This is a genomic window from Terribacillus halophilus, assembly GCF_900101385.1.
GTDB lineage: Bacteria > Bacillota > Bacilli > Bacillales > Amphibacillaceae > Terribacillus > Terribacillus halophilus.
In genome coordinates, this window is sequence record NZ_FMZB01000001.1 from 459,714 (window position 1) to 575,056 (window position 115,343).

Here is a 115,343-nt window from a genome sequence, read left to right on the forward strand (position 1 = left end):
TTCCGGACGAACTTTCCGGAGGGGAACAGCAGCGAGTAGCCATTGCCCGGGCAATAGCGAATAATCCGAAGGTCGTCATTGCTGATGAGCCGACGGGTAACCTTGATCCAGAGACATCCTGGGGCATCATGAAGGTGCTGGAGGATATCAATCAAAAAGGTACGACCATCATCATGGCAACGCACAGCAAGGAAATCGTGAATACGATCAAGAGACGTGTCATCGCCATTGAAAATGGTCGCATTGTCCGTGATGAAGCAGGAGGTGAATATGGGTATGAAGTTTAATACCGCGAAACGCCATCTGCGAGAAGGTTCCAAAAATATATTCCGTAACGGCTGGATGACCATCGCCTCCATCGGGGCGGTGACCGTGACGCTGATTTTAGTCGGTGTATTCCTAGCCGTTGTGTTCAACTTGAATAAGTTTGCAACCAATATCGAGTCCGATGTCGAAATGAGTGTCTATCTCGACCCGACGCTTGCACAGGACAAAGTGCAATCCATCCAAGGGGAGCTTGAAGCGATTGATAAAGTCGGTTCTGTAAAGTATTCCTCGAAAGATGAGCAGTTAAACCAGCTGATGGAAGACATGGGTCAGACCGATTGGGATTTGTTCGAACAAGACAACCCATTGAGTGATACGTACGTCGTCAAGACTTCCGATCCACATGATACAGCCTCCGTTGCTGACAAGATTGCAAAGCTGGACGGAGTCGACAAAGTGGATTACGGAAAAGCGACAGTAGAGAACCTCTTTACGGTAAGCAAGTACGCCCGTATAATCGGTGCAGTTCTTATCATAGGTCTGGTATTCACCGCCATCTTCCTGATTTCAAACACAATCAAAATTACGATCATTGCAAGAAGCAGGGAAATCGGCATCATGAAACTGGTTGGAGCGACTAATTCCTTCATCCGCTGGCCGTTCTTCATAGAAGGCCTGTTGCTTGGAGTATTGGGAGCCATCATTCCAGTTGCACTGGTGCTTGTCGGATACTATTACCTGTCGAACAATATGACAGATAATATAAGTATCGGTTTTGTCAAAATTCTCCCATATGCACCATTTGCTTTCCAGCTTTCAGGTCTCCTCCTTGCAATCGGTGCAATAATCGGTGTCTGGGGCAGTGTCATGAGTGTCCGTAAATTTCTTAAAGTCTAACTAACCTAACAACATATACGCTTGTAAAGGAAGAAAGGGAATGAGAGAAGAATGAAGAAGATGATCAAGCCCGTTCTTGTAGCTGCATTAGCTGCAGGAACAATCCTACATACTCCGATTCAGACGTCTGCGAAATCCTCATCTGATGTTCAGAGCGAGATTGATGAACTACAGAAGAAGCAGCAGGAAAACAGCAGCAAGCAGAGCGAACTTGAAGATCAGATCAATGATGCAGAAGCAGAGCAATCCGATAACCTGGCTGAACAGGACAATCTATTGACAAAGCTGAATGAATTGAACAACCAGATCGACAAGAATGAGAATGCTTTGCATGACAAAGAAGATGAAATCACTGAGACGAACGAAAAAATTGAAGAAATCTCCAATGATATTGTGGAGACTGAAGAAGATATAGACAAGCGTGAAGATAAACTATCCGACCGTCTTGTCAGCATCCAGCAAAATGGTGGGGATGTACAGTACTTGCAAGTATTGATGGGCTCCAAAAACTTCGGTGATATGATAAACCGACTGAATGCCGTTACAACAATCATGGACTCAGATAAAGAGCTATTGAACGGTTACCTTCAAGCAAAGCAGAAGCTTGAAGACCAAAAGCAGCAGCGCGAGGATGAAAAACAGAACCTGGAAGATCAAAAAGCTAAGCTGGAAGATATTAAAGCCGACTTGAAATCCCAGGCAACTGAGCAAGAGGATTTGAAACAGCAGCTTGAAGAAGAATATGAAAAGCTGGGAGACCAAATCCTATCTGCTGAAGAAGAGAAGGAGCTTGCGGCTAACCAAGCAGAAGCTCTTCGACTAGCGCAAGAAAATGCAGAATCCGAAAAAGCTGATTTAGCAGCACAGGAAAAAGCAGCAGCAGAAGCAAAAGCGGCAGCAGCAGAAGCAAAGAAAGCTTCAGCGAAAAAGGAATCTTCCTCCAGCTCTAAATCAAGCAGCAGTGCCAACAGCAGCAGTTCAAGTAAATCTAGCAGCTCAAGCAGCTCAAACAGTACTTCCACAACGAAGTCTGCCCAAGCCGGTATCTTCTCTTGGCCAGCATCAGGGACGTACACATCTGGATTCGGGGGTCGCTGGGGTACTACCCATTACGGTATCGACATCGCGAACTCTATAGGAACTCCGGTTCATGCAGCAGCAAGCGGTACAGTTTCCTACAGCGGCACAATGAACGGTTACGGAAATATTGTCATGGTTACACATTCTATCAATGGCCGTACGTATGAAACAGTTTATGCACATTTGGACAGCCGAAGCGTGTCTGTCGGAGAAAGTGTTTCAAGAGGTCAGGAAATTGCGAAAATGGGTAACACGGGAGGATCAACAGGCCCACACCTTCATTTCGAAGTTCATGAAGATGGCGTATGGAACGGTGCGAAAAGCAATGCCGTGGATCCAATGAAGTTTTTCTAATATAAAAATGAAAAAGGCATTCTCCAATCAGGAGATGCCTTTTTTACATCATCTGACTCTTTTTAGTGATAAGATAGAGGGAGTTTAGCATAATAGTAGGATTAACGGATTGGACAAGTGAGAAAGGATGAGAGGCGAACGTGCAGATCAAAAAAGCGACATTCGTGATAGCAATCATTTTGGCATTGGTTGTCGGGGCAGGCGGCAGCTATGCGTATACATCATATGCAGGAAAGGAAGAGTCAGGCTCCCGATCTGCTTCAGATGATGCTGGCAGTCTGAGTGAGGTAGAAAATGCGTATGAGTTGATAAAGGATAATGCGTTGGCCAAGCCGGATGCCCAGCAGCTGCAGGAAGGTGCAATCCAGGGTATGCTGGAAACGCTGGATGATCCATATAGTTCCTTCCTGGATGAAGAGTCATCCACACAATTGAATCAACAGCTGGAATCCTCGTTTGAAGGAATCGGTGCAGAAGTGAGTATGGTGGACAAACAAGTGACCATTGTGGCACCGATCAAGGATTCCCCTGCAGAAGAAGCAGGTTTACGCCCGAACGACCAAGTGCTGGAAGTGGATGGAGATTCTTTGCAAGGCTTGGATCTACAGGAAGCAGTAAATAAAATTCGCGGAGAAAAAGGGACGACAGTGACTTTGTCGGTTAAGCGACCAGGTGTGTCAGAGGAATTGAACATAGACGTCACCCGCGACGAGATTCCAGTCGAAACTGTATATGCAGACACGAAAGAAGTGGACGGAAAGACAGCTGGTGTCCTCGAGATCACGTCATTCTCTGAAAGTACGGCCAAGGAATTCAAAACTGCATTGGATAAGCTGGAGAAAGATGGTATTGATGGATTGATCATTGATGTCCGTGGTAATCCAGGTGGGATCCTGACGACAGTGGAAGATATTTTGAAGAACTTTGTGCCTCGTGATAAACCTTATTTACAGATTGAAGATAAAAACGGAGAAAAGCAAGAATTCTTTACGAAATTAGACGAGAAGAAGGAATATCCAGTTAATGTCCTGATTGACGAGGGCAGTGCCTCTGCATCAGAGATTCTTGCAGGTGCCATGAATCAAGCCGGCGGTTATGAGCTGATCGGAAAAACGACATTCGGAAAAGGTACTGTACAGCAAACTGTGCCATTGCAGAATGATTCCATGCTCAAATTGACTTTGTATAAGTGGCTGACGCCTAACGGAGACTGGATCCATGAAAAAGGTATCAAGCCAACCGTTGAAGTGGATCAGCCAGAGTACTTCTACAGTTCACCGATTCAATTGGATGAGAAGGAAACATTGAAGTTTAACGATAATAATGACAAAATCAAAAATCTCCAAATCATGCTGGAAGGTCTTGGATATGAACCGAGCCGCAAAGATGGCTATTTGAATGAAAAGACTGAAACAGCTGTAAAACAATTTCAGCAGGATAACGATTTAAAAGCAACAGGTGAAGTCGATCAGGAAACTGCAGATCTGCTTCAAACGAAGATCATCGAGCAAGTACGCAATGGCAAGCATGATAATCAAATGGACAAAGCGCTCCAAGAGCTTTTCCGTTCATGATCCGAAGCCTCCCTTTCCATGGGAGGCTTTTTCTATTGGCATAGGAAAACGAGGGCTATCATGTTAGAATAGACAGTATACATAAGAGTTGGTTTATAGGGAGAGACACATAATGGTGAATGATTGGTTGACCGAACTGCTATATGGGATCGGAAACTTCTTTTTGAATCCACTGCTTTATTGGGCATTGCTGCTGACTCTACTCGTTTCCAGCCGCAGAATCAGGAAAGAGCGGAATAATTTTGGTACGAAGGTATTTGATTTTGGCAAAGAGTGGACAGGCACTTGGGTTCTATCGCTTATTTTTGGACTTTTGCTTACTGCGGTAAGTATCGGAGCGGGAATCGTCATAGCACCAGCTGTTGTATTGCTGATCAGTGCCGTGACGATTGTACTTACATTGCTGTTTCGTTTTACTTGGCTGTCGTCAGCCTATATTTTTGGTTTCAGCTTTTTGCTTGCTGTAGGCGCTGCTCCATATGCTGCTGATTATCTGCCGGCTGGATGGGCAGATGATATGGAAGGTCTGAATTGGATCAGCTTAGCGCTCATCATGAGCATTGTCATGATTGCAGAAGCCATTCTGCTGCTTAAGACGAAAAAAGAAGATACTTTGCCCGAGCTGGTAAAGGGGCCGCGCGGACGTTGGATCGGCCAGCATCGCTTCCGCAAGCTGTTATTCATTCCATTCTTTCTGTTAGTGCCGGCCGGTACAATCGAGCCATTCGCTCCTTGGTGGCCGTACTTCCATTTGAATGGAACGAATTATGGGCTGCTGCTTGTACCATTGCTGACTGGTATGGATGGCTTTGCCAAAGGCCGTCCAGCGTTCATCGAAGCGCGTAAGCAAGGGAAGGCAGTCTTGATTTTAGCACTGCTTACCCTGACAGTGAGTCTGGTAAGTATGTATTCCTATTATTTCGCTATTGCAGCCTTTGTCATCGCACTTATCGGCAGAGAAGCAATCACACTATCCTTCCGTAATAAAGATCGTAAGCGCGCGATGTTCTATACGGAAAGCAGTAAAGGTTTGTTTGTCCTTGCTGTTATTCCGGAGAGCCCAGCTGACAGGTTGGGATTATTGGTTGGTGAACGCATCGAGAAAGTAAACGGCATCCGCGTCACAACGGAACGGGCATTTTATGAAGCAATCCAGACGAACAGCCAGTATTGCAAGATGGAGATACGTGACGAACAAGGCGAGATCCGGATCAAACAACGGGCAATGTATGAAGGTGAGCCGCATGAGCTTGGTATCATCTTTGTGCAGGAACAGCGGAGGCAAGCTGGGCTTAAAAGCAGTTGAATATAGCAATAGACACAAAAACCCACTTAGCTGAATCCAGTTAAGTGGGCTTTCGCATTTACACAATGAATTTGGTGAACCAAGCGATATACTCTGCTCCCCAGATAAAAAATAATTGCGCAAGCAGCGTACCAAGTAATCTAGAAGTTACCATCATCAAGGACATACTTTTTAAGGTATGATAACTGCCCCTCTGATTCACGACATCGTCAGCTATGACAGATAGCTTGGGATCGATGAAGATAACCAAGAGTATCGTTGCTATTCCATTGATTAAGCCTGAGGCCATGATTGCCGTAGAAGATCTTTCCGGAGCTAACAGGGCTGCATATAAAGCAGCTAACACACCGATGGTATAAATGGCTGTTATGATCATATTGACGAAAAATAGTCTGAGCGGAATATCTTTCATTTTCGTTCCCCGCAGATAGGAAAACTTGGGGAGACTGAAATGCGTGACACCTCGTTTGATGTATTGCAAGGAGAACATTCTTTTCACTAAGGATGGCACAGAGCCTTTTTCCTCTGATAAATGAATGATTGCTCTGGAAAACAACGCGACGAACGTAGGCAGTAATATGATACCGAAAATTGTACCGACAGTCGACGCTCCAATTAGAATGCGAAACTGTGTTTCAACGAATTCTAGCGTGTTTTCTTTTGGGGCAGCATCGATCAGACTTCCTGTGAAAGGCTGCTGCATCATATTGGCCATTCTTGAAACGATGACCATGATGTTAAACAGGGATAAGGCTGATGCTATCATTTTAACTCTTGCACCTGATAGTCGCACAGCGTATGCCAGTGTTTCGATTGAATGGATGATAAAAATAAACAAAGCGATAAATAATAATTTTTCGGTGATGAAATCCATTAGTGTACCTTCTTTTTATACAGATTTAGCGATCTTCATTTATTGATAATACCATAAAAGAAAATATTACCTTTACCGAATTGATTATAAACTGGATAGAGGAATTATGAAAAGTTTGATTATCGAAACAGAGGTGTCTTTTCTTCTTCGGTGGGGATTTTGAATTTAAATGAACATAGAGGAATGATAAGATCGTGAAATAATTGAATCTTTCTTAGAAAGAGAAGGAGCAAGCCGTCACGGCTTGCTCCTTATTATTCATCCTGCATCGACAGCAGGCTCCGTATTTCTTCTTCGGTAAGTGTGTTCAGCATCGTTTCTCCAGGCTGGATGATTTGATCGACAAGTGCGCGTTTCCGCTGCTGCAATTCGAAGATTCGTTCCTCGATCGTTCCGCGTGTAAGCAGGCGGATCACTTGGACGACATTTTTCTGTCCGATCCGATGGGCACGTCCGGCAGCTTGCTCTTCAACAGCTGGGTTCCACCATAGGTCGAAGAGGATGACAGTATCTGCACCCGTCAGGTTCAGTCCTGTGCCACCAGCTTTCAAGCTGATCAGGAAGCCGTCTCTTTCTCCCTCATTGAATGCTTCTGCCATTTGCATTCTTTCCTTGGAAGGTGTACTGCCATCGAGATAGAAGACGTCGGTATCGTCCAATGCATGCTTGATGATTTCCAGCATGCTGGCAAACTGGGAGAAGATCAAGAAGCGTTTATTACTTTGTTTCAGCTCCCTGATAACCTCGAGCAACTGCTCCAGTTTACCGGATTGTCCAGTGTAATTCTCGATGAACAGAGATGGGTGACAGCAGATCTGGCGCAGTCGGGTAAGGCCGGCCAAGATCTCCAATTTACCGCGGTCAAAGCCTTTTTCGGCAATCGTTTTGTCAATTTTTTTCCGGATTCGTTCAAGATAGCCGACATAAACTTCTTTTTGTTCCTGCGTGAGATCTGAATAGTTCGTCGTCTCGATTTTTTCGGGAAGTTCATGCAGCACATCCGTTTTTACTCGTCGTAGGATGAACGGACGAGTCATTCGGGCGATTTTCTCCGGTTCCATATCGGTGAATGATTTCCTGCTCCGGAATAAACCAGGAGAAATCGTATGGAAGATGGACCATAACTCCTCCAGCCTGTTTTCGATCGGGGTGCCGCTAAGTGCGAATCGTTTACCAGCTTGAATCAGTCCGACGGATTTGGCGGTCTGGGTCGCATGGTTTTTGATTGCTTGTGCTTCATCCAGGATCAGGCTGTCGAATAACTGTCCCGCATACACATGGTGATCGATCCGTAATAATGGATAAGAAGTAATGATGATATCATGTTCCTCCAATCGGGAGAGCTGTTCCTGCCGTTCCGTTACCGAGCCGGAAATGACCAGTGTACGCATAGTAGGTGCAAATTTTTCGAATTCCTTCTGCCAGTTATAAAGCAAAGAGGAAGGTACGACAATAAGTGATGGGCGTGCTGTTGGATTAGCTTCTCGTTCAGAAGTAAGATAGGAAATCGTCTGCAATGTTTTACCGAGTCCCATGTCATCGGCAAGGATGCCGCCAAGACCATAGTAGGCGAGCGTCTTCATCCATTTGAAACCGGTCAATTGATAATCTCGCAAGTCTGCCTGCAGTCCGGCCGGTAAGGCAAATTCAATCTGTTCCGGATGGCGCAGCCTCTCGATCAATGTGCGGAAGGCTGCTTCCATTTCTGCCCCGCGGAGGGATTCTTCCACCTGCATGCTTTGCGCGATTGGCACGAAAATATGCTGATTTTGCAGCTGGTTTTTCTTGATTTGCAGCTGTTCCAGGAAGTCTTGGAAATTCTCCATCGATTCTTGTTCCAAATCGAGCAATGCGCCATCAGGTATGCGATAATATCGTTTCTTCTCGATCATCGCCTGCAGTACATCATTAATATGTGCTTCCGACAAACCGGAAACATCGAAGCTGATTTCCAGCATGCCGTTTTCCTGCTGCAGCCGGATCGAAGAAGAAACCTCGTGCTGATCATCGGCTTGCATCGCTTGTACCCGATCGGAAATGTACACCTCGGCGATTTCCTGTAAAGCGGTCAGATGCTCATGGAGGAAAAGATACATATACTCTGCATTGAGCAAATGGAAGCGGCCTTTTGAGAAACGGAACCCGGCAGCATGCAATTGCTGCAGGACGCTGTCTTCCCTGGTAGCTTGGCGCTTGATCACAGGCATATCTGTCTGAGGCTGTCCTGGCTGGATGACGTGATTTCCATAGTGGAAGGAAACGCTGGCATGCAGTACATCATCGGTTTCATCCAAATATACTTTGGCGACAAGCGGAGCCATTTCGATTTTGCTGCGGACAGTATCCGCAATATGCACATGCCCGATTTGTTCCAGCTTGCCGACGACTTGTGACACGAAGCGGTCGACATTTTTAGTGGATACCGTTTGCGGTGCATCATGCCGGTAAGGAAGGATGGAGAACAGTTCCTTGACCAATTCCCGCTGCTCGGCAGGCACCGGATACAGGGTGTCATCCTTGAATAAATAATGATAGTTTTTGATATATTCATATGCCGCGATTTCCTGCACGCCAAGTTGGAGCATGTCGTCTTCATCCGTTGACAGATAAAAGTCCAGCCGTGCCGGCTTGTCGCTCACATGGAATGTGTCCATCGGTTCCGTGTGCAGCAATTGGAGCGAGGCACCAGCTTCTGCAAGCTGCGGCAGCAAATCTTTTGCCAAGGTAGGCGTCAGTTTGATTGCCCGTTTTTCCGATTGGAGGGTGGATGCTGTGAAATCATGGATCATATTGTTTTCACAGGCCTCCAGCAATCGTTCCAGGATAACTTTGTCTTCTGGTGTGACGATATGCACACGCGGATCGAAGGCAAAGCTCGGCGTCAGCTGATAGCGAGTCTGATGCAGGACACTTTTAAGAAAGTCCTCGGCTAGCCGCACGATATAGGTACGGGATGTCCCTGCTTTCAGTTCGACCTCAAACACGGTATTGCCATTCGTTTGCATGAAGCGCTGCTCGACTTTGTATTCCAGCTTCAACGTTTCCGGAGGCTTTGATGGCAGGCGTTCTGCAGGGGATAGAAAGGCTTGCACGAGCCGATCGGTAAAGTCGGTCTGACGGGCAGCAGCCGGAGCGGTCGTATCTTCGGTGACGGTGTATCCGTTACTATCGAAACGGTTCCGGCTGATTGCGATCAAGACAGCAGCGATATGCTTGCATGTATAATGGGTGTGATAGGCAGGACAGCTGCAGACCCCATCCAGATCGTCGTCTTCAAAGAAGAAAATCCGCACAGGATAGTTTTCGGTTCCGCGGACAACAGCTTTCCATTGATTGATGGAAGGCGTGAAGCTCAACCCTTGGACGCGACCTTTATTGACATAGTCCAGTCCTCTTCGGTAGAATCGGTCACCTGTTACTTTGATGATATCTTGTTTATCGAGAAAATAAGATTGCATGAAAGCCCAGTCTCCAGTCTAAAAAATTCATTATCCTATCATTATAACAGATATGACAATAGCCTTCCCAAATAGGCCAAATTAAAAAGAGGTTGGGACATAACTAAAATCCCGAGCTTAAAAACAAACAATACTCCCTAAGCAGAGCTTCGGCAGAACACTCCGTTTTCCACGGCCAAGGCCTCAGCCTCCTCGTGGAAAGATCACCACTGCAGGGTCTTCAGCTCGTGCTGTTCCCGTAGGAGTCTCCGTATTCTGCCTACGCTAGTATAGATGAACGTCAAAAAACCCGAACTTACGCGTATATCTTTGTTTCAGATCCACGTCATAGTTCGGGTTTTCATTTAACTGATACACTTTTGTCGCAGTCTCATTTCGGTTATTTCTTTTTCACTTGGAAGATCTGGGTTTCTCCTGCAATGGCCTGTTCCGGAAATAGCGCTTCCAAGGTATATTCGCTTGCTTCATAGTTGGTGATGATTACTGGTGTGATGCAGCTTTTTGCGTTCGCTTCGACAAACGCCTTATCGAAGGTTACGAGCTTGTCGCCGGCGGAGACTTTATCACCTGTTTTGACGAAGGTATCAAAGCCTTCTCCTTTCAGATTGACAGTATCCAGACCGATATGGAGCAGCACTTCCAGACCCATTTCTGTTTTTAAGCCGATGGCATGCTTGGTTTCGAATACTTGGACGACTTCGGCATCGATCGGGCTGACGATTGTGTGATCCGTCGGTTCGATAGCGATACCATCGCCCATCATTTTCTCCGCAAACACGGGATCCGGTACTTCCTCCAGCGGCACTGCCTTCCCATTGACAGGGCTTACAAAATGCTCTTCTGTAACACTTTTACCGAATAGTTTCTTTAGCATATCTTGTCTCTCCTCGAAATGAATCGGATTTTGTGAAAATCTTATTAGTCTCATAGTAAAGCGTTTTCTCCCCGCGGGTCAATAAAAAACCATCATGGGAAGGATATTGCCTAAAAGCGCTAACATTATGTATAGTAGAGAAAGACTGATTTTAGAGCGGAAAAGAGGTTTGACGCAGTGTGAGATAACAACCAATCGCCAAGACAATCAGGCTTTACGAATGATAATAGAACGGTAGGTAATGAACCGATGCAAATAAAACAAGAAGTACAAAAGCGCAAGACATTCGCCATCATCTCCCACCCGGATGCCGGGAAGACGACAATGACGGAGAAACTGCTCGTTTTTGGGAATCTGATTCGTTCTGCAGGTACGGTAAAAGGAAAGAAATCAGGCAAATTCGCAACATCCGACTGGATGGAGATTGAAAAGCAGCGCGGGATTTCCGTTACATCCTCTGTGATGAATTTCCCTTATAAAGATTATCAAGTGAATATCCTGGATACACCAGGGCACGAAGATTTCAGCGAAGATACGTATCGCACACTGACGGCGGTGGATAGTGTCGTCATGATCATTGATGCGACGAAAGGGATCGAAGCACAGACATTGAAGCTATTCAAAGTGTGTCGTATGCGTGGCATACCGATTTTTACTTTCATCAACAAGCTTGACCGGGAAGGCCGGGAGCCGCTGGAGCTTTTGGAAGAAATCGAAAATGTATTGGATATCGAGACATATGCGATGAACTGGCCTGCTGGAATGGGCAAGCGTTTCCTAGGCATTTTCGATAGATACAACAAGCAATTTGTACGTTTTAACGGAAATGAAGAAGAAACATTCATTCCTTATGATCAGCTGGAAGATCCGCAGTATGCCGATTTGACAGGCAACTCCACATTCGAAGATACAAAAGGGGAACTGGAGCTATTGGAAGAAGCCGGCGATCAATTCTCATTGGATCGTGTGCTTGCAGGTAAGCAGACACCGGTATTCTTTGGTAGTGCACTTGCGCCTTTTGGAGTCCAAACATTCTTTGATACGTTCGTCAGCATGGCGCCTGCACCAGGAAGCCGCCGCACGACGGAAGGTGTCGTAGCTCCTGAGAAAGAAGAATTCTCCGGATTCATCTTCAAGATTCAGGCGAACATGAACCCGGCTCACCGCGACCGGATTGCCTTCTTGCGTGTCTGCTCAGGTAAATTCGAGCGAGGCATGAGCGTGCAGCTAGCCCGTTCGGCAAAGCCGATCAAACTATCCCAGTCACAGCAATTCGTCGCATCCTCACGTGATACGGTTGAAGAGGCATATGCCGGAGATATCATCGGGATATATGATCCGAATATCTATCGAATCGGGGACACGCTCGTCGAAGGGAAAGCGAACTTCGAGTTCGATGAGCTGCCGCAGTTCCCGCCGGAAGTATTCAAGAAGGCCACAGCAAAGAACGTCATGAAAGCAAAGCAGTTCAAAAAAGGTATCGAACAGCTTGTCCAGGAAGGAGCGATCCAACTGTTCCGCGGTAAACGCGATGATAGTTATATCCTCGGAGCAGTCGGTGAGCTTCAGTACGAAGTATTCGAATATCGAATGAAAAATGAGTATAATGTAGAAGTGGTATTGGAATCGATGGGAGAACGCATCCCTCGCTGGCTTAAGTCTGAGCAAGTGGATGAACGTCTATTCGACGAGCGCAGTCTGCTCGCCCAGGATCGCGAAGGGGAATACTTGGCATTATTCAAGAACGATTTTGCCCTCCGCTGGTTCACGGATAAAAATCCGAAAATCGATTTGATCGATTTATTTGAGGTCAACCAATACGACCAAGCTTCCAACTAATAATAAAGCCGTCATTTTTGACGGCTTTTTGCTATCTATTTGTTTATGTTTCGTATATTAGGAAAACATTTATACTAGCAGATATGTGGAATTTCAAACGAATGTTTGTTCGTGTTTTTATATATTTTGTGCTATGATGAAAATAGCAAATAGAACGGAGGAATTTGGCATTGAAGGAAAAGGAAACGTTTGAGTTAGTATCTAAATACAGTCCTCAAGGTGACCAGCCTAGGGCGATTGATCGTCTTGTTGAAGGCATCCATCAGGATAAGCGGCATCAGACACTGCTCGGAGCGACTGGTACTGGTAAGACGTTCACTATTTCAAATATGGTGAAGGAAATTAACCGTCCTACCCTTGTCATTGCCCATAACAAGACATTGGCAGGTCAGCTGTACAGTGAGTTCAAGGAATTTTTCCCGAATAATGCAGTGGAATATTTCGTTAGTTATTATGATTATTATCAGCCGGAAGCATACGTACCGCAGACAGATACCTTCATCGAGAAGGACGCAAGCATCAATGATGAAATCGATAAACTGCGCCACTCTGCTACATCTGCTCTTTTCGAGCGTAATGATGTGCTGATCGTGGCAAGTGTGTCCTGTATCTATGGCTTGGGTTCCCCGGAGGAATATAAGAGCCAGGTGCTGTCTGTTCGTGTCGGCATGGAGAAGGATCGGGATGAGCTGCTTCGTAATTTAGTAGACATCCAATATGCGCGTAATGATATCGACTTTCAGCGCGGAACTTTCCGTGTACGCGGCGATTCTGTCGAAGTCATCCCGGCATCAAAGGAAGAACATTGTATCCGTTTTGAATTCTTTGGTGATGAGATCGATCGAATCCGTGAAGTGGACGCACTGACAGGCGAAATCATTGGTGATCGCGAGCATGTTGCGATCTTCCCTGCTTCCCACTTCGTAACGCGTGAAGAGAATCTCAAAAAGGCTATCGTCAATATTGAAAAAGAGCTTCAAGATCAGCTCAAGATGTTCAACGAACAAGGTAAACTGCTGGAAGCCCAGCGCCTTGAGCAGCGAACAAATTACGACTTGGAAATGATGCGGGAAATGGGCTTTTGCTCAGGTATCGAAAACTATTCGGCTCAGCTTACTTTCCGTGAACGGGGAGCCACCCCTTATACGCTATTGGATTTCTTCCCGGATGATTTCGTGGTTGTCGTGGATGAGTCTCATGTTACGCTGCCGCAGATCAGGGGAATGTTCAATGGGGACCAGGCACGTAAGAAAGTACTTGTAGACCACGGCTTCCGTTTGCCATCCGCGATGGACAACAGACCGCTGACATTCGAAGAATTCGAGAAGAAGACAGAACAGCTCGTTTATGTCTCTGCGACACCGGGTCCTTATGAAATCGAACATACACCGGAAATGATCGAGCAGATCATCAGGCCGACAGGATTACTTGATCCGGAAATCGATATCCGCCCGATAGAAGGACAAATAGATGACATCATCAGTGAGATTTATAAACGGACAGAGAAGAATGAACGTGTCCTGATCACAACATTGACCAAGAAAATGTCCGAAGACTTGACCGATTATCTCAAAGAAATCGGTATCAAAGTGGCTTATCTGCATTCCGAAATCAAGACGCTGGAACGAATCGAAGTAATCCGGGATTTGCGGATCGGAAAATATGATGTACTTGTCGGAATCAACTTACTCCGGGAAGGATTGGATATTCCGGAGGTTTCGCTCGTTGCCATACTCGATGCGGATAAGGAAGGCTTCCTGCGTTCCGAGCGTTCTTTAATCCAGACGATGGGGCGGGCAGCCCGTAACGAAAACGGCCATGTCATCATGTATGCAGATAAAATAACGGATAGCATGCAAAAAGCGATGGATGAGACACTGCGCCGCCGTGAGATCCAAATCGCTTACAATAAAGAGCATGGTATTACACCGCGGACAATCCAGAAAGAAGTGCGGGATGTCATCAAGGCAACGATTAGTTCCGAAGAGTCCGGCACAAATAAAAAAGATACACCGGATTTGACGAAGCTTACGAAGAAGGAAAAAGAAAAAGTCATTGCCGAGATGGAGAAAGAAATGAAACAGGCTGCACGCGATCTCAATTTCGAACGTGCTGCCGAGCTTCGTGATCTTGTCTTGGAACTAAAAGTGGAAGGGTGAAGAAAGTGGCGAAGAAAAGTATTTCGGTCAGGGGCGCCCGCGCCAATAACTTGAAAAATATAGATGTCGATATCCCAAAGGATAGTCTGGTCGTTTTGACCGGCCTATCCGGTTCAGGGAAATCCTCGCTAGCTTTTGATACGATCTATGCGGAAGGGCAGCGCCGTTATGTGGAATCATTATCAGCGTATGCCCGCCAGTTCCTTGGCCAGATGGACAAGCCCGACGTGGATTCGATCGAAGGTTTGTCGCCAGCTATCAGTATCGATCAGAAGACGACAAGCAAGAATCCGCGTTCCACAGTCGGGACAGTTACGGAAATTTATGATTATTTACGGCTGCTGTATGCCAGGGTTGGCCGACCGACTTGTCCGCGTCATGGAATCGAAATCAGTTCCCAGACTGTTGAACAAATGGCCGATCGAATCTTGGAATTTCCGGAGCGTTCCCGCCTGCAGGTCCTTGCCCCGGTCATCTCCGGGAAAAAAGGCGAGCATGTCAAAGTGCTCGAAAAGCTGAAGTCGGAGGGTTATATTCGTTTGCGTGTGGATGGCGAGATGGTGGAAATCACGGATGATATCAAGCTCGAGAAAACAAAGAAACATTCGATCGAAGTGGTTGTCGACCGGATCGTCATCAAAGAGGGTGTCACCGGGCGGCTGACGGATTCACTGGAGACAGCACTTACGCTTGGGGACGGACGCGTCATCGTTGATGTGATGGGGGTCGAAGAGCTTCTTTTCAGTGAGCATCATGCCTGCCCGATTTGCGGTTTCTCGATCGGGGAATTGGAACCGCGCATGTTCTCTTTCAATAATCCTTTTGGGGCTTGCCCGACTTGTGATGGACTAGGTACGAAACTGGAAGTGGATCCCGATCTGGTTATTCCGAACAAAGATCTTACCCTGCGTGATGGGGCAATAGCAGCGTGGGAACCGACGAGTTCGCAGTATTATCCAAAGCTGCTTGAAGCAGCCTGCAGCCATTTCGGCATCGATATGGATGTACCGGTCAATGAATTGCCAGAGGGACAGCTTGATATCTTGATGAACGGCAAGAAAAAGGAAAAAATCCATTTCCGTTATGAAAATGATTTTGGCCGCGTCCGTGAGAGCAATATTGAATTCGAGGGCGTATTAACTAATATAGCCCGGCGCTATCGGGAAACAACATCCGATTTCATCCGTGAACAAATGGAAAAGTATATGAATAATCGGCCTTGTCCGAAGTGTAAAGGACATCGTTTGCGTGAAGAATCGCTTGCTGTCCTCATCAACGGCCATCATATCAGCAATGTTACCGAGAAATCCGTCCTGGAAGTGAAACACTTCATGGAAGGATTGGAACTGAATGAGAAGGAAAGACAGATTGCGTTTATGATCACCAAGGAGATCATCGACAGAATCACCTTCCTGAATAACGTCGGCTTGGATTACCTGACGCTTTCTCGTTCAGCCGGCACATTGTCTGGCGGGGAAGCACAGCGTATCCGTCTTGCCACTCAAATCGGATCGGCTTTGACTGGTGTCTTGTATGTATTGGATGAACCATCCATCGGGTTGCATCAGCGAGATAATGATAGATTGATCGAAACGATGAAGCGGATGCGTGATCTTGGCAATACGCTTGTCGTGGTCGAGCATGATGAAGATACGATGATGGAGGCAGATTGGCTTATCGATGTCGGTCCTGGCGCTGGTGAGCATGGTGGACAGATTACAAGTCAGGGAACGCCTCAAAAGGTGATGAAGGATAAAAAATCCCTCACTGGCCAGTATTTGTCCGGTAAGAAATTCATCCCGCTGCCGTTTGAACGCCGTAACCCCGATAAGGACCGCACCATCGAAGTCATCGGAGCAGAAGAGAATAACTTGAAGAAAGCTTCTGCAAAAATCCCGCTGGGTCTATTCACAGCAGTGACAGGTGTATCCGGTTCCGGTAAAAGTACATTCGTCAATGAAGTCCTGCATAAAACATTGGCCCAAAAACTCAATCGGAGCAAGGTAAAGCCGGGTAAGCATAAGCAAATCAAAGGATTGGACCATCTGGACAAAGTCATCGACATTGATCAATCGCCCATCGGACGGACTCCGCGATCCAACCCGGCTACGTATACCGGGGCTTTTGATGATATCCGTGATGTGTACGCCAGCACGAATGCTGCTAAGGTTCGCGGCTATAAGAAAGGCCGCTTCAGCTTCAATGTGAAAGGCGGACGCTGTGAAGCCTGCCGCGGGGACGGTATCATCAAAATCGAGATGCATTTCCTTCCGGATGTATATGTACCATGTGAAGTTTGTCATGGGAAACGGTATAACCGGGAAACACTTGAGGTTAAATACAAAGGAAAAAGCATCGCTGATGTTTTGGATATGACAATCGAGGAAGGGTTGGAGTTCTTCTCCAATATTCCAAAAATCAAGCGCAAGCTGCAGACAATCTCAGATGTAGGGCTTGGTTATGTGAAGCTCGGACAGCCGGCCACAACGCTTTCCGGTGGGGAAGCGCAGCGTGTGAAGCTTGCCAGTGAATTGCATAAACGCAGTAATGGTAAAACATTCTATATACTGGATGAGCCGACAACTGGTTTGCATGTGGATGATATTTCTCGATTGCTGAAAGTATTGGATCGAATCGTCGAAAACGGCGACACGGTCCTTGTCATCGAGCATAATCTGGATGTCATCAAAACAGCGGATTATCTCATTGACCTGGGTCCGGAAGGCGGGGACCGCGGCGGTCAGATCGTAGCGACTGGTACCCCGGAAGAAGTGGCAGAAGTTCCTGCTTCTTACACCGGAAAATACTTGAAGCCGATTCTTGAGCGTGACCGTGAACGTACAGCAAGTCAATTGGAATATGCGACGCATGTTGCAGAACGATAAATAAGATACAGCGGGCTTTTGCTCGCTGTATTTTTCTGTCTATGCAACATGCAAAGCTTCAAATGGAGCATTACAGCAGAATTTGTAGTAAAATATTTGTTTAGATATAGCTTTGGAAGGAGCGACTTACTAGTGAAGCCGATTGATATGAATGAAGTGCAAGAACAAATAGATGCATTTGCTGGAAAAAAAGTGTTTATACATCTGGAAACGACAAATGGTGCATATGCTAATCATGTAAATGAAAAAGCGTACAATGTTGGTGCCTTTATCCGGAATGCACAGGTGACTTATGAGCATGGCAAGATCAAGGGTGCTGGAATGGCCTATCGCGTTGGATTGAAGACTGAAAACGGCTGGGTCTACGCAGAAGGTCTGAATGCATGGGAAGTGGATGATAAGAATCGGCTGCTCATGGCTGGTCATGATCGGGAAGGCCGATTGATGGTTTCATTGGAAATAAGCGAGACAGCATTCTAAGGAGGAGCAATAATCATGGAAAAACACGTAGTAGTCATCTTCCCGCATCCCGACGACGAAGCTTTCGGAGCTGCTGGTACAATTGCTAAGTTCAGACAGGAAGGTGTTCCGGTCACTTACTTGTGCGGTACATTGGGTGAAATGGGACGCAATATGGGTAACCCGACTTTCGCGACCCGGGAATCCTTGCCGGAAATCAGAAAGAAAGAGTTGCAGGATGCCTGCAAGGCAATGGATGTAGAGCTGCAAATGCTTGGTTACCGGGATAAGGTCTTGGAATTCGAGGATCTATCCAAGGTCAGCGATCATTTGAAAGGGCTTTTGGAACAGCTCAAGCCAACACTTGTCATCACACATTATCCGGAATATGCTGTCCACCCGGACCATAATGCATTGGGTGCAGCGGCCATCGATGCTGTATCACGGATGGAAGAAAGCGCACGTCCGACAGTTTGGGCACAGGCGTTCATGCGCGGTTATCAGGAGATACTCGGCAAGCCTGATGTTGTTCAGGATATCCGTCCTTTCGTCAAGACGAAGGTGAAAGCTATCCTTTGCCATACCTCCCAGGCACAAGGTGTGCTCGGTAATGTCACTGGAGCAGAGCTTACGGAAGAAAACATGGAAGCAATAGCGATGGAACATTTCAAAGAGGAGACATTCTATACTTGGAACTTCGATAACATATGATTCGTATATGTGTAAAGGAGGCTATGTATGAGAACAGAGAGAAAGAGAATTCTGAAACAGCTGGAAGAAGGAAAGCTGACTGCTGAAGAAGCGGAGCTGGAGCTGGCGGCTCTTGATGAGCGTGCTTTTGGTGCAGTGCAGAATGCGGATGAAGAGAAGGAGCCGATGGTTCAGGAGCTTGTCACAGCAGGAGAAGAGCCTAAATCACAGCGTGTCGATAAAACAGCCAAGAAAAAAGCGGTCGGTCCGAAAGTGCTGCAATATGTCCAGCAGGCTTTCACGAAGATCAAGAATGCTGACTTGGATTTGAACTTCGGCGATCATAATACAGTGGAGCATATATTTCAGGCAGATGAGACATTCGGGAAAATAGAGCTGAAAATCTATAATGGTTCCGTTACGATCAAAAGCTGGACCGAGCCGCTTGCTCGCCTGGAAACGAAAGCAAAAGTCTATCAGGAAGAAGATGAACAGGCCGCCAGAAGACGGTTCACGGATAAGGCCTATTTCGCCATTGCGGATGGCAAATTGCAATTCTCGCTGCAAGATAAACGGATCAAATCGGAAATCACCTTATATGTCCCGGAAGCGGTGTACGATGAATGTGTCGTGAAAACCTTCAATGGAACGATCCGAACGGATTCGGTGAGCAGTGTGAACATCTATTGCAAGACGACCAATGGAAGCATCGACCTCCACGGAGGCGGCGGTTCGATTGTCAGTGCCGAGACATCAAATGGCAGCATCAAGCTGAAGCAAGTGACCGCAAAGGATTTGCTTTGTGAATCTGTCAATGGCTCACTGCGGCTTGAGGGGAATTTCCGCAAGCTTGATGCCCAAACGTTCAATGGCAGTATCCATTGTGAGTGGCATAATTCAGATCCGGACAGTGCATTTTTCAAGGCGACCAATGGTAGTATCCGGTTGAAATCTTTGGCGTCCATTCCGTTGAATGGACGGATTACGACGAATATCGGCTCACTGCACTGTGATTTGGATGAGTATATCGTCATCGATGAAGCGAAGGAAGTCGTCAAGAAAGCACTTAAATTCGAAACATACCCAGCAGCACAAGAAAAGCTGCATTTAGAAGCGAATACGAAAACCGGTTCGGTGTGGGTGCTTCCATAACATGCTAAGATGGGTTTTGACACTATTGCTGAATAGCGTGTCATTGATAATCGTCAGCCGCATATTCGACTCCTTTTATATAGAGGGCTTCGGGACTGCCATCCTGGCAAGTTTCATCCTGTCGATTTTGAATCTCCTTGTCCGGCCGGTGCTGATTGTCTTGACGCTGCCGTTGACTGCGTTGACGTTTGGCCTGTTCTTATTTGTCATCAATGCCATCACTTTGATGATCACACAAGGTTTGATCGGGGAGAATTTCATAATCGATGGTTTCGGGACAGCAATCATTGCAGCAATCATACTTGCCTTGCTGAACCTCGTCCTGAACTGGCTCATCCGGGATCGGATCACAAAATGAAAAATAGCCTTGCAGTGAAATGCTGCAGGGCCTTTTTCATGCCTAGGTATCTATCTTTTCAGGAAGTATGCTAGAATAAACAAGAATTGTTAGGATGGAGGGTTATTATGGCAAAAGTAGTCATTCAGGATTTATTGGATCGTTTCAATCTGGAATTGCTGACTGGGGATACAGGCGTACAACGTGAAATTTTCATGAGTGATATCTCCCGTCCTGGTATAGAGTTGACAGGTTATTTTAAATATTATCCGAAAGATCGGCTGCAGCTGTTCGGCAAAACGGAGCTCTCCTTTCTGGAGGAGCTGACAAGCGAACAGAAGCAAGAGCGGTTTGAGGAGATTTGCTCGGATATCACACCAGGTCTGATCATTACAAGAGGTCAGGAAGTGCCATCGGAAATGAAGGAAGCAGCGGAGGCTGCTGGTGTTCCGATTTTACGGTCGCCACACAAGACGACGCGTGTCATCAGCCGGATCACGAATTTCCTGGAGGCAAAATTTGCACCGTTCACGGCAGTCCACGGGGTATTGGTTGATATCTACGGAATCGGAATCTTGATTACCGGGCAGAGCGGCGTCGGAAAAAGTGAAACAGCGTTGGAGCTCGTCAAGCGCGGACACCGTCTCGTTGCTGATGACAGTGTGGAGATCCGGCAGGAGGATTATGATACGCTCATTGGAAATTCGCCTTCTTTGATCGAGCATTTACTGGAAATCCGGGGCTTGGGCATCATCAATGTGATGACGCTGTTTGGAGCAGGGGCAGTACGCAGCCACAAGAAGATTTCCATCGTCATCAATCTGGAAACTTGGGATCAATCGAAACAATATGATCGAGTTGGACTGGATGAAGATACGATGAAAATCATGGATGTGAATGTACCGAAAATGACGGTTCCTGTACGTCCGGGACGTAATTTGGCAGTCATCATCGAGGTAGCTGCCATGAACTTCCGTCTGAAACGGATGGGTGTGAATGCGGCAGAGGAATTCTCACAGCGCCTGACGAAAATGATAGAAACAGGAAAAGACAATGAGGGAGATATGACGGATGGAAATGTGTGAAGCACAACCGTTGAACCGGGTATTTCTACAGCTTGGTTCGGTGTCGATCTACTGGTATGGCGTCATCATTGCAGTCGGTGCAGCCCTTGGATTGTGGCTGGCTATCCGCGAATCAAAAAAGCGCGGATTACATAAAGATACGTTTGTTGATTTCCTTGTATTCGCGATTCCAGCAGCTATCATTAGTGCTCGAATTTATTATGTCTCGTTTGAATGGGAAAACTATGCTGATGGTCCATTTTGGAAGGTATTCGCCATTTGGGAAGGCGGTATCGCCATCCATGGGGCATTAATCGGAGCTATCCTTACAGCCATCATCTTCTGTCGTGTGAAGAAGGTATCGTTCTGGAAGCTGGCAGATATTGCAGCACCAAGCTTGATACTTGCCCAGGGAATCGGCCGCTGGGGCAATTTCATGAACCAAGAAGCCCATGGAGGCGCTGTTTCAGCAGATGCATACCAGAATTTCATTCAGTATTTGCCCGATTTCATCAATAACCAAATGTGTATCGATGGGGTGCTCTATCATCCGACATTCTTGTATGAATCACTATGGAATGTTCTTGGTTTCCTCATCTTGCTCCTTTTGCGCAGAGTGAATTTGAAACGCGGCGAAATGTTCTTGTTCTACCTTATTTGGTATAGTTTCGGACGCTACTTCATTGAAGGGATGCGGACGGATAGTCTAGTGGCTGATGGTTTGCGGGCGGCACAGATTGTCTCGATTTCGGCCATCGTCATCGCGGTGATCATCATCATCATCCGACGCCTCCCGGGGGCGAAAACACCTCGTTATAAAGATAAGAAATAGGAAAGGGCGAGTGCGATTATGGCAATCACGACATTGTTATTTGACCTTGATGGAACACTGATCGATTCGAATAGTCTGATTTTGGCATCTTATACAGCAACACTGGAGCAATATACGGGTCGGATCTATGAGCGGGAGGAGTTGCTTCCATTCATCGGTCCGCCGCTGAAGGATGTCTTTGAGAATATCGACGCAAACAGAGCGGAAGAAATGATCGCAGCTTATCGGAAGCATAATCTAGAGCATCATGATGCTTATGTAGAGGCTTATCCATATGTGACTGAAACATTGCAGCAGCTCAAACAGGCTGGTTTTAAGCTTGGCATCGTAACGACGAAGATGCGGGACACAGCAGAACGAGGTCTTCGCGTATGCGGTCTTGGAGGATTGTTTGATGCCGTGATTGGGTATGATGATATCGAACATGCAAAACCGCATCCGGAGCCAGTTTTGAAAGGGCTCGAAGCGCTCGGCAGTGTTCCGGGGGAAGCAATCATGATTGGAGACAATTATCATGATATCGAGTCAGGTAAGAATGCCGGTACAAAAACTGCTGGAGTGGCTTGGTCGATCAAGGGAAAACAATCCCTGCTTCCTTATGGACCGGATTATATGCTGGAAGATATCCGTGATTTATTTGATATCGTAAAGGAAGACGCGCATGCGGAAAACGGAAAGCTATCCCGTTAAAGGATCTAATTCACTTTGGCAGTTATATAAAACGATCCCTTTTTGGAAAGTAGCCAAGAATTTCGTGATTGTCCAAATTGGCCGTTATACGCCTTTTCTTGGTTTGAAAAACAAATTGTATCGATTCTTTCTCAAAATGAAGATAGGTAAAGAATCAGCATTAGCCGTCATGGTCGTTCCTGATTTCCTGTACCCCGAACGGATCACGATTGGGAAAAACACCATCATCGGCTATAATACCACCATCCTTGCCCATGAATACTTGACGAATGAATACCGGCTTGGAGATGTCATCATCGGGGATAATGTAATGGTGGGAGCCAATACGACGATTCTGCCGGGAGTTACGATTGGAGATGGAGCGGTCATTTCCGCTGCCACGCTTGTTCATCGGGATGTGCCTCCTGGTGCAATGGTCGGCGGAAATCCGATGCAAATGATTTATACAGCAGAACAACGACAGGACAAGCAGACAACCTAGTGTGTCTGCTTGTTTCATAAGGAGGTAAAGAATGGATTTAGGACAACGGATTTTACCTGCAGCCCGAAATGAGCGGGATTTCGATGAATTGCTTCAGCGGGAGGATATGCAGATGATGGTCTTGCTTGAAACAAGGATCGCCCAGCTTCCATCGCAGATCAAATATGCCAAAAAAGCAGGTAAGAAAGTGTTTCTTCATGTTGATTTGATACAGGGACTGAAAACGGACGACGCCGGGATGGACTTTGTCTGCCAGCGTCTGAAACCGGATGGTGTCATATCGACAAGGACGAATGTCATCAATGCAGCTAAAAAATATAAGATAACTGCTGTCCAGCGGCTGTTTTTGATTGATGGTCATGCACTTGATCATAATCTTTCACTGGTTAAGAAAACACAGCCCGACTATATCGAAGTACTGCCGGGGTTAATTCCTCATATGATAAAAGAAGTATCCGAGAAAGTGGGCGTTCCCGTCATCGCTGGCGGCCTAATTCGCACCCCGGAAGATGTGGATGCCGCGCTGGAAGCGGGGGCGACAGCGGTTTCAACTTCTAAAAAAAGTTTATGGTAAGTCCTTGACACCGCTTTCAATTAGGTGTAAAGTCTACCTATAAGTTAATATCAATGATCGGAGATACGGAGAATCCATTACCTTTTTAGTACACGCTGGGCGGTTACTATGTTATATTAGGTAATGGATTTTTCTAATCCAAAAGACAGCGCTTCCTTAATAATATTTTTAGGTTGAATGTAGCTATTTTTATGATTCTGCAAAAGTGCGGTTATTTTGGATGCTTTATGAAAGCGCTCTCCGAAAAATTCTATCAATAAAGGGGACAATCACAATGAGTATCTTCACAGCCGAAACGATTGGCACAATGGTACTAATACTCTTCGGTGGGGGAGTAGTTGCAGTAAGTAACTTAAGCAAGTCCAAAGGTGAGGGCTCAGGCTGGATTGTAATTACAATTGCTTGGGGTCTTGCAGTAGCGATGGGAGCGTACGCTGTAGGCGGTTTTTCAGGAGCGCATTTAAACCCTGCTGTGACACTGGGATTGGCGATTAAAGGGGATATCGGCTGGAATGTAGTTCCGGAGTACCTTGCTGGTGAAATGCTTGGAGCATTCTTGGGCGCTGTACTTGTATTCCTTGTCTATTTGCCGCACTGGGCGAAAACGTCCGATCCAATGGCAAAACTTTCCGTTTTCTCGACAGATCCTGCAATTGATAGTCCAATTTCGAACTTGCTGACAGAAATCATTGGCACTTTCATCCTAATGCTTGGTATTCTATTCATTGGAGGCAACTCTTTAGCAGAAGGAATCAATCCATTAATTACAGGCTTACTCATCGTTGTTATCGGGATGGCGCTTGGCGGTCCGACAGGATATGCGATCAACCCAGCCCGTGATTTAGGTCCGCGTATCGCTCATGCATTGCTGCCGATTCCGGGCAAAGGTTCTTCCAACTGGAAGTATGCGTGGGTTCCAGTAGTAGGTCCATTGCTTGGCGGAGCGTACGGTGCATATTTCTATATCGGATTTTTCATGGAAGACTTGCAAGTAGGTTTCTGGATTTTATCTGCTGTACTATTAGTAATCATTATCGCTGCAGTTCGAGGGGAACTTGTAAAAGCAAACGCAGAAGCAGCTGCGAATAATGGTGTAAAAACGAGGGGGATTAAGTAATGGAAAAATTTATCATGGCACTTGACCAAGGTACAACAAGTTCACGCGCTATTCTTTTCAACCAAAATGGCGACATCGTGGAAACTGCACAGATGGAATTCGAGCAGTTCTTCCCGCAATCAGGCTGGGTAGAGCATGACGCCAACGAAATCTGGACATCCATTTCTGCTTGTATGGCAGAAGTACTTCGTAAAGCGGACATCGACGCTAAACAAGTAGCGGCGATCGGTATTACGAACCAGCGTGAAACGACAGTGGTTTGGGATAAGAACACTGGCCGTCCGATTCATAAAGCAATCGTGTGGCAATCCCGTCAGACAGCTGATATCGTCAATGACTTGATTGAAAAAGGTCATAATGATTTGTTCCGTGAGAAGACTGGTTTGCTATTGGATGCTTACTTCTCTGGTACAAAAGTCAAATGGATCTTGGATAACGTCGAAGGCGCGCGTGAGAAAGCAGAGAACGGCGATTTGTTGTTCGGTACCATCGATACTTGGCTTGTTTATAAGCTATCCGGAGGCAGAGCACACGTAACGGATTATTCCAACGCAGCTCGCACATTGATGTACAACATCCATGAGCTTAAATGGGATGAGGAATTGCTTGAGATCCTGGATGTGCCGAAAAACATGCTTCCGGAAGTAAAACCTTCTTCAGAAGTGTACGCTCAAACGATCGACTATCATTTCTTCGGTGAAGAAGTACCAATCGCAGGTATCGCAGGTGACCAGCACGCTGCTCTATTCGGTCAAGCTTGCTATGAGCCGGGTATGGTGAAAAATACTTACGGAACAGGCTGCTTCGTCCTTATGCATACAGGCGAGGAAGCTGTAAAATCAGATCATGGCCTGTTGACAACGATCGCTTGGGGACTTGACGGCAAAGTGGAATACGCGCTGGAAGGAAGTATCTTCGTAGCAGGTTCTGCTGTCCAGTGGCTCCGTGACGGTTTGAAGATCATCGAATCTTCTCCTGAAAGTGAAAAACTTGCGACAAGTGTTACAGACAGCGGCGGCGTTTATGTAGTCCCTGCCTTCGTAGGACTAGGTACGCCTTATTGGGATAGTGATGCACGCGGTGCGATGTTCGGTATCACACGCGGCACGACAAGCGCGCATATCACACGTGCGACATTGGAATCCCTTGCTTTCCAATCCAAGGATGTCGTCGATGCAATGATCGAGGATTCCGGTATCGATGTGAAACAGCTTCGCGTCGATGGCGGCGTCGTGAAAAACGATTTCCTTATGCAGTTCCAAAGCGATATGCTTGATGTAGACGTAGAACGTCCAGTCATCCAGGAGACAACAGCATTAGGTGCTGCCTACTTGGCTGGTTTAGCGGTCGGCTATTGGGAAAGCCGCGAAGCGATCGCCAACAAATGGCAGATCGACCGTACGTTCAAGCCAAACCGCTCCAAAGAAGAAAAAGACCAGCTCTACGCAGGCTGGAAAAAAGCTGTGGAAGCTACACGTACTTTCAAGTAATATAACTTTTCAAATCGGGCTGGGCATGTTATACTGAATTCACAAGTTAATGATTCGGCCCGAGACATTGGAGAGACCGCGAATATCTATACATTGTATGGATTATTTGTGGTCTCTTTCTGTTTTCTATACATGACTTCTACTCTAATGGGGTATAGAAATATAAGAGCGCTGAATCTAAAAAGGAGTGTTCAAGCATGACTGTTTTCTCTAGTAAAAAGCGTAACGAAATTTATTCGAATTTAACTGATAAACCATTGGATGTTCTTGTAATCGGTGGTGGAATCACTGGTTCTGGTATCTCCCTTGACGCAAGATTGCGTGGAATGAACGTAGGTCTTGTAGAAATGCAGGACTTCGCAGCAGGTACTTCATCCCGTTCAACGAAATTGGTTCACGGTGGTTTGCGCTACTTGAAACAATTCGAAGTCAAAATGGTTGCAGAAGTAGGTAAAGAACGTGAAATCGTATATGAAAATGGCCCTCACGTCACAACACCTGAATGGATGCTGCTTCCTTTCCACAAAGGCGGTACTTTTGGTCCGTTCACAACTAACATCGGTTTGCGCGTCTATGACTTTCTTGCGGGTGTTAAAAAAGCTGAACGTCGTACAATGCTGAAAACCGATGAAGTATTGGAAAGAGAGCCGCTTGTCAAATCAGAAGGCTTGCTTGGCGGCGGACGTTATGTGGAATACAAAACAGACGATGCCCGCTTGACATTGGAAGTTTTGAAAAAAGCAGTTGAAAAAGGTGTCAATGCGATCAACTATACGAAAGTTATCGAGTTCATCTATGATGCTGGCGGTAAAGTGACAGGTGTTGTAGCAGAAGACCTTACAACTGGTGAAAAACACCGTATCTTCGCGAAGAAAATCGTCAATGCCGGCGGTCCATGGGTAGATACGCTCCGTGAAAAAGACGGCTCTAAAAAAGGCAAAACTTTGCATCTTACAAAAGGTGTTCACTTGGTATTCGATGGACAACGCTTCCCATTGCGCCAAGCGGTATACTTCGATACACCAGATGGCCGGATGGTATTCGCGATTCCGCGTGAAGGCAAAACATATGTCGGTACAACAGATACCACTTACAAAGGCGATATCAAGCACCCAGTTATGACTGTTGAGGATCGTGATTATATCATCGACTCCATCAACTACATGTTCCCGACTGTAGAAATCACAAAAGATGATGTGGAATCCAGCTGGGCTGGTCTTCGTCCGCTGATTCAAGAAGAAGGCAAGAAACCAGGCGAGATTTCCCGTAAAGATGAGATCTTCGTTTCTGACAGCGGTTTGATTTCCATGGCTGGCGGTAAGCTGACTGGTTACCGTAAAATGGCGATTGAAGCGGTGGATCTTGTTGCTAAACAGTTCAAGGAAGAAGAAGGCATTCTTTACTCCCAAGCTGATACGAAAAACCTGCCAATTTCCGGTGGGGAAGTAGGCGGATCCAAAGGATTCGAGCGTTTCAAAGAGCGTAAAGTGGATGAAGGGAAAGCCATCGGTCTTTCTGCTGAAGACGCACTTAAGATGGTAAGCCGTTACGGAGCGAACGTTGATAAAGTCTTCGAACGTTTCGAAACATTGAAGGATGAAGCGAAAGCTGCCAACATTGATGTACTTGTCTTCGCACAGCTTCGTTATGCAATCGAAGAAGAACTTGCATACAAACCAGTCGATTTCTTTGTTCGACGCACAGGCGCATTGCTGTTCAACATCGACTTCGTTCACACGTACAAAGATGCAGTCATCGATTACATGGCTGAAACATTGGGTTATTCTGCTGAGCAAAAAGCTGAATATACGCGTGAACTGGACGTTTTGGCAAAAGAAGCAGTTGTACCGGTTAAAGAAGACGACTTACAAACTGTTTAATCAGTCATCCAGGAGACTGTTTCCCTTAGGGGGAACAGTCTTTTTTTCTTAAGGTGTAGGACCGGATGTGGAAATATGATATACTTCATGGGATATCTAATGCAGTAGGAGGAAACAAATGCAAACGCTGGAACCAGCAGAGCAGCAGGCACGACCGACTAACATCATCCCCTTCATACCGGAAGGAGATTTCTATTATACAAAAGGCATCGAGGCCTATCGGAACGGTAAGCTGGATAAAGCTATGAAATGGCTTGAAAAAGCGATTGAAAAAGAACCGACGGAAGTGATCTATCACTGCCAGAAGTCGGTTATTTTTACGGAATTGGGTTCGTTTCATAAGGCGATCTATATTCTTGATGACATTATCAAAGAGCACGGTGACAGCTATGCCGAATGCTTTTATATGCTTGCTTATAATTACTCCAAACTTGGTTATATGCATGAGGCAGAGAAGTTCGCCAACTTGTACCTGGAGATGGATCCGGAAGGGGATTTCCATCAGCAGGCCGAGGAACTGCTGACATATGTCGAAGCTGAGGAAGAGGACGATGAGCTATGGACAACAGAGGAAGAAGATGAGCTCATCATGTTCCAGGAGTCGGCTTTTTACTATTTGGAGCGGGAAGAATGGCAATTCGCCTTGCCTATCCTGGAGGAAATGATGAGCATGTTCCCTGAACATATGCTGGCAAAGCATGAGTATGCTAGGGCCCTTTTCTACACTGGGAATCAGAAAGAAGCAATACGAATGGAAGAGGAGCATTTGGAGAGTGAGCATGTCTCTGTCTATACGCATGTGAATCTGGCTGTGTTTTATCATGATATGCGCTGTTATGATCAACGAGACGAGCATCTTCGCCTGCTTCGGAATATTTTCCCGATTCATGAAGAGCAGCATTTGCGCATCGCATGCGCTTTTTCCATGACTGGTTATTACGATGATGCGGTGGATCGCTTCCTCCATCTGGATAAAAGACGCGTGAAAGGACATGCTTCCTATTATAAGTGGTTCAGTTTGGCGGCGAAGAAGGCCGGTAACGGAGAATATGCCGAAAAGTTGTGGCAGGAAGGAAGCCGCAGATTCAACCATTTGAATAAAGACGATTTTTACTGGCTTTCCTGAAGCGATAGGCAGAAAGATGGACGTTACAGAAAGAATCTTATATGCTAACGAGTAGAGATAATGACTGATATATAGATGAAAGGGGTTCTTTGTATGACGGAAGAGAGAATTTATGACGTAATCATTGCAGGTGCGGGGCCGGCTGGCATGACAGCAGCGGTTTACGCTTCCCGTGCAAATCTTGATACACTAATGATCGAAAGAGGTATACCAGGCGGTCAGATGGCGAATACGGAGGATGTGGAAAACTATCCTGGTTATGATTCCATCCTGGGACCGGATCTTTCCAATAAAATGTTTGAGCATGCGAAAAAATTCGGTGCGGAATATGCTTACGGCGACATCAAAGAAGTAAAAGACGGCAAGGAATACAAAACGATCATCGCCGGCAATAAGGAATTTAAAACACGTGCACTTATCATTACTACTGGTGCGAAGTGGAAAAAACTTGGAGTACCTGGAGAAGATGAATTGAGCGGACGAGGCGTTTCCTATTGTGCCGTTTGTGATGGTGCGTTCTTTAAGAACCGTGAACTGATCGTAGTTGGCGGCGGGGATTCAGCTGTCGAGGAAGGTGTTTACCTGACTCGTTTCGCTGAGAAGGTTACAATCGTACACCGCCGTGACAAATTACGTGCACAGCCTATCCTGCAGCAGCGTGCCATCGCGAATGAAAAAGTCGATTTCATTTGGGACACGACTGTCGAGGAAATCAATGGCGAAAATAATAAAGTTTCCAGTGTGACACTGTTAAACCAGCGCACCGGTGAGAAATATGAAAAATCAGCGGATGGGGTGTTCATCTACATCGGTATGGTGCCGCTTAGCGAGCCTTTCGAATCCCTTGGCATCACCAATGAACTTGGCTATATCCACACGAATGACCGGATGGAAACCAATGTACCTGGAATTTTTGCTGCTGGAGATATTCGTGACAAAGAACTTCGACAAATCGTGACAGCAACAGGGGATGGCAGTATCGCAGCCCAATCAGCGCAAGCATATATAGAAAGTTTGAAAGAAGAGTTGGACGCAATCGGTAAATAAGCGGCCAGGCTTCTCCTTGTAAATGATTCTTAATGCTGCTGTAACACGGGCGACATAATCATTTGCTATACTGGATTTAACTAATTGACCCCCTTTTAATAGATAAATTAGTTATTGGCATAGGTGCCTCTGCACCTATGCATTTTTTTGTTTTTTGGGGGAAACGGCGATTATTGGCAAAGATTCGGGAAACATATTACTGTTTGAAGCGAAACAGAAATAGTATAATATAGAGTGATGTGTAAAACGAATCGACATGTCCACTTACACAGAGAAAGAGGTGGAAGCATGCAACGTGTTGCAAACTGCATCTTGGCAGTTGATGATAAAGTTCTTTTATTGAAGAAACCAAGTAAAGGCTGGTACTCGGCGCCCGGCGGAAAAATGGAGCTGGGAGAGTCCGTCAAGGAAACCGCTGTCCGGGAGTTCTGGGAAGAAACAGGACTGACTGTACATGAACCAGAGCTTCGCGGTACGTTTACTTTTGTTATAAAGAAAGATGAGAAAGTCGTACATGAATGGATGATGTTCACCTTCTTCGCGGAAGCATACACTGGTGAATTGCTTGAAGTTAGCCAGGAAGGCAAGCTGGAATGGGTAGATATCAAGAATATCAAGCATTTGCCGATGGCAGAGGGAGATCGGGATATATTCGCACATATGTTCAGCACCGATGAGCCATTATTCGGCACATTCGTCTACACAGAGGATCGACAGCTGCTGCAGTCGAAGCTGGATCCGAAGACACCAGAATAAAACGGGGGATACGTATGGAGAAACAGTTGAATGAAACAAAGCTCGTCATCATAACCGGTATGTCTGGAGCAGGAAAGACGGTTGCTGTGCAAAGTTTCGAGGATTTGGGTTACTATTGTGTGGATAATCTCCCTCCGGCACTCCTGCCGACCTTCCTGGATTTGATGCGGGATGCTGCCAATGATATCAAAAAAGTGGCACTTGTCATGGATTTGCGTGGAAGGGAATTCTTTGATTCTTTGTTCGAAGCGCTGGACAAGCTCACCTCGGAGGATTGGCTGGAGCCGCAAGTGCTTTTTCTCGATGCGAAAAATGAGGTGCTTGTCACCAGATATAAAGAAACACGCAGGACGCACCCGCTAGCACCGGAAGGGCTCCCGCTCGAAGGTATACAGCAGGAGCGTGCACTGCTCGATCAGATGCGGGGAAGAGCCCAGTTCATCGTCGATACATCGACACTGAAACCGAAGCAGCTCCGAGAGAAAATCATGAAGCGGTTCAAGGATGCTGATTACGAGGAATTCACGGTTCAGATGATGAGCTTCGGCTTCAAGTACGGTCTTCCGATTGATGCAGACCTCGTCTTTGATGTTCGCTTCCTCCCGAACCCCTTCTATGTGGAGAACCTCAGACCGCAGACGGGCTTGGATGAGCCGGTGTCTTCCTATGTGTTTAAATGGTCGGATACACATACATTCCTGCAGAAGCTGGAGGATATGCTCACTTTCATGCTGCCACAGTATCGGAAGGAAGGGAAAAGCCAGCTTGTCATCGCCATTGGCTGTACAGGCGGACAGCATCGCTCGGTAGCTATTGCAGAGTATTTGGCAAAACGGTACAGCGATAACTATGCGACGCATGTTACGCACCGTGATGTAGAAAGGAAAAGCCACTGATGAGTAGAAAAAAAATAGTTGCAATTGGGGGCGGGACAGGCATGCCTGTTTTGCTGCGAGGGCTGAAGCAGCTTCCTGTCGATCTTTCGGCGATTGTCACAGTTGCTGATGATGGCGGAAGCTCAGGAAAATTGCGAACAGAGCTTGCGATGCCGGCACCAGGGGATATTCGGAATGTCATCGCGGCATTGGCTGATGCTGAGCCGATGCTGATTGATTTATTCCAGCATCGGTTCAAGAATGGCAATGGCTTATCCGGCCATTCGATGGGTAATCTGCTGCTGGCAGCAATGACTTCCATCTCTGGGGATTTTTATAATGGCATCAAGGAAATTTCAAGGGTCTTAAAAGTGAAAGGCAATATTTATCCGATTGCCAATCAGAACGTCGTGCTGCATGCGGAGATGATGGACGGTGAGATCGTGACCGGGGAATCGAACATCCCGCTTGCAAATAAGCAAATTAAACGAGTATTTGTCAGTCCGCTTCCCGTCAAGCCATTGCCGGAAGCAATCGAGGCCATCAAGCAGGCTGATTTGATTGTTATCAGTCCAGGAAGTCTTTATACGAGTGTCATGCCGAACCTGATCGTTCCGGAGATCGAGCATGCCTTGCGGGAAGCACGTGGCAAAGTTGTCTATGTATGCAATGTCATGACACAATATGGAGAAACGACGGGTTATACAGCGGGTGATCATATCCAAGCCATACATGATCACATTGGAGCTGATATTGTCTCGGCGATAGTCGTGAATAACAGCGCGATTGAGCAAGACATCCGTAAAGATTACGCAGAGGAGAACGCGGAACCGGTTGTATATGATATCAGCCGCCTGAAATCATTGGGGATTGAAGTGATCGAAGCTGATATCATTGACCATGATCAGCGGAAGCTCCGTCACGATACGCACAAAATCGCCAAGCTGCTTTACGCGATGCTGTAAGCGAATGGCGCAGGAAAAGGGGGGAGAGCTTCGTGAGCTTTGCATCAGAAATAAAGAAGGAATTAACGACCATTCCAATAGAAATGACGGACGTGAAAAGTGAGCTTGCAGCCTTGATCAGGATGAATGGTTCTGTCTCTTATTCAAGACAGGAATACACGCTGGATGTCCAGACGGAAAATGCTGCCATCGCAAGACGTATATACACGCTGCTGAAGGCTGTTTACCACCATCCAATCGAGCTGCTTGTCCGGAAAAAGATGAAATTAAAGAAAAACAATGTCTATATTGTACGTTTAAACAAAGAAGTGGATCATTTGCTGCGCAGTTTGGAAATCCTTCAGGATCACTTCACCTTCGTTCGTACAATCAGTACCTCGTTTACCGATACTGCCGAAAAACGCAGAGCCTACTTGCGCGGTGCTTTTCTTGCAGGCGGCTCGGTAAATAATCCGGAGACATCTTCTTACCATCTGGAAATATTCAATACACATAAGGAACATAGTGATGCACTTTGTGAGCTGATGAATACATTCGACCTGCATGCTCGCAGTACAGAGCGACGCAAGGGGTTCATTACGTATTTGAAAGAAGCGGAGAAGATTACAGAGTTCCTCAATATTGCAGGCGCTCACAGTGCATTGTTCAAATTTGAGGATGTCCGGATCGTCCGTGATATGCGCAACTCAGTCAATCGGCTTGTCAACTGTGAAACAGCCAATTTGAACAAGACGATCGGTGCTGCTTTTCGTCAAGTGGAGAATATCAACTTCATCAAGAACACGGTCGGAATCGAGGCGCTGCCTGAGAAATTGCAGGAAATAGCAGAACTCCGGGTTCAGCATCAGGATGTATCATTGAAGGAGCTTGGGGAACTGGTTTCCACCGGTAAAATCAGTAAATCCGGTATCAACCACCGCCTCCGAAAAATAGATGAGTTCGCTGAAAGACTTCGAAATGGGACATCTATTAAAAAAGCATAAGCAGGTATGAAGCATATATAGCATGTGGTATACTAAGAAGACACTCTTATGGGTGTTTTCTTTTTCATAAGTTTGACAGCGCTTACTTGGAAAATGGGAGGAATCACATGTGATCCAAAAAACGTTGCGTGTCACCCTGGATACTGGCTTGCAAGCCAGACCAGCGGCAAGCTTTGTCCAGCAAGCCAATCGTTATAGTGCCTCTGTTTATGTGGAAAAAGGGAACAAATCGGTCAACGCAAAAAGCATCATGGGTTTGATGAGTCTGGCTATTGCCCAGGAAGAATTGATCACCTTGAAAATCGACGGTCCAGATGAAGAGGAAGCCATGGAGGAATTGACTGCTTTCATTACTGCCCCGTCGCAAGCCAGCTGATCCATCTCCTAAAAAGTCCTGAATAATTTCAGGACTTTTTTTCTGCTAATTTGTGGTAAGAAAAGCTTACCTAGTGTAGGCTATGTATTGTAAGATTTTTATGGAGTCAGAAAGGAGATCATATTTTGAATGCAAAACGTTGGATCGCAATTGGAATCGCTGCTTTCCTGCTGGCTGTGTCGGTCGGTTTCCAGACCTTGATTGCAGTCATCAATAGCAATTTTACAGAAGCAATTGATTCGGCAACTGGAGGATCTTACTTGAGAGAGGAGATCATCGAGGATGGGGATATGATGAATCGGATAGCGGTGCTGAAAGTGGAAGGCACGATACAGGATACAGGTAAAGAAGCTTCGCTATTGGGAAGCGATACATATAATCATACAGCCTTTTTGGATCAACTGGAGCAGGCTGGCATAGATGATACAGTCGGCGGGATCATCATTGAAGTGAACAGTCCTGGAGGCGGCGTAGTCGAGAGTGCAGAAATTCACGATAAAGTCGTAGAAGTCCAGGAGGAATATGGAAAACCAGTTTATGTATCGATGGGTAATATGGCAGCTTCCGGCGGGTATTATTTATCAGCCAGTGCCAACAAAATCGTTGCTCATCCTGCTACAATCACTGGCTCGATTGGTGTCATCATGTCCACATTGAATTATGCGGAGCTTGCCGATAAAATCGGTATCAAAGAAGAAGTCATCAAGAGTGCCGAACACAAGGATATCATGTCCGGGGCACGTGAAATGACAGATGAAGAACGGGACATCCTGCAGTCCATCATCGATGATATGTACGCTGACTTTGTCCAAGTCATCGTAGACGGACGAGGTATGCCGGAAGATAAAGTGCGCGAGCTTGGAGATGGACGTATTTATTCCGGTAAACAAGCGCTTGAAAATGGCCTGGTTGATGATTTAGGTGATTTGGAAGACACGATAGCCATGATGAAGAAAGATCAAGGGCTTGAGAGCGCAGAAGTATTTGAATATACGGGAAGCGGCTTTGGTATGGGGTCCTTCTGGGCAACAGCTGCGAAGGATTTGTTTGTATCTGATTCCGACCTGCTCGGTATCAAGGAATTGATGGGCAAATCTAATTCACCGGAAGCTATGTATCTCTATACGGAATAGGAGGCGTTAGCATGGATAAAGAAAAACGTGAGCATCCAGAAGAACTGACGTCACCTGATCAGGATATTTCCAGGACAGAGATAATGGGAGCTGCGGGGACTGACGGATATGAAGGAACAACTGGAGCTGCGGGGACTGACGAATATGCCGAGCCAAGGAAAGTTGCACATGCCCAGGATAATACCTATCAAGTGAGTAGCGATCTTGATCGGGAATTGGTGGAACAGTCTGCAGGTGCATCCTCCAAGACAGCAGCTGAAAAGCGTTATGCTGGATTTTGGATGCGTTTCTGGGCTTATCTTGTCGATCTCCTCGTCGTATTCAGCCTGACAGGTTTGCTCGTTCAGCCTTTTACGATGATAGACGCTTTTTATGAAGCGACACTTTGGAAATGGAGCGTCAGCGCTTTACTTGGCGGATTGATTTTCTTTGCTTATTTCCTGTTCATGACAAAATGGCGCGGACAGACTTTAGGCAAGATGATCTTCGGTTTACGCGTCATCCGGGAGGACGGAGGACGTCTGTCCTGGTCGGATACGCTGGTTCGGGAAGTGGTAGGCCGTTTCATACACCGCTTATTGTTTTTGTATATCCTTTATGCTGTTGTAGCATTTACACCAAGAAAACAAGGGGTACACGATCTTTTTGCGGATACACTTGTTATTCATGAATAAGGAAAAACCATCCGACATATTGCCGGATGGTTTTTTTTCTGTCTTATGAAGGTTTTTTCTCCATTACTTTATCGATCAAGCCGTAGTTCACTGCTTGTTCTGCTGTAAGGAAGTTATCACGGTCTGTATCGCGCTCGATTACCTCAAGCGGCTGACCGCTGCGCTCTGCCATGATTTCGTTTAGCTTTTTGCGCATTTCGATGATGCGGCGAGCATGGATTTCAATATCACTTGCCTGGCCTTGTGTACCGCCTAGAGGCTGGTGAATCATCACTTCACTGTTTGGAAGTGCGAAACGTTTGCCTTTTTCACCAGCAGTCAATAGGAATGCACCCATGGAAGCTGCCATACCGATGCAGATAGTCGATACTTGCGGCTGAATGAATTGCATTGTATCGTAGATTGCCATACCTGCAGTGATGGATCCGCCTGGTGAGTTGATGTATAGGGAAATTTCTTTTTCCGGATCTTCTGCTGCCAAGAATAACAGCTGAGAAACGATGCTGTTGGCAACATTATCATCGATCGCGCTGCCAAGCATGATGATCCGGTCTTTCAACAGACGGGAGTAAATATCATAAGCGCGTTCTCCTCTGTTTGTCTGTTCAATAACTGTAGGGATTAGATTCATAGTAGATCCTCCTTTGGATATGAGCTCATTATGTTAAGTAATGACTAACCTTATCTTACCTAAAAGGTCAATAAAGGTCAAACAAAATACTAACTTTCTATCGCCTATTCCATATTTCCCTAGTTGAAAGGCAAATAAACGCTAGAAATACAGTATCCCGTTAACTTTGACTTTCAATAGATAATCTCCTGCAAACAAGTGCACTTTTCATTTTAATTGTCGCTTCAGGAAATGGTTTAGAAATGTTACCAGGGTGGAATGTAATCAGCGGAAAGCAAAAAAGCTCTAGGAGGTAACAACATGTTCAACCATACGAAAGTACTACAATATCCAGCAAGACCGGACAAGCCAGATGCGCTGTTCGCAAAGAAAATGCAGGAAATCTTGGGTGGACAATTCGGTGAAATCACTGTAGCCCTTCAATACTTATTCCAAGGCTGGAGCGCCCGCGGCGAAGAAAAATATAAAGATTTGATCATGGATACAGCCACAGAAGAAATCGGTCATGTTGAAATGATCGCAACCATGATTGCCCGCCTGCTTGATGGAGCACCTATCAAAGAACAAGAAGAAGCAGCGAAGGATCCTGTCATCGGAGCTATCCTAGGCGGTATGAACCCACAGCACGCCATCGTTTCAGGTCTGGGACCTCGTCCGACAGACAGTAATGGTGTTCCTTGGAACGCTGGCTACATCATTGCAAGCGGTAACCTCCTAGCTGATATTCGCGCCAACATCAATGCGGAATCTCAAGGACGGCTGCAAGTTGCCCGTCTATATGAAATGACAGAAGACCAAGGTGTCCGCGATATGTTGTCCTTCTTGCTCGCACGTGACTCCATGCACCAAAACCAATGGATTGCTGCTGCACGTGAATTGGAAGAGAAGAATGGCGTCATCGTGCCAGGCTCCTTCCCGAGAGAACTTGAGGCAGATAACTTCTCCCATAGCCTGATCAACTTCTCTGAAGGAGAAGATTCAAAAGAAGGCAGCTGGGCAAATGGAACTGCCCCAGACGGAGGTCAGTTCAATTATGAACAAACACCAACAGCTCACGGTGAAAAACAAGAACTGCAGCCAGCACCTGAATATATGTATCCGAAATAAAAAGCAATCCATAACAAAAAAAGGAAGGAAGAAAGAAGCTGGTCTCCTTTCTTCCTTTTGCTAGAATGACGGACTATCAATAAAATACTTGCACAAAAGAAAAAACTCACGTATAATAATCGTTGTCACATTATTAATTACATATGCGCTCGTAGCTCAGTTGGATAGAGCGGTGGTTTCCGGTACCACGTCTGCCGGGGGTTCGAATCCCTCCGAGCGCGCTACTAAATATAGAAATAGCAAGGGTTCAGGCAGTTTGCCGCCCTTGCTATTTTTTGTAGTTTGCAAACATTTTGCAAACCTTCGGGTTCCGAAATAAGTTTTTTGAGTATCTTACCGGGGTTTCTTCCGAATTAGTTCGGTTATACCTATAGAGAAGTTTGAACTAAATTAGTTCAGCAATCTTATTCCCATATCTACGTCCTACTATTACAAGCTTAACGGCACAGGCAGGCATACCTCTTGTTATAATGCCACCCGTTTAATGATGTAAGACAAGATGAGGAAGAGGAATCTAGTGAAGACTAGATTCCTCTTTTTTGTGCAAATAACTGGCCTAACATATCGGCAGCAGCTGTTTGCATACCTGGATTAAATGATAGTACGTACTTAATGTTATTTGTATGCTGGCATTCCCAGTCGTTCTTGCATAACCTTAGGGTGAACTCCCATCTTCAACAAAAGAGTTGCATGAGTGTGCCGCAACGAGTGATTTTTTTTGTTTGTAGAAATTATACGATTTTCTCAGAGACAAAAAGTCCTCTGGAAGAAGCGCCTTTCTCCAATATATTCTTGTTATAAGTTATAACAGGAAACTAGAGGACACTGTTTGAAGAGATGGCGTTGTTTGGTGTCCTTTTTTAATTAGGAGGATGGCGGATGGAGCAGCTGACTTTACTTCCGGAGATAGATGAAAAAGAGGTGCAGCAGATTGTAATAAAAGAACTCAAACAGTACCGAGCTCTGAAGATTCAAATTGAAAATAGGAGAGAGCAGCAGAAGGCAGGTATGGTAGGTGTATTCCCTTCTTTAAGGCTGGCTGATCGGTTGAATGAAATCAAGGTAAGGCAGCAGATGAGCGGGCGTTGGAGGGCTCGCTTGATTATATAGAGCAGCAGATTCTCGAGATGAAGTACCTGAACGCGAAAGAGATAAATGACCTAAATATATTTATGGAATTAGGCATAACAAAGGGGAAATATTATCAGAAGAAGAGAATGGCCATATTTCGTCTGGCGACAGCTATAGGAACTATCTAGGACTTAGTTGATCAGATGTTTAAAAGCCATTGAATGAATGTTCTACGCCCTAAAACAGTAGCTACTACAAGCTATTTACTGATCTCGTATTTTAAAGGTAAACAAGAAGAATCCCTTTGAAAAATTGATCAAAAGGGATTCTAAAAATCTTCTTTATGGAAATTTCTAATGCTTTATTTTAAAAGCCGCAGAATCTATATTTCTTTTAACTATTTCTAAATTAAAATTTAATGACTAATGGAACTATAATAATTTCTCAAAAGCTAATCTTTCGCTAGAACTATCTACGTATATGATTCCACAATACTCAAATCCATTCTTCTTGAGTGTCTTTTGCATAGGGATATTTTCTTTATGTGTATCAACCTTAATACTATGCACATCATGATCTATACATAGGTCTTCTATATATTTAATAATTTCAGTTGATAAACCTAATCCCTTGTGAGTATTGCTTACAGCTACTCTATGGATAGTTGCATATTTATTATTACTTAGCCATTGACCTTCGTATATTGAGTCATATGATGGCTCATTTTTAAAAGTTACCATTGATGTTGCAACAACATCATCATCTTTTACTAATACATAGCTTTCTGCATTGTTTATATCATTAATGATTGTATATTCATTTGGATAACCATTTTGCCATTGATCTTTCCTGGTTTTTAAAAAACTCTTGAGCTTGCCTTATAATTTTCATTATACTTTTTATATCACTTGTCTTTGATTTTCTAAATATCATTGGTAGCCCTCCTATTATTGTTTATACATGCTTTAAAAAATATAAAACCTTCCTTGATATTTTTATGTTTTAAACCTTTAACATTAAAATTAAACAGTTTATATACTATTTGGACACAGTAACCTATTCCAAATACAGTTAGTAGTGTACCTATTCCAACAGTACCACCTAATAAATATCCAGTTATTAAAGCAATAATCTCTATAAAAAACCTTATTCTACCAACAGGCTTTGATGTGATCTTAACTAAAATCACCATTAATCCATCTCTTGGACCGCATCCCATTTCGCACCCAATATACAAATAACTACCGATAGCATTCGCAAATAAACTACCTATTATAAGCAATACCCCAGAAAACAAATGGTTACTAGTAGGAATGATATTTATATGCATTATTATATCTATAAAACACCCAATTATAAGCATGTTTGCCAGCGTTCCGATTCCAATTTTTATACCTAACTTGCTAACTATCATTACAATTATTAATCCAACTATAATACTTGCTTGACCGATAGTGATCCCAAATACATTAGATAAACCTTGATGAAAGACATCCCATGGACTTGAACCTAAATTCGACTTTATTGCCATTACAGTAGAAAGTGCACATAATGTCAAACCTGTTAACATTCTTAGAGAAAAGAATAATAATTTATTCATGAATTTCTCCATACAAAGTTAAGTCTTTATCTAACCAATACTTTTCTATATTTTTACTCATTTTTTCAATTAAGTAAGTAGCCATTTTTACTTCTTCTTCACTAAAACCATCAAAGCTAAATTCTAAATGCTTTCTTTCCTCATTAATAATTATTTTATAAATTTCTAATCCTTTTTCAGTAGCTATTAACTCAAATTCTCTTTTATCTTTTTTGTTTTGCTGCTTACTGATATATCCAAGGTTGATCAGTTTTTGTACTGCCTTAGTAGTTGTTGCCTTATCAACTTTTACCATTTCAGTTAAATTAGCCAAATTAGTCTTGGGATTTTCACATATTCTAGTTAAGAATATATATTGCCCTTTTTGTAACCCTATTTGTTTAAATTTTAAATCAGATTTAGAATTTAACGTTCTGGCTAAAGTTCCTACATATCTTAATGCTTTAGATTCTAATTTTTTCATAATCAATCCCCTGTATAAAGGTAGTTGAACTTTCAACTAATATTCTACAGGGTAAAAGTTGAAAGTTCAACCATTTTGTGAGGGAGGTGCTCTTTTTAAAAATTAGTGTTCATTAAAGTACACTTTTATAGACAAAATCATAGATAATTCTTTGAATAAAATTAGGACAAAAAAGGTACCAAATTGATATGCTCCCCTTCAAGTAAACAGTTTTATTTTTCACTGTCTACTTAAAGGGGAGCATATCAATAAGGTAGCTTCTTTTCTGTCTACTTGTATAATGCTTTATGCTGCGTATTTACTTATTTCTAGATTCGACATCTTTACATTCTAGTTATTAAACAAAAATTTGGAGGTCCATACTATACTGGGAGGCAGGACGGAGCATCTACATTTGTAGGTGCTTTTTAAATAACAGACACTTCCTGAAATCCGTTAAAATGGATAGGGGAAGTAGCTTACTAAGTTTAATCATCTATGTATTTTTAAGAGGGGGTAGTGAAGTGAATTTTAAGAAGACAATACCGTTAATAATGATTACTTTGCTGCTTGCTGTTGCTTGTTTTTTTGTGCCGCAATATCTCAATTTAAGTAGGGATCAAGTTAGTTTTGTATCGGCACATTTATAGGGGGGATTTTACGTGGTGGTATTACACTGGCAGGTGTAGTTTAACATTAGAAGGGAGTAAGACACAGAAGTTTATTGAAATGTACCCAAAAAAGAAAGTTAAATCTGCAGACAATTGTGAGTGAAATGGAAGCTTCTATAAATTTAATCGACTCTTTATGGGATCATCCAGATAAAGCGAATGAATCGTTAAGGGCTGATTATAAGAAGTATTCAGACTTGATACCATTAGCTATTGAAGTTAACGCAGAATCCTATGATACAATCTCCTTGTTTCAAGAGTTATTACTCAACATTGAACAGAATATGAATGTAAGTTATGAAGCTGATAAATGGACCGGGGAGCCAAAGAAGGATAAATTACGTAATAATTTCATCGCGGCCAATCTTAATTAAGGATATAGAATTATTCAATAATTATGAAGAAAGGGAAATTCAAACATTTATCGAATACATCCTTTTGTGACCAGAAATAAAGGGAGGATTTTTTTGGGCAAAAGGATTAAGTTACCATTATCAGTTGAAGAGAAAAGTAAATTGAGGCTCGCCGGTGTAAAGTTGGCTGAGTTACATACTCTTGAGGCTCCACATCTTGCTAAGATACTAGATTCAAGTTTAGATAGTGCCCAGAAATTAATAGGTTTAGCAGAATTTCAACGAGTTCCGTCTATTGGATTTGAATTGGCTGATAAACTTGTAAATCATCTAAAAATTTATTCACTTCATGAGATAAGTGATAAAGATGGAGCGCAACTCTTCGATCAATTGGAACAAGAGATGGGCATATGGACTGATAGCTGCGTAGAAGATCAATTACGGTGTGTTATCCATTTTGCTAATAATCCTACCAGTACTGAACAATGGTTTTATTTTACTGAGGAAAGGAAAGCATACCGCAATTCTTTCGGCTATCCAAAAGAAAGACCCAAAACACCGTGGTATGAGATAAAAGGGGAATAACATGAAGACAAAGCTTAAGCATGTACGAGTAAACGTTGAGGATTTTAATGAATCTTTAGAATGGTACACAACAACACTAGGATTTAAGGTTGCGGGAACCTGGCCTCCTGAGCATCCAGACTATGTACATTTGAAATCAGAGGGCGGTGCTACTTTTGCTATCATGCAAGATAAGAACTTCCCTTCGCCTGGAAGGTTTAATTTTGATGTCGATAATGTTGAAGAATTATGGGAAGTGTTGAAGGAAAGGGTGAATGTTGTTGAAGAGCTTTTTTCTACACCTTGGAGATCAAAGAAATTTACTATTTGTGATTTATCGGGCAATGAACTGGGGTTTGTTCAGGAATCAAAATGAAAATAACGATAAAAAGGACGTTATAAAACCTATAACGTCCTTTTTATTTTGGAAGGAGGTGAACAATAGATGGCACGAGAGTTAAAGAACGCTTCCATTACTCACGTTAGTTACGTGGACAAGGGCGCTAATCAAAAGACATTCTTCTTTACTAAGTCTAATGATAAACCTGATTTTCAGAAGCATGTTCAAGTATTAGTAAATAAAGACGAAGAGGAACAGCAGCTGGTGTACGGCGTTATGAGCCCGATGAGGAAGATTCGCACGGTGATTTTATGACTGCACCAGAAATTGAAAAGGCTGCTCATGGATTTATGAAGGATGCCCGCAATATTGATACGCAGCATGATTTCCAGGCAGGTGTCGGAGGGGAGCGGCAACTCCCCTTACTCACTATAATTATAACTGCTTCTGGATAAAATAAAAAAACAATGAAGGTCAGGAGGATTACTTATGTTAGCATTGACAATCATTACAACTGCTATTGCATTTATTACTGCGGTTGCTTCGCTTGTTTTATCCATTAAGAATAGAAAAGGTGCATAAGTATGAAAAAAGAACTGCCAAAGCTTTATTCAAAGGCGGACCTTGCTCGACGCTTGGGAGCGACTAGACAAGTGGTTAACAACTGGGAAAAGCGGCACAACGATTTTCCGGATCCCGTCATGCATGTTCATGACGGGTCCCTGCCTCTTTATCTGCATGAGGATATTGTTAAATATGAAGAAAAGCGAGAACTGGAAATACATGAAGAGGAGTGCAGTAATAATGCTAAATGAAATATTTCATATCGCAGTACCAACTGCTTTTTATGATGATGAGACCTTAAATGTTGAAGGAACAATTCATCATATAGAGAACTTATATCAGCAGGGTGTTCGTTCTGTATTTGTTTGTGGGACCACCGGTGAACAGCATAGTCTTAGTCTTGGTGAAAAATTAGAATTGGTAGAAGGTATTGATACGAATAACAAGTTGACCAATAACATGGAGATCATTTTTGGTGTAGCTTCTGTTAGACAAAAGGAAGCAGAAGAGCTTGCTAAGCATATAAGTAAAACAAATATTACAGCTGTCATGATAGGTTATCCTCCATATATAAAACCATCTCAGGAAGAAGCTTTCAATTATACAAAAAGTCTAGTTTCTATATCAGGAAAGGATGCAATCTTATATAACAATCCTGCGAGGACAGGTTTCGACTTGGAAGTTGATACTATAAACAAACTACTTTCGATGAAGGACATTATCGGTATCAAAGAGGCTGGTGAGAAGACTAAGATCCAGCATTTGAAAATCGAAAGTGACAAACAACTCTACATTTACGCTGGAGGAGAGCAGGGATTAGAGGATAGTGTAAGACACGGTTTTAATCGTTTATCTTCCATAGCAGGTAATCTGGCTCCCGCAGAAATTAAAAATTGGTTTGAAGCACTATTAAAAAATGAGAAACTGAAGGGAGCAGAGATTCATAAAGTAGAGAATGTACTTAATAAAGTATATTCTGGTACGCCGCTAGTTAATATAAAAGAAGAGCTTAACAGCCAAGGTGTAAAGTTAGGAAGTTGCCGAACTCCTATTGGTAATTAGTATAATTTTATTATGTATGAACACTTACTGTATGCTTGGATAAGGAAGTGGCTGAATAGAATGATTATCAAATGACCGCCCAACCGCCCGGGCGACCGTCCAAAGCCACAAGAAAAATCACAACTGAATCAAAGTAGCCTATTAGCTGCAATATAAAGCCTATAATGACAACATTCTGCCGAATCTTTCCTAACGCTGCCGAACAGGACATGAACCATGGTAAGGTAGGGGTCAAAGAGATGCGCTGGTAAAGTGAATTTGAAAGTGGATTTGCAAACATAATTGTAAACCAAAAGGCTAACATAATGAGCCAACATACAGAGTAAACACTGGAAGCTAATGTTGTATGACATGCGCTAAACTAAGGAAAAGCATAGCGAAGAAACCCATAAGCTAGCTGTTCATAATAAAAAATTGGTTTCCGGTACCACGTCTGCCGGGGGTTCGAATCCCTCCGAGCGCGCTACTAAATATAGAAATAGCAAGGGTTCAGGCAGTTTGCCGCCCTTGCTATTTTTTTGTTTTTTGATGAATTTCTAACATTCTTCTAACCTTTGGTTTCCGAAGTATTTTATTGTCATTTTGAAAAGAGAACCCAGCATGTCTGCAGCCGCGGATTGCGTATGTATGTTGAATGAAAGGAGATTCGTTTTACATCTGAATTCTCAGGAAATGTTATCACAAGAAGAGGTACCTTCTCCGAATAGCCACAGAACTAGGGTGATTTAGTGTTGTGGTTATACATTTAAAACTGACTGTAGTCAGTCTTTATGTTTTCTGTTACTATGATATCAGTAAAAAAATATATATATCTGACTTTAGTCATATATGAGGTGAGTGGAGGAATTGAGGGAATGAAAAATGTATCAGGTTCAAAATTACCAACTAAGAACACGCTGTGGACCTTGTCGTTTATTTTGGTAGTAATCTCTAATGCACTGTTGTTCATGATTTTTGAAATGTTGTTACCTACGTTACCGCTATTTGTGAATGAGATAGGCGGAAATGCAGGAGCAATTGGATTAATTACAGGGGTCTTCATGGTGTCAGCTATACTTATTAGACCATTTTCCGGATACCTACTTCGAATAGTAAATAAAAAATACCTATTAATCTTGGGTATCTTAATAAATGCGGTATCAACGGGTTTATATTATTACGCTGACAGCGTGAGCCTATTGCTTATCATTCGTATTATACATGGAGCGGGATTCGGTTTAGCCAGTACTTATTTTGCAACTCTAGCTGCGGAGATTATACCTAAAGATAGGCGTGGAGAGGGATTAGGGTATTTTGGTGTTGGAGAAACGGTTGCTATTTCCATTGGCCCGATGATTGGTATTGCGATATTAAACGTTTCTGATTATTCACGATTATTCTTAGGGGGAATGGCGGTACTGATACTATCCGCTTTTATGGCCATTCTTTCTAAAAAGTCAACTGAGCTAAAACGTGATGTACAAGAACATCAAACAATAAAGATAATAGAGATGCGTGTGCTATTTCCTTCCCTGTTGATTTTAATGGCAGGTCTGGCAGCTTCAGGTATTATGTCATTTTTGTCTTTGTACGCGTTAGAAAAAGACTTCAATGGTGTAGGTTGGTTTTTCTTTGTTGTTGCTGCCACTAGTTTTCTAGTGCGACTAATTTCGGGAAAATTATTTGATAAACATGGCCCCTCAATTATATTAATTCCAGGATCCATATTGGCCTTTTTAGGTTTTATAGTACTTTACTTTGCGGAATCAGCATTTTTCTTTTACATCGCAGCTGCCTTATACGGTTTAGGATTTGGTGCAATTTTTCCTGCGATACAAACTTGGTGCATAAGTTTAGTTCAAGAACATGAGCATGAATATGCTATGTCAACTTTCTTTAATTTTTTTGATATAGGTATAGGGGGAGGATCTTTGTAATTAGGAGTACTTGCTACAAAGTTCTCGTACAGTTCAGTTTATATAATGGGTTCAGGGTTTTATATTGCTTTTCTTTTGTTGTATCTATTATTCGCATATAATAATAGTAAAATTAAGAGAAAAGAGATATTGGGGGCAGATTAATTGAAAGAAATAATTAGAGAGGTAGCTGTCCGTCATTTCAACGCATTTGGATATGAAGGCGTTAAGATGAATAAGATTGCGGAAGAAGTTGGAATTCGTAAACAATCTTTGTCTTATCACTATCCTACAAAAAGCGATTTACTCTTAGACACATATAAACAAATAGTGAATGAGGAGATATCCTTTATAGAAGATTTCTTTACTAAAAAAGATATAGGTATAAAGGAGCTGCTATTATTACTTTTAAAGGAAACGGAGTACCGCTACTATAAACAGCCCAATGTGGCTTTCTTACAGATAATGTCATTCCAAGCGCCGGTTGAATATAGCGATATTGTAATTTCTTATTACCGAGAGTACTTACACATATTTAAGCAGAATTTGATTCAAATTTCTTCTAAAAGTAATTCTTTTACTTGTACCCCAGAAGAGTTCGCTGTTGGTTTTATCACAATCTTTGATGGCTTGATTATACAGCTGGTTTATGAAGATTCGCGAAGTTTTAAGTATGCTTCTCAATCTTCATTCTCTATTTTTTGGAAAGGTATTACTAGCTGATAGAATCCATAAAAAAACAACACTAGAGACTATCTAGTGTTGTTTTTTTGCATCTACCTATAAGTCCGCATTCAAAAATAGGCAAATTTCGAACAAAAACCGGACAATTTTGATACCAAATGGAGTACCTTTTTATTTCGGAAAAGCAAGTAACATTTTCTCAGAGGCAAAAAAGTCCTCTGGGAGAAGCGCCTTTCCCTTATCAAGACGTACTCGCCTGATTTTGCACGACTGTGAAGGATGCTGGTGAACGAGGGGAGTATCTTCTGATGAGGATATCGAAATAATCTATTGGTTAAAATGAAACATTTCGATTACAGCTGCGTACAACATCATAGTGCTTCTCATTTTCTGGTAAATGCAGTATTCAACTACAACGTCTTTAGATGAGAAATTGCCATGTAGATACATATACGGTTTGTACATTGTCTATCCATCCATGTATTGCTGCTCGTTGGCATGAGCCGTAGAAGTATTTCCAATATGGATACAAAAAATATTAAAGGAGAATTCCCATGGTAAAGAGATTGTCTTTTGTGTTTGTACTTTTTGTTTTAGCCATTATTGTTTTATTTTTAGCTGCTGCAAATCCAACAGGTCCGAATACTGTTTCGTTCGAAGAGCCATCCGTTATTTGGTTGAATGTTGGAATCATAGCATTGTTGTTTTTACCGCCTTTCATTTTATCTTTCTTCAGTCATATTGCGGTCAAAATTGTTTCTGCTATATACCAAGCTTTTATCGTCTTCGCTTTCTCAAGTCTTATTCTCGCAGGTTTATTGATTCCTAGTGTCCCGGTAATCGTTGTCGCAGGTCTGGGCACCATCTTAAGTATTTGTAGCATCTTTGTCACTATTTTAACTGGATTGAAAAAGGGAAAAGTTGTTACGGAGTGAAAAATGTATATTCGGAATGAATTCTTATTCTCTTTTTCTGGTGAATTTGGCGTCCTAAAATAAAAGAACAACCAAAAAAATGCACCGCACTTCTTCTAGTGCGGTGCATTTTTTTGGTTATTCTTTGCTCTGTTCAGTGCTATGTAAAAGGCGATTATAAACATGAAGAATGATATTGACCAAAGGAGTATTGATAAGTCATCTAAGGATCCAGGTAAGTTTGTAGCGACCAAAGGCAAGATTCCAGCTAAAAATATCAGCGGGATTAAATACTTGATTTTTAACTACCTCCTTCTTTACCAGAAATACCCTTCGTTAATTTTGATGGTAGCATATTGCATGTTGTTAAGCAAAGGCTCCCAAATTGGAATAATCCTCTCAAAACTATTTTGCAGGATTTTTTTTGCTTGTCATCCGGAATTAATCCAAGACGAATGCATACAGTGGAAGCATGGGGCGCAATCCATTACATGTATACTAGTACAGTTTTCGCTTTATATAATCCAATATGAAGAGATGATCAAAATGAATAAGTTCACTGTTCAGCGCAAGACATTAGCTTATGAAGTGTATAAACATCTATACAATAAAATCATCACATTACAATACAAACCGGGGCAGATGATTTATGAAAGTGCAATAGCCGATGAGTTGGGGCTGAGCAGAACGCCTGTCAGGGAAGCGATTCAAATGCTTGCTTCGGAAGAGTTCCTGCAGATCATTCCCCAAAAAGGAAACCGGGTGAAGCATATCTCGAAGAAAAAGGTGCAGGAAGCGTTTCAAGTCAGAAAAAGTCTGGAAGCTGTCGCTTTTATGGATGCTGCTGTCAAATGGAATCAAGCTGATGTAAGGGTCAGTGGATATAAGGCTGATTTAATGCATATTATGGACCAGCAAAGGGATGCGGCAAAAAGTGAAGATGTTGGTACTTTTTATCACTATGATGAGGTTTTTCACGATAAAGTCCTTGAAATATGCGGCAATCAGACTTTAGGGGCTGTCGTACGTCAGGTACGGGGACATGTGAATCGGATCCGCTATTTGGAATTTTTTGAGACGAGGGAAATGGATCGTGTCATTTGTGATCACGAAGATTTAATTACCTTGATACAAAATAACGACGCAGAAGGAGTTGTGCAAAGACTTCATCAGCATCTCGACACAGCCGCCAGTCACTATGGCGAGATAATGGAGAAGTATGCCGAGTATTTTGAAGCTCACGCTTAGTAGATGAGCTTTGTGTTATTCGATGACTTGTATACTAGTGTGCAAAAGGAGACTAATAGGATGCAGATTGCAGTGTTGGGTTTGAACCATGGATTTACATTGGCACAGCAGGCAAAAAAAACGGCTGGGCTTACATTGGTGGCGGTAGCTGGAAACAACGCTGGTGCAAAAGAACGGGCAATGGAGCTTGATGTCCCTTTATATGCGGATTATAAGGAACTGATCGATAACTGTTCGCTGGATGGCGTGATTATCACCCTGCCAAACCACTTGCACAAAGAAGCTGTGACATACTGTGCTGATAAAGGCTTGCATTGTCTGGTGGAAAAGCCGATTGCCGACACAACCGCTGCCGCTCGGGAGATGATTGATTATTGCCGGGAAAAACAAGTGCAGCTTTTAGTTGGACATCATCGCCGTTATTCAACCAAGATCAATCATTTGAAGCACTTGCTGGAAAGTAAGGTCATAGGGGACTTGGTCGCTGTGAATATGGTTTGGGTCCTTGCCAAAGACCGTGATTATTACAAAGAAGCCTGGCGTGTAAAAGCAGGCGGAGGTCCGCTGTTGATCAATGGCATTCATGATTTGGATAACTTGCTCTATGTTACCGACTTAAATATTGAAAACGTTTACGCAGTTGGAAAGAATAAGGTTCGGTCAGCCGACGTGGAGGATGCGGTCACGGCAATCTTGGAGGCAGAGAATGGGACGGTAATCCACTATTTCTTGACCGATGGTGTGCCATCTCCTTGGTCTTATGAATTCAACCTAAAAGAAAACCCGATCTATCATTTTTATGATGAAGATTGTTATTACTTTTTCGGAACAAAAGGGAGTTTGGCTTTTCCGAGTTTTCGTTGTTATCAATACAGCGAGGAAGAATACGGCTGGAAGCATCCTTTGGTTGAAAAGCAATACGTGCCTGCTGAGACTGTAGATCCAATAGCTGCTGAATTAGCCCACTTTGAAGATGTATTGAAAGGGGGAATTGTTCCGCGCATACCAGGAGAAGCTGGTTTAAGAACGTTGGAAGTACTGGAGGCAATCAATCTTTCCATCCGTGAGAAGAGAAGTGTCAAACTTCAAGAGATTATGAGTGAATAAGCACAATCGTTCCATTCAGGGGAAAGTGGGGGTTGGATGAAACAATTGTTTCTGTTTTTATCATTGATTGGCATGATGTTATTTGTAAGCGCTTGCAACAATGCTCCTTCAGCAGAAAAAGAAGTGAAAGTCATGCGACTTGCAAACGCTACGCCGGATGATCGTTCCTTGAGTAAAGCACTGTATTTATTTGAAGAAAGATTGGAAGAAGAAACGGCTGGCAGCATTGATGTAGAAGTTTATACAAACAGTGTTATCGGAGGGGACAGAGAAGTCTTTGAAGGAATGCAGCTGAACACGATCCAAGGGGCATCGATGTCGACAGGGCCGGTCGCACAGTTTGCTGATGAATTTAACGTTTTCGAACTGCCATTTTTGTTTGCTGACGAGGAAGAAGCTTACCGCGTTTTAGATGGTGAAGTGGGCGAGCGTTTATTGGCGGAATTAGACAAACAGAACGTAGTTGGTTTGAATTATTGGGAAAATGGGTTTCGGATGCTCAGCAATAATGTACGTGAAATCAAAACGGTAGATGACGTCAAAGGAATCGATATCCGGACGTTGGAAAATGAATGGCATATGGAACTTTGGCGTGAACTGGGCGCCAATCCGACGCCGATGAATTACGGTGAATTGTATATCGGGCTGGAGCAAGGTACTGTCGATGCCCAGGAGAATCCGGTGGGAAATGTGGTGAACAGTCATTTTTATGAGGTGCAGGATCATTTGACTGTCACCAATCATATTTACAATGCGAGTCCTTTCATGGTGAGTAAGCCTTTCTGGGAATCACTGACGAAAGAAGAACAAAAGGCAGTGGAACGTGTTGCGGATGAAGTGCAAAAGAAGCAGCGGCAAATGAATCGGGAGGAAGTCGAGGATAGTTACGCGATTGTAGAAGAGAAGGGGATGAAGATTACAGAACTAAGTGAGGAAGAGCTGGAGCGTTTCCGGGAAGCAACCAGGCCGGTTCGCGAAAAATATATAGCGAAGTATGGAGATGAATGGTTGAAACAAATAGAGGTAGAAACCAATTGACGGACTGGGGGAGGTCATTGTGAAGCCTATTCGATGGTTGAATCGATACGTTGAGGAATGCATGATGGTTTGTTTACTGTCTGTGATGGTCGTCGTCATTTCTGCACAAATCATCATGCGTTTTATCTTGGGATCGTCTATTGGCTGGTCGGAAGAATTAGCTCGTTACTGCTTTATATGGCTTGTTTTTATCGGGATAAGCTACGGAGTGAAAAAGCAGCGGCATATAAGCATTGATGCAATCTATATATTGCTGAAGGGAAAGCAGCGAGTCATCCTCCATATCATTGTGAATTTGCTGTTCTTATCATTCGCAGTGATGCTATTGATTTATGGCGGTAAAATCAGTACCCAGATTTATCTGTGGGGGCAGAGTTCTCCGGCTTTGCAAATAAATATGGGGTTGGTATATATGGCAGCACCTGTCAGTATGCTGCTGACATCCTGGCGAATCATACAGCAGCTGCTGCAACAATTCCATCTGCTCCGCAGCGGGGAAAAGCTGTCCGATGAAGAGCAAACATCTACATTCTAATGCTGGAAATATGATATTGGGAGAGTGAGAAATGTCTGCAGTCATTATGTTTGGCAGCTTTGGTCTCTTGCTGTTATTAAGCGTCCCGATCGGTATTGCGCTAGCTTTGTCATCCATTGCTACGCTTTTATACGCGCAAGATATGCCGCTGGAATTTTTAGCCCAAGGATTAGTCACTTCGGTTGATTCCTTCCCTATCATGGCCGTGCCATTCTTTATATTGGCTGGAGAGATCATGGGTAAGGGTGGGCTTTCCAAACGATTGATCAAGGTAGCAGAATCGGTCGTTGGGAATATAGCAGGCGGATTTGCGATGACAACGATTATTACCTGTTTTTTCTTTGCTGCCATATCAGGTTCTGGACCAGCTACTGTTGCCGCCGTCGGGGGAATCATGATTCCTGCCATGGTTCAGATAGGTTATAGTAAGCAGTTTGCCGCTGGCATAGTCGCGGCTGCTGGAACATTAGGCGTGATTGTGCCTCCGAGTATTCCAATGATTATATACGGCGTAGCAAGCGGGACTGCGGTGGGTGATCTTTTTATAGCTGGCATACTGCCAGGTCTTTTGATTGCTTTGCTAATGCTTATCTATGTTTATTTTTATGCCAGGAAGAAAGGATACAGCGGAACCGGGGAAGCATTTTCATTCATGCGCTTGCTACGAGCTGTCTGGGATGCCAAATGGGCACTGATTGTACCCGTGATCATCTTAGGTGGGATTTATGGTGGTTTCTTTACACCGACAGAAGCGGCGGTTGTCGCAGTTGTGTACGGTTTGATAGCGGGCGTGCTGCTGTATAAAGAATTGAAGCTTAAAGACTTGTATGAAGTATGCCGGAATGCAGCGTTGATGACGGCGACGATCATGCTGATTATCGGGGCTGCTACAGCATTCGGGAAAATCATGATCATTGAACAAATGCCTGCTAAAATTGCCGACGGAATGCTGTCGATTTCCGACAATCCTGTTATTCTGATGTCCCTAATTGTGATCTTGCTGCTTTTTGTCGGAATGGTGATGGATACAACGGCAGCAATCATTATTTTCACACCGCTGTTGATGCCGGTTGGAATCGAGCTCGGATTCGATCCGGTACATTATGGGATAATCATCATCCTGACACTGGTCATCGGCTTCATCACACCACCTATCGGCGTCAATTTATTTGTTGCAAGCGAAATATCCGGCTTGTCGATCATGAAAATCTCAAAAGCCATCGTCCCTTATATCGCAATCATGCTCCTCGCACTGATTCTTATCATCCTCATTCCGGAAATAGCGCTGCTCTTATTGGGTGGGTAGCATCAGACAGAAAATACATGGCGGATTTTGCTCAGAAGAATGATCAAACAGAAAGGTTGATTCATGTTGAAGGATCAATTTTCGTTGGCGCATCTGACAGCATTGGCATGTCCTCCTCCAGCCCTCACTTATATCGCAGCCAGGGCAGGCTTTGATTTTGTAAGCATCAGACCGATTTGTATGGGATTGAGAGATGAACCTGATTATGACTTAGCTGCTAACAGGCAAATGCTGAGACAAACAAAAGCGGCACTTTGGGAAACCGGACTCCAAGTACTGGATATCGAGCTAGCAAGAATAGTGGATGGCATGAACACAAAACAATACGAACCAGCCTTTGAAGTCGGTGCAGAATTAGGGGCACGGCATGTGCTGTGCAGCGTATGGACAGATGATGCTGTTTTTGCAAACGAACGTTTCATCGAATTATGTGAATTGGCTAGAATGTATCAATTAACGATAGAATTGGAATTCGTTCCTGTTGCATCCGTTGCGACATTGAAACAGGCTGTCAGCATGCTGCACATTGCAGCTCAAGAAAATGCCGGGCTCATGATCGATGCGCATCATTTCCACCGTTCGAAAGAAAATGTAAGCGATCTCAAAGGAATACCTGCTGAATGGTTCCATATGTTTCACTTATGTGATGCAGTGAAAGAAATCCCAAGAACGAAAGAAAAGATGATAAAGATCATGCGGGAGGAGCGTCTTTACATCGGCGAGGGTGGTATTCCGATCAAAGAGATATTACAAGAGATTCCAAAAGTGCCCTATTCTTTAGAGATACCGCATTTGCAGCGCTCAGAGAGGCTGGGTTTTGAAGAGTACGTCAAAAGGTGTTTACAGTCGGCAAAGGAATATATCAGTCTGAATCTGGATGATGTGAACATATACTAGTGTACAAGAATACGAGGTGAAAACATGAGCAGACGAAGTGCATTGGAGCATTACAAAAATGGCGGAGCTTGGTGGGAAACGGAGATCAGCGACATCAAGAAAAATCAAATCATCCTTCGCGGGAAAGAAGTAGAAGATTTGATCGGAAATGTTACCTACAGCCAAATGCTGTATTTTCTGCTGACAGGTAAGGAATTGACCGACCAGCAAGCCAAATTGTTTGAAAGTGTGCTCGTAGCCGGTGCCGACCATGGCCCGCGTGCCCCATCGATAGCGGCAGCGAGAATGGCAGCAACATGCGGTGTGAGCTTTAATTCGGCTATTGCCACTGGCATCAATATGTTGGGGGATATTCATGGCGGAGCTGTGGAAGGCGCAATGAACCTCTTGTATACAACGAAAGCGGAATTGTCTTCCAATACAAATGCTGTAGCGGAAAACGTCCAGCAGTTCCTGTCGGCAGGAAAGAAGCTGCCAGGTTTTGGTCATCAGCTGCATGACAAGGACCCGCGTGTGAGCAGGCTGTATGATTTGTCACAGAAAGTGATTGATAGCGGCGAAATAAGCGGAGAATATCTGGCAATTCTTGAGGACTATCGGCAATCCATGTCAGCAGTGAAGAAACGAGAGTTTACGGTAAATGTTGATGGTATTTCTGCAGCCATCCAGTGTGAAATCGGTATTCCGGCAGAAGCAGCAAAAGGTATCTTCTCCCTGTCACGAGGAATGGGGATAGTCGCCCATGCATACGAGGAGTTGATGCAAGGAACGTTGATCAAGGGCCCTTGTCCAAATGATGAGAAGCTTGTCCGATATACAGGTGTTATCCCGAATGACGCGCAAAAGGAGTGAGAGCAAATGCGAAAGGCCCGGCCATTCGTGAATGGGATTTGGTTGGAGGATAATCGCGAGCCTATGCCAGTGATAGGTCCCTATCAAGGTGAAACAGTTGGTGTCCAATTCAAGGCGGACAAAAATGAGGTTGCCCAAGCGTTGGAAGCAGCACGTCTCCATAAGAAAAAGATTTCAAATCTTTCACCTGCTTTCCGGGCAAAGGTGCTGTATCGGGCAGCAGTCCTGCTGGAGGAACGCAAGGAAGAATTTGCGATTCTGATTGCAAAAGAAGTGGGCAAGGCGCTGAAAAATACGCGTGATGAGGTTGCCCGCTCGATTGAAACATTGCTGCTGTCAGCCGAGGAAGCAAAACGGCTGTTTGGGGAAACATTGCCGGGAGGGGCATCAGACCGTGGGACTTCCTCCATGGCGTTGACATTCCGCATCCCAGTAGGAGTGGTTGCAGCAATTACCCCATTTAATGCGCCGCTGAATTTGATTTGTCATAAAATTGGTCCGAGTTTTGCCGCTGGAAATGTCACCTTATTGAAACCAGCACCGCAAGCGCCTTTGATCGCGACAGCACTTGTGGAATTGCTGCTGGAAGCCGGGATGCCCGTCCAAGCAATTCATATGGTCTTGGGCGGAAAGGAAATAGGTGAACAAATCGTGCAGGATGATCGAGTGAATCTTGTTTCATTCACCGGAGGCGTTCCAGGTGGCAGGCAAATCAGCCAGACTGCCGGGATGAAAAAGGTGCTGCTGGAACTCGGAGGCAATGCAGGAACCATAGTGCATCAGGATGCCGATGTAGAGCGGGCGGCTGCCATTTGTGCAAAAACAGGGTTTAGTAATGCCGGTCAAAGCTGCATTTCTGTCCAGCGCATTTATGTCCACGAGCAAATCTTTCTCCCATTTGTCGAGAAGTTAAAGCATTTCACGGCAGCGCTCATTGTCGGCAATCCGGAAGATGAACGTACGGATGTCGGGTGTGTCGTGAACAGGCAGACAGCAGAGCGGGTCAAACAGTGGATCGATGAAGCCGTGGCGGAAGGAGCAGAACTCATCCACGGCGGAAATGCAGTCGGCGCTTCCATCGATCCGGCAATATTGCTGAAACCAAAAAAACGAAGCAAGGTCGTGTGCCAGGAAGTTTTCGGTCCCGTTGTCAGTGTACTGCCGTATGCCGATTTGGATGAAGCAATCAAAGATGTGAACGATTCGGAATTCGGGCTGCAAGCGGGCATTTTTTCAAACTCACTGGAAGTCATCCGCAAGGCTGCAAGAGAACTGGAAGTCGGCGGCGTAGTCGTCAATGGTTCGTCGAATTTTCGTCTTGATCATTGGCCGTATGGCGGTTTAAAGGATAGCGGCATCGGCAGGGAAGGTCCACGATTTGCTGCAGAAGAAATGACGGAAATGAAGATGATCGTGCTGCAGGATCTCCTGTGAGCAGGACACAAAGAGCTAGGAGGGTACTTTATCATGAAAAAACTGATTTCGGCGCAGTTAGTCAAATACCTGGAATCCCGCGGTGTAAAGCATATCTTCGGTTTGTGCGGCCATACCAATATCGCAGTGCTGGCTGAATTGGAAAAAAGCTCGATCAAATTCATCAATGTGCGCCATGAGCAAATCGCGGCACATGCAGCGGATGGGTACGCCAGGGTGACAAAAAAGGCAGCAGTAGTACTGAGTCATTTAGGGCCCGGTTTGACGAATGCCGCAACCGGTGTTGCCAATGCGGCTTTGGATTCGATACCTATGGTAGTCATTGCAGGCGACGTACCAAGTTACTACTACGGGAAGCATCCTCACCAGGAAGTGAATATGCACGCTGACGGCGCTCAATATGAAATTTACCGTCCGTTCGTCAAACGAGCATGGCGCGTTGATCAGGCAGAGCTTTTTCCAGAAATCCTTCAAAAAGCATTCCAGCTGGCAGAAAGCGGCCGCCCAGGCCCTGTCCTTATTTCGGTGCCGATGGATATATTCTCGACGAAAATCGAGGAAGAGGCTTTCAGACTGTTGGATCATCATATCCAGGTGGTGGAAAAACCTTCATTGGATGAAGAAACGGCAGCATGCATCGTAGAGAAACTGGCAAAAGCAGAGCGTCCGGTTCTGTATGCCGGTGGCGGTGTCGTATTGGCTGATGCCACGCGCGAGCTGCGGGAATTTGCCGAGCATCTGAATATTCCGGTCGCCCATTCCTTGATGGGAAAAGGAGCATTGCCTGATGATCATGAGTTGGCACTTGGCATGACTGGCTTTTGGGGAACAAAATTCATCAATGAGCAAACGAAAAATGCTGATTATCTTTTCGGAGCGGGTACGCGTTTTTCAGAAGCCGATTCAAGCTCTTGGTATGATAACGTAACTTTCGATTTCCCGAAAACAAAATTGATTCATATCGATATCGACCCAAACGAGATTGGACGCAATTATCCTGCTGAAATTGGCGCAGTTGCTGACTTGAAAAAAGCCTTCATCACATTGAATCGTGTGGCAAAGCGGTTGTATCCAGATGGTATTGACCGAAACGAGCAATTAAGAGAAGCAATCGTAAACTATCGCCAATCACTTCGGGAGAGCATTTCTAAAAATGTGAGCAGCACTTCCTTCCCGATGAAACCAGAGCGTATCTTGGCTGAGGTGCGTGATGTCCTGCCGCGGGATGCATATCTTACAACGGATGTAGGCTGGAATAAAAATGGCGTTGGGCAGCAGTTCCCTATTTACACACCAGGATCCATTTTGACACCGGGTGGTTTTGCTACAATGGGCTTCGGCAGTTCTGCAGCAATCGGGGCAAAAATAGCCGCACCGGACAAAGTGGTGGTGTCGTTGATTGGTGATGGCGGATTCGGACAAAATCCGTCTGTGCTCGCCACAGCAAAAGAAGAAAATATCCCGGTTGTTTGGGTTGTCATGAATAATAGTGCGTTTGGTACTATCGCTGGTCTGGAAATGGCACATTACGATACAACCTATGGCACACGATTCCAGGCAGATGGCGAAAGTTATACACCGGATTTTGCTGCCATCGCCAAAGGATATGGCATCAAAGGAATCAAAATAGAATCCGCTGCACAATTCAAAGGTGTGCTGAAAGAAGCAATTGCCGCAAATGAACCGGTAGTAATCGATGTAGCGATGAAAAATGAGCCAGTTCCGACAGACGGAAAGTGGAATATCAATGATATATATTCTCCTGATGACGATAAGTCACATGTGAGCATTCCTTAAGAAGGGAGGAGAAGATCATGCCAACACCTTTAGAGGGTGTGAAAGTGCTGGACGTTTCCACCATGATCGCAGCACCATTCGGAACTGCATTGCTCGGGGATTTTGGTGCGGAAGTTACAAAAGTTGAAATTCCAGGAAGAGGAGATACGTCAAGAAGTGTCGGTCCATTCAAGGGTGATGAGCCATTACGCTGGCCCGGTTTGTCACGGAATAAAAAATCATTGACGCTGGATTTGCATAAAGCAGCAGGTGTGGAAATTATGAAAAAGCTTGCTGCGACGCATGATATCCTCATCGAGAATTTCCGCCCTGGGACACTGGAAAAATGGAGCGTCGGCTATGATGTCTTAAAAGAAATCAATCCAGATTTAATCATGATTCGTGTTTCTGGCTATGGGCAGACTGGACCATACCGGGAAAAGGCCGGCTTCGGGACCCCTGCCACAGCATTCAGCGGCTACACGTATTTACAAGGATTCACCGACCGGCACCCGGTCAGTCCGCCATTTTCCTTAACGGATTATATTTGCGGAATCTATGTGGCCTTTGCCGCTGTTACAGCGCTGTATCACCGTGATACAAATACATCCGGGGCTGGGCAGATGATAGATGTCGCACTTTATGAGTCGGTTTTTCGCATGATGGAATTTCTCGTGGCCGAATACGATCAGCTCGGAAAAATTCGTGAACGTTCCCCTGGTTTAGCAGGACATTCGTCCCCCTCCGGAACCTTCAAAACGAAGGATGAGCATTGGGTCGTGCTGGTTACGAGCACTGATACAACCTTCAATCGCCTGGCAGCTGCAATGAACCGCGCTGATTTACTGACAGACCCGCATTTCCATACGAACGCAAGCCGACTGGAAAATAATGAAGCAATCAATCAAATTGTTGCCGATTGGATCAGCAATCATCCGCGGGAAGCGTTATTGAAAAAGCTGGATGAATTCGGTGTGCCAATCAGTCCGGTGCTCAGCATAGCTGATATATTTGCAAATGAGCACTATCAGGCACGTGAAAACATTGTAGAAGTGCAGCATCCTCGGCTTGGAGCCATCAAAGTACCCGGTATTGTTCCCAAATTTGAGAAGACACCAGGCAGTATCCGGTCGATTGCACCGGATTTGGGGGAGCATAATGAAGAAATTTTGGAGGGCTTAGGTTATTCCCTTGTGGAGATAGAGACGTTGAAACAAAATGGCGTAATATAACAACTCTAGTTTATCAATAGTATAGCGGGTTAAAGATAAACAGAACCGAGGCACGATCAGCAAGGATAAGGCAGTTTGCCATCCTTGCTGTTTTATTTTTTTAATTCCTTTGATGGCTTTACAAAGTAAGGGAAACAATTATAATAAAAAATATATTGATTAAGTAAACTTAACTTTTGGTGAATGATGCTGACTGAAAAGCATACATGTCTAATATGCTCTAGCTGTAGTTCCCCTGCAGAAGGAGAAATGAATTTTGAAGAAGTCAATAAAAGAACAAAAGTCGGTATTGATAATTTTATTAAGTAATTTGTTCATCGCCTTTTTAGGGATGGGTCTAATCATTCCAGTTATGCCGTCCTTTATGGATATCATGCACTTATCAGGCAAGACGATGGGGTACCTTGTCGCTGCCTTTGCTGGTGCGCAATTAATTATGTCTCCGTTCGCCGGCCGATGGGTGGATCGTTACGGAAGAAAGAAGCTTATTACAGCGGGGTTGTTTCTTTTCGCTGTTTCTGAGCTGCTTTTCGGTTTATCGACGCATGTTTGGCTGCTTTATCTCTCAAGGATTCTGGGAGGCATCAGTGCTTCTTTCATCATGCCTGGTGTTACAGCATATGTAGCCGATATCACTACGAATAAAGAACGACCGAAAGCAATGGGATATATTTCCGCTGCAATTAGCACAGGTTTTATCATCGGGCCAGGTCTTGGTGGTTATATTGCTGAATATGGTATTCGCATGCCTTTTTATGTTGCTGCGGTCATTGCCTTTTTAGCCTGCTTCCTATCTATTTTCATACTGAAAGAACCTCTGTCCAAGGAACAGCTAGCTGAAATCGCAGAAAATAAAAAAAGGACCAGTTTTGTCGGTGACTTGAAAAAATCATTGCACCCCATTTACTTCATTGCGTTTTTCATTGTATTTGTACTCGCTTTTGGATTATCTGCCTATGAAACGGTATTCAGTTTGTTTTCCGATCATAAGTTCGGCTTTACACCAAAGGATATAGCGATGATTATAACGATCAGTTCGATTTTCGGTGTCATTGTACAGGTACTGTTATTTGGGAAAATGGTCGATCTGATGGGTGAGAAGATGCTGATACAATCATGTTTGATAATAGGCGGTATTTTAGCGATCGCATCGACATTGATTTCCAGCTTTGTCGCAGTGTTAGCCGTAACCTGCTTCATTTTCCTGGCATTTGATTTATTGCGTCCTGCCTTGACAACATTCCTCTCCAGAACTGCAGGTAAGGAGCAAGGATTTGTAGCTGGCATGAATTCAACTTATACAAGCTTGGGCAATATAATCGGTCCGGCGCTGGGAGGAATACTTTTCGATATCGATATTCATTATCCGTATTTGTTCTCTGCCGTAATTTTGCTTTTCGGTCTGGTGATAACTTTTAAATGGAAAGGTAAAAAGCTGAAGGAATCAGTATTGGAAAATTGAATACCGCCCTTGCAGATAGCTTAGGCATACTTTCCTTTCGATGTTCATATAATTCTGCGTTGGATAAAATCGAAAGGATGGATGAAACATGTTTTATCACATCAAAGAATTACAATATCATGCCAAGCCATCTAAGCCGGATCCCGTATTTGCCAGGCAACTGCAGGAAGTGTTAGGCGGGCAGTATGGTGAAATCAGTGTTATGATGCAATATTTGATGCAAGGGATGAACACAAGATCTAATGATAAATATAGAGATCTCCTCTTTGATACTGGCACGGAAGAAATCGCACATGTTGAAATGCTTGCAACCATGATCGCGAGATTGTTGGATGATGCCCCTTTTGAGGATCAAAAAAATGCATATGAAACGGATCCGGCATTGAATGCCATCTTGGGTGGAACGAATCCTCAGCATGGAATCGTAGCAGGTCTTGGAGCTATGGCAGCGGACGCAGCAGGTTATCCATGGAATGCCAAATACATTATCTCCAGCGGGAATCTTCTTGCGGACTTCCGGGCCAACTTGAATGCCGAGTCCCAAGGGCGCCTGCAAGTGACACGCTTGTATGGAATGACAGATGATCCGGGTGTACGTGATATGCTTTCTTTCTTGATAGCGCGTGATACCATGCATCAGAATCAGTGGGTTGCTGCCATCAAGGAATTGGAGGAAAGAGAAGGGGACATCGTGGTACCGACAACATTCCCGAGGAAACTTGAAAAGGGAGAAGTAGCATATACATTATTTAACTTCTCGCGCGGGGATGCCAGCTCAAAAGGCCGTTGGGCAAGCGGACCGAGTATGGATGGCAGAGGTCAATTCAATTATGTGGCTGAGCCTGAACCGTTTGCGGGAGCGCCTAAACTCAAACCGGCCCCGTTCCTGTATCATGATACGATGCCGCCAAAATCGATGATGTGAACAGTCTGACGTACAGGTACAGCTTGTACGTCTTTTTCTGGTGGGTCAATATCAAATGCACTTCCCTTCTTGTCCGCATAGTATGCACTATGAGAAGGAGGTGTGACGCATGGATCCGATTCAAAATGAAACAATGTATCAAGTGCTTGTATTTGCGACGATCCTCGCTCCGATAGTGACTGCGATGATGGAACTGCTGAAACGGAGCTTTCCCCGACTTGTGCCTTATCATGCTATCCTTAGTGTCGTTGTCGGTGCACTCCTGGGCGCCGCTGCTTACCCGTTTACAGATTTTGAGCTTGCTGCCCGGCTTTGGGCAGGCGGAATAGCCGGGCTGGCCAGCACTGGTCTGTATAATACACTCTTCTCAAGAAAACCTCCGCCGGACAAATAGTTTAAAAAAGCCCCATTCAGGCTAAGGAATAGTAAAACGCTGTTGGAGGTCAAACCATGAATAAGAAGAAAAAGCTGCTGATCATCATCCCAATCATATTTATACTGCTATTCCTGGCATTGAGGCCATTAGGATCTCAGTACGATTCGGAAATCGAACAGGTAATCGATCTGGAGAATCAGCATCTTTCTGATCAAGGAGAAGTAGAGCTGAAACGAAAGAATGCAAATTTCTATGTATATGCAGATGGCGGTTATGTTCAAATCCGTTATGATGATGCAAATGGAGAGGAGCGGCAAGCTGTATATGAAGAATTGGATGGCGGCACCTATGAGCGGCATGATGAAATGCCGGAAGGAGCACGGAACCTGACAAGGGAATATGAAGAGGAAAATAGATAAAGTTTCGGCGGGCTTCAGCAGAAGCCCGTCATTTTTGTGCCGTATGAACGAAAACAAGGTGATCTGTCCACTGACCGTTTTCAAAAATAAAACCTTTGCGTATGCATTCAAAACGCATACCGACACTTTTGGCTAGGGCGATTGATTGCGGGTTATCCAAATTGATATGTGCTTCGATTCGCTGATAATGGAGCTTGGATGCTCCGATATCCAATGCCATACGTACAGCAGCCTTGCCATAGCCATTTCCCCAGTACTGATTATGAATTGTATAGCCGATCCTTCCCCATTGAAAGTCATCTCGCGCCAAGGTGGAAAAATCGATCATGCCAAGATGGGAACCATCCGCTTCCTTGAAGACAGCGAAAACATATGCTTTGTCTTCGGCCGCCAACCGCTGATGCTTGTCCACTAAATCGGAAAACCAAGAGTCTGTACATACGGTCATATCAAGCAGACCTGAATCATGGGTATGCTGTGACAGCTTGCGTCTGCTGAAGCCGCTGAACCATTTGGAATAATCTCCTTTGCGCAGCGGCCGCACCAACACGCCATCAGCGCAGGATTGAAAATCGAATAGCATCCTGAACACCTCCTCCTTTCACTATATCATCAAATTCCATGTTTGCCCCCGGACACTTTGACCATACACAATCCTTTTCGGAGCATAGCTTATAACTGTAAGACAAATACAAAACGAAGGAGGTAAGGCAGATGGGAGAAAGACACGACAAGAAGAACAAATATGAAGGAGGAAATCAGTCTATGAGCTACGATAAACATCGCGATGAAGGTTTTGAATGGGAAAATCATGTGAAGTCCGAAAGTGAAAGTGATAGTGAAAGCAAATCCAAAAACTACAACTTCAACTACAACTATGCGGAAGTTTACAAAAGCGGTAACTCTTACGTCAACGCTAAGTCCAAAGTAGACAGTGAGCAAGATAGCGAAGATGACGACGATAACGGCGGCCACAACGGCCACGGCAAACGCAAAAAATACGGTAGATAATTAAAGAAAGGAGAAGAACAATGAGTAATCTGAGAAAATATGAAAATCCATTCAAAAGCACTGGTTACAGTACAAAATCCAGTGTTGCCCATAGCGGTAACGCCGATGTGGATATCATCATGGAAGTGAATACAATGCCGATTGCATATGCGATGCTCTGCTCGCTGCGCGCGACGAACAAGTTGTCGGAACATGAATTCGAGAGTGCTCTGAAGAGACTGAAAAAGCTTGTAGATGATGATCGCAATTCCTATCATAATGATCCAGGCACTGCCAAAATCTATCATCTAGAATAAAATAGCGCAGGAGCCCTCCCGCCAGTGCTTCCAGCTAAAGGCGGGATTGCTCTACAGCCTTCCGCAACATCCTATGCAAACAAATATCTCAGTGTTACTTGTCTACTCACGTTCTTCTCCTAGCCAGCCTGTTACAGGCTGGCTTTTTACATAGAAAAAGCACCACGATAAAGTGGCGCTTCTGTCACAAGGCAGCCGGACCTTGTTTTCCTGTATTGATATCAATCGTTTGCTGAATCGGATAGACGAATATCTTTCCATCGCCTGCTTTGCCGGTATGGAGTATGCTGGCGGCAGCTTTGGTGACGTCATCGACGGGAACAGAGCTGACGACGATTTCCACTTTCAGCCTATCGAACACGTTCTGGACTTTCTTTACGCCTCGATATAACTCGGTATAGCCTTCCTCCAGGCCGCAGCCTTGCACATGGGAGAAGGTCATGCCGGATACCCCGATTTCTGCCATTTTCATTTTGAAAGCTTCAAGATCCGCTGAGCTCCTTGTGATAATCTCAACCTTGAACATGTCACTCATATACCGTTCCTCCTTTAGATTAATCCTGATAGGCGCGTTCGCCGTGCATCGTCAGATCCAGACCTTTTGCTTCTTCTTCATCGGTTGCACGTGCCTTGAAGATGAGGTTAACGATTGTAATCAGGATGAATGTCACAATGCCGACAAAGGCAAATGTTGCAATGATGGCTACTACCTGTCTCCATAATAGATCAATACCGCCGCCGTAGAAAAGACCGTTGTGTTCGACAATTGCGTTAATGGAGTCACTTGCAAACAAGCCGGTTGCGATGCCGCCCCAGGTACCGCCCACTGCATGCAGTCCAAAGGCGTCAAGTGCATCATCGTAACCTAGCTTCTGCTTCAGCCAACCGACACCCCAGAAGCAGACGATGCCGCCAATCAAGCCGATCGGAATACTGGAAAGCGGGGAGACGAAGCCAGCAGCGGGGGTGATGGCGACAAGGCCCGCAATCGCACCGGATACAGCGCCCAGTAATGTGGGTTTTTTGTTGACCACCCATTCGATGATCATCCAGCCAAGTACACCAGCTGCAGCTGCGGTATTCGTGTTGATAAAGGCATACATTGCGACATCATCGAAAGCAAGTTCACTGCCGACATTGAATCCAAACCAGCCGAACCAAAGCAGCGCGCCGCCGATCAAGGTGAAAATCAAGTTATGCGGTGCAGTGGTGCCAGCATTTTTACGTTTGCCGATGACAATCGCAACGACCAACCCTGCAAGACCGGAGGAAATATGGACAACGTTACCGCCTGCAAAATCAAGTGCGCCCATTTCCGCAATCCAGCCACCGCCCCATACCCAATGTGCAAGCGGGGAATAGACGATGAGGACCCATAGAACCGTAAAAAGAATGAATGCTGGAAAACGAATACGTTCTGCATAAGCACCAGACACGATGGCAGTTGTCAGGATCGCGAATGTCATTTGGAACATCATGAATAAATTGAATGGAATGGTGTGCCCTTCATTCGGTTCGAAGCCGACATTATGCAGCCCGAAAAAATCCAATCCGCCAATAATTCCGTTACCTGGTGAGAACGCCAGCGAAAAGCCGACGATGATCCAGATGATCGACACAATCGCCATCGTCGTGAAACTGTGCATTGCTGTGCTAAGCACATTTTTACTTCTTACCAACCCGCCGTAGAAGAGTGCGAGTGCTGGTGTCATCAACCATACCAAGACGGTTGCGACAAACATGAATACCGTATTAGTCATATCCATTTTCTCTACCCCCTGTGTGTTTCTTCATTGTTTGAAAATTTAAATCTTTTTTCATTATAAGTGCCAGACAAAAAAATGTAACAAAGTTGTCAGGTTATCTTACGTGAATATTTCTGACCAAAAATTGTAAGTGTTTTTGAGCTTCTTTGTTATAAAGCGTTACTAAAACGGGACCGAGTTTTAGAAGGATGGGAATTTTGGGGTGGTTTGCACCACTTTATAACGGGAATAGATAGATAGCTGCGGAGAAGTACTACATCGGAAGTTTGACAATAACTGTAAAGCGTGATAAGATAGTTAACGTCTTCGATGTTTGAGTAACTTTATCGAAGATCAATGGCATTCTGCTATAGTTTTAATTAGAAGTACTTATTCAGACTGGAACGGCCAAGGAGCCGTGAGGATGCAATAGAGGTAGGGATTGCATCGTATAAGTGAAAACTACCATGTGGAACAAGTACCGCGGCATGAGGATGTATTAGGTATCCTCAACTCACAATAGAAAAGTTACATTTTAGCCCCGCATTGGCATTAGCTGATGCGGGGCGTCCAAATTTCTAGGGATAATCACAGCATAAATGGAAATTTCAGAATTTATAGTTGACTCATAATTTACCCCATGCTACAATCCTGTTAACAAATAAATAGCAAGCTCTTATCAAGAGAGGCGGAGGGACTGGCCCGATGATGCCCGGCAACCTGCAAGCAGCAATGCTTTTAAGGTGCTAATTCCTGAAAGTGCGTATAGCGCTTTAGAGATGAGAGAGACATGTCGGTACATATTGCCACCCTGTCCTCTCAGGGTGGTTTTTTTAGTTGAGGGGAGGAAGCTTACGGAACATGAATTTACAACAGTCATACCAAACTGGCAAACTTCTCATCGGGGATTTCGAGCTTGAATCAGGCGATATCTTATCAAATGTCGAGGTGACCTATGAAAGAAGCGGACCCGCCTCGCGAGAAATGGTGCTTGTCTGTCATGCATTGACAGGTGATCAGTTTGCAATCGGAACGGATACAGCACCTGGATGGTGGAATGGGTTGCTGCAGCCGGAAGGTTACATCGATACCGACCGATATCAAGTCATGACATTCAATGTACTGGGCGGATGCAATGGGACAACAAGTGCCCTGTCGATGAATCCAGTTTCAGGTGACAGGTATGCAGCAGCTTTTCCGGAAATAACGATTCGGGACATGGTTTCGGTTCAACGTCTTGCATTGGAGAAACTAGAAATCTCTCATTTAAAGGCGGTGATCGGCGGATCATTGGGAGGAATGCAAGTTATGGAATGGGGGGTTATGTATCCTGATTTTATGGATGTGCTGATTCCGCTCGCAGCAACCCCCTTTGTGAGTGATTATGCGATTGCGTATAATCATTTGGCTAAGACAGCCATTACCTCCGATCCAAACTGGAACGATGGATACTATACTGCAGACAGATTACCTGCAGCTGGTCTCGGCCTAGCGCGGATGGTAGGGATGCTTACTTACCGTTCCGATCATCAATATAATGAACGTTTCCGCCGAGCTGCCTCCGGAAAAGATGATGCAGCTTATGAGGTGGAGTCGTACTTGAATTATCAAGGGGAAAAACTTGTTGCTCGCTTTGATGCCAATTGCTATATGACCTTATTACAAGCGATGAACAGTCACGATATCGGCAGGGAAAGAGGTGGATGGCAGGCAGCTGCCCAAAAAATAAAGGCAATTGTGCTGACATTCGGATTTTCGAGAGATCTGCTGTTTCCGCCGGAAGAGATAAAGCGTTTTGCAGCGGCAGTGCCGAGTGCCCGGCACGTAGATGTGGATACAATCTATGGACATGATGGTTTTCTGCTGGAGTTTGAGAAGTGGGGACACCATATCCGTGATGTTCTGGAGCAGCCAATGAAAATTTCATATTGACTTATCAAGAGAGGTGGAGGGACTGGCCCGATGAAACCCGGCAACCTGTAAGCGGCAATTGCTTTTAAGGTGCTACATCCAGCAAACAGAAAGTTTGGGAGATAAGGAGTTTTGTGCATATGCAGCAGCTTCTTACCGGAGGCTGCTTTTTCATTATATAAACTGGAGGAATGACAAAATGACAAATCAAGTATACAAAGCAGAAACACTAGCATTGCATGGCGGGCAAGCACCAGATCCGACGACAGGTTCAAGAGCGGTGCCACTTTACCAAACAACTTCTTACTTGTTCCATGATACAGATCACGCAGAGCGTCTATTCGCGCTGGATGAGCCAGGAAATATCTATTCCCGAATCGGCAACCCTACCGTGGATGTTTTGGAAAAACGGATTGCATTGCTGGAAGATGGTGTCGCAGCAGTCGGTGTTGCATCTGGCATGGCAGCAATCAGCTACAGCATTCTCAATCTGGCAGGCGCTGGAGATGAAATCGTGGCGGCAACCAACTTGTATGGAGGAACGTACAACCTTTTCCAAACAACACTTCCACGCTATGGAATCACTGTCAAATTCGTCGATCCAACTGATCCGGAAGCATTCCGTGCGGCAATCACAGATAAAACCAAAGCTGTTTTCGCGGAAATCATCGGAAATCCGAGTCTGCATGTACTCGACGTGGAAGCAGTGGCGGAGGTGGCGCATGATGCGGGAATTCCGCTCATTGTCGACAGTACGTTCGCTACACCAATTTTAAGCAAGCCAATAACACTTGGTGCGGATATTGTCGTCCACAGTGCGACAAAATGGATCGGCGGTCACGGTACTTCCATAGGTGGATTGATTGTTGACGGAGGCCGGTTTGATTGGAATTCACCGAAATTTCCGACTTTTACGGAGCCTGATCCAAGCTACAACGGTATCCGCTACGCATTCGATTTCGGTACACTTGCTTTCAGCACGAAACTGCGTGTCCAATTACTGCGCGATTTAGGTGCTGCACTTAGCCCATTCAATGCATGGCAGCTCATCCAAGGTTTGGAGACATTGCATTTGCGCGTGGAACGCCATGTACAAAATGCCGAAAAGTTGGCAAATTATCTAGAACAGCATCCAGCAGTCGATTGGGTTGCTTATCCGGGACTCAGCAGCCATCCTTCCTATGAAATCGGAAAAAGGGTGCTTCCTGCTGGTGCTGGTTCCATTGTCAACTTTGGTATCAAAGGCGGAAGGGAAGCGGGTGCTGCATTGATCAATAATGTTGCGCTTTGGTCGCATGTTGCCAATGTCGGTGATGCTAAATCATTGATCATCCATCCTGCATCCACTACACATTTGCAGCTAGATGCCGAAGGATTGGCAGCTACCGGAGTAAAAGAGGAATTGGTCCGGTTGTCTGTTGGAATCGAATCAGTCGATGATCTCATCCACGACTTGGATCGTGCATTGGAGAAGGCTACTGGAATCCGTTCGGAGTCACGAAAGATCGTCATCAATGATGAAGCTGTCATCCGGGAAGTGCTTGGCGGTGCAACGGATGCCCAGGGCCGTCAAAAGACAATAGCAGTAGTGGGACTGAGCAGCAAAGAGCAGCGTCCAAGCAACCGATTGGCTCGGAAAATGCAGCGGCTCGGCTACAAGATCATACCGGTAAACCCTGCTGAAACAACTGTTCTAGGAGAAAAAGCTTATCCGGACCTGAAAAGCGTACCAGAGAAAATCGATATCGCTCAGATTTTCCGCAGTCCGGAAGCAGCTGTAGAGCTGGCCAAGGAAGCAGCAGAGGTTCGTCCGGGAATATTCTGGCTGCAGGAAGGTGTCGTTTCTGAAGAAGCAGCTGCGATTACGCGTGAAGCGGGATTGGAAGTTGTCCATAACCGCTGCACCTATAAAGAAGCACAGCGACTGCGCGGAACGATCAGCACCTATGCATGTGAACTGGATGATAAAGGAGTAGCAATTGATGAATAAGATTCCCCTTATAGATAAAAGAAGTTTACTGGCTTTACTCAGTGTTTTTGTCATCGTCTTTCTCACTGCTTGCGGGAACTCAAGCAGTGCATCGGGCGATTTAAAACAGATTCGCTTGGATTATGCTTACTATTCCCCGGCCAGTTTGGTGATAAAAAATAAAGGGTGGGCAGAAGAAGCGTTCAAAGATCAAGACATTGAAGTCACTTGGACACTCAGCCAAGGAAGTAACAAGGCCCTTGAATTCCTTAATAGCAACAGCGTGGACTTTGGTTCCACAGCAGGAAGTGCTGCCTTGCTTGCCAAGGCGAATGGGAATCCGATCAAAGGTGTGTACTTGGCATCGAAGCCGGAATGGACGGCACTTGTTACAGCGAAAGATAGCGACATTAAAGATCCCGCTGATCTGAAAGGAAAGAAAGTAGCCGCCACTGTCGGTACTGATCCATATATTTTCCTCCAGCGTTCCCTGCAGGAAGCTGGTCTGGATGAACAAGATGTCGAAATCGTCAACTTGCAGCATGCCGATGGAGCAAGCGCCCTGCTTTCCGGCGATGTGGATGCATGGGCCGGTCTTGATCCCCACATGGCAAAGCTGGAGCTGGAAAATGACACGCAATTATTTTATCGGAACGAAGATTTCAACACATATAATTTCCTGAATGTTCGGGAAGAATTCGCTGAAAATCATCCCGAAGCTGTGAAGGAAGTCTTGAAACTTTATGACAAAGCAAGAGCATGGATTGAAGAAAATCCGGAAGAGACAGCTGAAATCGTTGCCAAAGAAGCAAATATCAGCCAGGAAGTAGCTGCAAAACAGCTGGAACGGAATGATTTCTCTGAAGCTGTACCAGGGGATACCCAGCGGGAGATCCTGCATTCATCGGGTGCTGTTCTGGAAAAAGCGAATCTATGGAAAGGCAACAAAGATGTAGCGGAAACGGTTGATAGTTATATCGAGCCGAAATTCGCGCAAGAACTTGGAGAGGAATGATGATTTATGTGGAAGAAATTACGGACACATCCTGTACTGCTCGGTTCATTGCTGCCGATTCTTTTACTGGCAGCGTGGGAAATCTTGAGCAGGGCAGGAGTCATTCCTGCCTATCAGCTACCTGCGCCTAGTGCCATTCTGTCAACGATCATTACTTATTTGCAGGACGGTACATTGCAGGATCATGTATTACTTACCGTTTACCGCCTATTCATTGGTTTCATCATCGGGACAGCCGCTGCTATCCTTTTGGGGACACTTGTAGGTTATTCCGAACTTGCAGAGCGATTTTTCGATCCGCTGATCCAAGCATTCCGTTCGATTCCATCTCTGGCATGGGTTCCTTTATTCATCCTTTGGATGGGGATCGGTGAAACATCGAAAGTGACATTGATCGCAGTTGGCGTATTCTTCCCTGTTTACTTGAATATCGTCGATGGTATCCGCGGCGTGGATCGTAAACTGATTGAAGTAGGCAGGATGTATGGACTGGACGGTGTAGCGCTTGTAAGAAGGATCATCCTTCCTGCATCATTGCCTTCATTCCTGACCGGTTTGCGGAGCGGTCTCGGACTGGGCTGGATGTTCGTTGTTGCGGCGGAAATCATGGGGGCCAGCCAAGGGCTCGGTTATCTGCTTATTTTAGGGCAGAACACATACGCCCCCGATGTGATTATTGCCAGTATTTTCCTGTTTGCCCTGCTTGGAAAATTGACGGATTGGGTGTTGAAGCTCATACAGAAGCGATCGCTTCATTGGCAGGATACAGCACTAGCGAAATGACAAGGGAGGAATCAGCATGACATTACAAGTGGTTCAGCTGGGGAGGCGCTTTGGGGAAAAGCAAGTTCTGCAGCAAGTGAATTTCTCGGTCGGAAAGGGAGAAATCGTCAGCCTGCTCGGTACAAGCGGCTGCGGAAAAAGTACAGTACTGCGGGCGCTGGCTGGTCTTGATCCGGATTATGAAGGAAATATCACCATAGCTTCCGACCAGCGTGTTGGGTTTATCTTTCAGGAGCCGCGGCTCTTGCCATGGAAAACGGTGTTAGCCAATGCCACTTTCGGCTTGAAGGGCGATCGGAAAGCCAATGAAGAAAAAGCTCGCCGTTATTTGGAGCTGGTCGGTCTGAAGGAAGCGGAAAAACTATATCCTCGTGAGCTTTCCGGAGGGATGGCGCAGCGAGCTGCCATCGCCCGTGCACTCGTCACGGAACCTGATATTCTACTGCTCGATGAACCGTTCAGTGCATTGGATGCATTTACAAAGATGCAGCTGCAGGAACTCCTTTTGAGGATTTGGGAAGAATTCGGCACGACGATCATCCTTGTGACGCATGATATCGACGAAGCCTTGTATTTGAGCGATCGTGTCTTGCTTTTGCAAGGAAGACCATCCACATTGGCAAAGGATTTGAAAATAGCGCTATCAAGACCGCGCTCCCGCGGCAGCGCAGCTCTTGGCAAATGGAAAGAAGACATACTAGATTTACTGGAAGGGAAGGAACAGACATATGACTACAGCCTTGTCACCAAAATCGGACAGAAAGCATAATCTGCCGAGCTATCAAGAGGCAGTGAACAGTCACGACTGGAAAGCGCTTGAAGGAGAACTGCTTGGCAGAAAAGATGGTAAATGCAACGCTTCCTACGAAGCTGTCGATCGCCATGTAGCAGAAGGTTATGGCGGAAAGACTGCATTGCATTATGTGAAGGACGGGGTGCTGGAATCCAGTTTGACATTTGGGGAACTGCAGCAAAAAGTCGAACATTATGCAAAAGTTCTTCGCTCACATGGTGTAACCAAAGGAGACCGCGTCTTCATCTTTCTTCCGAAGAATCCCGAATGCTATGTTGCCATCTTGGCTACGATCAGGATCGGTGCCATTGCGGGTCCGCTGTTCGAAGCGTTCATGGAAGATGCGGTACGGGATCGTATCAATGATTGCGGTGGCACCTTGCTTATCACAGATCAGGATTTGATCAAGCGGGTTCCTGCAAAGGATATCCCTTCCTTGCAAAAGATTCTATTAATAGAAGATATGAATGCAGCGCAGCCAGATTCGTCCATCTCAGGAGACGTGGAATGGGTTGACAAAGAAGATGGCCTGCTCATCCATTACACAAGCGGCTCGACTGGGAAGCCCAAGGGCGTTTTCCATGTCCATCGTTCTCTGATTCATCATGCTGTGTCAGGTAAATGGGTACTGGATATCCAAGATGATGATGTATATTGGTGCACATCCCATCCTGGCTGGGTCACAGGAAGTGTTTATGGTTTGTTCGCACCGTGGCTGAACAGGGCGACAATCGTCATCCAAGGCGGACGCTTCAAAGCAGAATCCTGGTATAAAATCATTGAAGATTTACAGGTGACGACACTGTACAGCGCGCCGACCGCTTTTCGTTTGCTGAAGGCAAAAGGCGATTTGTATAAAGACTATGATCTATCCAGCTTGCGCCATATCCTCAGTGTCGGAGAGCCGCTCAACCCTGATGTCATTACATGGGCTTGGGATAACTTGCAGCTGCGAATCCATGATACATGGTGGATGACGGAAACGGGCGGACATATAATTGTCAACCTGCCATCAGAACCTATTAAACCTGGTTCCATGGGCCGTGCATTCCCAGGTATCCAAGTTGGCATCCTGGATGAAGAAGGCAAAGAATTGCCACCCAATACGATTGGTCAGCTGGCCGTCAAGACTCCGTGGCCTGGTCTGATGCAGGATATTTGGGGCGATAGAGGAAAGTATGATAGTTACTTCGTCTATCCAGGATGGTATATCTCCGGGGACCTAGCATTGAAGGATGAAGATGGTTATGTCTTCTTCCAAGGACGCAATGATGACATGATCAATTCCTCCGGAGAGCGTATCGGACCTTTCGAAGTGGAAAGTAAGCTGATTGAGCACCCTGCTGTTGCAGAAGCCGGTGTAATCGGCAAACCGGATCCTGTGCGCGGAGAGATCGTCAAAGCATTCATCACGTTGCGGGATGGCTATGAGGAAACGCCAGAGCTGCTTGAATCATTGCGGTTATTCGTTCGTAAAAATCTGGCCGCGCATGCAGCACCGAGGGAAATAGAAGTAATGGCCGAGCTGCCGAAAACACAAATCAGCGGAAAAATCCTGCGCCGGGAATTGAAGCAGTGGGAATTGGAGAAAGAATTAGCATTAAAAACGCCTTCCGAATGAGGAAGGCGTTTTTAATGCGAAAATAACACGGACGGCTAGTACTGGATATAAAGTTTTGTGCTAACTCATGACATAGCTTGAAAAACTTTCAGGGCATTGCCGACAGCAAATGGAACATTTGGCGGCGGATGCATCAGGTATACAGAAGTACCTGTTAAAGGAATAGATAGCTTGTGTTCGGACAAACCTAAACGAAACGTTATAGGAGGTCATCACATGTTTTATCATGTCAAACAATTGCAATATAACGCCAAACCAACTCGTCCTGACCCAGTTTATGCAAAGAAACTGCAGGAAGTCTTAGGGGGTCAATTTGGTGAAATTTCGGTTATGATGCAGTATTTGTTCCAAGGCTGGAACTGCCGTGCCGAAGGGAAATACCGTGATATGCTCCTTGATATTGCAACAGAGGAAATTGCACATGTGGAGATGCTAGCAACCATGATTGCGCAGTTGCTTGATGGGGCGCCGGCTCATGATCAAGATGAAGCAGCGAAAGATCCTGTTGTAGAAGCTGTACTCGGAGGGATGAACCCACAGCATGCCATTGTGGGTGGCTTAGGGGCAAGAGCCGATGATAGCTCGGGTTATCCTTGGAATGCGCGATACATTATTTCTAGCGGTAACTTGCTGGCAGACTTCCGTGCCAATCTTAATGCTGAATCACAAGGACGGCTTCAGGTTTGCCGGCTTTATGAAATGACGACAGATCCTGGCGTAAGGGATATGCTTTCCTTCCTTATTGCAAGAGATACGATGCATCAGAATCAATGGATGGCAGCAATCGAAGATTTGGAATCCACTCAAGGTTCGATTGTACCGAGTACGTTCAATCAAGAGGCGGAGAAGCAGGAAGTATCTTATACGTTCATGAACTTTTCTGAGGGGGAAGAAAGCAAGAGTGGACGCTGGGCTAATGGATCATCTTTTGATGGACAAGCTACATTTGAATATGACGGTGCTCCGAAGCCGATGGGACAAATTCCTTTCCTGCAGCCTGGTCCTCCTTATCTCCATGGAACTGCGCCGGAGGAAATGCGCATTCAGCAAGGAAAAGGAAAAATGGAACCACCTGGCCAGTCTTAAAGGAGAAAGAAGGTATGATGCTGCGATGTCGTTTCATTATCCTTGGCTCTCTGACAGTTAATCTCACCAGTTACTTTGACGACTGGTGGGACACACTGTATTGTTTTGCGGGCTGATCACAATCCAATCTTTTTCTTTGTAGTGATTAAGAACGAATCAAAACGAGGTATGAAGCATGCCAGGCCTACTACGGATAATTTGTTCTTCTTGAAACGGATGGTACAATTTTTCCTTCTCATAATTAGCAGCAGGAATCCTTGCAAGTTCCAAAGCAAGGAGTATCCAGACTTCCATTTCATATTTTGAGGTGAACAAAGTGTTAAAAGAGCAACAGACAGCGATGCTGTCTGTTTTTATTTGCGCTGGAAATCATCAAATAGTGGACGAGGTCCCCTGTTGTTTGCCGCAGCAGCTAAGCGTACGCATCCTGAATCCTACTGTTTTGATATGCAATTTGCAAATCGACATGACGAGCATTGCTGTCCTGCATCAATTTTGGCTGATTGACAGTTGATGTTTCCCTTCAGTTCCAATAAAAGCTCTTGCTCTTGTTGGAATAGGATATCTGTTCCCTATTTTGAAATCTGCGCAAGTGTTTCTAAAAGAGTTTATTATTGCCACCATAATTGCCGATGAACTGAAGATTGGTTATAAACTCCCGGTAATCGGGGATTCGCAATTTTCTAGCCTCGTATCAACCTATGCCTATCAGGTTGTAAGCGCTGACACAAAAGGCGTGCGGAAACTTGTAAATTTCTTTAAAATTAATTTACGCAAAGCCCTTTACATTCTCAAAAAAAGGATTAATATAGAATGAGTTTGATTTTAACGAAAAGGAGAATGTCTGTTGGGTAACCATCCAACTTCTACATCTGAGCAAACGTTGTTTCGTATCTCTTGGCCACTGTTTATTGAATTGGCCCTTCATATGGGAATGGGTATCGTTGCTACACTGATGCTGAGTCATTACTCAGATTTAGCTGCTGCCGGAGTCGGCGTAGCCAATCAGTTGATTAGCATTTTTATTTTGGTTTTTAACGTCACGTCTATTGCCTCCATGATCATCATCGGCCAAAAGCTCGGTGCAGAGGATTTGGCTCAAGCCCGGCAGACAGCCCGGACAGCATTCGGTATGAACTTTTGGTTTGGATTGATCGTTTCTGCTGTCGTCGTATTGTTCGGTTCTGTATTTCTAAGTTTCTTTGATTTAAAAGGTGAGACGCTTGCATATGCGACTACCTTTGTAAAAATAAGTGGCGCATCATTGTTCCTGGAATCATTGTCTTTGACGCTTAGTGCGATCCTGCGCGCGAATGGCCGTACAAAAGTATCCATGGTCGTTGCAGTCTTAATGAACGTATTGAGTGTGATAGGTTATGTGGTAGCAATCTTTGGCTTGTTCGGTATGCCGGTCACTGGAGTTATCGGCGTATCTTGGACAATTGTGATCGCACGTATTTTTGCGGTTGTTGTATTGTTTTACTTTGTTTCCCGTTACTTGGCAATTCGTTTTACAGGAACGAATTTGATTAAGCTGCATGTCAAAGATATCAAGGACATCCTTGTCATCGGTGTTCCATCCGCAGCCGAGAACTTGTCCTATCAATATTCCCAGATTGTCATTACAGCAATCGTGGCGAATTTCGGGGATGCTTCACTGGCAGCGCGTGTATATATCAATAATATCTCCATGCTTTGCTATTTGTTCACATTGTCCATTGCCGAAGGTACCCAGCTGCTTGTGTCCCGCTACATCGGCGGCAAGCAGTTCGACAGGGCATTGAAGCGAGGTTTGCGAACATTGAAGATTGCCATGATCGCATCTTTCATTGTTTCCATGGGCTTTGCTTTGACAGGTGCACCAATTCTGCAAATGTTCACTGAGGATCCTGCTATTTTAGCAGTAGGTATCCCGATTCTTTGGGCGGTTGCATTCACAGAGCCTGGCCGGGCGATGAATATCGTCTTGATGAGTTCCCTTAAATCAGCGGGTGATGCAAAATTCCCGGCTATCATCGGTGTCATCAGCATGTGGGGTATCGCAGTACTCTTTAGCTATGCACTTGGTGTGTCTTTCGGTCTCGGGTTGCTTGGTGTCTGGATTGCAATGGGAATCGACGAATGGTTCCGCGGCATCTTTGCATACCGGAGATGGCGCTCACGTCCTTGGGAGAAGAAAGAACAGGCAGCGGTTCCGGAAACGGCACTCACTTAATTATAGAAGAAAGGCAGCGACGCAAGGTCGGTGCCTTTTTTTGTTATGAAAATGTTAAGTTAAATAAATATATGAATAAATTGTTTTTTTCGGTTGATTTAAGTTGAATGTAGAGGGGCTTACTGTTATGATAATCGTGCAAGAGGAATTTTTTTTATAGCAAGTGGGACAATATATGACATACTGGGACGTTTTTGACCCATTAAGCTTTATGAAGAAGGGGTATGTTATGCGATCGGTAATAGATCTACAAAAAAAGCTTTTCCCGGATGTCCTGGCAATTATGCAGCGAAGATACGGCATCCTGCAATTTGTCAAGACAATGGGGCCGCTGGGACGTCGCACACTTGCTGAAAACATGAATCTTGCAGAACGAGTCGTCAGAGGTGAAATCGACTTCCTTCAGAACCAAGGATTGATCTATATCACGACAAAAGGGGTACAGATTACCGAGGAAGGATTGGAAGTTCACGAGCAATTGGAAGCATTTATGCTCGAAGCCTCTGAAATAGGTGTTTTGGAACAGCGTGTCCGGGAAACACTAGGAATAGATAATTGTATTGTCGTCCCCGGTAATAGTGATACCCAGGATTGGGTAAAACAAGAGATGGGAAAACGGTGCGCCCAGCTTCTGGAAGGTATGCTGCATCCGAACTATACGGTTGCAGTGACGGGAGGCACCACGATGGCAGCGCTGGCAGCAGCGATGCCGCCGATTCATACAGCGGAGAATGTCATGTTCGTGCCTGCACGCGGCGGTATTGGCGAGCAGGTGGAAAATGAAGCGAATACGATTTGTGCGGCGATGGCAAAACGCGCCAGAAGCCAGTACCGTTTGCTGTATGTTCCTGATCCTATCGGGGAAGAATCTTATCAGACGATTATCGAAGAGCCTTCCGTCAAGGAAGTCCTGTCCATCATCAACCGTTCGAATGTGGTCATTCACGGTATCGGTGACGCCATGACGATGGCAAAACGGAGACGGACGCCTGCACCACTTGTAGCGAAAATCAAAAGCGGTGTCGCAGTAAGTGAGGCATTTGGTTATTACTTCGATGCTGAGGGGAATGTAGTCCACCGTGTACGGACGGTAGGATTACAGCTTGAGGACTTGGATAAAGCAGAACATGTAATAGCTATTGCAGGCGGTGCCTCGAAAGCTCGTGCGATCGCCTCATACTTCAAACTGGGACAAAACAATATCCTGGTGACGGATGAGGCGGCAGCGAACCAGTTAATAAAGGGGTATTAAACCCTTTAATCATTCAGTTATTACAAGGAGGAAATTTTCATGACAGTAAAAATTGGTATTAACGGTTTTGGACGTATTGGACGTAACGTATTCCGTCAAGCGCTAGCTAACAAAGAAGCAGAGGTAGTTGCAATCAACGACCTTACTGATGCGAATATGCTTGCCCATTTGTTAAAGTATGATTCTGTACACGGTGTCCTTGATGCAGAAGTATCTGTAAACGGCACTAACCTAGTTGTAGACGGCAGAGAGATCAAAGTTCTTTCTGAGCGCGATCCTGCTAACCTTGGCTGGGGAGATCTTGGTGTAGAAGTAGTAGTTGAATCTACTGGTATTTTCACAAATGGTGAAGATGCGAAGAAACACGTTGAAGCAGGAGCGAAAAAAGTTATCATCTCTGCACCAGCTAAAGGCGAAGACCTTACTGTCGTAATGGGCGTTAACGAAAACAGCTACGACCCATCTGAGCACACTGTGCTTTCCAACGCTTCTTGTACTACTAACTGCTTGGCTCCGGTTGCAAAAGTACTTCATGACAAATTCGGACTTAAACGCGGTCTAGTGACAACAGTACACGCGTATACAAACGATCAGCAAATCCTTGATTTGCCGCATAAAGATTACCGTCGTGCGCGTGCAGCAGCGGAAAACATCATCCCTACAACTACAGGTGCTGCGAAAGCAGTTTCTCTAGTATTGCCTGAACTTAAAGGTAAATTGAACGGTATGGCAATGCGTGTACCAGTTAAAGATGCTTCCCTTATCGACTTGGTTGCTGAATTCGACCAAAACGTAACTGCTGAGCAAGTGAACGCTGCTTTGAAAGAAGCTGCTGAAGGCGAACTTAGCCACGTTCTTGGTTACAGCGAAGAGCCACTTGTTTCTTCCGACTACATCGGAAACACAAACTCTTCCACAGTAGATGCACTTTCTACAATGGTATTGGAAGATAACATGGTGAAAGTTGTTTCTTGGTACGATAACGAAATGGGTTACTCCACTCGTTGCGTAGACTTGGCTGTATTCTTGAAAAGCAAAGGCATCTAATTTGTAAATAAGCAATGGTAGAAAGGGAGGGAGGATCACCTCCCTCCCTTTTGGCCTATGCCTGTTCCCATGTGCATTTATATGTAAAGCGGAGGAAACCGACTCTGGTTTCAGTAGCTTGATCTAACTAAAAGCGGAAAGTACCGCGGGGTTCTGGTGCTAGCCCAGAGCCGATAGTTAGTACATCAACGTAAGGAACAGAATCGGCCGATGCGAATTAGAGGGAACAGATACATAGGTAACAAGTATTCGAGGAGGCGTAGATATGAATAAGAAATCAATCCGCGATATCGACGTAGCCGGCAAGAAGGTATTCTGCCGAGTGGATTTCAACGTACCAATGGAAAATGGCACCGTAACCGATGATACACGGATCAAGGCTGCCCTTCCGACAATCAAGCATCTTGTTGATCAAGGTGCGAAAGTGATCCTGGCAAGCCACCTAGGCCGTCCAAAAGGTGAAGTGAAGGATGACTTGCGTTTGGATCCTGTGGCACAGCGTTTGAGCGACTTGCTTGATAAAGAAGTTGCAAAAGTAGATCAAGTGCATGGCGAAGAAGTGAGCCAAGCAGTAGCTCAGCTTGCTGATGGTGATGTACTTCTTATTGAGAACGTGCGTTTTGAGCCAGGCGAAGAAAAGAATGATCCGGAATTGGCGAAAGCTTTTGCTTCTTTGGCGGATGTCTATGTGAATGATGCTTTCGGTGCAGCACACCGTGCGCATGCTTCGACTGCAGGTATTGCTGAGCATCTTCCAGCGGTTGCAGGTCTTTTGCTTGAACGTGAATTGGAAGTACTCGGTAAAGCGTTGTCTGAACCAGAGCGTCCGTTCACAGCAATCATCGGCGGAGCAAAAGTAAAAGACAAAATCGGTGTCATCGATCACTTGCTCGACAAAGTGGATAACTTGATCATCGGCGGCGGTCTTGCTTATACCTTCATCAAAGCACGTGGTTTCGAAATCGGAAAATCCTTACTGGAAGAAGATAAGATCGAATTGGCGAAGGAATTCATGCAGAAGGCAAAAGACAAAGGCGTTAACATGGTGATGCCTGTCGATGTCATCGTAGCAGATGACTTCTCCGAAGATGCCAACAAGCGTGAAGTCAGCATCGAAGAAATCCCGGCAGATTGGGAAGCGCTCGATATCGGACCGAAAACACGCGAGAAATACAAGCAGATCGTTCAAGATTCCAAATTGATCATCTGGAACGGACCAATGGGGGTATTCGAGCTTAACGCATTCTCCGGCGGTACAAAAGCAGTCGGTGAGGCATTAGCTGAAGGAGAAGGATTCTCCATCATCGGCGGTGGCGATTCTGCTGCTGCGGTAGAGAAATTCGACCTAGCGGACAAAATGGATCACATCTCCACAGGCGGCGGTGCAAGCCTTGAATTTATGGAAGGGAAAGAACTTCCTGGCGTAGCTGCATTAGACGATAAATAAAAAGACGAAGGGATGGGAAACAATGCGTAAAAACGTAATCGCAGGAAACTGGAAAATGAACAAAACAATTTCCGAAGCAAAAGAATTCATCGAAGCGACAAAAGCGAAGATTCCATCCAGTGATAAAGTGGAAGCAATCGTTTGTTCACCAGCCTTGTACTTGACAGAATTGGTGAAGCAAACAGAGGGCACTGATCTTAAAATCGCTGCTCAAACGATGCACTATGAAGAAAGTGGCGCTTTCACTGGTGAAATCAGCCCGACAGCGCTGAAAAGCATCGGTGTGGAATATGCGGTAATCGGCCACTCCGAGCGTCGTGAGTACTACAATGAAACAGACGAGTCTGTAAACAAAAAGACACATGCGGCATTGCAGCATGATATCACTCCGATCGTCTGCATCGGTGAAACGCTTGAAGAGCGCGAAGCTGATAAAACGAACGAAGTAGTCGGCGGCCAAGTCGAAAAAGCTTTGGAAGGTCTATCTGCTGAACAAGTAGCAAAAGTCATCCTTGCTTATGAGCCTGTATGGGCTATCGGTACTGGCAAAACTGCCACAGCACAGCAAGCGAATGAAGTCTGCACCTTCATCCGCAATGTTGTGAGTGAGAAAGTTTCCGCTGAAGCAGCTGACGCTGTACGCATCCAATACGGGGGAAGCGTAAAGCCAGCTAACGTGGATGAACTTCTTTCTGAATCCGATATCGACGGCGCATTAGTCGGCGGTGCAAGCCTGGAAGCTGATTCCTTCCTAGCGCTTGTGGAGGCTGGTGCAAAATGAGTCAGGACAAACTAGCTGCCCTTATTATCCTTGATGGATTCGGTATCCGCGATGAAGAAAAGGGTAATGCAGTGAAACATGCCAAAAAGCCGAACTTCGACCGTTATTGGAACAAGTATCCGCACAACGAACTTACTGCTAGCGGAGAGGCTGTTGGCTTGCCTGAAGGCCAGATGGGGAATTCCGAGGTAGGTCACTTGAATATCGGTGCCGGACGCATCGTATACCAAAGTCTTACTCGTGTGAATAAATCCATCAAAGAAGGCGATTTCTATGAAAACGAAGTGCTTGTGAATGCAGTCGAACATGCGAAAAAGAACGATAAGAGTCTGCACCTCTTCGGTCTTTTGTCCAACGGCGGTGTACACAGTCACATTGAGCATATGTTTGCTCTTCTAGAGCTTGCCAAGAAGCATGGATTGGAGAAAGTGTACATCCATGGCTTCCTTGACGGCCGTGATGTCGGTCAGAAAAGCGCGAAAGAATTCATTGACCAGACAGAAGCGAAAATCAAGGAAGTCGGCGTCGGTAAGATTGCAACACTTACTGGACGCTATTACTCCATGGACCGCGACAAACGCTGGGATCGTGTGAAAAAAGCGTATGATGCCATGGTTTATGGCGAAGGTCCTGCGTATAAGAGCCCTTATGACGTCATTGAAGATTCCTATAAAAATGAAATCTATGACGAATTCGTGCTTCCATCTGTCATCACAGAGGAAAACGGGGAACCGGTAGCGAAAATACAGGATGATGATGCCATCATCTTCTATAACTTCCGTCCGGACCGTGCTATCCAGATTTCACGCACATTCGCAAACAAAGACTTCCGTGACTTTGATAGAGGCGAACACCCGCCTGTTATCGATCAGTTTGTCTGCATGACGAATTTCAGTGAGACAGTGGACGGCGACGTAGCGTACAAGCCGGTCAACTTGGATAACACAATCGGGGAAGTGCTATCCCAAAACAACATCAAACAGCTGCGTATTGCCGAAACAGAGAAGTTCCCGCATGTGACATTCTTCATGAGCGGCGGACGCGAAGAGAAGTTCCCTGGTGAAGATCGTATCCTGATCGACAGCCCGAAAGTTGCGACATACGATCTGAAACCTGAAATGAGTGCATATGAAGTGACGGACGCGTTACTTGATGACTTGGATCAGGACAAACACCAAGCGATCATTCTGAACTTCGCCAATCCGGACATGGTTGGTCACTCTGGCATGCTGGAGCCGACTGTGAAAGCGATCGAAGCAGTTGACGAATGCCTCGGCAAAATCGTCGACAAAATCATGGAAAAAGGCGGTCATGCCATCATCACGGCTGACCATGGCAACTCCGATGAAGTAGTCACATTGGAAGATAAACCGATGACTGCCCATACAACGAATCCGGTTCCGGTAATCGTGACAAAAGAAGGCGTCGAGCTCCGCAGCGGCGGTATCCTTGCCGACTTGTCACCGACACTATTGGATCTATTGGATGTCGAGAAGCCAGAAGAAATGACAGGCTCAAGCCTGATCAAAAAATAAGAGGAGAGAATAAATAATGCCATACATTACTGACGTATATGCACGCGAAGTCCTTGACTCCCGCGGTAACCCTACAGTAGAAGTAGAAGTCCTGACAGAATCCGGTGCTTTCGGTTCTGCAATCGTACCAAGTGGTGCTTCCACTGGTGAATACGAAGCAGTTGAGCTTCGTGACGGCGATAAAGATCGTTACCTTGGCAAAGGTGTTCAAACAGCAGTTGCTAACGTAAACGAAAAAATCGCTCCAGAATTGATCGGTTTCGATGTTACACGCCAAGTGATCATCGACCAGCTTTTGATCGAACTTGATGGTACAGAAAACAAAGGTAAATTCGGTGCCAATGCAATCCTTGGTGTTTCCATGGCCGTTGCTCATGCAGCAGCAGATCACCTTGGTGTACCGCTTTACACATATCTTGGCGGATTCAACTCCAAAACACTTCCAACACCAATGATGAACATCCTAAACGGTGGGGAGCATGCGGATAACAACGTTGATATCCAGGAATTCATGATCATGCCTGTAGGAGCGCCTACATTCAAAGAAGCACTTCGCATGGGTGCGGAAATCTTCCACAGCCTGAAGAAAGTTCTTCAGTCCAAAGGCTTGAACACTGGTGTAGGTGATGAAGGTGGTTTCGCACCGAACCTTTCTTCCAACGAAGAAGCACTTGAAACGATCGTAGAAGCAATTAAAGCTGCTGGTTACAAACCAGGCGAAGAAGTGAAACTTGCAATGGACGTTGCATCTTCTGAGTTCTACGAAGATGGCAAGTACAACCTAAAAGGGGAAGGCGTTGTCCGTACTTCCGAAGAAATGGTTGCTTGGTATGAAGAAATGACTAGCAAATACCCAATCATCTCTATTGAAGATGGTTTGGATGAAAACGACTGGGAAGGTCACAAACTGTTGACTGACCGTATCGGCGACAAAGTACAGCTTGTTGGTGATGACCTATTCGTTACAAACACAAAACGTTTGAAACAAGGTATCGAGCAAGGCGTTGGTAACTCCATCCTTGTAAAAGTAAACCAAATCGGTACACTTACTGAAACATTCGACGCTATCGAAATGGCGAAACGCGCTGGCTACACTGCTGTGATCTCTCACCGTTCTGGTGAATCCGAAGATGCAACAATCGCTGACATCGCTGTAGCGACTAACGCAGGCCAAATCAAAACTGGTGCACCATCCCGTACAGACCGTGTTGCGAAATACAACCAACTTCTTCGTATCGAAGACGAGTTGAAAGCATCCGGTATCTACGGCGGCCTTGCATCTTTCTACAACTTGAATAAATAAGTATACTAGAGGATGAGCGACTTTGAGCTCATCCTCTTTTTATATGGAAAGACGTTTGCGTTGCTTAAAAATAGCGTGAACGTTATTATAAATAGAAACCGCTTTCATGGTTGGCGTGACATGGAAAAAATGATGACTGTAACGATAGAAGGAGGAGTCGTATGTCATATCAATATCCAGTATTACCAGATGCAGAAGCGTTTTACTTTGAAGGAAATAAAATAGGGATACTCGTATCCCATGGATTTACAGGATCTACCCAGAGTATGCGCCCGTTGGGAGAGGCTTATGCCCGGGCTGGCTATACTGTCTGCGGACCGCGGCTCGATGGACATGGGACGCACTATGAAGATATGGAACAAACTGCTTATAAGGATTGGATTACATCCGTTGAAGAGGGGTATCAGTGGCTAAAGGAGCGATGTGATACAATTTTTGTTACGGGCTTATCAATGGGTGGCACCCTGACTTTATATATGGCAGAGAATTATACGGATATCCGTGCAATCATTCCGATTAATGCCGCAATAACAGTGCCGTCGATGGAAAACGTAAACGAGCTGGAAAATGTAAGGTTTCTGGATGCCATTGGATCTGATATCAAAAATCCGGAAGTAAAAGAGCTCGCTTATGAAAAGACACCGGTCCAATCTGTGAAGGAAATACTGCAATTAATGGAAAAGGTGAAGGGGAATCTGTCCAAGGTTACCTGTCCGGCGCTGATTTTTGTGTCCGATGAGGATCACGTCGTTCCTCCATTTAATGCACAACTTATTTATGAGGGGATTGAGTCCGAAAGAAAATCGATATTTTCGTTGAAAAACAACTATCATGTCGCAACACTTGATCATGATCAGCAAGTTATCATCGATAAAACACTTGAATTCATTGCATCTAATCTATAGCTTTTTCTCCTTGTAGCTCGTTGCTGTTATCGGATAATAATCAACTTCCCTTCGCAATTTTGCAGGTATGCTTTCAATGAATTATCCCATAATAACAATGAATGTTTACCAATTGAGCAAAACGCTTGTTGAATGGGCAACCAGGCTGATAATATAGAGCGAATGGTTTCATTTAAGGAGGAATACATACATCATGGCACAGTCATTACAAGGAAAACGAGCTATCATTACAGGCGGTGGACGTGGTATCGGACGCGCCTTGGCAGAAGCACTAGCAGCAGAAGGTGCCCATATAGGCTTGATCGGCCGCTCGGAAGAACATGTAAAAGCAACGGCGGAAGGGCTTGATAACGTCAAGACAGCATATGCAGCAGCGGATGTTTCCAGCTTGGAAGATGTCACTGCAGCAATCGAAAAGGTGAAAGATGAACTTGGCGGAGTTGATATCCTTATCAATAACGCTGGTATCGCGAAGTTTGGCGGCTTCATGGATCTGGATCCAGCAGAGTGGAAACAGATCATCGATGTGAATTTGATGGGCGTATACAACGTCACGCGTGCCGTACTTCCGGGCTTGATCGAACAACAATCCGGCGATATCATCAATATTTCATCCACTGCCGGTCAAAAAGGTGCGCCTGCTACTAGTGCTTACAGCGCATCGAAGTTTGGCGTACTTGGCTTAACCGAATCTCTTGCGATGGAAGTGCGCAAGCATAACATCCGCGTAACAGCCCTGACACCAAGTACAGTGGCAACTGATTTGGCATATGAAAATAAACTGACAGATGGTAATCCTGACAAAGTCATGCAGCCAGAAGATATTGCCGAATTTGTCGTGGCACAGCTGAAACTGAACAGCCGCACATTCATTAAATCTGCTGGTCTATGGTCAACTAATCCATAAGATCACACTTTATTACGGGATATTCGATAATTTGTTATCGAATATCCCGCTTTTTTTATAGTCCTATGAAGCAGTCCGTGTACAAATATTTATCGACCAGACAGCCAAACAGGAAACATTGCTCGGCGCCTAATATAAAGGATTTTCCCATGGCAGTCCTGTCGGCGAAAATCGAGTATGGCCGTGGCATGTAGCCATATCCGTATTGATCGAGAAAAGCTATGATGAAAGACCAGTGTATTACCGCAGACTGCAGAAGAAGTAATCAAAAAGGCGAAAGCGAGTGTATCAAATTATATAAGATGAAATCCTTATACGAAGAGGGAAGCAGCAGCCGGACTGGGTATCATGTTGATCGTACACGAACGGAACATGAAACACTCCTAACAAAATGAATAGGAAGGATGGATTTTTCCAAGAATAATGCAGCCAGCTTGTTATGCTTCTAGTTGGTTAAGCTGGAAGTGCAGCAGTTTCCTGATAAACAAGATTGTAACTCCAAAAAACACCTCTGAAATAAGAAGAACCCTACAGATTAGGTTGAAATGCCCAATCTGTAGGGTTCTTTTGTGCTTTAAAGGCCGACGTAACGATAGGTATGATCTTATTCAAATAATGAGTCATGCCCTCATTCATCAGAAGAAAGCATGGAGACAACCTCTTGGGCAGCCTCTGCAATCAAAGCATCATCATAGCTTGCATCAGCTTCATCGCGGCTTGACATAATAGCCATTACAATTGGTTCGCTATCAGGCGGCCAAAGGATGGCAATATCGTTTCTCGTACCATAAGACCCTGCGCCGGTTTTATCACCGACTTCCCACTCTTTGGGAACACCAGCTTTAATGAGATTGTCGCCTGTCGTATTGCCTTTTAACCAATCAATAAGGAGCTGGCGATTTTCAGGAGAAAGACTGTCCTCTAATGTAAATGCCCGCAGGCTTTCTGCCAACGCTTTTGGGGTGCTGGTATCTTGTGTTTCACCTGGTTTTACATTATTTAATTCAGGCTCGATTCTTGCAGGTTCTGTCACTTGATCGCCGATATCCCGCAATGCTTGTTTAAGACCAGCTGGACCGCCGATTTCCTCAAAAATCAAATTGGCTGCAGTGTTATCGCTGTAACTGACAGACGCCTCAGCAAGCTCTTTTAACGTCATACCAGATTTCACATGTTTTTCGGTAATTGGATTGTAGTTCACCAAATCATCGCTGGTATACATGATCTTTTTATTGAGATCTTCCAGCGAGTTCTGCTGCAAAAGAACAGCTGCTGACAAAGCTTTATGGGTAGACGCAAAGCCAAATCGTTCATTTTCCCGATAAGCAACGGTTTTCCCGGAGCCAGTATCAACCGCATAGACACCCAGATGTGCGTCGTAAGTCTTTTCTAAATCAGCAAACGGCTCCTGGGTGCCTTCTGCAGCTTTAACGGAGGAACTTGTATCTGAACCACCATTCGTACTGCTGGAGCAGCCAGCCAGCAAACCAAAAGCGAATATTGCACTAAATAAGCAGGTTAAAATTTTCATTTTTCTTCTCCTTTTCGTATTTGGATTACAACTGTAGTCAATATTACATTTGTAATCCGGGACTGTCAACTGTAAAATAGAAGTTGGATGGATGAGAGGAGGAAAGGAAAGTGACTTTTGTTCAATTGCTGCTGGCATTGACATTATCATCTGTTACAATAGGAATCATTTTATTCATTCGACGGTTTTTTGCTGCGCATCTCGCACCAGCGTGGCGATATTATTTATGGTTTTTCGTGCTGGGATCTTTATTGCTTCCTTTCTTGCCGTTTAAGCGTTTTGGAACGGCAGAACCAATATCCGTGCAAAAAATGACTGGATATAATGCTGTGAATCATTCCATTTTATCTGGTACATCCCAAACTGGCTGGATGAATGATTTTGGAAGTTCAGTCACGCGTATAGATGTTTCCTTATTGGGCCGACTGATCAATTTTATTTGGATATCTGGTATTGTTATTGGTGTATTAGCAGTTTTCTTCACACTGAAGAAACTAATGAAGCTAGTAAGAAGTGCACATCCCATACGTGATGATGAAATAAACGAGCTTTTTCAGCTTTGCAAAGTACAGCTATCCATACGGAAAAAGATCAAGCTAAAACAGTCTTCTTCGGTTACCTCGCCATTCATTTTTGGACTGTTTCATACCTATCTGATTCTGCCAGCAACAGTTGAAAAAGAAGGTGTTTCAAGGGAATTAAAACATGTCCTGCTTCATGAATTACACCATTATAAAAGCAGACATGTGCATTGGAATTATCTCTTTTTACTGGCTCGAATCTTACATTGGTTTAATCCGCTCGTCTGGTATGCATGGAAGGAAATGCGACTGGACCGGGAAATTGCCTGTGATGCTGCTGTGATGCAATCCTTGAATAATGACGAAGAGAACTTGGATTATGGAAGGACAATCCTGCATTATGCTGAAAAATCGAAACAGCTGAGGCTAGATCAGCTTATCCATCCAATCATTAGCTCCAAGAGTCATCTGAAGCAACGGATTTTACATATAACACGCGGCAGCTTTCATGCACAGAAGCTCATTTGGAAGAGCGTGGCTATATTAATTGTCATGGGACTCGTTGTGACGATACAGGTGCCAGCCTTCCGTGCAGCAGCTTTCTCGGATGAGCAATATCATATCCAGGACAAAGATGTAGAGGAAGAGGATTTAAGCGCCTTTCTAAAGGGCGATAACAGCAGTTTCGTGTTATACAGCATGGAAAAAGACAAGTATTTTGTTCATAATAAAGAGCAGAGTGTTCAAAGAGTTTCTCCAAATTCCACTTATAAGATATATAGTGCTTTAACAGCTTTGGAAGCAGGCATCATCCAGCCTAAAGCTACTAATATGAATTGGGATGGAAGCCATTATGAATATGAGACTTGGAATCAAAATCAAGATTTGCAATCTGCGATGCGTAATTCGGTTACATGGTACTTCCAAAACCTCGATCAACAAGTCGGGGAGCAGACGATACAAAAGATGTTAGCAGCATACCATTATGGCAATGAGGATATATCAGGAGGAATAGAAGACTTTTGGCTGGAGTCATCCTTAAGGATTGCCCCATTTGAACAAGTGGAGCTGCTGCGTAATTTTTACCATAATAAATTCAACGCCGATCCTGAAAACATCAAGAAAGTCAAAGCATCATTGATGCTGGAGCAAAAACATGGAGCCGTACTTTATGGGAAAACTGGAACTGGCATCGTGAATGGTAAAGCAGCGAATGGCTGGTTCATTGGTTTTGTAGAAACAACATCGGACACTTATTTTTTCGCAACGAATTTAAGGGACGGAAATGCTACGGGAAGCAATGCAGCAGGAATCACACTAAGAATATTAAAAGAAAAGCAGATTTATCAATAGGAGAGTGGGGAAAATGGCGAAAAATGTTCCTAATATATCCGAATCAGAATGGGAAATAATGAAAGTGCTTTGGGAGAATGCGCCGCTGACAGCAAATGAGGTTGTGGAAGCTCTTGCTAAAGCGGACTGGAAGCCCAAAACGATACGTACATTACTGGATCGGCTGACGAAAAAGAAAGTTGTCGGTGTCAATAAAGAACATAGGGTATATTCCTTCTATCCGCTGTACGCTGAAAGTGAATGTCAGCGTGCCGAGGCAAAATCCTTTATCGATCGTATTTACGGTGGAACGATGAAGTCCATGCTGGCTCAGTTTATTGAAGAAGATGCCCTATCGGAGGAGGAAATGATGGAGCTCCGTCAGATGCTGGAGAAAAAAGGTAAATAACCCAAAGAAAAACAGCTCTCCAATCGGAGAGCTGTTTCCTTATTGTCCTGTTCTTTGACGGACAAGCTGTTCCACTTCATCAGCAGTGCTAAGAGCCAATGCTTCTTGGCTAAGTTCCTGCATGTCTGCTTTGGATAGCTTCGTGATTTGTGTTCTTGCTGGCAGGATACTTGTTGCACTCATGCTGAACTCATCAAGGCCAAGGCCGAGAAGAAGCGGGATTGCAATTGTATCGCCTGCCATCTCACCGCACATGCCAGCCCATTTTCCTTCTGCATGTGCTGCCTCGATGACATTATGCACAAGATTCAGGATAGCTGGGTGGTATGGCTGGTACAAGTAGCTTACGCGTTCATTCATGCGGTCAGCTGCCATGGTGTACTGGATCAAGTCGTTTGTGCCGACGCTGAAGAAATCTACTTCTTTCGCAAATTGCTTCGCAGCAACCGCAGTGGAAGGAATCTCCACCATGATACCGATTTCAATCGAATCAGAGACTGCTACGCCATCAGCAGTAAGCTTATCTTTTTCTTCCAGAAGGATCGCTTTTGCTTGGCGGAATTCTTCCAATGTCGCAATCATCGGGAACATGATTTTCAGATTTCCGTATACGCTTGCACGCAAGAGGGCACGAAGCTGCACACGGAAGATATCGTCACGCTCCAGGCAAAGGCGGATCGCACGGTAGCCTAGGAACGGATTCATTTCTTTCGGAAGCTGCAAGTAGCTAAGCTCCTTATCGCCGCCGATATCCAACGTACGTACTACGACAGGCTTGTCTCCCATGTTTTCGAGAACAGCTTTATAGGATTCGAACTGTTCGTCCTCACTAGGAAGCTCGCTTTTGCCCATATAAAGGAATTCCGTACGGTAAAGACCGACACCTTCGCCGCCATTGTTTTGAACGCCGGTAACGTCTTCTGGCGTACCGATGTTAGCAACAAGCTCTACATGAACACCATCCGTTGTAACGGTAGGTTCGTTCTTCAGCTTCGCCCATTCTTGCTTTTGCTGTTCGAAAGCTTCTTGTTTTGCTTTGTATGTTGCTAGTTCATCTTCTGACGGGTCGATGATGACATTTCCTTCCATGCCGTCAACAATAATCATAGTATCGTTGCCAGCAGAGGATGTGATCGACTTTGTCCCAACAACAGCAGGAATCTCAAGGGAGCGTGCCATGATCGCAGAATGGGAAGTACGTCCGCCTATATCTGTTGTAAACCCTTTCACAAACTGTTTGTTCAGCTGGGCTGTATCCGAAGGAGTCAGGTCCTCTGCAATAATGATAACTTCTTCATCTATGAGTGCAGGATCCGGGAAGGAAACCTGAAGCAAGTGCGCCATCACGCGTTTTGTGACATCCTGGATGTCAGCTGCTCGTTCTTTCATATATTCATTGTCCATGCTGCGGAACATGTCGATGAACATCGTAGCTGTCTCATCAAGAGCAGCTTCTGCATTGATGCTGTTATTGCGAATATTGTCTTTGACAGGATTGATCAGTTCAGGATCTGCCAAGACAAGCAAATGAGCCGAGAAAATCTCGGCGTGCTCGTCGCCAAGTGACACACGGGCATTCTCGCGGATTTTCTCCAACTCTTGTTTGCTGATCTCGAGGGCAGCATCCAAACGGCTGATCTCTTCTTCCGCATTCGCAACAGTCGTCTTATCGAAAGAGAGGTCTGGTACAGCCAAATGGTATGCTTTTGCAATCGCAATACCATTTGAAGCTGCAATTCCGTTTATCATGCTCATTGGAATTATTCTCCTAGGCCTTCGCTTTTGATTGTTTCCGCAATTGTGTTGACAGCTTCTTCTGCATCGTCGCCTTCAGCAGAGATGGTGATCTCAGCACCTTGTGGAATACCTAGGCTCATAACACCCATGATGGATTTAAGGTTAACGCTTTTACCATTGTATGCAAGCTGGATGTCGGATTTGAAACCGCCTGCTTTATTTACTAAGATTGTAGCCGGACGAGCGTGTACGCCAGTCTCATCTGTAATTGTCATTGTTTTTTCTGCCATGGTAAATACCTCCAAAGATTTTTTATGTGAATGCTTTCATTCTATTTATGTGAATGCTTTCATTCTATCTTATTTTATACTTTTCTTAGGTCTTTTTTCAATAGTCCTACAATAATAGCTGTGACAAAAGCACCGATAATGATGGAAAGGAAGTAAAGCAATGGGTTTCCCTCAACTAGACTTGCTGAGATTATTCCGCCGTGCGGTGCATTCAATCCGATTCCGAAGAATGCTGATAGACCGCCTGCTACTGCAGCACCAACCGCTGTCGCTGGAATGACACGAAGTGGGTCGGCAGCTGCGAATGGAATGACACCTTCTGAGATGAAGAATGCACCCAGCACATATGCTGTCTTACCAGTTTCTCTTTCCTGCTTCGTAAACTTGTTGCGGAATAGGGAAGTTGCCAGCGCAAGTCCAAGCGGCGGAACCATACCACCGGCCATAACAGCTGCCATGAATTCCAAGTTGCCTGCATCAAGCATTGCGATGCCGAATGTATAAGCTGCTTTATTGATTGGACCACCCATGTCAATTGCCATCATCGCGCCAAGGACGATTCCTACCAATACTAAATTCGTGCCTCCAAGACCTTCCAGGAAGTTAGAAAGTGCTACATAAACTTGCGTCAACGAAGGATTGATCAATAGCATGATCATACCTGTGACGAAAATGCTCAATACCGGGAAGAAGAGAATCGTCTTCAAACCTTCCAATACAGCAGGAAGACCGGATAGTGCCTTTTTGATGCCAAGTGTTACATAACCTGCAAGGAAACCGGCAATCAAACCGCCGAGGAATCCGGAACTTGTTGCGTCACCATGGCCATAAGTGACAGCAATTAAACCACCGATAGCACCAGGTGCGAAACCAGGTTTGTCAGCAATACTGCTGGAGATAAAACCGGCTAGTACAGGAACAATCAGGAAGAACGCTTGGCTGCTTCCAATTTCATTCAGCATTTCAGCAAAACGGCTGTCCGGGAACAATTCTCCGAATAGGATGCTGAGTGCGATCAGGATACCACCGCCGACAACGAATGGAAGCATGTTGGAAACACCATTCATGATGTGCTTGTAGAATCCGGAACGCTGTTCTTTTTTCTGACCGCCTTCTGCAGCTGCTTCTGAGCTGCGTCCGCCGCCATGATGGACTGGTGCATCTTGGGCAAGTGCTTTTTCAATCAGTTCTTTTGGTATTTTCAAGGCGCGCCCAACAGGAACCTGCAAGACGTGCTTACCTTCGAATGGGCTGAGGTCGACATTGACATCGGCGGCAACGATGATAGCTGTTGCTTCCTTGATGTCTTCCTCAGTCAGACGGTTCTTGATTCCGCCAGCTCCATTTGTCTGGACTTTGATCGGGACATCCATCTCCGCTGCTGTCTGCTTCAGCTTATCCGCTGCCATGAATGTATGGGCGATACCAGTAGGGCAGGCGGTGATGGCAAGTACTTTGCCCTGTGTGCCCGGGGCATCCTGTGCCGATTCCACTGCAGGGTTTTCCTGCTCTTCTTCCTCACCTAGCTCTTCTTTTTCCTTGGCATCGATGATGGTCATGATTTCTTCTTCTGTTTCCGCATTCTCAATGTTTGAGCGGAATGTACTGTCCATCAAAAAGGAAGAAAGGCGAGACAACGTTTCCAAATGTGTCTGGTTGGCACCTTCTGAAGCCGCAATCATGAAGAATAGGTGAGACGGCTGTCCATCGAGCGCTTCATAATCCAGACCTTCCTTGGAGCGGCCGAATGCAATGGCCGGCGTTTTGACGGCCGCCGATTTACCATGTGGAATGGCAATCCCTTCGCCGATTCCTGTAGTGGATTGTGCTTCACGCGCAAGGATGGCTTCTTTGAATCCTGTTTTATCGTTCAGTTTGCCTGCTTCATCCAGCTTGGAAACAAGCTCTTCGATGACATCCGCTTTTGATTGGGAATCCAGCTGCAAAATGATAGTATCTTTGGTTAAAAGTTCTGTAATTCGCATAAGTAGCACCCCTCTTAGATAGATGTGAGATTGACTTGGCTGACTAGTTTTTCTATATATTGTCTATCGCCAAGGTCGTCACTGAAAGCTGTAGCACTTCCTGCTGCCACTGCATAGGTGAACGCTTGCTCATAATCGCCTGATTTTTCATATGCGGCCAAAAATCCCGCCACCATACTGTCGCCTGCACCGACGGAGTTTTTCACCGTACCTTTTGGCGTCTGTGCCTTCCAAGCGTGATCTTTGTTTACAAAGACAGCACCTTCACCGCCCATCGATACGATAACATTATCGATGCCTGTTTCATGCAGTTTCCGTGCGTAGCTGACGATTTCTTCTATCGAAGAAATCGTTGTGTCGAAAAGCTCACCAAGTTCATGATGGTTCGGCTTGACGAGGAACATGCGCTTGCCGATTAAATCCCGAAGCGCGGCGCTTGAAGTATCCGCGATGAATCTCGTTCCATTCTCTTCGCAAATATCTGCCATCCTTGCGTAAATATCTGCCGGTACGGAGCCAGGCGCATTGCCTGCTGCTACGAGAGCATCATGTTTACCGAGGCTTCTGATTTGTTCGAAAAGCAGGGCAAGCTGTTCTGTCGTGATGGATGGTCCTGGTCCGTTAATTTCCGTTTCGGTACCTGATTTCAGTTTTACATTGACACGTGTTGGTTCATTTATTTCAATGAATTGATGTGCAATGCCGGCACTTTCCAGTGTTTCGCGGATAAAGGCGCCGGTAAAACCACCAATATATCCTAAAGCCGTCGTATCCACATCCAGTCGCTTCAGTAAACGGGAAACATTGATTCCTTTCCCCCCGGCGAAATAGGCTGTCTGGGTGGCACGGTTCAAATCTCCTGCCTCAAAACCGTCCACGTGCATGATGTAATCGATGGATGGGTTCAGTGTACAAGTGTAATTCATGAGTCCACAACCTTTATTGATGTCAGTTTCTTGTAAGCAGTCAGTTGTTTCGAACTGGCATGATCGACGACGAGCTTGGCGTCTGTCAAATCAGCTATATGTGCAAAAGTAGTCTTATCCAGCTTGCTTCGATCAGCTAATACGAAAGACTCGTTCGATCGAAGCAATGCCTGCCGTTTGATGGCGGCTTCTTCTGGGTCTGGCGTTGTATAGCCATTTTCTGGATGGACGCCGTTTGTCCCGAGAAAACATTTATCAAAACGGTATTGGGAGAGTGCTGTCATCGCACCCCTGCCGATCAAAGTTCTCGTTTTATCCTTTACTAAACCGCCGGTTACATACACGGTGATGTCCTTTTCATAAAGCGCCTCCAAATGGGTCAAACCATTTGTGACGACGGTTACATTTCTGCCTGTTAAGAACGGAATCATCTGATATGTCGTAGTGCCGGCATCCAGGAAGATGCATTCATCTTCTCCGACAAGACTTGCAGCATAGGCAGCAATCAATTGCTTACCAGACTGGTTTTGCGTTTCTTTTTCGGTATAGCTCATTTCGTAGCTTAATGAAGACACAGTCGTTGCGCCGCCATGGACACGTTGAAGCAGCTTCTGCTTTTCCAATTCAATTAAATCTCGGCGTATTGTCGAGACGGATGCGCCTGTCGATTCCACGAATTCAGGAATCGTGACAACGCGCTGTTCTAGCAGCATCTGCAGGATCATTTCCTGCCGCTCAGGTGTAAGCATTTCCATTACCTCCTCCTGAACTTATCTACACTATAAAGGAAACGGTTTCACGTTGCAACCAAAAAACTTCAAAAAACATCATAAAAATTCATATTTCTTAAAAAACGTTCAATCTTTTGTTAGAACTTGTCGATAGGACAAGAACATCTTGCCAATTATCTGACACGTGTGCTACAGTTGACGTAGGTATTTGCCGTTATAGGAGGTGCTGGGATGCAGACAGCTTTAGTAGTTCTATTAATAATCGATGCCATTGCGCTTATTGCGCTAGTCCTTTTACAATCCGGTAAGAGTGCAGGTCTGTCCGGGGCGATATCCGGTGGAGCTGAACAATTGTTTGGAAAGCAGAAGGCCCGTGGTTTGGACTTGTTCCTCCATCGTGCAACAATCGTTACAGGAGTCATTCTTTTTGCATTGACATTCCTTTTGGCGTACGTCTTGCAATAATCGAATAGTCAATTCCATCCCTCGTCACAACTTCTGTGGTGGGGGATTATTTATTCCCGAGGAAGGGAAAACTAGTCCGGAAATCTACTATATAAATAGTCATACAGGGGAGATACATATGGTCACAATGAAACAGCCAGAGCCGTTCACATTCGAGGGGAAAGGAGATCGCGCTGTTCTGCTGCTGCATGGCTTCACTGGTCATTCTGCTGATGTAAGGATGATGGGGCGTTTTCTTGCCGGCAAAGGATATACCGCTCATGCACCAATCTATCGCGGACACGGGCAAACACCTGATGATATCGTTGCCTCCAATTCTGATGAATGGTGGGAGGATGTACAGGCTGCCTATCAGTACCTGAAGGATCAAGGATATGCCAAAATCGCTGTAGCTGGTTTGTCACTTGGCGGGGTACTCAGCTTGAAACTTGCTTATTCCTATCCTGTTAGAGGAGTCATCACAATGTGTTCGCCTATGTTTTTCGATAACGAAACCCAATTGAACAAAGGGTTCAAACTATATGCGAGACAACATAAACAATTACAAGGAAAAGATAATCAGACTATCGAAAAGGAATTAGAAGAGCTGATGGAGGCGCCGGCAACTGCGGATATGTTCCAGCGTCTGGGGACTTTCATCACGGATGTAAGCAAGCACGTGGATGAAATATACACCCCTCTTTTCGTAGTTCAAGCGACAGAAGATCAAATGATCAATACGGACAGTGCCAATTATATTTATGAAAAAGCGGAGTCCGATTTCAAGGAGATCAAGTGGTACGAGAACTCTTCCCACGTGATTACGATGGGAAAAGAAAAAGAGCAGCTGCATGAAGATGTGTATCAGTTTCTCGAATCGCTTGATTGGGAATAGTTCATACTAGATGAAAAAAGCCGAAAAGAAGGTGAAGCAATAATGGACGAAATCAAGCAGAAGATATTGAATTATTTTAAAGAAAATGCAGAAAAGCCGTTAACAGTCGAAGAGATTGAGAAGCAATTGGAACTGGATGAAGCAAGTGAATTCTCAGTTCTTGTTAAAGGACTCAATGAATTGGAAGCAGAAGGACAGCTCGTTCGGACGAGAAGCAATCGCTTCGGATTGCCTGAAAAACTCAATCTTGTACGTGGGAAGATTCAAATGCATGCCAAGGGATTTGCTTTCCTCATACCAGATGAAGAGGGTGTGGATGATGTTTATCTCCACTATAGCGATCTGCAGTCTGCCATGAATAATGATACGGTACTTGTACGGATCGAGAATCAGGCAGAGGACGGGCAGCGTCGTGAAGGACAAGTCGTCCGGATCCTGGAGCGGGCAATAGCGGAAGTTGTCGGTACATATGAGGATAACGGTCGGTTCGGTTTCCTGATCGCCGATGACAAACGGATACCGAATGATATCTTCATACCGCGAGGGGCTTCCGGCGGAGCGACAGACGGCCATAAAGTAATTGCCAGAATCACGAAATATCCGGAAGGGCGAATGAGTGCAGAGGGAGAAGTCATCCAGATACTTGGTCACAAAAACGACCCAGGTATCGATATACTTTCCATCATCTATAAGCATGGCATTTCTACTGAGTTCCCTCACAAAGTATTGGAACAAGCAGCGAATACACCGGATACAATTAATCCTGATGAAATAGAAAACCGTCGGGATCTCAGGGATCTGATGACTGTGACGATTGATGGTGCTGATGCGAAGGATTTGGATGATGCCGTCGCTGTCAGCCGTCTGGAAAACGGGAACTATCGTCTTGTCGTTTCCATTGCGGATGTGTCCTATTACGTGGAAGAAGGCTCTCCGATAGATGAAGAGGCTTTGGAGCGGGCAACGAGTGTGTATTTGGTCGACAGGGTGATCCCGATGATCCCGCATCGTCTTTCCAATGGAATTTGTTCCTTGAATCCACAAGTTGATCGGCTTACTTTGACTTGTGATATGCAGATCACTCCTCAAGGGGAAGTGGTGGAACATGAGATTTACCAAAGTGTCATCAAGACGAATGAACGGATGACATATGGCGACGTGAACCGGATTTTACTAGAGGATGATCAAGAGCTGAAAGCCCGTTATTCAGAACTTGTCCCGATGTTCCAGCAAATGGAGGATCTAGCCGCAATCCTTCGTAAAAAGCGGATGGACAGAGGAGCAATCGACTTCGACTTCCCGGAAGCAAGGGTTGCAGTCGATGAAGAAGGAAAAGCAATCGATGTTATTCTTCGGGAGCGGTCTGTTGCAGAGAAGCTGATCGAGGAATTCATGCTCGCTGCCAATGAAACGGTGGCAGAGCATTTCCACTGGTTGGATGTTCCATTCATTCATCGGATCCACACTGATCCGGATCCAGATAAATTACAGCATTTCTTCGAATTCATCACGAGCTTAGGCTATACAGTCAGAGGGTCATCTTCGGATATCCATCCGCAGACCTTGCAAAAGATCGTGGAACGGGTAAGGGGCACGCAGGAAGAAATGATCATCAACCGCCTGATGCTGCGTTCGATGCAGCAGGCGAAATATGACCCGCAAGGCTTGGGGCATTTCGGGTTGGCGACGAAATTCTATACACATTTCACCTCTCCGATCCGCCGTTACCCGGATTTGATCGTACACCGATTGATTCGGACGTATATCGTCAACAATCAGCTGGATAAAAAGACACAAGATCATTGGAAAGAACGGATGCCTGAGATCGCGAGACAGTCTTCGGAACGGGAACGTGCTGCTGTCGATGCAGAGCGGGAAACAGACGATCTGAAGAAAGCCGAGTACATGCAAGATAAAATCGGTGAGGAATTCGATGGCGTCATCAGTTCAGTCACTGGCTTTGGATTGTTTGTCGAGTTGCCGAATACGATCGAGGGTCTGGTACATGTCAGTTATCTGACAGATGACTTCTACCATTTCGATGATAAGCGCTATGCAATGATTGGAGAGAGGACCGGCAACCAATTCCGAATCGGAGATGAAATCACAGTCCGTGTAGTGAAAGTGAATATCGAGGAGCGTGTCATCGATTTTGAAGTGGTCGGCATGAAACCGCGGAAGCCACGTGAAAACCGTGATCGTCCCACTATTATCAAAGCTGAAAAGAAAAATAAACCCGGTGATCATCGTCCGCCGAAAAATAAAGGAAAGCGGAAGCCGCCGGCAAGAGGGAAGAAAAGCAAGAAGCGCAATACGAGGAAAAGACCATAAATTAAATGCCCCGACCATACGGTCGGGGCATTTATTATCTGATATATCTTCCGTAAATGAGCCAAGGATCATCGTCTTTGGTAAAACTGTCACGAAAGACTGCCGGTATATTGAAAGCCGTCTCAGGTAAGACGTCCAGCTGTGGAACGAGCTGCTTACCGGATTGCTGTAGATAATGAAAGACAGCAGCCCACAAGCCATCCTGTTCAAACACATCTGGCCAGAAATATTGGATTTGGGCTATGTCCCTGCCTTTAAAGTCTTCTTGGATCACCATGATACGACTTGCATCAGTATTGCGGAATACGGACAAGTTCTCGATGTACGCATCTTCTAAAATGGCAGAAGCATAAGGAATAGGGAAATATGCTTCGTATGGATAGAAGGCCAGTGCTACCTCTTTGGCTGCTTGTTCGATTGCATCACGCTTCGCCTTCGTTCCTTCAATTGGCAGCCACGGTGCGGCAGCAGGAACCTTAACCTTCCCTGGATCCTCCATCACCAGACTAATAAAGTGACTGTCCGAATGCATATCGAGCTTGTCCAGTACCCGCTGTGCAGGAAGGTTGGACTTGCGGGTGATGGCACCAAGCCAATTCATCCTTGGGTCTTGTTCACAATAGGCAATGATATGCTTCAGTAAAGCTGTCGCATTTCCTTTGGATTGATAGCGGATATCACTGCGCAATCTGCCTAAAATACCGTTTCCGTTTGGCAAACGGAATACTCCTGCCACTGCTGCGAGCCCTTCCTCCGTCATCAGACCGAACAGGGATTGAGCTGGGTTTTCAATCAGCTTAGGGAAAATGTTGAGCACATAATCGTCCTCGATACCAGTTTGCATATCAAGCACTGCCCGGTAATCATCCATCGTCAATTGTCTTATCGTCGTCATCTATGTACACCTGACCTCTCAATCGGGATGCTTATCCATACCCGTTTCAGTATAGGAATCGTTAGGATTATCATACAATTTCTGATAAAATAAAGCTCGTAGTTAGGAGGAAGAAGTCTATGGCTAAAGGACAAGGTAAAGTACTCGCACAGAATAAGAAGGCCAATTTCGATTACGCAATCGAAGAGACGATCGAGGCTGGTATCGTCTTGCAAGGTACCGAGATCAAATCAATCCGTGCCGGCCGGGTGAACTTAAAAGATAGTTTTGCCAGAATCGACCGCGGCGAAGTCCGTATCATCAATATGCATATTTCACCTTATGAACAAGGAAACCGATTCAACCATGATCCAACACGGACAAGGAAGCTGCTATTGCACCGCAAGCAGATCGACAAACTGATCGGCCAGACACAGCAGCAAGGTTATTCCCTGGTACCGATTAAGCTCTATATCAAGGATGGGTTTGCAAAAATCTTGCTTGGCGTCGGTAAAGGGAAAAAGAAATACGATAAACGGGAAGATCTCAAGCAGAAGCAAATGAAACGCGATGTAGACCGCGCTATGCGTGATCGTGATTACTGAACTTGCATTTCCTGATAAAGATGATATAATAGAACTTGTCTGGGATTTGATTTAATCCTAAGTGATCGGGTTACTTCCTGTAGCCCCCATATCATGGGGACGTTACGGATTCGACAGGGATAGTTCGAGCTCAGGCTGCGTGTCGAGGTTACGGCTCGTAAAACGTTACGCCTAAATATAACTGGCAAAACTAACAACAACTACTCTCTAGCAGCTGCGTAAGTAGCACTGGAGGATCCTTGCTGCTATCGCCCATGTGGCAGATTCGAGGGTCTCAAACTTAAGTGGGCTACGCCATCATCCTCCGCTTGCGGATGATCGGAAGAAGACAATCAAGCTAGCCTCGCTGAAAGCCTGTCGTTAGGCCGAAGCGTGTGCGAACTATAATATGACGACTACACACGTAGATGCCTGAGTGCCGTTATCTTTGGACGTGGGTTCGACTCCCACCGTCTCCATCCTTACATACGGATGGAAGAGAAAGCTTCGGAATGCTGATTTCAGTATTTCGGAGCTTTTTTATTTTACTGATTTTCCCTTTGGATATTATGGGGTTTATTGGCAGTGAATAATGTAAGACGAGGAAATGTCTTTTTTTGTTGCATATTGTGATACTTCATTAAAATAGAGGTGAAAAAATGAAAGCAATTCTATGCAGAAAACACGGATTTCCAGACATACTGCAGCTTATCGACGTTGACAAGACTGTACTAAAGGCAGAGAAGTATTGGTGAAAATTAAAGCTTTCTCCATCAATCAAATAGGGAGCTCATCATAGGAAACAAGTGCAGCGCAGTGTGGAAACGCATCATATGCTTTGATTGCCACTTTTTCACCGGATTGGCAAGTATAGACGCCCATTTGCGGTATCCCTTGTCCGGTCCTGTATTCTCGTGTTTCATTACTCATCCTGTACGCCTCCCATAAACATTTACAGCTTATCCCTTCCCGTTATGCTTTACTCTAAACAGACTCGGATTATATATGGGTCGAGCAAACCATATACCTTTCTAAAAGGGCATCAAGGGGATACAATTAAAATTAGCTGCATGGTTAAGCTTAAGCTACAAAGAATCTTGAATAGAATGGAGTAACAACAAATGGCTGAAACATATATTACATTATCAACCGGAGAAAAAATCGTTACAAAAGCATCGGAAGAGCAGATATTGCAGCATATCACCAATGATCAAGGCATGATGAATAAGTCATTTATCGTGATTGGGGACGTACATATCGCGACAGCGCATATAGTCAAAATTGAAACGCTGGATCAGACAGGTGAGATGGAAGATCTTATTCATTTTGACCAAGCTGATCAAACTGAGAGTACTTATCCAAAGGATGAAGAGGAAAGCAAGACGCAAGATCGATTCGAACTGCTGGAGCAGGAGCTTCGGGAAGCAATGCAGACACGTGATATCTTTTTATTGGATACGCTCTTGCATGATGACCTTGTCTTCATCAATCACGAAGGCAGCTATCTGACGAAGGAAATGGACTTGGAAGCACATCGGACACTTGATGTCCGCTTTACGGAAGTATCGTGTAAAGATTTGCAAATAAAAACGACCAAGGACGGCGCTGTGACGATATCCCAGATCCATTTACAAGGGCAAGCCGGAGACGAGAAGATCAATGGCGACTATATCTATACACGCGTATGGCAGCTGATCGGAGATCAATACCAAGTTATTGCCGGACATTGTTCGATGCTGTGAAGCAGGTGCATCTGGTCATTTTTTGCATAAACTATTGGTGTCTTGCCTAACAGGTGAATATGGCATTGTCACGTGTGTGAGAGTGGTATACAATACAGGTTGGGGCACGCTGCATTTGCAGCGGCTAATACAGTAATGAGGGATTATATGATGAATGTGAACACGCTTGGGAAAGACTTAAAGCAGTTTGTAGAAGCTAATGATGTACTGATAGAAGCGCCACTTGCAGATTACACATATACGAAGGTGGGCGGGAAAGCGGATGTACTCGTTTTTCCACGGAGTTACACACAAATTGAACAGATTGTTGCCTACACGAAAGAATATGTAGTGCCGCTGACAATCCTCGGTAATGCATCAAATGTCATCATCCAGGATGGCGGATTGCGCGGGGTGGTCATGATCCTGACGAAACTGAATGAAGTCAAGGTAGCGGGCAACAGAATTACAGCTCAATCAGGTGCAGCTATAATCGATGTTTCCAGAATGGCACTGGATGCCAGCCTGACTGGCTTGGAGTTTGCCTGCGGCATTCCTGGCTCCATCGGCGGAGCATTGTATATGAATGCTGGTGCATATGGCGGAGAAGTGAAGGATGTATTGGAGCAGGTAGTTGTCATTACCGATAGCGGTGAGCGCAAAGTGATGACAAGTGAGGAGCTGGAGCTTAGTTATCGTACCAGCATCCTGCAAAAGAATTCTTACATCGCTGTAGAGGCAACATTCGTGTTGGAGGAGGGTGACCAGACGGCAATAAAGGCGAAGATGGACGAATTGACGTTCCTTCGTGAGTCGAAGCAACCGCTGGAATACCCTTCCTGCGGCAGCGTCTTCCAGCGTCCTCCGGGTCACTTTGCCGGGAAGTTGATCATGGATGCCGGCCTGCAGCTGACACGAATTGGCGGTGTAGAGGTTTCTGGTAAGCATGCTGGTTTCATGGTGAACGTAGCCAATGGCACAGCATCGGATTATATCAATCTGATCAAACATGTGCAGGAGACAGTTAAAGAGAAATTCGGTGTCAGTTTGCACCGGGAAGTGCGGATCATAGGGGACTCTCCTGAGGAATGACATAAGTACATCACTTTGATTAGTGATGTGCTTTTTTTATAGGAAAGGGGGAGGTAGATTGCTTCCATATACTTGTCCATGCTGCGGATATAAAACACTGGATAGTGACGGGGGATATGATATATGTCCGATTTGCTTCTGGGAAGATGATCCGTTTCAAAAAGAGCATATGTATGAAGATGGCGGTGCCAACACTGTCTCGCTCATAAAGGCGCAAAAGAATTACAGTGAATTTGGAGCTTGTGAAAGACACGTTATCCAGTACACTAGAAAACCTGTTAAAGGTGATAAGAAAGATCCGGGCTGGCGGCCTATAGAGGATGCTTCATACCAAATCAAGCTGGTATGTGATGATTTTAGAGAGGGTAACATCACCATAGATCAACTTGAAAATCGGTTATCCGAATGTGACGCACCAGTTCGGTTGGAAGCAGTTCTTGATAAAGCAAGGCAAGAAATTGACACGATCAGGTTCTGCACATCGGCTTTTCAACAGAAGAAGTGATGCCAGTCTTGGATCAACTGCTTGCCGTTTTACAGAGGTACGCAATAGAAAAAGGATAGACGAACATAATTGTTCATCTATCCTTTGTTTTTCTCGGATTGATTAAACTTCTTGTGGAAGTGCAATTCCGAGGCCGTCTGCAACGCGTTGGCCCCATTCTTTATCTGCTTTATAGATATGACCTAGTTGGCGTTCCAAAATGTCTTTTCTTGTAACAGGTTTCATCGCATCAACGAAGTTCTGTACAAGGCGAGTTTTTTCATCGTCAGTCATAAGACGGTAAAGATCTCCAGGTTGTGTGTAGTGATCGTTTTCGTCATAAGCGACGCTGTCAGCTTGTCCGGAAACTTCAAATGGCGCCATCTTGCTTGCTGGGTCTTCTTTTGGACCGTTTAAGCTGTTCGGCTCATAATAAACGCCGCTTCCGCCATTATCATCGAAACGCATTTGACCATCACGCTGATAGTTGTTCACTTCGTTTCGTGCACGGTTGATCGGGAGTGCTTGGTGGTTGGCACCTACACGATAACGGTGAGCATCGTGGTAAGCGAACAGACGGCCTTGAAGCATCTTATCAGGAGATACTTCGATACCTGGTACAAGTGTTCCTGGAGAGAACGTAGCTTGTTCCACTTCCGCGAAGTAGTTCTCAGGGTTGCGGTTCAATACCATACGGCCGACTTCGATTAGCGGGTAATCTTTTTGAGACCATACTTTTGTTACATCAAATGGATCGAAGCGGTATGTGTTCGCATCTTCAAGCGGCATGATTTGAACATAAAGCTTCCATTCAGGGAAATCGCCATTTTCGATTGCGTTGAACAGATCCTCTGTATGATAATCAGGATGTTCACCAGCAACTTTTGCAGCAACAGCCGGATCCATGTTTTTAACGCCTTGCTGCGTCTTGAAGTGATATTTCACCCAGAAACCTTCGCCTTTTTCGTTTACCCATTTGAATGTATGGGAGCCGAAACCGTGCATATTACGCAACGTTGCAGGGATACCGCGGTCGGACATAAGGATTGTAACTTGGTGCAGGCTCTCTGGAGAAAGAGACCAGAAATCCCATACCGCATCAGGGTTTTTTAAATGTGTCTGCGGATGTCTTTTTTGTGTATGGATGAAGTCTGGGAACTTGATCGCATCGCGGATGAAGAATACAGGTGTATTGTTACCGACTAGATCATAGTTACCTTCTTCTGTATAGAACTTAACAGCGAAACCACGGGGGTCACGCACTGTGTCAGCAGAACCTAGTTCACCAGCTACTGTTGAGAAACGGATGAACATATCAGTTTTTTTACCAACCTCTGAAAGGAAGGCTGCTTTTGTATATTTGGAAACATCATTGGTAACTTCGAAGTAACCATGTGCACCGGCACCTTTAGCGTGTACAACACGTTCAGGGACGCGTTCACGGTTGAAGTGTGCTAGTTTCTCAAGTAAATGCACATCCTGGATCAGTGTAGGTCCACGTGAGCCAGCTGTTTGTGAATTCTGGTTATCGCCAACTGGAGCTCCCCAGCTTGTAGTCAATTTTTTATCTGCCAAGAAAATCACCTCATAATATGTAGTGTTTAGTAAAGCTAACAATATAGTAACATCTTTTTATTAAAAATCAATACTTAATTATAATAATTATAAACTTATTTGCGAAGTCATTAAAAAGGATAAACCAGCTAGAAAGCCAGTTTACCCTTATCAATGGAATGATACCGTTTTCAAATAGTTTATAAAGAAGCTACCCATGTGATTAATGCACACCCTATTATACTACCGCTGATTAACAAATTCGTTTTCCACATTGGCACCCCTCCTCCGATACTTTGAGTCTATCAAATAGTGAAAGGGTTTTCAATATGAAAAGAAGCCCAGTTATTGGTATTGGGGCGCTTTTGTCTGCTATATCCCGGTGTAATTGTCTTTTTGGAGTCACGTGCATAACCATGATGCCGAAGCTTGCGGCAATCGGGTATACGTTTGAACTTGGCTTCATTCTCACATGTCCATTTACCAAGCAGTGCACACAAACATTCCTTCCGTTTGGCTGCGGTTAAGGATGATATGTATCGCAAAATGGATAAGCTGATCACCCTCATTATGCATGCTTGTCATTGGGCTGTTAAACGGTGAGTCCATTTATGAAGCAAAGGGGGAGATTTTCGGGGCTGTAGAAGTACTTCGATCAGAGCATATCTTTTTGTTATGGCGGAACACCCGTTGTTTATGAAAGAAACGGTTTTGTGTGAGGCGTTTTCCTATTTTTACTTCGATATTCAATTGTTCCAGTAAAGCCTTCTATTCATTTGGGTGCTGCAGTCTTTTCTCAAGTAGGGATAGAAACTGAGATTGAACAACACTATTACAATCCTTCGCAGCATGTCCCCATCGGTAAAAACACAGCACAGGCGAGCATAGTGGTCGAATACGCATATCTATTTTCTTTTTCGTGGTTTCAAAGAAAAAAGAGCTGCACGGGCAGCTCTTACAGATGGTTATTATAAGCAGTTGTCAAATTCTCCACAATTTCTTCCACATCGTAGCCTTCAATTTGCTCACGAGGAATGAAGTGAACCAATTCTCCATCATGCATCAATGCGACGGATGGGGAGGATGGCGGCTGATCCGTGAAGTATTCACGCATTTTTTCAGTTGCTTCCTTATCCTGTCCTGCAAAGACAGTTACAAGATGTTCTGGTTTTTTTGCGTTCTGTAAGGATTCCCTAACGGCGGGACGTGCTAGCCCTGCTGCACAGCCGCAAACAGAATTGACGACGACCAAGGTACTGCCTTTAGTCTGTTTTACATAGTTTTCAACCTGTTCTGCGTCAGTCAGCTCCTGGAATCCTGCTTGTGTCAGTTCGTCCCTCATCGGCTGGACGATACCGCGCATGTATTCTTCATATGCATTCATTTAGTGTTCCTCCTTTTGTTTGGCTGCTTCCGTCATTTGTTTCCAGACGGACCCCTTTGCTGCTTCTCCGCCGGCAATCCGTTCGATGGCCATATTCAGCTGCAGCTTCACTTCAAATTCTGTTTCTTGCCTTGCTGCTTTTTCAAGGATAGGCAGGCTTTCGCTATCCCCAAGCTCATAAAGGAACATCGCGGCCCGCCAGCGGACAATCCGATTCGAATCGGCAAGTGTCGCTTCCATAGCCGGTGTTGCCTCCTTGAACCCGAGATCGGAAAGGCAGTCGCCAGCCGTACGGCGGACTGTCACGACTTTATCCTGCAAGGCGCGATAGAGTAAAGGCAGGACAGCTTTGTTTTCTATCATACCAAGATAGGCAGTGGCCAGTCGGCGAATGGACGCTTTTGGATCCTGTAATGCTTTATCAAGGAAAGCAAGATACTCGATATCCGGCTCCAATTCATCCAATGCACGATAGCGTACACGCCAATCCTCTTCTTCCCAGACAGCCATCGTCGGCGACTTTCGTTCAGGCAGCGGGGCTTGAGGATTTTTGGCGCGGGTAACGAGTTCTTTCAGACGTTCTGGACTGTAGCTTGCCAGCAGTTCCTCATAGATATCCTGACCGACTTGCTCCGGGTCACCGTATCGGGGATACTGTTCTTCCCATTTGCGGGCAAAAACAATATTATCGTCCCCAGCGGCTTCCATTGCTGCTTCGGTAAACAAAGCCGGAAGTCCGACCCGCTTCTCTTGATCTTCAAACAGAAGCTTGATTTGCATCGGTACACCGTAGATCGTCTGAATCTGGACATCTACCTGTCCAAAATGCGGTTCCTCGCTGCCTGCTTCTGCTGCTGCGTCTGGATTCCTCTCCCCGAAGGCTGCGCGAACAGCAGGAAGGATCGTTTCCCAGGCTGCTTTTGGACTTCGTTCCAGAGCAAGGAAGTCTGCGACGCGATAAATCCCTTTGACACCTTCGATTTGGAATAGTGCTTGGATATAGTCCGGATCGGCAGAGGTGATCGTTTCTTTTTTATAATCGAAACTGTTGCCCATCGGCAGCATATCATCCACAACGATCTTCATCGAGTATGGACTTGGGGTAGGCTCGATAGTCACGATTTTCATCGTATTCCCCCTATACACAATAATCATTTTCTTCCTATAGACTATATCACAGATAAGGTAAAAGTTGCGACAATGCGGCTCTCCGGCTGGCGCCTGTGTTTTAGCTGCCTTTTGGTTATCTTTAGATCTGATGTAGTATATAAATGAGCGATACTTTAAAAGCATATTCGGGCGCATTACCCGAGCCTGAAACCGCCAAAAATCATAAAAGCACGATTGCATGGAAATCAGAACAGAAAAAAGCACCCTTGTCCGTGATTTATGGGGGTCTTATTTTCTCTTCGTGAACTATTCCACTACAACAGCTAAGGGGTAATCTTACTAGCAAACTGCAAGATTAAAATTAATAAGCATCTATTTGGCGGCTGCTACAGTAAAAAGGTGAACGTAACTTGAGTTTTGAAGTGGCACAGTGACATTGTAGGAGTTAAAAGGTAAGGCTATTGCAGTTTTTGTTTAAAGTATCGATGCTACTTCAAATTAAGCCTTGTTAGAGTCTTTTGCCTTATTACCTATTTATTGTACTATGTATAATTGCTTTAATATGGTCGCTCTTTCCGAAGCATAATAGAGTTAGCAAAAATAAATAGAACAAAGAAACCACAAAGTTTAAGTAAATCACTCCATATCCAGTCGATATCTTCCCCACGCAACATAATTGCATTTAGTGCATGGGTGGCAAAAGAAAGCGGCATGATGTTGGCTACTGCTTTTACCCATTGCTCGCCGCCGGCTAAATCAAATAATCCGCTGAATAAAATTTGGGGTACCAAAAGAATTGGAATGAATTGAATAAGCTGAAACTCATTTTTAGCAAAGACGGATAACAGTAATCCTAACGCTAGAGCAATACAAGCAATGATTAAGGAAACAATGGTCAAAAGTAGCAAATCTCCTTCAAGTGGAACATCTAAAACATAAATAGCAAACACTTCGATGATGAAAGCTTGACAAGCAACAAAAGGTAAGTAGCCTAAAAAATAACCAATCAACATATAAGATCTTCTGATTGAGGTTGCTAAGCTGCGCTCTAATGTACCAAATGTACGTTCACGTAAAAAGCTCACACCGGAAGTGATGAAGACGTAAAGAAAGATAAAGAATCCCATTAACGCAGGACCGACTTCCTCAAATGCAGATAGATTTTCACCACCATACATATATTCTGTATGAACAGGTATTTTTTGATTATCGGTTTCGTTTTGTTGTTCGAGTTTGTCTGTAATTATATGATATGCAGCGTTTCTTTTCGCGTTTTCCGTACCTTCAATAATAATTTCATATGCATTTCCTTCTGGAAATACAAATGCGTCTAGGTTTCCTTCTTTCATCTGAGCTAAGGCAGTAGCCTTTGAGCTGTAGTTTTCCCAACCCTCTGTTTTAAAAGATCCATCTCCTACAGTTCCGATTCGTATCTCAGCACTCCCTGCATTCAATGCACTATATAATAAGAACAGTACAAGCATTGGGGCTGCAAACATCATCATCAGTGTACGTTTATCTCTAAATAGCTGCATTCCTATACGCTTTGCAATCATGAAGGATCTCATGCTTGTGCCTCCTTTAAGAAAGCATTATCAACAGAGCCATAATGTTGAATTAATTTCTTCGGAGTACCAGCGTCAGATAGCCTTCCATTTCGCATAAATAATAATCGATCACAGGCTTCGGCTTCGTCCATCAAATGTGTGGAAAGCAATAGTGTTTTGCCTGATTTCTTAAGACGTTGGAATTCCTGCCAAAACTCTATTTTTAATTTTGGATCAATACCAACTGTCGGTTCATCTAAAAGTAGAATATCAGGGTCATGTATAAACGCAATGGCTAAACTTAATCTACGTTTCATCCCACCTGAGAAGTGAGTTATTTTCCTTTTTCTTACATTATTTAAATCTACGAAAATAAGTAGCTGTTCTACCCTTTCCCTTAGTTTTTCCCCTTTTAGCCTATGAAGAGATCCGAAGTAGAGTAAGTTTTCTTCGGCTGTTAATTCACCGTATAGGGCATCATTTTGTGCCATATAACCTATGTACTTGCTTACTTCTAATGTTGGTTGTAACTTTTCCTTTATCTTTATCTGACCAGATTGAACTTTTATAATGCCAGCAAGTGCACGGAACATTGTTGTTTTCCCAGAGCCACTTGGTCCAATCAAGCCAACTAATTCTCCTTGCTTAACTGTACAGGTTATATCAGTTAGAATGTTATGCTTTCCTTTTCCTATCGTTACTTGCTTTAAAGTGATCATAACGCTCCTCCTCATTCAACAGTTGTTATATAAAATACATTTGATTCATGTATAATTATGGAATAGCAAGAAGAGAGGTTCAATTCACAAAAAAGAGTAACTGTTAATAAAACAACAAATTTAAGAATATGTCTAGTCAGGGGGAATATTAAATGACTGCAGCAGATCTGAGAGTAAAGAAAACCTTATTAGGAATAGAAAACAGTTTTCTTGAACTTTTAAAATTAAAGGATTTTAATAAAATAACCATCCAACAAATTGCAGACCGCGCGATGATTAATAGAGCTACATTTTACTTACATTACATTGACAAGTTCGATCTTTTGGAAAAGTTAATTCAAAAACGTATGGACAGGATACTTAACATATATCGACCTGCCGCTCATCTTGCAGAGGGTATTTTATATAAGGATTGCTTCTTAAACACAATAAAGTATGTGTTTCAGCTTGTTGAGGAAGACAGTGAATTTTATGAGTTGCTAATTAAACGAGATGAGGTAGAAAACTTAAAGCATAGATTTGAATCGGCTATCCTACATGTCTTTCAAGAACGTTTTCGAGAACTCTTCGGTCAACGAGCGTTGCCTTTGCCCAGAGATATTCTACTGACCTTCCTGAGTGCTGCCATCAGCAGTATGCTATATTGGTGGGTAGCAAACAATAAGCCTTATACACCGGAACAGATGGCTTCATTTATTGTTCAATTAAGTACCAACGGACCTATCAAAGGGGTGGGTATTGGATTAGCTCCTTAAAATCCATGTACACCTATAAACTAAATCCGTAAGTCTGATTTTCTCTGTAATGAAAAGCTGCCGATGATTTCTGCAGCTATAAGTAGTCATAATTTCATTCTTAGCTTTCATGATCTTCGTTATAAAAAGTTCTCCAAATAGGGAGAACTTTTTATAAAAATGCTTTTTTAAATCTTATATGAGTTTAAATATTAAGCTAACTAATTGTACAGCTGTTATTAGCACTATGTTTTCGCGGTTGTCTAACGAGTTCTTGAAAGTTTGGCAAATTATCTGTTACAACTAAAGCCTCGTCAGTCGGTTATTGCTATGCACATTCATCTATACAAGAATGCCTCTGGGACTACAGCCCAATGAAAACTAAGTCTCTGTTTCTATTAACCTCCTGCGCACTGTCTGTTAGAATGTTAATAATCCGTAAAAAATTCCACTTTTTTGAGCATAGGATGCTATAATGATTTGGTAAATAATTTACGTTTGGAGTTGTGAAATGGATAATTGGATAACGCAGTTTATGGAACAATTCGGTTATTTCGCGATCGTATTGCTGATGGCTGGCGAGAACGTATTCCCACCGATCCCGTCAGAAATCATCCTGCTGTTCGGCGGCTTTTTGACAACCACTTCGACTAGTGTAACGGCGGTCGGTGTCATTATCGCAGCGACGATTGGTGCAGTCATCGGAGCTATTATCCTGTACGGGATCGGGCTTCTTTTGGATGTCGAGCGCCTGGAAAAAATCGTGGACCGCTGGGGACATATATTACGCATTAAAAAAGAAGACATACATAAAGCAGATGCTTGGTTTGATAAGTACGGCGTATGGACAATCTTCCTTTGCCGATTCGTACCGGTAATCCGGAGTTTGATTTCCATACCAGCCGGGATGTCGAATATGAACTTCCCGCTGTTCCTTATCTTTACGACATTAGGGACACTCATTTGGAATACAGTATTAGTATTGCTTGGTTTGTGGCTCGGTGAGTCCTGGACGACGGTGGAAACATATCTGGGGTATTACCAGGATGTCGTCATCGTAGTACTGGCGATTATTTTCGTCCTGTTCGTCATTTGGTTCATCAGAAGGAATAAAAAGAAAAAGTAATTAGAGGAGTAGAGGCATGAGTATTATTGAATTCTTTTCGGCCTTGATCATGGGGCTGGTCGAAGGATTGACAGAGTTTGCCCCTGTTTCATCCACTGGTCACTTGATCATCGTTGATGATATGTGGCTGAAAATACACGAATTGTTCAACGACGAAGTGGCAAATACGTTCATCATCGTCATTCAGCTTGGTTCCATTTTGGCTTCTGTCATTGTATTTTGGGACAAGTTCATGCAGATACTTGGTATTCGCAAGCTGCAAGGAAAAGAAGAAGCGATGCCGGGTAAACAAAATAAATTCAATCTTGGCACCGTCATTGTCGGCTTGCTGCCTGCTGGTGTCCTCGGACTTTTGTTCGATGACTTGATCGATAAGTATTTGTTCTCCGTATGGTATGTCATCGTGGCACTGGTCGTAGGAGCCTTCTTCATGATCTTTGCGGATCGGGTATCATCAAAAAAGAAGGAAACCATCGATTCATTGGATGATCTAACGTATAAGAAAGCTTTTCTGATCGGATTATTCCAGTGTATCTCCTTATGGCCTGGTTTCTCCCGTTCCGGAGCAACGATTTCCGGCGGTGTCATCCTTGGATTGAACCACCGGGTTGCCTCTGACTTCACGTTTATCATGGCGGTGCCGATCATGGCTGGTGCGAGCCTTGTCTCATTACGGAATCACCTGCATGCGTTCACACCTGATGTGATTCCGTTCTTTATCGTCGGATTCATCAGCGCATTTGTCTTTGCACTGATTGCCATCCGAACGTTCTTGAAAATCATTTCCAAATACAAACTCGTTCCTTTCGCCTTCTACCGCATTGCTTTGGCGATTGTGATCGTCATTTTCTTGATCATCAACTGATCCCTGTCTTGTACAGGGATCTTTTTTTGGCTAGAAGTGCCTTTCATATTATGACGCCTAAGACAGAAACTAATGCAGAAAGGAGGAGAAGCATCATGAAAAAACATCGCGTGGATGGCGGAATCTGGATTGATGATACGTATCAGCCAGGCGTGGAGGAAGGACTTACAGCCAAGCGGGACGAGCAGGATCCGACCAAAAAACATGTGCAGGCCGACTATGAAGGCGATACAGGTGATGCCCATACGCTGGGGCATTACCGATGACTAGGCGCAACCGTATTTTGGTTCCCCAAGCACGGGAAGGTCTTGATCGGCTGAAGCATCAAATCATCCAGGAGGCCAACCAGCCATATAAAACAGAACAAGCTGGGGACTTAGGAGATAGAACAAGCCGGGAAAATGGAAAGACAGGCGGCAGTATCGGCGGTAACATGGTCCGCGAACTCATACGGATGGCAGAAGAGAATTTGAAGCACCGTTAAGGAGGGCAAGCCCGTGAATGACAAGGACAAGTCACTTGAAAATTATTATATGAAGTATACAGATTTGGATGAAGATGGAAAAGATATCGCTTTTTCCCAGGAAGAAGCAGATGTTGACGATTTGGAGGCACAGGCCCGTTCTGATGCTGCTGATGCCCGTGTCAAGAAAAGGCATAAATAACCGGTCATATCTGCCCGTAGCATATGCCATACTAACTAAGCACGACATTTCATAGGGGGTAATCACTTTGGAAAACCAAATGCAGACAGCACAAACGAATCAGCCGACAACATTGCATGGCAAGCAGAACCATGGTGGTCATGAAATCTTTGATACGCATGAAATCCTTACTGGGATGATCAGTGCGATGGATCAATATAAAATTTTCGAACAATTCATCCAAGATGCGGAGCTCAAGACAATTGCACAACGCCAAGGTGATTTCTTGAAGCAGACGTATAATACAATGGTTGAATCTTTCAAAACTGGCCAGGATCCGACAGTGCCGACTACTTCCTACAGCATGCAGCAAGGAAATGATGTCGTATATGGGATAAAGCCGGCGCAGCCGAAAAAGCCAATCACATCCGTCAATGAAGTTACAGACGAGTGTGTCTCCACGTATATGCTTTCACAGGTGAAGGGACTTGCTTCCATGAGTGCACAAAGTGCCTGTGAATTGACAAACCCGGTATTAAGAAGAATTGTAGCGGATTCCGTACCGAACTTGATCGAGATGAGCTATGAAATCTTCTTGTATCAAAACAAACATCATTATTACCAAGTAGCCCAATTACAGCCAAGTGATATGGCTGCCATGATGCAAAGTTATGATACGGCTCCTATGAATCAAATGCATTAAATAGAAGGAAGGTCCGCCATCACGGCGGACCTTTTTATTGATCTTTCTGCTGTTGATAATTTGCTTCTTCTTTCAATTCATGACGAAGGCTGTCCACACTTGCTGCGCGTCGGTCGTTCTTTTCGTTTAAGTAGGAGATTTCCTCATCTGTCAAATGCTCACTGTTCGCTTTGACGAAATCCTCTGTCTGATGCACACGCTGCAGTGTATGCTGGATTGTATCCTCAATCCTTTCGGCATTATCTGCACGGTTGTCCGGATTTGGTTTTGGCATGGTAAACCTCCTTTCCAAGCAGATATAAAGTAGTATCCACTATAGGCAGGGAAGTTATGTATATCTCCTTTCCCTATGATGGAATGGCTAGGCAAGGACCCAAATCATGGGTGATTCGCTGCTTGTATCCCAAAAAGGAAGTATAGCTTGCCGCCTAAATGAAGCGCCTGGTCAGGAAGTGCTGTTAATGTCTTTTTTTGTTAAAAGCATCAGCATGTCGTAACACAACTGTCAATATTTTTAAAGAGATTCTAAAGTTCTATTGACGTCTCTTTTCCCATTTACTATACTTAATGAGAATCTAATTGATAATGAATATCAGTATCACCGATGCTGCTGAAAAGGTTTGACGCTTATGAAGTTGATTTACTTGCTTATCATTACTGTTCTACTAGCTGTTT

109 protein-coding genes, 1 tRNA gene, 1 other RNA gene, 4 pseudogenes and 2 riboswitches (2 of these 117 cut by a window edge) are annotated in these 115,343 nt (G+C 44.7%); of the genes and pseudogenes, 91 read left to right on the plus strand and 24 right to left on the minus strand.

Going from position 1 to position 115,343, the window contains the following annotated elements:
• The 5 genes from ftsE to BLQ53_RS02165 all read left to right on the plus strand — a co-directional run.
• Window positions 1-287, plus strand: partial view of a cell division ATP-binding protein FtsE gene (gene ftsE, locus BLQ53_RS02145; protein ID WP_093725537.1) — the final stretch only. It extends 400 nt beyond the left edge of the window; the window shows 287 of its 687 coding nt (coding positions 401-687); its start codon lies off the left edge, out of view; it ends in the stop codon at window positions 285-287.
• A complete protein-coding gene (ftsX, locus tag BLQ53_RS02150; protein WP_093725848.1) occupies window positions 277-1,164 on the plus strand; it encodes a permease-like cell division protein FtsX in 888 nt (295 codons plus the stop codon). Before ftsE ends, ftsX begins: the two co-directional genes overlap by 11 nt.
• A gap of 51 nt (window positions 1,165-1,215) precedes the next feature.
• Window positions 1,216-2,598 (plus strand): murein hydrolase activator EnvC family protein, encoded by a 1,383-nt coding sequence (locus BLQ53_RS02155; protein ID WP_093725539.1) that lies wholly within the window; start codon window positions 1,216-1,218, stop codon window positions 2,596-2,598.
• A gap of 146 nt (window positions 2,599-2,744) precedes the next feature.
• Window positions 2,745-4,172: a S41 family peptidase gene (locus BLQ53_RS02160; RefSeq protein ID WP_093725849.1), complete on the plus strand. Its 1,428-nt coding sequence runs from the start codon at window positions 2,745-2,747 to the stop codon at window positions 4,170-4,172.
• 112 nt (window positions 4,173-4,284) lie between these two features.
• Entirely contained in the window at window positions 4,285-5,478 is a 1,194-nt protein-coding gene (locus BLQ53_RS02165; protein ID WP_093725541.1) for a PDZ domain-containing protein, read from the plus strand.
• Between the two features lie 58 nt (window positions 5,479-5,536).
• On the opposite strand, the gene BLQ53_RS02170 is transcribed toward BLQ53_RS02165, so the two are convergent.
• The 3 genes from BLQ53_RS02170 to BLQ53_RS02180 form a co-directional block, all read right to left on the minus strand.
• Window positions 5,537-6,352 (minus strand): lipid II flippase Amj family protein, encoded by an 816-nt coding sequence (locus tag BLQ53_RS02170; RefSeq protein WP_093725543.1) that lies wholly within the window; start codon window positions 6,350-6,352, stop codon window positions 5,537-5,539.
• 254 nt (window positions 6,353-6,606) lie between these two features.
• A complete protein-coding gene (locus BLQ53_RS02175) occupies window positions 6,607-9,810 on the minus strand; it encodes a DEAD/DEAH box helicase (protein ID WP_093725545.1) in 3,204 nt (1,067 codons plus the stop codon).
• 379 nt (window positions 9,811-10,189) lie between these two features.
• Window positions 10,190-10,684, minus strand: a complete 495-nt coding sequence (locus tag BLQ53_RS02180) for a PTS sugar transporter subunit IIA (protein WP_093725547.1) — start codon at window positions 10,682-10,684, stop codon at window positions 10,190-10,192.
• 249 nt (window positions 10,685-10,933) lie between these two features.
• Here BLQ53_RS02180 and BLQ53_RS02185 point away from each other — a divergent pair, with 249 nt between their 5' ends.
• From BLQ53_RS02185 to BLQ53_RS19095, 24 genes are all read left to right on the plus strand, one after another.
• Complete coding sequence (locus BLQ53_RS02185) at window positions 10,934-12,523, plus strand: peptide chain release factor 3 (RefSeq protein WP_093725549.1); 1,590 nt, start codon at window positions 10,934-10,936, stop codon at window positions 12,521-12,523.
• Window positions 12,524-12,693: 170 nt separating this feature from the next.
• Complete coding sequence (uvrB, locus tag BLQ53_RS02190; RefSeq protein WP_093725551.1) at window positions 12,694-14,682, plus strand: excinuclease ABC subunit UvrB; 1,989 nt, start codon at window positions 12,694-12,696, stop codon at window positions 14,680-14,682.
• 5 nt (window positions 14,683-14,687) lie between these two features.
• Window positions 14,688-17,567: an excinuclease ABC subunit UvrA gene (uvrA, locus tag BLQ53_RS02195; protein ID WP_093725553.1), complete on the plus strand. Its 2,880-nt coding sequence runs from the start codon at window positions 14,688-14,690 to the stop codon at window positions 17,565-17,567.
• 132 nt (window positions 17,568-17,699) lie between these two features.
• A complete protein-coding gene (locus tag BLQ53_RS02200) occupies window positions 17,700-18,047 on the plus strand; it encodes a YojF family protein (protein ID WP_093725555.1) in 348 nt (115 codons plus the stop codon).
• A gap of 15 nt (window positions 18,048-18,062) precedes the next feature.
• On the plus strand, window positions 18,063-18,737 hold the full coding sequence (gene bshB2, locus BLQ53_RS02205) for a bacillithiol biosynthesis deacetylase BshB2 (protein WP_093725557.1): 675 nt from the start codon (window positions 18,063-18,065) through the stop codon (window positions 18,735-18,737).
• 27 nt (window positions 18,738-18,764) lie between these two features.
• Window positions 18,765-19,868: a DUF4097 family beta strand repeat-containing protein gene (locus BLQ53_RS02210; RefSeq protein WP_093725559.1), complete on the plus strand. Its 1,104-nt coding sequence runs from the start codon at window positions 18,765-18,767 to the stop codon at window positions 19,866-19,868.
• A 1-nt stretch (window position 19,869) separates the two neighbouring features.
• Window positions 19,870-20,226 (plus strand): phage holin family protein, encoded by a 357-nt coding sequence (locus BLQ53_RS02215; RefSeq protein ID WP_093725561.1) that lies wholly within the window; start codon window positions 19,870-19,872, stop codon window positions 20,224-20,226.
• A 107-nt stretch (window positions 20,227-20,333) separates the two neighbouring features.
• Window positions 20,334-21,290, plus strand: a complete 957-nt coding sequence (hprK, locus tag BLQ53_RS02220; protein ID WP_139180829.1) for an HPr(Ser) kinase/phosphatase — start codon at window positions 20,334-20,336, stop codon at window positions 21,288-21,290.
• Window positions 21,277-22,101, plus strand: coding sequence for a prolipoprotein diacylglyceryl transferase (gene lgt / locus BLQ53_RS02225; RefSeq protein ID WP_425288274.1), 825 nt, complete (start codon window positions 21,277-21,279; stop codon window positions 22,099-22,101). The genes hprK and lgt overlap by 14 nt, the downstream gene beginning before the upstream one ends.
• A gap of 18 nt (window positions 22,102-22,119) precedes the next feature.
• Window positions 22,120-22,791 (plus strand): pyrophosphatase PpaX, encoded by a 672-nt coding sequence (gene ppaX, locus BLQ53_RS02230; protein WP_093725563.1) that lies wholly within the window; start codon window positions 22,120-22,122, stop codon window positions 22,789-22,791.
• Window positions 22,763-23,272, plus strand: a complete 510-nt coding sequence (locus tag BLQ53_RS02235) for an acyltransferase (RefSeq protein WP_093725565.1) — start codon at window positions 22,763-22,765, stop codon at window positions 23,270-23,272. The genes ppaX and BLQ53_RS02235 overlap by 29 nt, the downstream gene beginning before the upstream one ends.
• 31 nt (window positions 23,273-23,303) lie before the next feature.
• Window positions 23,304-23,846 carry a glycerol-3-phosphate responsive antiterminator gene (locus BLQ53_RS02240; RefSeq protein ID WP_093725567.1) on the plus strand — a complete coding sequence of 181 codons (543 nt, stop codon included), beginning with the start codon at window positions 23,304-23,306 and terminating at the stop codon, window positions 23,844-23,846.
• Between the two features lie 274 nt (window positions 23,847-24,120).
• Window positions 24,121-24,963: an MIP/aquaporin family protein gene (locus BLQ53_RS02245; RefSeq protein WP_093725569.1), complete on the plus strand. Its 843-nt coding sequence runs from the start codon at window positions 24,121-24,123 to the stop codon at window positions 24,961-24,963.
• Window positions 24,963-26,453 (plus strand): glycerol kinase GlpK, encoded by a 1,491-nt coding sequence (glpK, locus tag BLQ53_RS02250; RefSeq protein ID WP_093725571.1) that lies wholly within the window; start codon window positions 24,963-24,965, stop codon window positions 26,451-26,453. Before BLQ53_RS02245 ends, glpK begins: the two co-directional genes overlap by 1 nt.
• Window positions 26,454-26,650: 197 nt before the next feature.
• The gene (locus tag BLQ53_RS02255) at window positions 26,651-28,333 is read left to right on the plus strand and encodes a glycerol-3-phosphate dehydrogenase/oxidase (protein WP_093725573.1); all 1,683 of its coding nucleotides are present in this window, start codon (window positions 26,651-26,653) and stop codon (window positions 28,331-28,333) included.
• 118 nt (window positions 28,334-28,451) lie between these two features.
• The gene (locus BLQ53_RS02260; protein ID WP_093725575.1) at window positions 28,452-29,459 is read left to right on the plus strand and encodes a tetratricopeptide repeat protein; all 1,008 of its coding nucleotides are present in this window, start codon (window positions 28,452-28,454) and stop codon (window positions 29,457-29,459) included.
• A 93-nt stretch (window positions 29,460-29,552) separates the two neighbouring features.
• Complete coding sequence (gene trxB / locus BLQ53_RS02265) at window positions 29,553-30,506, plus strand: thioredoxin-disulfide reductase (RefSeq protein ID WP_093725577.1); 954 nt, start codon at window positions 29,553-29,555, stop codon at window positions 30,504-30,506.
• 288 nt (window positions 30,507-30,794) lie between these two features.
• Window positions 30,795-31,262, plus strand: coding sequence for an NUDIX hydrolase (locus BLQ53_RS02270; RefSeq protein WP_093725579.1), 468 nt, complete (start codon window positions 30,795-30,797; stop codon window positions 31,260-31,262).
• 14 nt (window positions 31,263-31,276) lie between these two features.
• The gene (gene rapZ, locus BLQ53_RS02275; RefSeq protein WP_093725581.1) at window positions 31,277-32,158 is read left to right on the plus strand and encodes an RNase adapter RapZ; all 882 of its coding nucleotides are present in this window, start codon (window positions 31,277-31,279) and stop codon (window positions 32,156-32,158) included.
• Entirely contained in the window at window positions 32,158-33,102 is a 945-nt protein-coding gene (locus BLQ53_RS02280; protein WP_093725583.1) for a gluconeogenesis factor YvcK family protein, read from the plus strand. The genes rapZ and BLQ53_RS02280 overlap by 1 nt, the downstream gene beginning before the upstream one ends.
• 32 nt (window positions 33,103-33,134) lie before the next feature.
• A complete protein-coding gene (gene whiA, locus BLQ53_RS02285; RefSeq protein ID WP_093725585.1) occupies window positions 33,135-34,085 on the plus strand; it encodes a DNA-binding protein WhiA in 951 nt (316 codons plus the stop codon).
• Between the two features lie 109 nt (window positions 34,086-34,194).
• Entirely contained in the window at window positions 34,195-34,461 is a 267-nt protein-coding gene (locus BLQ53_RS02290) for an HPr family phosphocarrier protein (protein ID WP_093725587.1), read from the plus strand.
• A gap of 125 nt (window positions 34,462-34,586) precedes the next feature.
• Window positions 34,587-35,594: a signal peptide peptidase SppA gene (gene sppA / locus BLQ53_RS02295; protein ID WP_093725589.1), complete on the plus strand. Its 1,008-nt coding sequence runs from the start codon at window positions 34,587-34,589 to the stop codon at window positions 35,592-35,594.
• Window positions 35,595-35,605: 11 nt separating this feature from the next.
• A complete protein-coding gene (locus BLQ53_RS19095; protein ID WP_244499211.1) occupies window positions 35,606-36,268 on the plus strand; it encodes an RDD family protein in 663 nt (220 codons plus the stop codon).
• Window positions 36,269-36,311: 43 nt separating this feature from the next.
• Here BLQ53_RS19095 and clpP read toward each other — a convergent pair whose 3' ends face one another.
• Window positions 36,312-36,899 carry an ATP-dependent Clp endopeptidase proteolytic subunit ClpP gene (gene clpP, locus BLQ53_RS02305; protein ID WP_093725591.1) on the minus strand — a complete coding sequence of 196 codons (588 nt, stop codon included), beginning with the start codon at window positions 36,897-36,899 and terminating at the stop codon, window positions 36,312-36,314.
• A gap of 300 nt (window positions 36,900-37,199) precedes the next feature.
• Here clpP and BLQ53_RS02310 point away from each other — a divergent pair, with 300 nt between their 5' ends.
• The 3 genes and pseudogenes from BLQ53_RS02310 to BLQ53_RS02320 all read left to right on the plus strand — a co-directional run bounded on the left by BLQ53_RS02310 (window position 37,200) and on the right by BLQ53_RS02320 (window position 39,265).
• Window positions 37,200-38,006: a manganese catalase gene (locus BLQ53_RS02310; protein ID WP_093725593.1), complete on the plus strand. Its 807-nt coding sequence runs from the start codon at window positions 37,200-37,202 to the stop codon at window positions 38,004-38,006.
• A 145-nt stretch (window positions 38,007-38,151) separates the two neighbouring features.
• Window positions 38,152-38,227: transfer RNA gene (locus BLQ53_RS02315), tRNA-Arg, on the plus strand.
• A gap of 658 nt (window positions 38,228-38,885) precedes the next feature.
• Window positions 38,886-39,265 (plus strand): annotated as a pseudogene (locus BLQ53_RS02320) (ArpU family phage packaging/lysis transcriptional regulator).
• 243 nt (window positions 39,266-39,508) lie between these two features.
• On the opposite strand, the pseudogene BLQ53_RS19395 reads toward BLQ53_RS02320, so the two are convergent.
• From BLQ53_RS19395 to BLQ53_RS02335, 3 genes and pseudogenes are all read right to left on the minus strand, one after another.
• Window positions 39,509-39,910: pseudogene (locus BLQ53_RS19395) on the minus strand (GNAT family N-acetyltransferase); the annotation flags it as partial.
• Window positions 39,911-39,999: 89 nt separating this feature from the next.
• On the minus strand, window positions 40,000-40,677 hold the full coding sequence (locus BLQ53_RS02330) for a YczE/YyaS/YitT family protein (protein ID WP_093725595.1): 678 nt from the start codon (window positions 40,675-40,677) through the stop codon (window positions 40,000-40,002).
• Complete coding sequence (locus BLQ53_RS02335; RefSeq protein ID WP_093725597.1) at window positions 40,670-41,140, minus strand: MarR family winged helix-turn-helix transcriptional regulator; 471 nt, start codon at window positions 41,138-41,140, stop codon at window positions 40,670-40,672. The genes BLQ53_RS02330 and BLQ53_RS02335 overlap by 8 nt, the downstream gene beginning before the upstream one ends.
• Before the next feature lie 745 nt (window positions 41,141-41,885).
• Between BLQ53_RS02335 and BLQ53_RS02340 the strand changes: the two genes are divergently transcribed.
• The 23 genes and pseudogenes from BLQ53_RS02340 (at window position 41,886) to BLQ53_RS02450 (ending at window position 62,773) form a co-directional block, all read left to right on the plus strand.
• On the plus strand, window positions 41,886-42,164 hold the full coding sequence (locus tag BLQ53_RS02340; RefSeq protein ID WP_139180830.1) for a hypothetical protein: 279 nt from the start codon (window positions 41,886-41,888) through the stop codon (window positions 42,162-42,164).
• A 93-nt stretch (window positions 42,165-42,257) separates the two neighbouring features.
• Entirely contained in the window at window positions 42,258-42,728 is a 471-nt protein-coding gene (locus tag BLQ53_RS02345) for a helix-hairpin-helix domain-containing protein (RefSeq protein ID WP_093725601.1), read from the plus strand.
• A gap of 1 nt (window position 42,729) precedes the next feature.
• Window positions 42,730-43,083, plus strand: a complete 354-nt coding sequence (locus tag BLQ53_RS02350) for a VOC family protein (protein ID WP_093725603.1) — start codon at window positions 42,730-42,732, stop codon at window positions 43,081-43,083.
• 69 nt (window positions 43,084-43,152) lie between these two features.
• Window positions 43,153-43,451 (plus strand): annotated as a pseudogene (locus tag BLQ53_RS02355) (XkdF-like putative serine protease domain-containing protein); the annotation flags it as partial.
• A 180-nt stretch (window positions 43,452-43,631) separates the two neighbouring features.
• Window positions 43,632-43,862 carry a hypothetical protein gene (locus BLQ53_RS02360; protein WP_093725605.1) on the plus strand — a complete coding sequence of 77 codons (231 nt, stop codon included), beginning with the start codon at window positions 43,632-43,634 and terminating at the stop codon, window positions 43,860-43,862.
• A complete protein-coding gene (locus BLQ53_RS02365; RefSeq protein ID WP_093725607.1) occupies window positions 43,852-44,673 on the plus strand; it encodes a dihydrodipicolinate synthase family protein in 822 nt (273 codons plus the stop codon). The genes BLQ53_RS02360 and BLQ53_RS02365 overlap by 11 nt, the downstream gene beginning before the upstream one ends.
• A gap of 854 nt (window positions 44,674-45,527) precedes the next feature.
• Complete coding sequence (locus BLQ53_RS02370) at window positions 45,528-46,589, plus strand: MFS transporter (RefSeq protein ID WP_342005070.1); 1,062 nt, start codon at window positions 45,528-45,530, stop codon at window positions 46,587-46,589.
• 144 nt (window positions 46,590-46,733) lie between these two features.
• Window positions 46,734-47,291: a TetR/AcrR family transcriptional regulator gene (locus tag BLQ53_RS02375; RefSeq protein ID WP_093725609.1), complete on the plus strand. Its 558-nt coding sequence runs from the start codon at window positions 46,734-46,736 to the stop codon at window positions 47,289-47,291.
• Window positions 47,292-47,806: 515 nt separating this feature from the next.
• Window positions 47,807-48,187: a hypothetical protein gene (locus BLQ53_RS02380; RefSeq protein WP_093725611.1), complete on the plus strand. Its 381-nt coding sequence runs from the start codon at window positions 47,807-47,809 to the stop codon at window positions 48,185-48,187.
• 525 nt (window positions 48,188-48,712) lie between these two features.
• Entirely contained in the window at window positions 48,713-49,414 is a 702-nt protein-coding gene (locus BLQ53_RS02385) for a GntR family transcriptional regulator (protein ID WP_170829551.1), read from the plus strand.
• 60 nt (window positions 49,415-49,474) lie between these two features.
• On the plus strand, window positions 49,475-50,521 hold the full coding sequence (locus tag BLQ53_RS02390) for a Gfo/Idh/MocA family protein (RefSeq protein WP_170829552.1): 1,047 nt from the start codon (window positions 49,475-49,477) through the stop codon (window positions 50,519-50,521).
• A gap of 36 nt (window positions 50,522-50,557) precedes the next feature.
• Window positions 50,558-51,559 carry a TRAP transporter substrate-binding protein gene (locus BLQ53_RS02395; protein WP_244499212.1) on the plus strand — a complete coding sequence of 334 codons (1,002 nt, stop codon included), beginning with the start codon at window positions 50,558-50,560 and terminating at the stop codon, window positions 51,557-51,559.
• Window positions 51,560-51,578: 19 nt separating this feature from the next.
• On the plus strand, window positions 51,579-52,094 hold the full coding sequence (locus BLQ53_RS02400) for a TRAP transporter small permease (RefSeq protein WP_093725617.1): 516 nt from the start codon (window positions 51,579-51,581) through the stop codon (window positions 52,092-52,094).
• A gap of 31 nt (window positions 52,095-52,125) precedes the next feature.
• On the plus strand, window positions 52,126-53,400 hold the full coding sequence (locus BLQ53_RS02405) for a TRAP transporter large permease (protein WP_093725619.1): 1,275 nt from the start codon (window positions 52,126-52,128) through the stop codon (window positions 53,398-53,400).
• A gap of 63 nt (window positions 53,401-53,463) precedes the next feature.
• On the plus strand, window positions 53,464-54,297 hold the full coding sequence (locus tag BLQ53_RS02410; protein ID WP_244499213.1) for a sugar phosphate isomerase/epimerase family protein: 834 nt from the start codon (window positions 53,464-53,466) through the stop codon (window positions 54,295-54,297).
• Between the two features lie 24 nt (window positions 54,298-54,321).
• The gene (locus BLQ53_RS02415; RefSeq protein WP_093725621.1) at window positions 54,322-55,149 is read left to right on the plus strand and encodes a citryl-CoA lyase; all 828 of its coding nucleotides are present in this window, start codon (window positions 54,322-54,324) and stop codon (window positions 55,147-55,149) included.
• A 6-nt stretch (window positions 55,150-55,155) separates the two neighbouring features.
• Entirely contained in the window at window positions 55,156-56,583 is a 1,428-nt protein-coding gene (locus BLQ53_RS02420) for an aldehyde dehydrogenase family protein (protein ID WP_093725623.1), read from the plus strand.
• Window positions 56,584-56,616: 33 nt separating this feature from the next.
• A complete protein-coding gene (locus tag BLQ53_RS02425; protein WP_093725625.1) occupies window positions 56,617-58,380 on the plus strand; it encodes a thiamine pyrophosphate-binding protein in 1,764 nt (587 codons plus the stop codon).
• A gap of 17 nt (window positions 58,381-58,397) precedes the next feature.
• Window positions 58,398-59,591 (plus strand): CaiB/BaiF CoA transferase family protein, encoded by a 1,194-nt coding sequence (locus tag BLQ53_RS02430; RefSeq protein WP_093725627.1) that lies wholly within the window; start codon window positions 58,398-58,400, stop codon window positions 59,589-59,591.
• A 256-nt stretch (window positions 59,592-59,847) separates the two neighbouring features.
• The gene (locus tag BLQ53_RS02435) at window positions 59,848-61,053 is read left to right on the plus strand and encodes an MFS transporter (RefSeq protein WP_093725629.1); all 1,206 of its coding nucleotides are present in this window, start codon (window positions 59,848-59,850) and stop codon (window positions 61,051-61,053) included.
• A gap of 88 nt (window positions 61,054-61,141) precedes the next feature.
• Window positions 61,142-61,978 (plus strand): manganese catalase, encoded by an 837-nt coding sequence (locus tag BLQ53_RS02440; RefSeq protein WP_093725631.1) that lies wholly within the window; start codon window positions 61,142-61,144, stop codon window positions 61,976-61,978.
• A gap of 109 nt (window positions 61,979-62,087) precedes the next feature.
• Window positions 62,088-62,372: a holin gene (locus BLQ53_RS02445; RefSeq protein WP_342005071.1), complete on the plus strand. Its 285-nt coding sequence runs from the start codon at window positions 62,088-62,090 to the stop codon at window positions 62,370-62,372.
• Window positions 62,373-62,428: 56 nt separating this feature from the next.
• Window positions 62,429-62,773 carry a cystatin-like fold lipoprotein gene (locus BLQ53_RS02450; RefSeq protein ID WP_093725633.1) on the plus strand — a complete coding sequence of 115 codons (345 nt, stop codon included), beginning with the start codon at window positions 62,429-62,431 and terminating at the stop codon, window positions 62,771-62,773.
• A 28-nt stretch (window positions 62,774-62,801) separates the two neighbouring features.
• Here BLQ53_RS02450 and BLQ53_RS02455 read toward each other — a convergent pair whose 3' ends face one another.
• The gene (locus tag BLQ53_RS02455; protein ID WP_093725635.1) at window positions 62,802-63,356 is read right to left on the minus strand and encodes a GNAT family N-acetyltransferase; all 555 of its coding nucleotides are present in this window, start codon (window positions 63,354-63,356) and stop codon (window positions 62,802-62,804) included.
• Between the two features lie 131 nt (window positions 63,357-63,487).
• On the opposite strand from BLQ53_RS02455, the gene BLQ53_RS02460 reads away from it, so the two are divergent.
• Window positions 63,488-63,784: a hypothetical protein gene (locus tag BLQ53_RS02460; RefSeq protein WP_093725637.1), complete on the plus strand. Its 297-nt coding sequence runs from the start codon at window positions 63,488-63,490 to the stop codon at window positions 63,782-63,784.
• A gap of 20 nt (window positions 63,785-63,804) precedes the next feature.
• Entirely contained in the window at window positions 63,805-64,080 is a 276-nt protein-coding gene (locus tag BLQ53_RS02465; RefSeq protein ID WP_093725639.1) for a hypothetical protein, read from the plus strand.
• A 184-nt stretch (window positions 64,081-64,264) separates the two neighbouring features.
• Here the strand turns inward: BLQ53_RS02465 and BLQ53_RS02470 are convergent, their stop codons facing one another.
• Window positions 64,265-64,615: a P-II family nitrogen regulator gene (locus BLQ53_RS02470; RefSeq protein ID WP_093725641.1), complete on the minus strand. Its 351-nt coding sequence runs from the start codon at window positions 64,613-64,615 to the stop codon at window positions 64,265-64,267.
• 19 nt (window positions 64,616-64,634) lie between these two features.
• Complete coding sequence (locus BLQ53_RS02475; RefSeq protein WP_093725643.1) at window positions 64,635-65,846, minus strand: ammonium transporter; 1,212 nt, start codon at window positions 65,844-65,846, stop codon at window positions 64,635-64,637.
• 652 nt (window positions 65,847-66,498) lie between these two features.
• A riboswitch (SAM riboswitch) is annotated at window positions 66,499-66,611 on the plus strand.
• 75 nt (window positions 66,612-66,686) lie between these two features.
• Between BLQ53_RS02475 and metX the strand changes: the two genes are divergently transcribed.
• The 16 genes from metX to BLQ53_RS02560 all read left to right on the plus strand — a co-directional run bounded on the left by metX (window position 66,687) and on the right by BLQ53_RS02560 (window position 86,395).
• Window positions 66,687-67,757, plus strand: a complete 1,071-nt coding sequence (gene metX, locus BLQ53_RS02480) for a homoserine O-acetyltransferase MetX (protein ID WP_093725645.1) — start codon at window positions 66,687-66,689, stop codon at window positions 67,755-67,757.
• Window positions 67,756-67,865: riboswitch (SAM riboswitch) on the plus strand. Its footprint overlaps the gene before it by 2 nt.
• A gap of 70 nt (window positions 67,866-67,935) precedes the next feature.
• Window positions 67,936-69,726 (plus strand): PLP-dependent aspartate aminotransferase family protein, encoded by a 1,791-nt coding sequence (locus tag BLQ53_RS02485; RefSeq protein WP_093725647.1) that lies wholly within the window; start codon window positions 67,936-67,938, stop codon window positions 69,724-69,726.
• Window positions 69,719-70,720 (plus strand): aliphatic sulfonate ABC transporter substrate-binding protein, encoded by a 1,002-nt coding sequence (locus BLQ53_RS02490; protein WP_093725649.1) that lies wholly within the window; start codon window positions 69,719-69,721, stop codon window positions 70,718-70,720. Before BLQ53_RS02485 ends, BLQ53_RS02490 begins: the two co-directional genes overlap by 8 nt.
• Window positions 70,721-70,726: 6 nt before the next feature.
• Window positions 70,727-71,503, plus strand: coding sequence for an ABC transporter permease (locus BLQ53_RS02495; RefSeq protein WP_093725651.1), 777 nt, complete (start codon window positions 70,727-70,729; stop codon window positions 71,501-71,503).
• 16 nt (window positions 71,504-71,519) lie between these two features.
• Window positions 71,520-72,272 (plus strand): ABC transporter ATP-binding protein, encoded by a 753-nt coding sequence (locus BLQ53_RS02500; RefSeq protein WP_093725653.1) that lies wholly within the window; start codon window positions 71,520-71,522, stop codon window positions 72,270-72,272.
• A complete protein-coding gene (gene acsA / locus BLQ53_RS02505) occupies window positions 72,232-73,917 on the plus strand; it encodes an acetate--CoA ligase (protein WP_093725655.1) in 1,686 nt (561 codons plus the stop codon). Before BLQ53_RS02500 ends, acsA begins: the two co-directional genes overlap by 41 nt.
• A 216-nt stretch (window positions 73,918-74,133) precedes the next feature.
• Complete coding sequence (locus tag BLQ53_RS02510; RefSeq protein ID WP_093725657.1) at window positions 74,134-75,003, plus strand: manganese catalase; 870 nt, start codon at window positions 74,134-74,136, stop codon at window positions 75,001-75,003.
• A gap of 847 nt (window positions 75,004-75,850) precedes the next feature.
• On the plus strand, window positions 75,851-77,218 hold the full coding sequence (locus tag BLQ53_RS02520) for an MATE family efflux transporter (protein ID WP_244499214.1): 1,368 nt from the start codon (window positions 75,851-75,853) through the stop codon (window positions 77,216-77,218).
• A gap of 229 nt (window positions 77,219-77,447) precedes the next feature.
• Window positions 77,448-78,470 carry a sugar-binding transcriptional regulator gene (locus BLQ53_RS02525; RefSeq protein ID WP_093725661.1) on the plus strand — a complete coding sequence of 341 codons (1,023 nt, stop codon included), beginning with the start codon at window positions 77,448-77,450 and terminating at the stop codon, window positions 78,468-78,470.
• 39 nt (window positions 78,471-78,509) lie between these two features.
• A complete protein-coding gene (gene gap / locus BLQ53_RS02530) occupies window positions 78,510-79,517 on the plus strand; it encodes a type I glyceraldehyde-3-phosphate dehydrogenase (protein ID WP_093725663.1) in 1,008 nt (335 codons plus the stop codon).
• 265 nt (window positions 79,518-79,782) lie between these two features.
• On the plus strand, window positions 79,783-80,964 hold the full coding sequence (locus BLQ53_RS02535; RefSeq protein WP_093725665.1) for a phosphoglycerate kinase: 1,182 nt from the start codon (window positions 79,783-79,785) through the stop codon (window positions 80,962-80,964).
• Between the two features lie 22 nt (window positions 80,965-80,986).
• Entirely contained in the window at window positions 80,987-81,745 is a 759-nt protein-coding gene (gene tpiA / locus BLQ53_RS02540; RefSeq protein WP_093725667.1) for a triose-phosphate isomerase, read from the plus strand.
• Window positions 81,742-83,280, plus strand: coding sequence for a 2,3-bisphosphoglycerate-independent phosphoglycerate mutase (gene gpmI / locus BLQ53_RS02545; protein WP_093725669.1), 1,539 nt, complete (start codon window positions 81,742-81,744; stop codon window positions 83,278-83,280). Before tpiA ends, gpmI begins: the two co-directional genes overlap by 4 nt.
• A 16-nt stretch (window positions 83,281-83,296) precedes the next feature.
• Complete coding sequence (gene eno, locus BLQ53_RS02550) at window positions 83,297-84,583, plus strand: phosphopyruvate hydratase (protein WP_093725671.1); 1,287 nt, start codon at window positions 83,297-83,299, stop codon at window positions 84,581-84,583.
• Window positions 84,584-84,744: 161 nt separating this feature from the next.
• Window positions 84,745-85,488 (plus strand): alpha/beta hydrolase, encoded by a 744-nt coding sequence (locus BLQ53_RS02555; protein WP_093725673.1) that lies wholly within the window; start codon window positions 84,745-84,747, stop codon window positions 85,486-85,488.
• Window positions 85,489-85,681: 193 nt separating this feature from the next.
• A complete protein-coding gene (locus BLQ53_RS02560) occupies window positions 85,682-86,395 on the plus strand; it encodes a 3-ketoacyl-ACP reductase (RefSeq protein WP_093725675.1) in 714 nt (237 codons plus the stop codon).
• 628 nt (window positions 86,396-87,023) lie between these two features.
• On the opposite strand, the gene bla is transcribed toward BLQ53_RS02560, so the two are convergent.
• On the minus strand, window positions 87,024-87,926 hold the full coding sequence (gene bla, locus BLQ53_RS02565) for a class A beta-lactamase (protein WP_093725677.1): 903 nt from the start codon (window positions 87,924-87,926) through the stop codon (window positions 87,024-87,026).
• Between the two features lie 110 nt (window positions 87,927-88,036).
• On the opposite strand from bla, the gene BLQ53_RS02570 reads away from it, so the two are divergent.
• Window positions 88,037-89,800 carry a BlaR1 family beta-lactam sensor/signal transducer gene (locus tag BLQ53_RS02570; protein ID WP_093725679.1) on the plus strand — a complete coding sequence of 588 codons (1,764 nt, stop codon included), beginning with the start codon at window positions 88,037-88,039 and terminating at the stop codon, window positions 89,798-89,800.
• A gap of 13 nt (window positions 89,801-89,813) precedes the next feature.
• The gene (blaI, locus tag BLQ53_RS02575) at window positions 89,814-90,188 is read left to right on the plus strand and encodes a penicillinase repressor BlaI (protein WP_093725681.1); all 375 of its coding nucleotides are present in this window, start codon (window positions 89,814-89,816) and stop codon (window positions 90,186-90,188) included.
• Window positions 90,189-90,227: 39 nt separating this feature from the next.
• Here the strand turns inward: blaI and ptsP are convergent, their stop codons facing one another.
• The 5 genes from ptsP to BLQ53_RS02600 form a co-directional block, all read right to left on the minus strand.
• Window positions 90,228-91,943, minus strand: a complete 1,716-nt coding sequence (gene ptsP / locus BLQ53_RS02580; RefSeq protein WP_093725683.1) for a phosphoenolpyruvate--protein phosphotransferase — start codon at window positions 91,941-91,943, stop codon at window positions 90,228-90,230.
• 5 nt (window positions 91,944-91,948) lie between these two features.
• Window positions 91,949-92,215, minus strand: a complete 267-nt coding sequence (locus BLQ53_RS02585) for a phosphocarrier protein HPr (RefSeq protein WP_038564763.1) — start codon at window positions 92,213-92,215, stop codon at window positions 91,949-91,951.
• A 74-nt stretch (window positions 92,216-92,289) separates the two neighbouring features.
• Window positions 92,290-94,200 (minus strand): PTS fructose transporter subunit IIABC, encoded by a 1,911-nt coding sequence (locus tag BLQ53_RS02590; RefSeq protein ID WP_093725685.1) that lies wholly within the window; start codon window positions 94,198-94,200, stop codon window positions 92,290-92,292.
• Between the two features lie 14 nt (window positions 94,201-94,214).
• Window positions 94,215-95,126: a 1-phosphofructokinase gene (gene pfkB, locus BLQ53_RS02595; protein WP_093725687.1), complete on the minus strand. Its 912-nt coding sequence runs from the start codon at window positions 95,124-95,126 to the stop codon at window positions 94,215-94,217.
• Window positions 95,123-95,875, minus strand: a complete 753-nt coding sequence (locus BLQ53_RS02600) for a DeoR/GlpR family DNA-binding transcription regulator (RefSeq protein WP_093725857.1) — start codon at window positions 95,873-95,875, stop codon at window positions 95,123-95,125. Before BLQ53_RS02600 ends, pfkB begins: the two co-directional genes overlap by 4 nt.
• A gap of 213 nt (window positions 95,876-96,088) precedes the next feature.
• Between BLQ53_RS02600 and secG the strand changes: the two genes are divergently transcribed.
• The 3 genes from secG (at window position 96,089) to rnr (ending at window position 99,527) form a co-directional block, all read left to right on the plus strand.
• Window positions 96,089-96,322, plus strand: a complete 234-nt coding sequence (gene secG / locus BLQ53_RS02605; protein WP_093725689.1) for a preprotein translocase subunit SecG — start codon at window positions 96,089-96,091, stop codon at window positions 96,320-96,322.
• Window positions 96,323-96,440: 118 nt separating this feature from the next.
• Window positions 96,441-97,196, plus strand: a complete 756-nt coding sequence (locus tag BLQ53_RS02610; RefSeq protein WP_093725691.1) for an alpha/beta hydrolase — start codon at window positions 96,441-96,443, stop codon at window positions 97,194-97,196.
• Between the two features lie 42 nt (window positions 97,197-97,238).
• Window positions 97,239-99,527, plus strand: a complete 2,289-nt coding sequence (gene rnr, locus BLQ53_RS02615; RefSeq protein ID WP_093725693.1) for a ribonuclease R — start codon at window positions 97,239-97,241, stop codon at window positions 99,525-99,527.
• A gap of 34 nt (window positions 99,528-99,561) precedes the next feature.
• Here rnr and BLQ53_RS02620 read toward each other — a convergent pair whose 3' ends face one another.
• Window positions 99,562-100,422, minus strand: a complete 861-nt coding sequence (locus tag BLQ53_RS02620) for a GNAT family N-acetyltransferase (RefSeq protein WP_093725695.1) — start codon at window positions 100,420-100,422, stop codon at window positions 99,562-99,564.
• Window positions 100,423-100,541: 119 nt separating this feature from the next.
• On the opposite strand from BLQ53_RS02620, the gene smpB reads away from it, so the two are divergent.
• Window positions 100,542-101,006 carry an SsrA-binding protein SmpB gene (smpB, locus tag BLQ53_RS02625; protein ID WP_093725697.1) on the plus strand — a complete coding sequence of 155 codons (465 nt, stop codon included), beginning with the start codon at window positions 100,542-100,544 and terminating at the stop codon, window positions 101,004-101,006.
• A gap of 95 nt (window positions 101,007-101,101) precedes the next feature.
• Window positions 101,102-101,467, plus strand: a transfer-messenger RNA (tmRNA) gene (gene ssrA / locus BLQ53_RS02630).
• 295 nt (window positions 101,468-101,762) lie between these two features.
• On the opposite strand, the gene BLQ53_RS18825 is transcribed toward ssrA, so the two are convergent.
• Window positions 101,763-101,915, minus strand: a complete 153-nt coding sequence (locus tag BLQ53_RS18825) for a hypothetical protein (RefSeq protein ID WP_170829553.1) — start codon at window positions 101,913-101,915, stop codon at window positions 101,763-101,765.
• A gap of 191 nt (window positions 101,916-102,106) precedes the next feature.
• Here BLQ53_RS18825 and BLQ53_RS02635 point away from each other — a divergent pair, with 191 nt between their 5' ends.
• From BLQ53_RS02635 to BLQ53_RS19100, 3 genes and pseudogenes are all read left to right on the plus strand, one after another.
• On the plus strand, window positions 102,107-102,727 hold the full coding sequence (locus BLQ53_RS02635; RefSeq protein WP_093725699.1) for a nuclear transport factor 2 family protein: 621 nt from the start codon (window positions 102,107-102,109) through the stop codon (window positions 102,725-102,727).
• A 150-nt stretch (window positions 102,728-102,877) separates the two neighbouring features.
• Window positions 102,878-103,798: a UDP-N-acetylmuramate dehydrogenase gene (gene murB / locus BLQ53_RS02640; RefSeq protein WP_139180835.1), complete on the plus strand. Its 921-nt coding sequence runs from the start codon at window positions 102,878-102,880 to the stop codon at window positions 103,796-103,798.
• A gap of 25 nt (window positions 103,799-103,823) precedes the next feature.
• Window positions 103,824-104,114, plus strand: a pseudogene (locus tag BLQ53_RS19100) (CPCC family cysteine-rich protein); the annotation flags it as partial.
• Window positions 104,115-104,405: 291 nt separating this feature from the next.
• On the opposite strand, the gene katA reads toward BLQ53_RS19100, so the two are convergent.
• The 5 genes from katA to BLQ53_RS02670 form a co-directional block, all read right to left on the minus strand.
• Window positions 104,406-105,857 carry a catalase KatA gene (katA, locus tag BLQ53_RS02650; protein ID WP_093725705.1) on the minus strand — a complete coding sequence of 484 codons (1,452 nt, stop codon included), beginning with the start codon at window positions 105,855-105,857 and terminating at the stop codon, window positions 104,406-104,408.
• Window positions 105,858-106,791: 934 nt separating this feature from the next.
• Window positions 106,792-107,220 (minus strand): BrxA/BrxB family bacilliredoxin, encoded by a 429-nt coding sequence (locus tag BLQ53_RS02655; protein ID WP_093725707.1) that lies wholly within the window; start codon window positions 107,218-107,220, stop codon window positions 106,792-106,794.
• On the minus strand, window positions 107,221-108,348 hold the full coding sequence (locus BLQ53_RS02660) for a conserved virulence factor C family protein (protein ID WP_093725709.1): 1,128 nt from the start codon (window positions 108,346-108,348) through the stop codon (window positions 107,221-107,223).
• A gap of 539 nt (window positions 108,349-108,887) precedes the next feature.
• Window positions 108,888-109,898, minus strand: a complete 1,011-nt coding sequence (locus BLQ53_RS02665; protein ID WP_093725711.1) for an ABC transporter permease — start codon at window positions 109,896-109,898, stop codon at window positions 108,888-108,890.
• Window positions 109,895-110,596: an ABC transporter ATP-binding protein gene (locus BLQ53_RS02670; protein ID WP_093725713.1), complete on the minus strand. Its 702-nt coding sequence runs from the start codon at window positions 110,594-110,596 to the stop codon at window positions 109,895-109,897. The genes BLQ53_RS02665 and BLQ53_RS02670 overlap by 4 nt, the downstream gene beginning before the upstream one ends.
• A gap of 152 nt (window positions 110,597-110,748) precedes the next feature.
• Between BLQ53_RS02670 and BLQ53_RS02675 the strand changes: the two genes are divergently transcribed.
• The 7 genes from BLQ53_RS02675 to BLQ53_RS02700 all read left to right on the plus strand — a co-directional run bounded on the left by BLQ53_RS02675 (window position 110,749) and on the right by BLQ53_RS02700 (window position 114,668).
• The gene (locus BLQ53_RS02675) at window positions 110,749-111,351 is read left to right on the plus strand and encodes a TetR/AcrR family transcriptional regulator (protein ID WP_093725715.1); all 603 of its coding nucleotides are present in this window, start codon (window positions 110,749-110,751) and stop codon (window positions 111,349-111,351) included.
• 490 nt (window positions 111,352-111,841) lie between these two features.
• Window positions 111,842-112,456 carry a DedA family protein gene (locus BLQ53_RS02680; protein WP_093725717.1) on the plus strand — a complete coding sequence of 205 codons (615 nt, stop codon included), beginning with the start codon at window positions 111,842-111,844 and terminating at the stop codon, window positions 112,454-112,456.
• A 16-nt stretch (window positions 112,457-112,472) separates the two neighbouring features.
• The gene (locus BLQ53_RS02685) at window positions 112,473-113,321 is read left to right on the plus strand and encodes an undecaprenyl-diphosphate phosphatase (RefSeq protein ID WP_093725719.1); all 849 of its coding nucleotides are present in this window, start codon (window positions 112,473-112,475) and stop codon (window positions 113,319-113,321) included.
• A gap of 95 nt (window positions 113,322-113,416) precedes the next feature.
• Window positions 113,417-113,587 (plus strand): hypothetical protein, encoded by a 171-nt coding sequence (locus BLQ53_RS18830; protein ID WP_170829554.1) that lies wholly within the window; start codon window positions 113,417-113,419, stop codon window positions 113,585-113,587.
• Complete coding sequence (locus BLQ53_RS02690; RefSeq protein ID WP_093725721.1) at window positions 113,584-113,805, plus strand: alpha/beta-type small acid-soluble spore protein; 222 nt, start codon at window positions 113,584-113,586, stop codon at window positions 113,803-113,805. Before BLQ53_RS18830 ends, BLQ53_RS02690 begins: the two co-directional genes overlap by 4 nt.
• Before the next feature lie 49 nt (window positions 113,806-113,854).
• Entirely contained in the window at window positions 113,855-113,986 is a 132-nt protein-coding gene (locus BLQ53_RS02695) for a YfhD family protein (RefSeq protein ID WP_093725858.1), read from the plus strand.
• A 67-nt stretch (window positions 113,987-114,053) separates the two neighbouring features.
• Window positions 114,054-114,668 carry a spore coat protein gene (locus tag BLQ53_RS02700; RefSeq protein ID WP_244499215.1) on the plus strand — a complete coding sequence of 205 codons (615 nt, stop codon included), beginning with the start codon at window positions 114,054-114,056 and terminating at the stop codon, window positions 114,666-114,668.
• A 34-nt stretch (window positions 114,669-114,702) separates the two neighbouring features.
• Here the strand turns inward: BLQ53_RS02700 and tlp are convergent, their stop codons facing one another.
• Complete coding sequence (tlp, locus tag BLQ53_RS02705; protein WP_093725723.1) at window positions 114,703-114,942, minus strand: small acid-soluble spore protein Tlp; 240 nt, start codon at window positions 114,940-114,942, stop codon at window positions 114,703-114,705.
• Between the two features lie 355 nt (window positions 114,943-115,297).
• On the opposite strand from tlp, the gene BLQ53_RS02710 reads away from it, so the two are divergent.
• A protein-coding gene (locus tag BLQ53_RS02710; protein ID WP_093725724.1) for an ABC transporter permease crosses the window boundary here: on the plus strand, window positions 115,298-115,343 show its beginning. Its footprint extends 905 nt past the window's final position; the window shows 46 of its 951 coding nt (coding positions 1-46); the start codon lies at window positions 115,298-115,300; its stop codon lies beyond the right edge, outside the window.

Excerpts from the sequence above, each read along its gene's own strand:
- ftsX (WP_093725848.1), top strand. The coding sequence starts at position 277 with ATGAAGTTTAATACCGCGAAACGCCATCTGCGAGAAGGTTCCAAAAAT.
- BLQ53_RS02155 (WP_093725539.1), top strand. The coding sequence starts at position 1,216 with ATGAAGAAGATGATCAAGCCCGTTCTTGTAGCTGCATTAGCTGCAGGA.
- BLQ53_RS02165 (WP_093725541.1), top strand. The coding sequence starts at position 4,285 with ATGGTGAATGATTGGTTGACCGAACTGCTATATGGGATCGGAAACTTC.
- BLQ53_RS02170 (WP_093725543.1), bottom strand. The coding sequence starts at position 6,352 with ATGGATTTCATCACCGAAAAATTATTATTTATCGCTTTGTTTATTTTT.
- BLQ53_RS02175 (WP_093725545.1), bottom strand. The coding sequence starts at position 9,810 with ATGCAATCTTATTTTCTCGATAAACAAGATATCATCAAAGTAACAGGT.
- BLQ53_RS02180 (WP_093725547.1), bottom strand. The coding sequence starts at position 10,684 with ATGCTAAAGAAACTATTCGGTAAAAGTGTTACAGAAGAGCATTTTGTA.
- BLQ53_RS02185 (WP_093725549.1), top strand. The coding sequence starts at position 10,934 with ATGCAAATAAAACAAGAAGTACAAAAGCGCAAGACATTCGCCATCATC.
- bshB2 (WP_093725557.1), top strand. The coding sequence starts at position 18,063 with ATGGAAAAACACGTAGTAGTCATCTTCCCGCATCCCGACGACGAAGCT.
- BLQ53_RS02210 (WP_093725559.1), top strand. The coding sequence starts at position 18,765 with ATGAGAACAGAGAGAAAGAGAATTCTGAAACAGCTGGAAGAAGGAAAG.
- BLQ53_RS02215 (WP_093725561.1), top strand. The coding sequence starts at position 19,870 with ATGCTAAGATGGGTTTTGACACTATTGCTGAATAGCGTGTCATTGATA.
- hprK (WP_139180829.1), top strand. The coding sequence starts at position 20,334 with ATGGCAAAAGTAGTCATTCAGGATTTATTGGATCGTTTCAATCTGGAA.
- lgt (WP_425288274.1), top strand. The coding sequence starts at position 21,277 with ATGGAAATGTGTGAAGCACAACCGTTGAACCGGGTATTTCTACAGCTT.
- ppaX (WP_093725563.1), top strand. The coding sequence starts at position 22,120 with ATGGCAATCACGACATTGTTATTTGACCTTGATGGAACACTGATCGAT.
- BLQ53_RS02235 (WP_093725565.1), top strand. The coding sequence starts at position 22,763 with ATGCGGAAAACGGAAAGCTATCCCGTTAAAGGATCTAATTCACTTTGG.
- BLQ53_RS02240 (WP_093725567.1), top strand. The coding sequence starts at position 23,304 with ATGGATTTAGGACAACGGATTTTACCTGCAGCCCGAAATGAGCGGGAT.
- BLQ53_RS02245 (WP_093725569.1), top strand. The coding sequence starts at position 24,121 with ATGAGTATCTTCACAGCCGAAACGATTGGCACAATGGTACTAATACTC.
- glpK (WP_093725571.1), top strand. The coding sequence starts at position 24,963 with ATGGAAAAATTTATCATGGCACTTGACCAAGGTACAACAAGTTCACGC.
- BLQ53_RS02255 (WP_093725573.1), top strand. The coding sequence starts at position 26,651 with ATGACTGTTTTCTCTAGTAAAAAGCGTAACGAAATTTATTCGAATTTA.
- BLQ53_RS02260 (WP_093725575.1), top strand. The coding sequence starts at position 28,452 with ATGCAAACGCTGGAACCAGCAGAGCAGCAGGCACGACCGACTAACATC.
- trxB (WP_093725577.1), top strand. The coding sequence starts at position 29,553 with ATGACGGAAGAGAGAATTTATGACGTAATCATTGCAGGTGCGGGGCCG.
- BLQ53_RS02270 (WP_093725579.1), top strand. The coding sequence starts at position 30,795 with ATGCAACGTGTTGCAAACTGCATCTTGGCAGTTGATGATAAAGTTCTT.
- rapZ (WP_093725581.1), top strand. The coding sequence starts at position 31,277 with ATGGAGAAACAGTTGAATGAAACAAAGCTCGTCATCATAACCGGTATG.
- BLQ53_RS02280 (WP_093725583.1), top strand. The coding sequence starts at position 32,158 with ATGAGTAGAAAAAAAATAGTTGCAATTGGGGGCGGGACAGGCATGCCT.
- BLQ53_RS19095 (WP_244499211.1), top strand. The coding sequence starts at position 35,606 with ATGGATAAAGAAAAACGTGAGCATCCAGAAGAACTGACGTCACCTGAT.
- clpP (WP_093725591.1), bottom strand. The coding sequence starts at position 36,899 with ATGAATCTAATCCCTACAGTTATTGAACAGACAAACAGAGGAGAACGC.
- BLQ53_RS02310 (WP_093725593.1), top strand. The coding sequence starts at position 37,200 with ATGTTCAACCATACGAAAGTACTACAATATCCAGCAAGACCGGACAAG.
- BLQ53_RS02330 (WP_093725595.1), bottom strand. The coding sequence starts at position 40,677 with ATGAATAAATTATTATTCTTTTCTCTAAGAATGTTAACAGGTTTGACA.
- BLQ53_RS02335 (WP_093725597.1), bottom strand. The coding sequence starts at position 41,140 with ATGAAAAAATTAGAATCTAAAGCATTAAGATATGTAGGAACTTTAGCC.
- BLQ53_RS02350 (WP_093725603.1), top strand. The coding sequence starts at position 42,730 with ATGAAGACAAAGCTTAAGCATGTACGAGTAAACGTTGAGGATTTTAAT.
- BLQ53_RS02360 (WP_093725605.1), top strand. The coding sequence starts at position 43,632 with ATGAAAAAAGAACTGCCAAAGCTTTATTCAAAGGCGGACCTTGCTCGA.
- BLQ53_RS02365 (WP_093725607.1), top strand. The coding sequence starts at position 43,852 with ATGCTAAATGAAATATTTCATATCGCAGTACCAACTGCTTTTTATGAT.
- BLQ53_RS02370 (WP_342005070.1), top strand. The coding sequence starts at position 45,528 with ATGAAAAATGTATCAGGTTCAAAATTACCAACTAAGAACACGCTGTGG.
- BLQ53_RS02380 (WP_093725611.1), top strand. The coding sequence starts at position 47,807 with ATGGTAAAGAGATTGTCTTTTGTGTTTGTACTTTTTGTTTTAGCCATT.
- BLQ53_RS02385 (WP_170829551.1), top strand. The coding sequence starts at position 48,713 with ATGAATAAGTTCACTGTTCAGCGCAAGACATTAGCTTATGAAGTGTAT.
- BLQ53_RS02390 (WP_170829552.1), top strand. The coding sequence starts at position 49,475 with ATGCAGATTGCAGTGTTGGGTTTGAACCATGGATTTACATTGGCACAG.
- BLQ53_RS02395 (WP_244499212.1), top strand. The coding sequence starts at position 50,558 with ATGAAACAATTGTTTCTGTTTTTATCATTGATTGGCATGATGTTATTT.
- BLQ53_RS02405 (WP_093725619.1), top strand. The coding sequence starts at position 52,126 with ATGTCTGCAGTCATTATGTTTGGCAGCTTTGGTCTCTTGCTGTTATTA.
- BLQ53_RS02410 (WP_244499213.1), top strand. The coding sequence starts at position 53,464 with ATGTTGAAGGATCAATTTTCGTTGGCGCATCTGACAGCATTGGCATGT.
- BLQ53_RS02415 (WP_093725621.1), top strand. The coding sequence starts at position 54,322 with ATGAGCAGACGAAGTGCATTGGAGCATTACAAAAATGGCGGAGCTTGG.
- BLQ53_RS02420 (WP_093725623.1), top strand. The coding sequence starts at position 55,156 with ATGCGAAAGGCCCGGCCATTCGTGAATGGGATTTGGTTGGAGGATAAT.
- BLQ53_RS02425 (WP_093725625.1), top strand. The coding sequence starts at position 56,617 with ATGAAAAAACTGATTTCGGCGCAGTTAGTCAAATACCTGGAATCCCGC.
- BLQ53_RS02430 (WP_093725627.1), top strand. The coding sequence starts at position 58,398 with ATGCCAACACCTTTAGAGGGTGTGAAAGTGCTGGACGTTTCCACCATG.
- BLQ53_RS02440 (WP_093725631.1), top strand. The coding sequence starts at position 61,142 with ATGTTTTATCACATCAAAGAATTACAATATCATGCCAAGCCATCTAAG.
- BLQ53_RS02445 (WP_342005071.1), top strand. The coding sequence starts at position 62,088 with ATGGATCCGATTCAAAATGAAACAATGTATCAAGTGCTTGTATTTGCG.
- BLQ53_RS02450 (WP_093725633.1), top strand. The coding sequence starts at position 62,429 with ATGAATAAGAAGAAAAAGCTGCTGATCATCATCCCAATCATATTTATA.
- BLQ53_RS02455 (WP_093725635.1), bottom strand. The coding sequence starts at position 63,356 with ATGCTATTCGATTTTCAATCCTGCGCTGATGGCGTGTTGGTGCGGCCG.
- BLQ53_RS02460 (WP_093725637.1), top strand. The coding sequence starts at position 63,488 with ATGGGAGAAAGACACGACAAGAAGAACAAATATGAAGGAGGAAATCAG.
- BLQ53_RS02465 (WP_093725639.1), top strand. The coding sequence starts at position 63,805 with ATGAGTAATCTGAGAAAATATGAAAATCCATTCAAAAGCACTGGTTAC.
- BLQ53_RS02470 (WP_093725641.1), bottom strand. The coding sequence starts at position 64,615 with ATGAGTGACATGTTCAAGGTTGAGATTATCACAAGGAGCTCAGCGGAT.
- BLQ53_RS02475 (WP_093725643.1), bottom strand. The coding sequence starts at position 65,846 with ATGGATATGACTAATACGGTATTCATGTTTGTCGCAACCGTCTTGGTA.
- metX (WP_093725645.1), top strand. The coding sequence starts at position 66,687 with ATGAATTTACAACAGTCATACCAAACTGGCAAACTTCTCATCGGGGAT.
- BLQ53_RS02485 (WP_093725647.1), top strand. The coding sequence starts at position 67,936 with ATGACAAATCAAGTATACAAAGCAGAAACACTAGCATTGCATGGCGGG.
- BLQ53_RS02490 (WP_093725649.1), top strand. The coding sequence starts at position 69,719 with ATGAATAAGATTCCCCTTATAGATAAAAGAAGTTTACTGGCTTTACTC.
- BLQ53_RS02495 (WP_093725651.1), top strand. The coding sequence starts at position 70,727 with ATGTGGAAGAAATTACGGACACATCCTGTACTGCTCGGTTCATTGCTG.
- BLQ53_RS02500 (WP_093725653.1), top strand. The coding sequence starts at position 71,520 with ATGACATTACAAGTGGTTCAGCTGGGGAGGCGCTTTGGGGAAAAGCAA.
- acsA (WP_093725655.1), top strand. The coding sequence starts at position 72,232 with ATGACTACAGCCTTGTCACCAAAATCGGACAGAAAGCATAATCTGCCG.
- BLQ53_RS02510 (WP_093725657.1), top strand. The coding sequence starts at position 74,134 with ATGTTTTATCATGTCAAACAATTGCAATATAACGCCAAACCAACTCGT.
- BLQ53_RS02525 (WP_093725661.1), top strand. The coding sequence starts at position 77,448 with ATGCGATCGGTAATAGATCTACAAAAAAAGCTTTTCCCGGATGTCCTG.
- gap (WP_093725663.1), top strand. The coding sequence starts at position 78,510 with ATGACAGTAAAAATTGGTATTAACGGTTTTGGACGTATTGGACGTAAC.
- BLQ53_RS02535 (WP_093725665.1), top strand. The coding sequence starts at position 79,783 with ATGAATAAGAAATCAATCCGCGATATCGACGTAGCCGGCAAGAAGGTA.
- tpiA (WP_093725667.1), top strand. The coding sequence starts at position 80,987 with ATGCGTAAAAACGTAATCGCAGGAAACTGGAAAATGAACAAAACAATT.
- gpmI (WP_093725669.1), top strand. The coding sequence starts at position 81,742 with ATGAGTCAGGACAAACTAGCTGCCCTTATTATCCTTGATGGATTCGGT.
- eno (WP_093725671.1), top strand. The coding sequence starts at position 83,297 with ATGCCATACATTACTGACGTATATGCACGCGAAGTCCTTGACTCCCGC.
- BLQ53_RS02555 (WP_093725673.1), top strand. The coding sequence starts at position 84,745 with ATGTCATATCAATATCCAGTATTACCAGATGCAGAAGCGTTTTACTTT.
- BLQ53_RS02560 (WP_093725675.1), top strand. The coding sequence starts at position 85,682 with ATGGCACAGTCATTACAAGGAAAACGAGCTATCATTACAGGCGGTGGA.
- bla (WP_093725677.1), bottom strand. The coding sequence starts at position 87,926 with ATGAAAATTTTAACCTGCTTATTTAGTGCAATATTCGCTTTTGGTTTG.
- blaI (WP_093725681.1), top strand. The coding sequence starts at position 89,814 with ATGGCGAAAAATGTTCCTAATATATCCGAATCAGAATGGGAAATAATG.
- ptsP (WP_093725683.1), bottom strand. The coding sequence starts at position 91,943 with ATGAGCATGATAAACGGAATTGCAGCTTCAAATGGTATTGCGATTGCA.
- BLQ53_RS02585 (WP_038564763.1), bottom strand. The coding sequence starts at position 92,215 with ATGGCAGAAAAAACAATGACAATTACAGATGAGACTGGCGTACACGCT.
- BLQ53_RS02590 (WP_093725685.1), bottom strand. The coding sequence starts at position 94,200 with ATGCGAATTACAGAACTTTTAACCAAAGATACTATCATTTTGCAGCTG.
- pfkB (WP_093725687.1), bottom strand. The coding sequence starts at position 95,126 with ATGAATTACACTTGTACACTGAACCCATCCATCGATTACATCATGCAC.
- BLQ53_RS02600 (WP_093725857.1), bottom strand. The coding sequence starts at position 95,875 with ATGCTTACACCTGAGCGGCAGGAAATGATCCTGCAGATGCTGCTAGAA.
- secG (WP_093725689.1), top strand. The coding sequence starts at position 96,089 with ATGCAGACAGCTTTAGTAGTTCTATTAATAATCGATGCCATTGCGCTT.
- BLQ53_RS02610 (WP_093725691.1), top strand. The coding sequence starts at position 96,441 with ATGGTCACAATGAAACAGCCAGAGCCGTTCACATTCGAGGGGAAAGGA.
- rnr (WP_093725693.1), top strand. The coding sequence starts at position 97,239 with ATGGACGAAATCAAGCAGAAGATATTGAATTATTTTAAAGAAAATGCA.
- BLQ53_RS02620 (WP_093725695.1), bottom strand. The coding sequence starts at position 100,422 with ATGACGACGATAAGACAATTGACGATGGATGATTACCGGGCAGTGCTT.
- smpB (WP_093725697.1), top strand. The coding sequence starts at position 100,542 with ATGGCTAAAGGACAAGGTAAAGTACTCGCACAGAATAAGAAGGCCAAT.
- BLQ53_RS18825 (WP_170829553.1), bottom strand. The coding sequence starts at position 101,915 with ATGAGTAATGAAACACGAGAATACAGGACCGGACAAGGGATACCGCAA.
- BLQ53_RS02635 (WP_093725699.1), top strand. The coding sequence starts at position 102,107 with ATGGCTGAAACATATATTACATTATCAACCGGAGAAAAAATCGTTACA.
- murB (WP_139180835.1), top strand. The coding sequence starts at position 102,878 with ATGAATGTGAACACGCTTGGGAAAGACTTAAAGCAGTTTGTAGAAGCT.
- BLQ53_RS02655 (WP_093725707.1), bottom strand. The coding sequence starts at position 107,220 with ATGAATGCATATGAAGAATACATGCGCGGTATCGTCCAGCCGATGAGG.
- BLQ53_RS02660 (WP_093725709.1), bottom strand. The coding sequence starts at position 108,348 with ATGAAAATCGTGACTATCGAGCCTACCCCAAGTCCATACTCGATGAAG.
- BLQ53_RS02665 (WP_093725711.1), bottom strand. The coding sequence starts at position 109,898 with ATGAGATCCTTCATGATTGCAAAGCGTATAGGAATGCAGCTATTTAGA.
- BLQ53_RS02670 (WP_093725713.1), bottom strand. The coding sequence starts at position 110,596 with ATGATCACTTTAAAGCAAGTAACGATAGGAAAAGGAAAGCATAACATT.
- BLQ53_RS02675 (WP_093725715.1), top strand. The coding sequence starts at position 110,749 with ATGACTGCAGCAGATCTGAGAGTAAAGAAAACCTTATTAGGAATAGAA.
- BLQ53_RS02680 (WP_093725717.1), top strand. The coding sequence starts at position 111,842 with ATGGATAATTGGATAACGCAGTTTATGGAACAATTCGGTTATTTCGCG.
- BLQ53_RS02685 (WP_093725719.1), top strand. The coding sequence starts at position 112,473 with ATGAGTATTATTGAATTCTTTTCGGCCTTGATCATGGGGCTGGTCGAA.
- BLQ53_RS18830 (WP_170829554.1), top strand. The coding sequence starts at position 113,417 with ATGAAAAAACATCGCGTGGATGGCGGAATCTGGATTGATGATACGTAT.
- BLQ53_RS02690 (WP_093725721.1), top strand. The coding sequence starts at position 113,584 with ATGACTAGGCGCAACCGTATTTTGGTTCCCCAAGCACGGGAAGGTCTT.
- BLQ53_RS02695 (WP_093725858.1), top strand. The coding sequence starts at position 113,855 with ATGAAGTATACAGATTTGGATGAAGATGGAAAAGATATCGCTTTTTCC.
- tlp (WP_093725723.1), bottom strand. The coding sequence starts at position 114,942 with ATGCCAAAACCAAATCCGGACAACCGTGCAGATAATGCCGAAAGGATT.